This window comes from Actinomadura terrae, from assembly GCF_022751215.1.
GTDB classification, from domain to species: Bacteria; Actinomycetota; Actinomycetes; order Streptosporangiales; family Streptosporangiaceae; genus Spirillospora; species Spirillospora terrae.
Genome location: NZ_JAICDG010000001.1, coordinates 572,666 through 683,953 on the forward strand (window position 1 = coordinate 572,666; position 111,288 = coordinate 683,953).

Annotated in this window: 114 protein-coding genes and 1 pseudogene (2 of these 115 only partly in view); 61 read left to right on the plus strand and 54 right to left on the minus strand. The window is 72.9% G+C overall.

Annotated elements, in window-relative coordinates; translation table 11 throughout:
- Positions 1–56: the start of a PP2C family protein-serine/threonine phosphatase gene (locus K2F47_RS02460; protein ID WP_242901000.1), read on the minus strand. It extends 1,162 nt beyond the left edge of the window; 56 of the gene's 1,218 nt are visible here — the first part of the coding sequence; it begins with the start codon at positions 54–56; the stop codon falls past the left edge of the window.
- Positions 57–391: 335 nt separating this feature from the next.
- On the opposite strand from K2F47_RS02460, the gene K2F47_RS02465 reads away from it, so the two are divergent.
- On the plus strand, positions 392–2,119 hold the full coding sequence (locus K2F47_RS02465) for an ABC transporter transmembrane domain-containing protein (RefSeq protein ID WP_242901001.1): 1,728 nt from the start codon (positions 392–394) through the stop codon (positions 2,117–2,119).
- A complete protein-coding gene (locus tag K2F47_RS02470) occupies positions 2,116–3,861 on the plus strand; it encodes an ABC transporter ATP-binding protein (protein ID WP_242901002.1) in 1,746 nt (581 codons plus the stop codon). Before K2F47_RS02465 ends, K2F47_RS02470 begins: the two co-directional genes overlap by 4 nt.
- Positions 3,862–3,898: 37 nt before the next feature.
- Here the strand turns inward: K2F47_RS02470 and K2F47_RS02475 are convergent, their stop codons facing one another.
- A complete protein-coding gene (locus tag K2F47_RS02475; RefSeq protein ID WP_242901003.1) occupies positions 3,899–5,980 on the minus strand; it encodes a S9 family peptidase in 2,082 nt (693 codons plus the stop codon).
- Between the two features lie 179 nt (positions 5,981–6,159).
- Here K2F47_RS02475 and K2F47_RS40395 point away from each other — a divergent pair, with 179 nt between their 5' ends.
- From K2F47_RS40395 to K2F47_RS02495, 4 genes are all read left to right on the plus strand, one after another.
- Entirely contained in the window at positions 6,160–7,644 is a 1,485-nt protein-coding gene (locus K2F47_RS40395) for a serine/threonine protein kinase (protein ID WP_272496412.1), read from the plus strand.
- Between the two features lie 70 nt (positions 7,645–7,714).
- On the plus strand, positions 7,715–8,614 hold the full coding sequence (mshB, locus tag K2F47_RS02485; protein WP_242901004.1) for an N-acetyl-1-D-myo-inositol-2-amino-2-deoxy-alpha-D-glucopyranoside deacetylase: 900 nt from the start codon (positions 7,715–7,717) through the stop codon (positions 8,612–8,614).
- A 22-nt stretch (positions 8,615–8,636) separates the two neighbouring features.
- Positions 8,637–9,152 (plus strand): DUF6113 family protein, encoded by a 516-nt coding sequence (locus tag K2F47_RS02490; protein ID WP_242901005.1) that lies wholly within the window; start codon positions 8,637–8,639, stop codon positions 9,150–9,152.
- A 203-nt stretch (positions 9,153–9,355) separates the two neighbouring features.
- The gene (locus K2F47_RS02495; protein ID WP_242901006.1) at positions 9,356–9,871 is read left to right on the plus strand and encodes a flavin reductase family protein; all 516 of its coding nucleotides are present in this window, start codon (positions 9,356–9,358) and stop codon (positions 9,869–9,871) included.
- A 72-nt stretch (positions 9,872–9,943) separates the two neighbouring features.
- Here the strand turns inward: K2F47_RS02495 and K2F47_RS02500 are convergent, their stop codons facing one another.
- The 4 genes from K2F47_RS02500 to rocD form a co-directional block, all read right to left on the minus strand.
- Entirely contained in the window at positions 9,944–11,557 is a 1,614-nt protein-coding gene (locus K2F47_RS02500; protein WP_242901007.1) for a DHA2 family efflux MFS transporter permease subunit, read from the minus strand.
- Positions 11,554–12,198, minus strand: a complete 645-nt coding sequence (locus K2F47_RS02505) for a PadR family transcriptional regulator (RefSeq protein ID WP_242901008.1) — start codon at positions 12,196–12,198, stop codon at positions 11,554–11,556. The genes K2F47_RS02500 and K2F47_RS02505 overlap by 4 nt, the downstream gene beginning before the upstream one ends.
- A 144-nt stretch (positions 12,199–12,342) precedes the next feature.
- The gene (locus K2F47_RS02510; RefSeq protein WP_242901009.1) at positions 12,343–13,308 is read right to left on the minus strand and encodes an LCP family protein; all 966 of its coding nucleotides are present in this window, start codon (positions 13,306–13,308) and stop codon (positions 12,343–12,345) included.
- A 132-nt stretch (positions 13,309–13,440) separates the two neighbouring features.
- A complete protein-coding gene (gene rocD / locus K2F47_RS02515; protein WP_242902541.1) occupies positions 13,441–14,607 on the minus strand; it encodes an ornithine--oxo-acid transaminase in 1,167 nt (388 codons plus the stop codon).
- Between the two features lie 208 nt (positions 14,608–14,815).
- Between rocD and K2F47_RS02520 the strand changes: the two genes are divergently transcribed.
- Positions 14,816–15,271, plus strand: coding sequence for an Lrp/AsnC family transcriptional regulator (locus K2F47_RS02520; RefSeq protein ID WP_242901010.1), 456 nt, complete (start codon positions 14,816–14,818; stop codon positions 15,269–15,271).
- A gap of 33 nt (positions 15,272–15,304) precedes the next feature.
- Here the strand turns inward: K2F47_RS02520 and K2F47_RS02525 are convergent, their stop codons facing one another.
- The gene (locus K2F47_RS02525) at positions 15,305–16,222 is read right to left on the minus strand and encodes a protein kinase domain-containing protein (protein ID WP_242901011.1); all 918 of its coding nucleotides are present in this window, start codon (positions 16,220–16,222) and stop codon (positions 15,305–15,307) included.
- 117 nt (positions 16,223–16,339) lie between these two features.
- Here K2F47_RS02525 and rraA point away from each other — a divergent pair, with 117 nt between their 5' ends.
- The 4 genes from rraA (at position 16,340) to K2F47_RS02545 (ending at position 21,868) form a co-directional block, all read left to right on the plus strand.
- Positions 16,340–16,819, plus strand: a complete 480-nt coding sequence (rraA, locus tag K2F47_RS02530) for a ribonuclease E activity regulator RraA (RefSeq protein ID WP_242901012.1) — start codon at positions 16,340–16,342, stop codon at positions 16,817–16,819.
- A 147-nt stretch (positions 16,820–16,966) separates the two neighbouring features.
- Complete coding sequence (locus K2F47_RS02535) at positions 16,967–19,039, plus strand: M6 family metalloprotease domain-containing protein (protein WP_242901013.1); 2,073 nt, start codon at positions 16,967–16,969, stop codon at positions 19,037–19,039.
- 217 nt (positions 19,040–19,256) lie between these two features.
- On the plus strand, positions 19,257–20,486 hold the full coding sequence (locus K2F47_RS02540; protein WP_242901014.1) for a hypothetical protein: 1,230 nt from the start codon (positions 19,257–19,259) through the stop codon (positions 20,484–20,486).
- A gap of 128 nt (positions 20,487–20,614) precedes the next feature.
- A complete protein-coding gene (locus K2F47_RS02545; protein ID WP_242901015.1) occupies positions 20,615–21,868 on the plus strand; it encodes a hypothetical protein in 1,254 nt (417 codons plus the stop codon).
- 56 nt (positions 21,869–21,924) lie between these two features.
- On the opposite strand, the gene K2F47_RS02550 is transcribed toward K2F47_RS02545, so the two are convergent.
- From K2F47_RS02550 to K2F47_RS02575, 6 genes are all read right to left on the minus strand, one after another.
- The gene (locus tag K2F47_RS02550) at positions 21,925–23,118 is read right to left on the minus strand and encodes a Cmx/CmrA family chloramphenicol efflux MFS transporter (RefSeq protein WP_242901016.1); all 1,194 of its coding nucleotides are present in this window, start codon (positions 23,116–23,118) and stop codon (positions 21,925–21,927) included.
- A gap of 80 nt (positions 23,119–23,198) precedes the next feature.
- Positions 23,199–23,771 (minus strand): TetR/AcrR family transcriptional regulator, encoded by a 573-nt coding sequence (locus K2F47_RS02555; RefSeq protein WP_242901017.1) that lies wholly within the window; start codon positions 23,769–23,771, stop codon positions 23,199–23,201.
- Positions 23,772–23,814: 43 nt separating this feature from the next.
- On the minus strand, positions 23,815–27,162 hold the full coding sequence (locus K2F47_RS02560) for an SAV_2336 N-terminal domain-related protein (RefSeq protein WP_242901018.1): 3,348 nt from the start codon (positions 27,160–27,162) through the stop codon (positions 23,815–23,817).
- Complete coding sequence (locus K2F47_RS02565; protein WP_242901019.1) at positions 27,152–28,117, minus strand: AAA family ATPase; 966 nt, start codon at positions 28,115–28,117, stop codon at positions 27,152–27,154. The genes K2F47_RS02560 and K2F47_RS02565 overlap by 11 nt, the downstream gene beginning before the upstream one ends.
- A complete protein-coding gene (locus K2F47_RS02570) occupies positions 28,118–29,779 on the minus strand; it encodes a VMAP-C domain-containing protein (protein ID WP_242901020.1) in 1,662 nt (553 codons plus the stop codon).
- A 7-nt stretch (positions 29,780–29,786) separates the two neighbouring features.
- Complete coding sequence (locus K2F47_RS02575; RefSeq protein WP_242901021.1) at positions 29,787–30,134, minus strand: CU044_2847 family protein; 348 nt, start codon at positions 30,132–30,134, stop codon at positions 29,787–29,789.
- Positions 30,135–30,222: 88 nt separating this feature from the next.
- Between K2F47_RS02575 and K2F47_RS02580 the strand changes: the two genes are divergently transcribed.
- On the plus strand, positions 30,223–30,564 hold the full coding sequence (locus K2F47_RS02580; protein WP_242901022.1) for an MmcQ/YjbR family DNA-binding protein: 342 nt from the start codon (positions 30,223–30,225) through the stop codon (positions 30,562–30,564).
- Positions 30,565–30,568: 4 nt separating this feature from the next.
- Here the strand turns inward: K2F47_RS02580 and K2F47_RS02585 are convergent, their stop codons facing one another.
- From K2F47_RS02585 to K2F47_RS02605, 5 genes are all read right to left on the minus strand, one after another.
- Positions 30,569–30,949 carry a hypothetical protein gene (locus K2F47_RS02585; RefSeq protein ID WP_242901023.1) on the minus strand — a complete coding sequence of 127 codons (381 nt, stop codon included), beginning with the start codon at positions 30,947–30,949 and terminating at the stop codon, positions 30,569–30,571.
- 86 nt (positions 30,950–31,035) lie between these two features.
- On the minus strand, positions 31,036–32,526 hold the full coding sequence (locus tag K2F47_RS02590) for a hypothetical protein (RefSeq protein WP_242901024.1): 1,491 nt from the start codon (positions 32,524–32,526) through the stop codon (positions 31,036–31,038).
- Positions 32,527–32,776: 250 nt separating this feature from the next.
- Complete coding sequence (locus K2F47_RS02595) at positions 32,777–34,486, minus strand: serine/threonine-protein kinase (RefSeq protein WP_242901025.1); 1,710 nt, start codon at positions 34,484–34,486, stop codon at positions 32,777–32,779.
- Positions 34,487–35,257: a hypothetical protein gene (locus tag K2F47_RS02600; RefSeq protein WP_242901026.1), complete on the minus strand. Its 771-nt coding sequence runs from the start codon at positions 35,255–35,257 to the stop codon at positions 34,487–34,489.
- Between the two features lie 23 nt (positions 35,258–35,280).
- Positions 35,281–35,877, minus strand: a complete 597-nt coding sequence (locus K2F47_RS02605; RefSeq protein WP_242901027.1) for a hypothetical protein — start codon at positions 35,875–35,877, stop codon at positions 35,281–35,283.
- Positions 35,878–36,026: 149 nt separating this feature from the next.
- On the opposite strand from K2F47_RS02605, the gene K2F47_RS02610 reads away from it, so the two are divergent.
- Both K2F47_RS02610 and K2F47_RS02615 read left to right on the plus strand, forming a co-directional pair.
- Positions 36,027–36,974, plus strand: coding sequence for a zinc-binding dehydrogenase (locus tag K2F47_RS02610; RefSeq protein ID WP_242901028.1), 948 nt, complete (start codon positions 36,027–36,029; stop codon positions 36,972–36,974).
- Complete coding sequence (locus K2F47_RS02615) at positions 36,971–37,849, plus strand: LLM class flavin-dependent oxidoreductase (protein WP_272496413.1); 879 nt, start codon at positions 36,971–36,973, stop codon at positions 37,847–37,849. The genes K2F47_RS02610 and K2F47_RS02615 overlap by 4 nt, the downstream gene beginning before the upstream one ends.
- On the opposite strand, the gene K2F47_RS02620 is transcribed toward K2F47_RS02615, so the two are convergent.
- Entirely contained in the window at positions 37,846–39,024 is a 1,179-nt protein-coding gene (locus tag K2F47_RS02620) for an alpha/beta hydrolase family protein (RefSeq protein WP_242901029.1), read from the minus strand. The genes K2F47_RS02615 and K2F47_RS02620 overlap by 4 nt on opposite strands.
- A gap of 100 nt (positions 39,025–39,124) precedes the next feature.
- Between K2F47_RS02620 and K2F47_RS02625 the strand changes: the two genes are divergently transcribed.
- Positions 39,125–41,092 (plus strand): TNT domain-containing protein, encoded by a 1,968-nt coding sequence (locus K2F47_RS02625; RefSeq protein WP_242901030.1) that lies wholly within the window; start codon positions 39,125–39,127, stop codon positions 41,090–41,092.
- Between the two features lie 3 nt (positions 41,093–41,095).
- On the opposite strand, the gene K2F47_RS02630 is transcribed toward K2F47_RS02625, so the two are convergent.
- On the minus strand, positions 41,096–41,755 hold the full coding sequence (locus K2F47_RS02630) for a hypothetical protein (RefSeq protein ID WP_242901031.1): 660 nt from the start codon (positions 41,753–41,755) through the stop codon (positions 41,096–41,098).
- Positions 41,756–41,770: 15 nt separating this feature from the next.
- On the minus strand, positions 41,771–42,634 hold the full coding sequence (locus K2F47_RS02635; protein ID WP_242901032.1) for a class I SAM-dependent methyltransferase: 864 nt from the start codon (positions 42,632–42,634) through the stop codon (positions 41,771–41,773).
- 46 nt (positions 42,635–42,680) lie between these two features.
- Here K2F47_RS02635 and K2F47_RS02640 point away from each other — a divergent pair, with 46 nt between their 5' ends.
- Positions 42,681–43,040: a hypothetical protein gene (locus tag K2F47_RS02640; RefSeq protein ID WP_242901033.1), complete on the plus strand. Its 360-nt coding sequence runs from the start codon at positions 42,681–42,683 to the stop codon at positions 43,038–43,040.
- A 269-nt stretch (positions 43,041–43,309) separates the two neighbouring features.
- Entirely contained in the window at positions 43,310–44,305 is a 996-nt protein-coding gene (locus K2F47_RS02645) for a polysaccharide deacetylase family protein (protein ID WP_242901034.1), read from the plus strand.
- A 54-nt stretch (positions 44,306–44,359) separates the two neighbouring features.
- On the opposite strand, the gene K2F47_RS02650 is transcribed toward K2F47_RS02645, so the two are convergent.
- Positions 44,360–44,623 (minus strand): putative acetyltransferase, encoded by a 264-nt coding sequence (locus tag K2F47_RS02650; protein WP_242901035.1) that lies wholly within the window; start codon positions 44,621–44,623, stop codon positions 44,360–44,362.
- Between the two features lie 113 nt (positions 44,624–44,736).
- On the opposite strand from K2F47_RS02650, the gene fdxA reads away from it, so the two are divergent.
- The 7 genes from fdxA to K2F47_RS02685 all read left to right on the plus strand — a co-directional run bounded on the left by fdxA (position 44,737) and on the right by K2F47_RS02685 (position 50,150).
- Entirely contained in the window at positions 44,737–45,063 is a 327-nt protein-coding gene (fdxA, locus tag K2F47_RS02655) for a ferredoxin (protein WP_214616840.1), read from the plus strand.
- Between the two features lie 159 nt (positions 45,064–45,222).
- On the plus strand, positions 45,223–46,308 hold the full coding sequence (gene dapC, locus K2F47_RS02660) for a succinyldiaminopimelate transaminase (protein WP_242901036.1): 1,086 nt from the start codon (positions 45,223–45,225) through the stop codon (positions 46,306–46,308).
- 163 nt (positions 46,309–46,471) lie between these two features.
- Positions 46,472–47,083 carry a DUF4178 domain-containing protein gene (locus K2F47_RS02665; protein ID WP_242901037.1) on the plus strand — a complete coding sequence of 204 codons (612 nt, stop codon included), beginning with the start codon at positions 46,472–46,474 and terminating at the stop codon, positions 47,081–47,083.
- On the plus strand, positions 47,083–47,613 hold the full coding sequence (locus K2F47_RS02670) for a DUF2617 family protein (protein WP_242901038.1): 531 nt from the start codon (positions 47,083–47,085) through the stop codon (positions 47,611–47,613). The genes K2F47_RS02665 and K2F47_RS02670 overlap by 1 nt, the downstream gene beginning before the upstream one ends.
- Entirely contained in the window at positions 47,610–48,056 is a 447-nt protein-coding gene (locus K2F47_RS02675) for a DUF4247 domain-containing protein (RefSeq protein ID WP_242901039.1), read from the plus strand. The genes K2F47_RS02670 and K2F47_RS02675 overlap by 4 nt, the downstream gene beginning before the upstream one ends.
- A 100-nt stretch (positions 48,057–48,156) precedes the next feature.
- Positions 48,157–48,582, plus strand: coding sequence for a DUF350 domain-containing protein (locus K2F47_RS02680; protein ID WP_242901040.1), 426 nt, complete (start codon positions 48,157–48,159; stop codon positions 48,580–48,582).
- Entirely contained in the window at positions 48,579–50,150 is a 1,572-nt protein-coding gene (locus tag K2F47_RS02685) for a polyamine aminopropyltransferase (RefSeq protein ID WP_443611969.1), read from the plus strand. The genes K2F47_RS02680 and K2F47_RS02685 overlap by 4 nt, the downstream gene beginning before the upstream one ends.
- A gap of 3 nt (positions 50,151–50,153) precedes the next feature.
- On the opposite strand, the gene K2F47_RS02690 is transcribed toward K2F47_RS02685, so the two are convergent.
- Positions 50,154–50,858 (minus strand): MerR family transcriptional regulator, encoded by a 705-nt coding sequence (locus tag K2F47_RS02690; RefSeq protein WP_242901042.1) that lies wholly within the window; start codon positions 50,856–50,858, stop codon positions 50,154–50,156.
- A 78-nt stretch (positions 50,859–50,936) separates the two neighbouring features.
- Between K2F47_RS02690 and K2F47_RS02695 the strand changes: the two genes are divergently transcribed.
- Complete coding sequence (locus tag K2F47_RS02695; RefSeq protein ID WP_242901043.1) at positions 50,937–52,079, plus strand: acyl-CoA dehydrogenase family protein; 1,143 nt, start codon at positions 50,937–50,939, stop codon at positions 52,077–52,079.
- On the opposite strand, the gene K2F47_RS02700 is transcribed toward K2F47_RS02695, so the two are convergent.
- From K2F47_RS02700 to K2F47_RS02720, 5 genes are all read right to left on the minus strand, one after another.
- Complete coding sequence (locus K2F47_RS02700; RefSeq protein WP_242901044.1) at positions 52,068–52,532, minus strand: hypothetical protein; 465 nt, start codon at positions 52,530–52,532, stop codon at positions 52,068–52,070. The two genes, K2F47_RS02695 and K2F47_RS02700, sit on opposite strands and share 12 nt — an antisense overlap.
- A 243-nt stretch (positions 52,533–52,775) precedes the next feature.
- On the minus strand, positions 52,776–53,129 hold the full coding sequence (locus tag K2F47_RS02705; protein WP_242901045.1) for a glyoxalase superfamily protein: 354 nt from the start codon (positions 53,127–53,129) through the stop codon (positions 52,776–52,778).
- A 111-nt stretch (positions 53,130–53,240) separates the two neighbouring features.
- On the minus strand, positions 53,241–53,573 hold the full coding sequence (locus K2F47_RS02710; RefSeq protein WP_242901046.1) for a hypothetical protein: 333 nt from the start codon (positions 53,571–53,573) through the stop codon (positions 53,241–53,243).
- A complete protein-coding gene (locus K2F47_RS02715; RefSeq protein ID WP_242901047.1) occupies positions 53,566–54,123 on the minus strand; it encodes a DUF6232 family protein in 558 nt (185 codons plus the stop codon). The genes K2F47_RS02710 and K2F47_RS02715 overlap by 8 nt, the downstream gene beginning before the upstream one ends.
- Positions 54,124–54,508: 385 nt before the next feature.
- A complete protein-coding gene (locus K2F47_RS02720) occupies positions 54,509–54,724 on the minus strand; it encodes a hypothetical protein (RefSeq protein WP_242901048.1) in 216 nt (71 codons plus the stop codon).
- 182 nt (positions 54,725–54,906) lie between these two features.
- Between K2F47_RS02720 and K2F47_RS02725 the strand changes: the two genes are divergently transcribed.
- From K2F47_RS02725 to K2F47_RS02745, 5 genes are all read left to right on the plus strand, one after another.
- Positions 54,907–55,671 carry a helix-turn-helix domain-containing protein gene (locus K2F47_RS02725; RefSeq protein WP_242901049.1) on the plus strand — a complete coding sequence of 255 codons (765 nt, stop codon included), beginning with the start codon at positions 54,907–54,909 and terminating at the stop codon, positions 55,669–55,671.
- A gap of 68 nt (positions 55,672–55,739) precedes the next feature.
- Positions 55,740–55,931, plus strand: coding sequence for a DUF397 domain-containing protein (locus K2F47_RS02730; protein ID WP_372490831.1), 192 nt, complete (start codon positions 55,740–55,742; stop codon positions 55,929–55,931).
- Between the two features lie 367 nt (positions 55,932–56,298).
- Positions 56,299–56,493, plus strand: coding sequence for a hypothetical protein (locus K2F47_RS02735; RefSeq protein WP_242901050.1), 195 nt, complete (start codon positions 56,299–56,301; stop codon positions 56,491–56,493).
- The gene (locus K2F47_RS02740; protein WP_242901051.1) at positions 56,490–57,086 is read left to right on the plus strand and encodes a DUF6879 family protein; all 597 of its coding nucleotides are present in this window, start codon (positions 56,490–56,492) and stop codon (positions 57,084–57,086) included. The genes K2F47_RS02735 and K2F47_RS02740 overlap by 4 nt, the downstream gene beginning before the upstream one ends.
- Positions 57,087–57,114: 28 nt before the next feature.
- Complete coding sequence (locus tag K2F47_RS02745) at positions 57,115–57,945, plus strand: phytanoyl-CoA dioxygenase family protein (RefSeq protein WP_242901052.1); 831 nt, start codon at positions 57,115–57,117, stop codon at positions 57,943–57,945.
- Between the two features lie 3 nt (positions 57,946–57,948).
- Here K2F47_RS02745 and K2F47_RS02750 read toward each other — a convergent pair whose 3' ends face one another.
- A complete protein-coding gene (locus K2F47_RS02750) occupies positions 57,949–59,178 on the minus strand; it encodes a tetratricopeptide repeat protein (protein WP_242901053.1) in 1,230 nt (409 codons plus the stop codon).
- Positions 59,179–59,359: 181 nt separating this feature from the next.
- Between K2F47_RS02750 and K2F47_RS02755 the strand changes: the two genes are divergently transcribed.
- The 3 genes from K2F47_RS02755 (at position 59,360) to K2F47_RS02765 (ending at position 61,467) form a co-directional block, all read left to right on the plus strand.
- Positions 59,360–60,121: a helix-turn-helix domain-containing protein gene (locus K2F47_RS02755; protein WP_242901054.1), complete on the plus strand. Its 762-nt coding sequence runs from the start codon at positions 59,360–59,362 to the stop codon at positions 60,119–60,121.
- A complete protein-coding gene (locus K2F47_RS02760; RefSeq protein WP_242901055.1) occupies positions 60,118–60,378 on the plus strand; it encodes a DUF397 domain-containing protein in 261 nt (86 codons plus the stop codon). Before K2F47_RS02755 ends, K2F47_RS02760 begins: the two co-directional genes overlap by 4 nt.
- Before the next feature lie 138 nt (positions 60,379–60,516).
- The gene (locus K2F47_RS02765; protein WP_308198356.1) at positions 60,517–61,467 is read left to right on the plus strand and encodes an epimerase; all 951 of its coding nucleotides are present in this window, start codon (positions 60,517–60,519) and stop codon (positions 61,465–61,467) included.
- Here K2F47_RS02765 and sigJ read toward each other — a convergent pair.
- Complete coding sequence (gene sigJ / locus K2F47_RS02770) at positions 61,447–62,319, minus strand: RNA polymerase sigma factor SigJ (protein ID WP_242901057.1); 873 nt, start codon at positions 62,317–62,319, stop codon at positions 61,447–61,449. The two genes, K2F47_RS02765 and sigJ, sit on opposite strands and share 21 nt — an antisense overlap.
- Positions 62,320–62,482: 163 nt before the next feature.
- On the opposite strand from sigJ, the gene K2F47_RS02775 reads away from it, so the two are divergent.
- Both K2F47_RS02775 and K2F47_RS02780 read left to right on the plus strand, forming a co-directional pair.
- Entirely contained in the window at positions 62,483–63,091 is a 609-nt protein-coding gene (locus K2F47_RS02775) for a hemerythrin domain-containing protein (RefSeq protein WP_242901058.1), read from the plus strand.
- Positions 63,092–63,105: 14 nt separating this feature from the next.
- The gene (locus K2F47_RS02780) at positions 63,106–64,569 is read left to right on the plus strand and encodes an MFS transporter (protein WP_242901059.1); all 1,464 of its coding nucleotides are present in this window, start codon (positions 63,106–63,108) and stop codon (positions 64,567–64,569) included.
- 24 nt (positions 64,570–64,593) lie between these two features.
- On the opposite strand, the gene K2F47_RS02785 is transcribed toward K2F47_RS02780, so the two are convergent.
- The gene (locus tag K2F47_RS02785; protein WP_242901060.1) at positions 64,594–65,487 is read right to left on the minus strand and encodes a hypothetical protein; all 894 of its coding nucleotides are present in this window, start codon (positions 65,485–65,487) and stop codon (positions 64,594–64,596) included.
- Between the two features lie 44 nt (positions 65,488–65,531).
- Between K2F47_RS02785 and K2F47_RS02790 the strand changes: the two genes are divergently transcribed.
- Entirely contained in the window at positions 65,532–66,368 is an 837-nt protein-coding gene (locus K2F47_RS02790) for a 2,3,4,5-tetrahydropyridine-2,6-dicarboxylate N-succinyltransferase (protein ID WP_242901061.1), read from the plus strand.
- A gap of 8 nt (positions 66,369–66,376) precedes the next feature.
- On the opposite strand, the gene dapE is transcribed toward K2F47_RS02790, so the two are convergent.
- Positions 66,377–67,435 carry a succinyl-diaminopimelate desuccinylase gene (gene dapE, locus K2F47_RS02795; protein WP_242901062.1) on the minus strand — a complete coding sequence of 353 codons (1,059 nt, stop codon included), beginning with the start codon at positions 67,433–67,435 and terminating at the stop codon, positions 66,377–66,379.
- Positions 67,436–67,464: 29 nt separating this feature from the next.
- Here dapE and K2F47_RS02800 point away from each other — a divergent pair, with 29 nt between their 5' ends.
- Positions 67,465–68,142, plus strand: a complete 678-nt coding sequence (locus K2F47_RS02800) for a 4'-phosphopantetheinyl transferase family protein (protein WP_242902543.1) — start codon at positions 67,465–67,467, stop codon at positions 68,140–68,142.
- 1 nt (position 68,143) lies between these two features.
- Here K2F47_RS02800 and K2F47_RS02805 read toward each other — a convergent pair whose 3' ends face one another.
- On the minus strand, positions 68,144–68,749 hold the full coding sequence (locus K2F47_RS02805; protein ID WP_242901063.1) for a TetR/AcrR family transcriptional regulator: 606 nt from the start codon (positions 68,747–68,749) through the stop codon (positions 68,144–68,146).
- 103 nt (positions 68,750–68,852) lie between these two features.
- Between K2F47_RS02805 and K2F47_RS02810 the strand changes: the two genes are divergently transcribed.
- The 4 genes from K2F47_RS02810 to K2F47_RS02825 all read left to right on the plus strand — a co-directional run bounded on the left by K2F47_RS02810 (position 68,853) and on the right by K2F47_RS02825 (position 73,293).
- Positions 68,853–70,301, plus strand: coding sequence for an MFS transporter (locus K2F47_RS02810; protein ID WP_242901064.1), 1,449 nt, complete (start codon positions 68,853–68,855; stop codon positions 70,299–70,301).
- Positions 70,302–70,343: 42 nt separating this feature from the next.
- Positions 70,344–71,150, plus strand: a complete 807-nt coding sequence (locus tag K2F47_RS02815) for an LOG family protein (RefSeq protein ID WP_242901065.1) — start codon at positions 70,344–70,346, stop codon at positions 71,148–71,150.
- Positions 71,150–71,740: an LOG family protein gene (locus K2F47_RS02820; protein ID WP_242901066.1), complete on the plus strand. Its 591-nt coding sequence runs from the start codon at positions 71,150–71,152 to the stop codon at positions 71,738–71,740. Before K2F47_RS02815 ends, K2F47_RS02820 begins: the two co-directional genes overlap by 1 nt.
- A gap of 236 nt (positions 71,741–71,976) precedes the next feature.
- Positions 71,977–73,293, plus strand: coding sequence for an alkaline phosphatase PhoX (locus tag K2F47_RS02825; RefSeq protein WP_242901067.1), 1,317 nt, complete (start codon positions 71,977–71,979; stop codon positions 73,291–73,293).
- 87 nt (positions 73,294–73,380) lie between these two features.
- Here K2F47_RS02825 and K2F47_RS02830 read toward each other — a convergent pair whose 3' ends face one another.
- Positions 73,381–73,698, minus strand: coding sequence for a hypothetical protein (locus K2F47_RS02830; RefSeq protein WP_242901068.1), 318 nt, complete (start codon positions 73,696–73,698; stop codon positions 73,381–73,383).
- A gap of 46 nt (positions 73,699–73,744) precedes the next feature.
- Between K2F47_RS02830 and K2F47_RS02835 the strand changes: the two genes are divergently transcribed.
- The 3 genes from K2F47_RS02835 to K2F47_RS02845 are packed head-to-tail and all read left to right on the plus strand — an operon-like array spanning position 73,745 to position 75,243.
- Positions 73,745–74,194 (plus strand): hypothetical protein, encoded by a 450-nt coding sequence (locus K2F47_RS02835; protein WP_242901069.1) that lies wholly within the window; start codon positions 73,745–73,747, stop codon positions 74,192–74,194.
- The gene (locus tag K2F47_RS02840; RefSeq protein ID WP_242901070.1) at positions 74,191–74,619 is read left to right on the plus strand and encodes an SRPBCC family protein; all 429 of its coding nucleotides are present in this window, start codon (positions 74,191–74,193) and stop codon (positions 74,617–74,619) included. The genes K2F47_RS02835 and K2F47_RS02840 overlap by 4 nt, the downstream gene beginning before the upstream one ends.
- Positions 74,620–74,667: 48 nt before the next feature.
- Positions 74,668–75,243 carry a DNA-3-methyladenine glycosylase I gene (locus tag K2F47_RS02845; protein ID WP_242901071.1) on the plus strand — a complete coding sequence of 192 codons (576 nt, stop codon included), beginning with the start codon at positions 74,668–74,670 and terminating at the stop codon, positions 75,241–75,243.
- Here K2F47_RS02845 and K2F47_RS02850 read toward each other — a convergent pair whose 3' ends face one another.
- From K2F47_RS02850 to K2F47_RS02860, 3 genes are all read right to left on the minus strand, one after another.
- On the minus strand, positions 75,244–77,889 hold the full coding sequence (locus K2F47_RS02850; RefSeq protein ID WP_242901072.1) for an FtsX-like permease family protein: 2,646 nt from the start codon (positions 77,887–77,889) through the stop codon (positions 75,244–75,246).
- Positions 77,890–77,894: 5 nt separating this feature from the next.
- Positions 77,895–78,659, minus strand: coding sequence for an ABC transporter ATP-binding protein (locus K2F47_RS02855; protein ID WP_242901073.1), 765 nt, complete (start codon positions 78,657–78,659; stop codon positions 77,895–77,897).
- A 109-nt stretch (positions 78,660–78,768) separates the two neighbouring features.
- Positions 78,769–79,554 carry an enoyl-CoA hydratase-related protein gene (locus tag K2F47_RS02860; protein ID WP_242901074.1) on the minus strand — a complete coding sequence of 262 codons (786 nt, stop codon included), beginning with the start codon at positions 79,552–79,554 and terminating at the stop codon, positions 78,769–78,771.
- A gap of 207 nt (positions 79,555–79,761) precedes the next feature.
- Here K2F47_RS02860 and K2F47_RS02865 point away from each other — a divergent pair, with 207 nt between their 5' ends.
- Both K2F47_RS02865 and K2F47_RS02870 read left to right on the plus strand, forming a co-directional pair.
- Positions 79,762–79,929, plus strand: coding sequence for a DUF3117 domain-containing protein (locus tag K2F47_RS02865; protein WP_075022250.1), 168 nt, complete (start codon positions 79,762–79,764; stop codon positions 79,927–79,929).
- Between the two features lie 119 nt (positions 79,930–80,048).
- Positions 80,049–81,530 (plus strand): leucyl aminopeptidase, encoded by a 1,482-nt coding sequence (locus tag K2F47_RS02870; RefSeq protein WP_242901075.1) that lies wholly within the window; start codon positions 80,049–80,051, stop codon positions 81,528–81,530.
- Between the two features lie 6 nt (positions 81,531–81,536).
- Here K2F47_RS02870 and K2F47_RS02875 read toward each other — a convergent pair whose 3' ends face one another.
- Together K2F47_RS02875 and K2F47_RS02880 are read right to left on the minus strand one after the other, a co-directional pair.
- Positions 81,537–82,103 carry a hypothetical protein gene (locus K2F47_RS02875; protein ID WP_242901076.1) on the minus strand — a complete coding sequence of 189 codons (567 nt, stop codon included), beginning with the start codon at positions 82,101–82,103 and terminating at the stop codon, positions 81,537–81,539.
- A 20-nt stretch (positions 82,104–82,123) separates the two neighbouring features.
- Positions 82,124–82,726, minus strand: coding sequence for an O-methyltransferase (locus tag K2F47_RS02880; protein WP_242901077.1), 603 nt, complete (start codon positions 82,724–82,726; stop codon positions 82,124–82,126).
- Positions 82,727–82,977: 251 nt separating this feature from the next.
- Between K2F47_RS02880 and sigE the strand changes: the two are divergent.
- The 5 genes and pseudogenes from sigE to K2F47_RS02910 form a co-directional block, all read left to right on the plus strand.
- Positions 82,978–83,583 (plus strand): annotated as a pseudogene (gene sigE, locus K2F47_RS02885) (RNA polymerase sigma factor SigE); the annotation flags it as partial.
- 300 nt (positions 83,584–83,883) lie between these two features.
- Positions 83,884–84,552: an anti-sigma factor family protein gene (locus K2F47_RS02890; RefSeq protein WP_242901078.1), complete on the plus strand. Its 669-nt coding sequence runs from the start codon at positions 83,884–83,886 to the stop codon at positions 84,550–84,552.
- Positions 84,549–85,652: a MucB/RseB C-terminal domain-containing protein gene (locus K2F47_RS41215; RefSeq protein ID WP_242901079.1), complete on the plus strand. Its 1,104-nt coding sequence runs from the start codon at positions 84,549–84,551 to the stop codon at positions 85,650–85,652. The genes K2F47_RS02890 and K2F47_RS41215 overlap by 4 nt, the downstream gene beginning before the upstream one ends.
- A gap of 110 nt (positions 85,653–85,762) precedes the next feature.
- A complete protein-coding gene (locus tag K2F47_RS40405) occupies positions 85,763–87,667 on the plus strand; it encodes a trypsin-like peptidase domain-containing protein (protein ID WP_272496416.1) in 1,905 nt (634 codons plus the stop codon).
- A 161-nt stretch (positions 87,668–87,828) separates the two neighbouring features.
- Complete coding sequence (locus tag K2F47_RS02910) at positions 87,829–88,182, plus strand: sec-independent translocase (protein ID WP_242901080.1); 354 nt, start codon at positions 87,829–87,831, stop codon at positions 88,180–88,182.
- A gap of 38 nt (positions 88,183–88,220) precedes the next feature.
- Here K2F47_RS02910 and K2F47_RS02915 read toward each other — a convergent pair whose 3' ends face one another.
- A complete protein-coding gene (locus K2F47_RS02915; RefSeq protein ID WP_242901081.1) occupies positions 88,221–89,360 on the minus strand; it encodes an Mrp/NBP35 family ATP-binding protein in 1,140 nt (379 codons plus the stop codon).
- 87 nt (positions 89,361–89,447) lie between these two features.
- On the opposite strand from K2F47_RS02915, the gene K2F47_RS02920 reads away from it, so the two are divergent.
- On the plus strand, positions 89,448–90,056 hold the full coding sequence (locus K2F47_RS02920; protein WP_242901082.1) for a MarR family winged helix-turn-helix transcriptional regulator: 609 nt from the start codon (positions 89,448–89,450) through the stop codon (positions 90,054–90,056).
- Positions 90,057–90,091: 35 nt separating this feature from the next.
- Here K2F47_RS02920 and K2F47_RS02925 read toward each other — a convergent pair whose 3' ends face one another.
- Both K2F47_RS02925 and K2F47_RS02930 read right to left on the minus strand, forming a co-directional pair.
- Positions 90,092–90,559 (minus strand): DUF1003 domain-containing protein, encoded by a 468-nt coding sequence (locus K2F47_RS02925; protein ID WP_372490832.1) that lies wholly within the window; start codon positions 90,557–90,559, stop codon positions 90,092–90,094.
- Positions 90,560–90,570: 11 nt separating this feature from the next.
- On the minus strand, positions 90,571–91,890 hold the full coding sequence (locus K2F47_RS02930; RefSeq protein WP_242901084.1) for a magnesium transporter MgtE N-terminal domain-containing protein: 1,320 nt from the start codon (positions 91,888–91,890) through the stop codon (positions 90,571–90,573).
- Between the two features lie 161 nt (positions 91,891–92,051).
- On the opposite strand from K2F47_RS02930, the gene K2F47_RS02935 reads away from it, so the two are divergent.
- Positions 92,052–92,951, plus strand: a complete 900-nt coding sequence (locus K2F47_RS02935; RefSeq protein WP_242901085.1) for an RNA polymerase sigma-70 factor — start codon at positions 92,052–92,054, stop codon at positions 92,949–92,951.
- Positions 92,952–92,997: 46 nt separating this feature from the next.
- On the opposite strand, the gene K2F47_RS02940 is transcribed toward K2F47_RS02935, so the two are convergent.
- Positions 92,998–93,504 (minus strand): hypothetical protein, encoded by a 507-nt coding sequence (locus K2F47_RS02940; RefSeq protein WP_242901086.1) that lies wholly within the window; start codon positions 93,502–93,504, stop codon positions 92,998–93,000.
- Between the two features lie 39 nt (positions 93,505–93,543).
- Between K2F47_RS02940 and K2F47_RS02945 the strand changes: the two genes are divergently transcribed.
- From K2F47_RS02945 to K2F47_RS02970, 6 genes are all read left to right on the plus strand, one after another.
- Positions 93,544–94,485, plus strand: coding sequence for an HpcH/HpaI aldolase/citrate lyase family protein (locus K2F47_RS02945; protein ID WP_242901087.1), 942 nt, complete (start codon positions 93,544–93,546; stop codon positions 94,483–94,485).
- Positions 94,486–94,601: 116 nt separating this feature from the next.
- The gene (locus tag K2F47_RS41220) at positions 94,602–95,855 is read left to right on the plus strand and encodes a CPBP family intramembrane glutamic endopeptidase (RefSeq protein ID WP_242901088.1); all 1,254 of its coding nucleotides are present in this window, start codon (positions 94,602–94,604) and stop codon (positions 95,853–95,855) included.
- A gap of 127 nt (positions 95,856–95,982) precedes the next feature.
- A complete protein-coding gene (locus K2F47_RS02955) occupies positions 95,983–96,630 on the plus strand; it encodes a DUF6758 family protein (protein ID WP_242901089.1) in 648 nt (215 codons plus the stop codon).
- 36 nt (positions 96,631–96,666) lie between these two features.
- Entirely contained in the window at positions 96,667–97,512 is an 846-nt protein-coding gene (locus K2F47_RS02960; RefSeq protein ID WP_242901090.1) for a PHP domain-containing protein, read from the plus strand.
- Positions 97,513–97,521: 9 nt separating this feature from the next.
- Entirely contained in the window at positions 97,522–98,229 is a 708-nt protein-coding gene (locus tag K2F47_RS02965; protein WP_242901091.1) for an MBL fold metallo-hydrolase, read from the plus strand.
- 86 nt (positions 98,230–98,315) lie between these two features.
- A complete protein-coding gene (locus K2F47_RS02970; protein WP_242901092.1) occupies positions 98,316–99,218 on the plus strand; it encodes a RecB family exonuclease in 903 nt (300 codons plus the stop codon).
- 35 nt (positions 99,219–99,253) lie between these two features.
- On the opposite strand, the gene K2F47_RS02975 is transcribed toward K2F47_RS02970, so the two are convergent.
- From K2F47_RS02975 to K2F47_RS02985, 3 genes are all read right to left on the minus strand, one after another.
- A complete protein-coding gene (locus K2F47_RS02975) occupies positions 99,254–100,081 on the minus strand; it encodes an alpha/beta fold hydrolase (RefSeq protein ID WP_242901093.1) in 828 nt (275 codons plus the stop codon).
- Between the two features lie 86 nt (positions 100,082–100,167).
- On the minus strand, positions 100,168–101,400 hold the full coding sequence (locus K2F47_RS02980) for a serine hydrolase domain-containing protein (RefSeq protein ID WP_242901094.1): 1,233 nt from the start codon (positions 101,398–101,400) through the stop codon (positions 100,168–100,170).
- A gap of 31 nt (positions 101,401–101,431) precedes the next feature.
- On the minus strand, positions 101,432–102,346 hold the full coding sequence (locus K2F47_RS02985) for an alpha/beta fold hydrolase (protein ID WP_242901095.1): 915 nt from the start codon (positions 102,344–102,346) through the stop codon (positions 101,432–101,434).
- Positions 102,347–102,415: 69 nt separating this feature from the next.
- Here K2F47_RS02985 and K2F47_RS02990 point away from each other — a divergent pair, with 69 nt between their 5' ends.
- Complete coding sequence (locus K2F47_RS02990) at positions 102,416–103,108, plus strand: glycerophosphodiester phosphodiesterase (protein WP_242901096.1); 693 nt, start codon at positions 102,416–102,418, stop codon at positions 103,106–103,108.
- 24 nt (positions 103,109–103,132) lie between these two features.
- Here K2F47_RS02990 and K2F47_RS02995 read toward each other — a convergent pair whose 3' ends face one another.
- The 8 genes from K2F47_RS02995 to ligD (K2F47_RS03030) form a co-directional block, all read right to left on the minus strand.
- Positions 103,133–104,875, minus strand: a complete 1,743-nt coding sequence (locus K2F47_RS02995) for a DEAD/DEAH box helicase (RefSeq protein ID WP_372490812.1) — start codon at positions 104,873–104,875, stop codon at positions 103,133–103,135.
- Positions 104,876–105,173: 298 nt separating this feature from the next.
- Positions 105,174–105,491, minus strand: coding sequence for a GlsB/YeaQ/YmgE family stress response membrane protein (locus K2F47_RS03000; RefSeq protein ID WP_242901097.1), 318 nt, complete (start codon positions 105,489–105,491; stop codon positions 105,174–105,176).
- Between the two features lie 133 nt (positions 105,492–105,624).
- Positions 105,625–105,858, minus strand: coding sequence for a DUF3107 domain-containing protein (locus K2F47_RS41225; RefSeq protein ID WP_242901098.1), 234 nt, complete (start codon positions 105,856–105,858; stop codon positions 105,625–105,627).
- A 175-nt stretch (positions 105,859–106,033) separates the two neighbouring features.
- Positions 106,034–106,654 carry a TetR/AcrR family transcriptional regulator gene (locus tag K2F47_RS03010; protein WP_214616804.1) on the minus strand — a complete coding sequence of 207 codons (621 nt, stop codon included), beginning with the start codon at positions 106,652–106,654 and terminating at the stop codon, positions 106,034–106,036.
- Positions 106,655–106,877: 223 nt separating this feature from the next.
- Positions 106,878–107,075, minus strand: a complete 198-nt coding sequence (locus K2F47_RS03015; RefSeq protein WP_242901099.1) for an Rv3202a family protein — start codon at positions 107,073–107,075, stop codon at positions 106,878–106,880.
- A gap of 79 nt (positions 107,076–107,154) precedes the next feature.
- Positions 107,155–108,522 (minus strand): dihydrolipoyl dehydrogenase family protein, encoded by a 1,368-nt coding sequence (locus K2F47_RS03020; protein ID WP_242901100.1) that lies wholly within the window; start codon positions 108,520–108,522, stop codon positions 107,155–107,157.
- 48 nt (positions 108,523–108,570) lie between these two features.
- On the minus strand, positions 108,571–109,464 hold the full coding sequence (gene ligD, locus K2F47_RS03025) for a non-homologous end-joining DNA ligase (protein ID WP_242901101.1): 894 nt from the start codon (positions 109,462–109,464) through the stop codon (positions 108,571–108,573).
- Positions 109,454–110,428, minus strand: coding sequence for a non-homologous end-joining DNA ligase (gene ligD, locus K2F47_RS03030; protein WP_242901102.1), 975 nt, complete (start codon positions 110,426–110,428; stop codon positions 109,454–109,456). Before ligD (K2F47_RS03030) ends, ligD (K2F47_RS03025) begins: the two co-directional genes overlap by 11 nt.
- Positions 110,429–110,541: 113 nt before the next feature.
- Here ligD (K2F47_RS03030) and ku point away from each other — a divergent pair, with 113 nt between their 5' ends.
- Positions 110,542–111,288 carry the 5' portion of a non-homologous end joining protein Ku gene (ku, locus tag K2F47_RS03035; protein ID WP_242901103.1) on the plus strand. It continues 141 nt past the right edge of the window, so 747 of the gene's 888 nt are visible here — the first part of the coding sequence; the start codon lies at positions 110,542–110,544; the stop codon falls past the right edge of the window.

Sequence of the window (111,288 nt, forward strand, 5' to 3'; positions counted from 1 at the left end):
ATCCTGTCCTCGGCCCCTGGCGCCAGGGCGGACGTCTGGTGACTCGTTGTGCTCACAAGGCTTCCGGAGGTCGGGGCTGACGACGGCACTGGCAACGGCCGGACCGTTCCGGTTTATTCCTGCGCGCAGGAGGGCGGGCCCGGGCCTCGCCGGGCCAGCGGCCTCTCCCTGGCCGCGAGGGTCCCGGCTCATGGTGCGGTGAGATTTTCACTCCGTACGTCCCGACTTTAGCGCCTCGGCTCGCCCTGACGCATCCCCCGCGACCGTCACCGCACGGACGCGCCGAGACCCCGCCCACGCGGGGGAGGGGCCTTGACCGCTCCACTTACGGGCGCGGCGCCGCCCCGGAAAATCGGTCGACCTTCCGGGCGGCCGTGTCTATGTTCGTCCGGTGAGATCGTTGCCGGAGACCGACCCTGGCAGCCCCGACCACGAAACCCCTGCCCGCTACCTGCTGTGGCTGCTGCGCCGGCAGTGGCGCACCGGTGTCGCGGGCGCGTCCCTCGGTGTGGTCTGGATGCTGAGCCAGGCCCTGATGCCCGCCGCCATCGGCCGCGCCATCGGCGACGGCATCGTCGCGCGCGACGGGAGCGCGCTGCTGGTCTGGGCGGCCGTGCTCACCGTGCTCGGCGTGACGCAGGCGGTGAGCGGCGTCCTGCGGCACCGGTTCGCGGTGTTCAACTGGCTGTCGGCCGCGTACCGGACGGTGCAGGTCGTCACCCGGCAGTCCACCCGGCTCGGCGCGACGCTGCCGAAGCGGACGAGCGCGGGCGAGGTCGTGAGCATCGGGCTCTCGGACGTCGCGCACCTCGGCGAGGCCATGGACATCGTCGCGCGCGGCACCGGCGCGGTCGTCGCGATCGTCGTGGTCGCGGGCATCCTGCTCGCCACCTCGCCGCAGCTCGGCCTGATCGTGCTGGTGGGCGTCCCGCTGATCCTGGTGGCCGCGGCGCCGCTGCTGCGCCCCTACCGCGAGCGGGAGGCGGCACACCGCGAGCTCGTCGGCGAGCTGAGCGGCCACGCCACCGACCTCGTCGCGGGCCTGCGGGTGCTGCGCGGCATCGGCGGCGAGCCGCTGTTCTCCGGCCGCTACCGCGCGGAGTCGCAGCGGGTGCGGGCCGCCGGGGTGGCGGCCGCGCGGGCGGAGACGCGGATGAACGGCGCCGAGGTGCTGCTGCCCGGCCTGCTGATCGCGCTCGTGACGTGGGTCGGCGCCCGGTTCGCCGCCGACGGCGCGATCGGCGTGGGCGAGCTGGTCGCCTTCTACGGCTACGCGGTGTTCCTGATCGTCCCGCTGAAGACGCTCGGGGAGATGGCGGGCAAGGTCACCAAGGGGCTGGTCGCGGCGGGCCGGGTGAAGGCGCTGCTGGACGTCGAGCCCGCGCTGCCGGACACCGGGACGGCGCGTCCGGCGGCGCCCGCCGAGCTGACCGACATCGCCTCCGGGCTGGTCGTGCGGCCGGGACGGGTGACGGCGGTCGCGGCGGCCGACCCGCGCGACGCGCAGGCCATCGCCGACCGGCTCGGCCGGTACGAGGAGGGCGAGGTCGACTTCGGCGGCGTCCCGCTCCAGGCGGTCGCGGACGTGCGGAAACGCGTCCTGGTGGCGGTGAACGAGGACCGGCTGTTCTCCGGGCCGCTGGCCGAGTCGCTCACCCCGCCGTCCGCGCCGGACGACGGCGGCGCGGCGCTCCGGGCGGCGATCCGCGCCGCGTGCGTCGAGGACGTCGTCGACACCACCGGCCTGGACGCCCACGTCGCCGAGGCGGGACGGGAGTTCTCCGGCGGCCAGCAGCAGCGCCTCCGCCTCGCGCGGGCGCTGCTGGCCGACCCGGAGGTCCTCGTCCTGGTGGAGCCGACGAGCGCGGTCGACGCGCACACCGAGGCGCGCATCGCGGGCCGGCTCGGCCCGGCCCGCGCGGGCCGCACCACCGTCGTGTGCACGACGAGCCCGCTGGTGCTGGACCGCGCCGACCACGTCGCCTTCGTCCAGGACGGCCGGGTCGTCGCCGAGGGCGCCCACCGCCACCTGCTCGACGCCGAGCCGCGCTACGCGAACGTCGTCACCAGGGGCGAGACGAGCGAATCCGAGACCCACACGGAAGGAGCGGCGAGATGAGCGCCGAGGCGCTGCCGGTCGCGACGCCCACGCAGGTGCGGACGTACGCGCGGCGGCTCGTCGTGCGGCACCCGCGCGCGCTCGCCCTGGTGCTGGCGCTGCACGCGCTGGCCGCCGCGACGGGCCTGGTGACGCCGCGGCTGCTCGGCGAGCTGGTCGAGGGCGTCCGCGACGGGCGGGCCGCCATCGACACCGTCGGCGTCGCCATCGCCGGGTTCGTGATCGTCCAGGCCGTGCTGACCCGGTACGCCTACTTCGCCTCGGCCCGGCTCGGCGAGCGGGTGCTGGCCGAGCTGCGGGAGGAGTTCATCGACCGCGTCCTGGCGCTGCCGCTGTCGCGGGTCGAGCGCGCGGGCACCGGCGACCTCGTGACCCGCGCGTCCCGCGACGTCGACGAGCTCGCCTCGTCGGTCCGGTACGCGCTGCCCGAGACGCTCGTCGCGATCGTCGTGGCCGGGCTCACCGCCGGGGCGCTGCTGCTGACCGGCCCGCTCGTCGCGCTGCCCGCGCTGGTCACCGCGCCGCTGCTGTGGGCGGTGATGCGCTGGTACCTGCCCCGCGCCCGGGGCGGCTACCTGCGGGAGAACGCGGCGTGGTCGGAGGTCGCGGACGGGCTGACCGAGACCGTCCAGGGCGCGCGGACGGTCGAGGCGCTCGGCCTCGCGGGCCGCCGGCACGCGCGCGGCGACGCCGACATCGCGAAGTCCTACCGCGCCGAGCGGTACACGCTGCGGCTGCGGATGGTGCTGCTGCCCGCCGCCGAGCTCGGCCTCGTGCTGCCGGTCGTGGCGACGCTGGTGACCGGCGGGTTCCTCTACATCCACGGCCACGCCTCGCTCGCGCAGGTGACCGCCGCGACCCTGTACGCGCAGCAGCTCATCGAGCCGGTCGACGTCGTGCTGTTCCGGCTGGACGAGCTCCAGCTCGGCGGCGCGTCGCTGGCCCGGCTGCTCGGCGTCGGCCACGTCCCGGCCGACCGCGAGCCGGGGAGCCGCGTGCCCGAGGGGGAGCGGCTGACGGCGCGCGGCGTCCGCTACGCCTACCGGCCGGGGCAGGACGTCCTGCACGGCGTCGACCTGGACCTCAGACCGGGGGAGCGGCTGGCGATGGTCGGGCCGAGCGGCGCGGGCAAGTCCACGCTCGGCCGCCTGCTCGCCGGGGTGGACGGCCCGCGCGCGGGCGCGGTCACGGTCGGCGCGGACGGCGGCGTCCCGCTCGTCGAGCTGCCGCTGGACGACCTGCGCGGCCATGTCGCGCTCGTCACGCAGGAGCACCACGTGTTCCAGGGCACGCTGCGCGACAACCTCGCGATGGCCCGCCCGGACGCGTCCGACGCCGACATGGCGCAGGCACTGGAGGCCGTCGACTGGGACGGCCCCGGCCTCGACGCCCGTGTCGGCGCCGGCGCCGACGGCCCGGACGCCGCGACGCTGTCGCCCGCGCAGGCGCAGCAGCTCGCGCTCGCGCGGCTCGTCCTCGCCGACCCGCACACGCTGGTGCTGGACGAGGCGACCTCGCTGCTCGACCCGCGCGCCGCGCGCCGCCTGGAGCGCTCGCTCGCCGCCGTCCTGGACGGCCGGACCGTCGTGGCGATCGCGCACCGCCTGCACACCGCCCACGACGCCGACCGCGTCGCGGTGGTGGAGGACGGCCGCGTCACCGAGCTCGGCACCCACGACGAGCTGATCGCGCGCGACGGCTCCTACGCGTCGCTGTGGGCGTCCTGGCACGGCGCCCCCTGACCCGCGGGCGTGGCTCGCCCGCGGGTGGGGGAGCGCGTCAGCGGGCCAGGGCCGTCTTCAGGTAGTCGACCTGGATCAGCAGGAGGTTCTCGGCCACCACCTCCTGCGGCGTCATGTGCGTGACGCCCGACAGCGGCAGGACGGTGTGCGGGCGCCCCGCCGCCACCAGCGCCGACGACAGCCGCAGCGTGTGCGCGGCGACCACGTTGTCGTCCGCCAGCCCATGGATGATCATCAGCGGCCGCTCCAGGTCGCCGGCCATCTCGACCAGCGAGTTCGCGGCGTAGCCCTCGGGCTCCTCGTCGGGGTGGCCGAGGTAGCGCTCGGTGTAGTGGGTGTCGTACAGGCGCCAGTCGGTGACCGGCGCCCCGGCGATGCCCACGTGGAACACGTCCGGGCGGCGCAGCACGGCGAGGCCCGCGAGCCAGCCGCCGAACGACCAGCCCCGGATGCCGACCCGGTCGAGGTCCAGCGCGTCCGGGTGGTGCCGCGCCGCCTCGACGAGCGCGGTGATCTGGTCGTCCAGCACGGGCCCGACGAAGTCGCCGCGCACCTCCCGCTCCCACGCCGGGCCCCGCCCGGGCGTCCCGCGCCCGTCGGCGATGACGACGGCGAAGCCCTGGTCGGCCAGCCACTGCGCCTCGCAGTACATCCGCTGGACGGCGAGGACGCGCTGCGCGTGCGGCCCGCCGTAGGGGTCGAGCAGCACGGGCAGCCGCCCGTCGCCCGGCTCCCAGCCGGTCGGCAGCAGCACGGCGGTCCGGATCTCCCGGTCGCCGGCGCGCAGCAGCTCGACCCGCGGCGTGATCACCGGGGTCTCGGCGAGCGAGGCGACCACGTGCGTCCCGGACGGCCCGCGCACCTCCGCCTCCGACCCCGGGGCGTCGAGCCGCGCCCCCGTGACCACGGTGACCGCACCGGAGCGGGCCCCGCTGAACACGCCCTGGCCCTCGCTGATCCGCGACACCTCGCCGGCGTCGTGGGAGTAGAGGTGGATCTCGGTCGGATCCTCGGACGCGGTGAACAGGATCGAGGTGTCCTCGACCCCGAGCACCGACCGCACCTGGAGCCCGGGCGGCGTGACCGGCTTGCCGCCGACCGTGATCCGCCGTGTGCCGGTCTCGTGGTCCTCGGTGATCCAGACGAGGTCGCCGCCGCCCGTCCGCGCCGGGATGCCCGGCACGATGTCGGTCCACACCGCGTCGTGCTCGTTGTGCAGCAGCACGGTCTCGCCGTTGGACGGGTCGACCTTCAGCACCCGCTGGGACCGCTGGTCGCGCGGCTGCACGACGATCAGCAGGCCGTGCCGGTCCCACGCGGCCGTCACGAGGTAGGGGAACTCGCCGCGGTCCCACGCGACCGCGACGCGGCGGCCGTCCACCTTGAGCAGCACGAGCGAGACCAGCGCGTTCGGCGTGCCGGCGGCCGGGTAGGCGATCTCGGCGGGCGGTCGCTCGGGGTTGGCGGGATCGGCGATGTGCCAGCGCTGCACGGGTGTCTCGTCGACCCGGGAGACCAGCAGCGTCCCGCCGTCCGGCGACCACCAGTAGCCGCGCATCCGGTTCATCTCCTCGGCCGCCACGAACTCGGCGAGGCCGTAGGACACCTGCTCGGTCTCGGGCTGGACGAGCGCCCGGTCGCCGGTGCCGTCCATTTCGATGATCCGCAGCGTCCGGCCCGAGACGTAGGCCACGCGGCGCCCGGCCGGGTCGGGGCGCGGGTCGAACACCGGCGCCTGCGCGGGCAGCTCCCGCACCCGCCCGGCCTCGAGGTCCGCCACGTAGAGGCGCCCGCCGAGCGCGAACACCGCCTGCCGCATGGCGCGGTCGGTCGCGTACCCGACGACGCCGCCCGCCTGCTCGCGGGCGCGCTCGCGCCGGGCCCGCTCCTCGGCGGGCAGGTTCTCCTCGCCCGGGACGTCCAGCGCGGCCGGGTCGGCGACCAGCCGCTCCTCGCCGGTGGCGGTGTCCAGCGTCCACAGGCAGGTCACCGGGTCGTCGCCGGCGCGGGTGCGCAGGAAGGCCACGCGCCCCCCGTCCGGCGCGATCTGGAAGGCGCGCGGGACGCCGAGGGTGAACCGCCGGGTGCGGGCGCTCTGCCGCGGATAGCTGATGCTCATGGCACCAGAGTCTGCCAGCCCGTCGCCGGGCCCGAAGTAGGCGCACGGCGGGCCCGCCGGCCCTATGATCACGGGTCGTCGCCGTGCGGACATCGAACCCCCCGTGGCCGGGTCCGCGCTCGCGTAAGCTCGAAGCTTCCTCAACCACGTTGTCGTCGCGGGCGCAGAAGGAGTGGTCCATGCCGGAGCTGCAGCCGGGAGATCCCCGGCGGCTTGGCTCGTACGAGATCGTCGACCGGCTCGGAGAGGGCGGCCAGGGCGTCGTCTACGCGGGCGTCGACGCCTCCGGGAACCGGGCCGCGATCAAGCTGCTGCGCGCCGACCTGGCCGGTGACGCCGCCGCGCGCAACCGGTTCGTCCGCGAGGCGCAGGCCGCCAAGCAGGTCGCGCGGTTCTGCACCGCGCAGGTGCTGGAGGCCGACGTCGCGGGCGACCAGCCCTACATCGCCAGCGAGTACGTCCCGGGCCCCTCGCTGTACAAGCAGGTCACCGAGCAGGGGCCGATCACCGGCGCGCCGCTGGACCGGCTCGCGATCGGCACCGCGACCGCGCTGGTGGCGATCCACCAGGCGGGCATCGTGCACCGCGACTTCAAACCGCACAACGTGATCATGGCCCCGGACGGCCCCCGGGTGATCGACTTCGGGATCGCGCGGGCCCTGGACACCGGGCAGACCGCCGCGACCAAGGCGATCGGCACCCCGTCCTACATGGCGCCCGAGCAGGTCGCGGGCGCGACGCTCACCGAGGCGGTGGACGTGTGGGCGTGGGCGACCACGCTGGTGTTCGCCGCGACCGGCCACCCGCCGTTCGGCGACGACACGGTCGTCGCGGTGATCAACCGGGTGATGCACGAGCCGCCGTCGCTGGAGGGCGTGCCCGCCGACCTGCACCGGATGATCGCCGCGTGCCTGGTCAAGGAGCCCGAGCGGCGGCCGACCGCGCAGCAGCTGATGATGGCGCTGATCGGCAGCGGCCCCGGCGGCGCCGGGGCCGCCGGGGCCGGGGCCGCCGGGGTCGGGCAGACCCGCATGGACGACCCGGCGCAGGCCACCTCCCTGCTCGCGGAGGGCTCGACGCTCGCCGCCGGCGCGGGCGCCGCCGCCGCGATGCCGCGCGCCGGGGGCCCGCCCGGCGGCCGGACGCAGCGCGTGTCGCCCGCCGACTACACCGGGACGCTCCCGCCCGCCGGCGGGCCCCCCTACGCGGGCCGCAACCAGGGCGCCGGCTACGGCGACTACGAGCCGCGCCGCAAGTCCCGGCTGCCGATCGTCGCGGCCGTGCTCGCGATCCTCGTGCTCGCGCTGGTCGTGGGCGTGGCCATGGCCAAGCGCGGGGGGAACGATCCGAGCTCGCCCGTCACGCCGACGGTCTCGGAGAGCGAGTCGGAGTCGCCGACCCCGACCGACGACGAGTCGGAGGAGCCGACGCCGACCCGGATCCCGACCCGCCGCCCGACGCGGGAGCCGACCCAGGAGCCGACGACCGAGCGGCCCTCCTCCGACACCCCGTCCACCAGCCAGAAGCCGCCCACGAGCGAGAAGCCGACGAGTGAGAAGCCGCCGGCCTCGCAGTCGCCCGGAGGCGGAGGCGGAGGCGGAGGCGGCGGTGCCGGTGGCGGCGGCGCGGGCGGTGGCGGCTCCAAGCCGCTCACCGGCGAGTGAGGGCGCGGGCCCTCCTCGCGGGGAGGGCGGTCATCGCCGGAGCGCCGCGTCCTGAGTAGGCTCGGTGACTATGAAGGAGCCGCGGATCCTGTTCGTCCACGCCCATCCGGACGACGAGTCCATCGGGACCGGGGCGACCATGGCCAAGTACGCCGCCGAGGGCGCCCACGTCTGTCTCGTCACCTGCACGCTGGGCGAGGAGGGCGAGGTCATCCCCGACGATCTGCGCCATCTCGCCTCCGACAAGGAGGACGCCCTCGGCGAGTACCGGATCGGGGAGCTCGCGGCGGCCTGCGCGGCCCTCGGCGTCCGGGACCACCGCTTTCTGGGCGGCGCCGGCCGCTGGCGCGACTCGGGCATGATGGGCGCCCCCACCAACGACGATCCGCGCTGCTTCTGGCGCGCGGACCCCGAGGAGGCCGCCCCCGACCTCGCCGCCGTCATCCGCGAGGTCCGGCCGCAGGTGATCGTCACCTACGACGACCGGGGCAACTACGGGCATCCCGACCACATCCAGGCGCACCGCGTGACCAGGCGCGCCTACGAGATGGCGGCCGACCCGTCCCATGACGACGGCGCCGAGCCGTGGCGGGCCGCGAAGTTCTACGCCTACGCCACGCCGCGCACCGTCCTCGCCCGCGCGATCGCGGTGATGCGCGAGGCGAAGCTGCCGTTCGCGCGCGTCGCCGGGCTCGACGAGCTGGGCTCCGGCGTCCGCGACGACAAGGTCACCACGGTCGTGGACGCCCGCGCCCACCTGCCCGCCAAGCTCGCCGCGCTGCGCGCCCACCACACCCAGATCGTCGTCGCGCCCGAGCAGGTCGGCCCGTACTTCGCGCTGTCGAACAACCTCGGCCAGCAGGCCTTCGGCACCGAGTACTTCGTGCTGGAGGACGGCGAGCTCGGCCCGCTCGGCCCGGGCCGCCGCGAGCGCGACCTGTTCGCCGGGCTGGCGGACGCGCGTGACTGAACGGCTGGATACGCTGGCGGGCGTGGACGAGGACGACGAGGCCCGCGACAGCGCCCCCGGCCAGGCGCGCACGGCGGCGGGCGCGACCCCGGCCGAGGCGCCCCCGGACGAGACCGCCGCGTCGCGCGCGGGCCGGGGACCGGTCGAGACGCTGCTGTCCGGCGCCGCCTACGTGGTCGTCGGGGTGCTCGGCGGGGTAGTCGGGCTGCTCGGCTCCTACTCGCAGGGCTGGACGGCCGGCGATGTCCCGGCCGCGTCGATCGTGCTCATCGCCGTGGTGTTCGCGACGGTGCGGCTGTCGGGCTGGGGCATGGGCGGCCGGATCGGCGCGACGGTCCCGGCGGTCGTGTGGGGGATCGTGGTGTTCGTCATGTCGACGCGGCGCCCCGAGGGCGACCTCGTCGTCCCGGCGACCCTCTCCGGGTACGTCTACATCATCGGCGGCATGCTGGCCGCCGTGCTCGGTGTGGCGCGCGTTCCCGCGGCCGGGCCGCCCGGCCAGTGGCTGCTGGGAAGGGCGGCCCGCAACCGCGGATAGGGGCAGTGTTCATTAAGTCCCGGCCCACGCCCCTCGCCTGGCGGCTCGGGGCGTGACCGTGCCTTCGGCGGGCGCGGCATCGCTTCGCGATCTTCGCGGTGGGGCTCGCCTCCGGCGTCGCCCCACCGCTCAGCTACGCGCCCGCACGACGGCCGAGGCCACTTCGAAACACGCCCTGGGCGTGCGGGTAGGGTGGCCGCCTTGTGAGCGATGATTCCCCCGGGCCGCCCGCGCCGGGCCTCGACCGGGCGCTGTTCCGGCAGGTCGCGGGCAGGTTCGCGACCGGCGTGGCGATCGTCACGACCGTCGCGGACGGCGCCGACCACGCGATGACGGTGAACGCCTTCACGTCGGTGTCGCTGGAGCCGCTGCTCGTCCTCGTCTGCGTCGAGCGGGTCGCGCGCTTCCACGACGTCGTGCTCGCGAGCGGCCGGTGGGCGGTGTCGGTGCTCGCCGCGGACATGCGGGACGCCTCCGAGTGGTTCGCGACGCGCGGCCGGTCCCTGGACGGCGGGCTGCGCGGCTGGCCGCACACCCGCGGCCCCGCCACCGGCGCCGCGGTCCTGGACGGCGCGCTCGGCGTCCTGGAGTGCCGGACGCACGCCGTCCACGACGGCGGGGACCACAGCATCGTGGTCGGCGAGGTGCTCACGCTCCAGGTCCCCGACCCGGACGGCCGCCCTCTCATCTACTACGGCGGCGCCTACCACGCGCTCTGACAGGGCTCTGACACGGCGAGGGCCCCTGCCGCTGGGCGCGGCGGGGGCCCTGTGCTGCTTCGGCGGGACGCGTCAGTGCGCGACCGGCGCCGCTTCGGCCGCCGTGCCGGTCGGCGCGGCCGAGCGGTAGCCCTTGACGCCGAGGCACGCGGCGGCGGCCATCATGATCACCGCGATCGGCAGCGCCATCGTCGGCTTCATCGCGTGGACGAAGCCGTGCGAGAACACCTGCCCGGCGACTTCCTGGACGCGGTGCGCCACGCTCGGCGGGATGCCGGGCGGGAGCTTCTGCGCCGCGCCGGTCTGCCCGGCGCCGACCTCCAGACCGCCCTTGGCGGCGTTGGCGAAGCCGTCCACGAAGCCGCCCCGCACGTTGGGCGGGAGGGCTGCGGACCGGGTGGCCGCCTCGTCCTTCAGCGAGGACGCGAGCTGGTTCTGGAGGATCGCGCCGACCGCCGCGCTGCCGAGCACCGACCCGATCTGCCGGGTCGTGTTGTTGACGCCGGACGCGGCGCCCGCGAGCCGGGGTGGCACGTTCCGGGTCGCCTCGGTCGCCATCGGCGCGAACACGCCGCCGACGCCGAGCCCGCACAGCGCGAACGGGGCGATGAACGACGGCCAGCCCATCCCGACGTCCACGATCGCGACGATCCACAGCATGCCCGCCCCGTAGAGCAGCAGGCCCGCCATCAGAATGAACTTGCCGCCGATGCGGTCGGACATCTTGCCCGCGACCGGCGCGAGGAACATCGACACCACCGAGGACGGCGCCATCACGAGCCCGGCCTTCAGGGCGCTGTAGCCGAGCACCGACTGCATGTAGATCGTGATCGGCAGGAACATCCCGATCATGCCGACCGACACGGCCGCGCCGACGAAATTCAGGATCGTGAAGTTGCGGTCGCGGAACAGCGAGAACGGGACGAGCGGCTCCCCGTCCTGCTGGGAGCGCTGGTAGATCCCGAAGATCACGAACAGCGCGAGCCCGGCCGCGATCAGCCCCCAGATGCCCTCGTTCCACTCGTACTTCTGGCCTTCGGTGAGCGCGAACGTCAGGCAGAACAGCGCGGCCGAGACCAGCGCCACCCCGGCGATGTCGAAGCGGTGCCGGACGGTCGGCGTGTGCGCGGGCAGGATCGGGACCGCCATCGCCAGCACGAGGATGCCGATCGGCAGGTTCACGAAGAAGATCCACCGCCAGTCGAGGCTGGTGACCAGCAGGCCGCCGAGGGTCGGGCCGGCGATCGTCGACACGCCCGCGACCGCGCCCCAGACGCCGAGCGCGGCCCCGCGGCGCTCGGCCGGGAACACGCCGATGATGATCGACATGGTCTGCGGCATCAGCAGCGCGGCGCCGAGCCCCTGGATCGCGCGGGCGATGATGAGCTGGGTCGGGGTCTGGGCGATCCCGCAGGCCAGGCTGGACACCGTGAACAGCGCCACCCCGGCGATGAACAGGTTCTTCTTGCCCAGCAGGTCGCCGAGCCGGCCGGCGGTGATCAGCAGCACCGCCAGCACCAGGACGTAGGCGTTGACGACCCACAGGACCTCGTCCAGCGAGGCGTCGAGCTTGTCGATCATGCTGGGGATCGCGATGTTCACGATCGTGAGGTCCAGCAGCGTCATGAAGAACCCGAGGGAGAGCGTGAGCAGGATCGCCCACGGGTTGCCGCGCCATCTACTCATGAGGTCCCCTTTTCGGTGGAGTGCGCGTCGTGGTCGTGGCGGCGCCCGTACTCGGCGGGCGCGGTCGTGGGGCCGGCGTCGTCCTTCCAGGTGAGCCGCCCGGACTCCAGGTCGTCGGCGAGCCCCCTGACGAAGTCCAGCTCGGCCCGGACGCGGGCGATCGTCCACTCGTGGTCGATCAGCTTGTAGCGGTCGATACCGCGCTTGCGCAGCGAGTCCTGGGCGGTCTGGTGCCCGGCCAGCTCGGCCTCCAGGGAGATCACCCGGAACCGGAGCTGCTGCTCGACCTCGCGCTCGGGCAGCAGGTTGAGGAAGGCGAGCCCGGCGCCGAGCAGCGGGAACTCCTGGGCGGGCTTGGCCAGCAGCTCGGCCAGCCGGTCGCAGGCGGCGTCGCGTCCGGCGCTCGTGACCGCGTAGACGGTGCGCTCGGGCCGGCGCCCCTCCCGGCTGGTCTCCAGCGGCTCGATGAGCCCGGCGCCGGTGAGCCGCTCCACCGCGTGGTAGAGCGAGCCGTGCGTGATCTTCACGGCGCTGTCGTAGGCGTGGTCGCGGATGCGCTGCTGCATCTCGTACGGGTGCATGGGCCCGTCGCACAGCATGCGCAGGACGGCCAGCGCGAGCGGCGTGAGGGGTCGGGACATGGCGGTGCCTTGTGGTCGACGTCGATTAGTCCGGCCAGACTAATCCATCTAGACCGCTGTCACTACATGTTATTCATGTCCGACATGTCGGGCGAGGTCGGCGCACGGGGGTCCGCCCAGGTCAACGTATGGAGTCCGCCCGGGTCAGCGCACGGAGTCGACCGCGTTCGCCGCGCCGTTGCGGGTGACGTAGTCGCCGACCCGGTCCTCCCGGACGGCGCGGAACAGCTCCCGCGCCCGCCCGTCGTCCAGCAGCACGACGCTCTGCCCCGCGCGGGTGCCCGTCCCGGCGACCGGCGCGGTGAGGTACTCCATCAGCGAGATCCGGGTCAGCCGCCGGGCGAGGCCGCGCAGCGTCCCCGACGTCACCGAGTCGTCCACGCTCACCGACCGGGTCGTCGCGCGCACGAACCGGTCGATCTTGATCGGGTTGCGGGTGTCCATCGCCTTGTCGGCGAGCGCGTGCAGGAACGCCTGCTGGCGCTTGATCCGGTCGAGGTCGCCGCCGGGCAGGTTCCAGCGCTGCCGGACGAAGTCGAGCGCCGCCACGCCGTTCAGGTGCTGGCGCCCGGCGGGCCAGGTGCGGTCGTGCATGGGGTCGTGCGTCTTCTGGACGATGGTCACGTCCACGCCGCCGAGCGCGTCCGTCATCTTCACGAACCCGCCGAAGTCGAGCGCCGCGTAGTGGTCGACGCGCACGCCGGTGAGCTGCTCGACGGTGCGGATCAGCAGCGGCGGGCCGCCGTAGGCGAAGGCGGCGTTGATCTTGGTGGTGCCGTGCCCGGGGATCGCGACGTAGCCGTCCCGGGGGAGCGCGACCACCGACACCCGGTCGCCGCGTCCGGCCAGGTGGACGAGCATGATCGTGTCGGCGCGGGCGCCCATCGCGGGCTGGTCGGCGCGCCGGTCCGAGCCGATCAGCAGCCAGTTCTCGCCGCGTCCGGAGGCGGGCCGCCCGCCCCCGCCGGGCAGCGCGCCCGCGATCCGCCGCACCTGCCCGTCGTAGGCGCGTTGCAGCAGGTAGGCGCCGCCGCCCAGCAACAGCAGGGCGCCCACCGCCAGCGCGCCGCAGCCGATCAGGACCCGGCGCCTTCTCCCGCTCTCCAGCATGCGCCCAGCCTGCCCGCGCGCGCCCGCCCGGGCGGTGCGACGGGCAGGCGGCGGGGAAGACTTTGACGAACCTGGAGCTTCCCTCAGCCCGCCATGGACCCGCGCCCCGAGCCCGGCAACGGGCCGGGCAGGTCAGTCCTTGAGGGCGATCTCCAGGCGGTCGAGCGCCCAGTCGAGGTCCTCGCGGCTGACGACCAGCGGCGGCGCGAGCCGGATCGTGGTCTCGTGCGTCTCCTTCGCGAGCACGCCGAGCCCCATCAGCCGCTCGCTGACGGGCCGCGCGAGGCCGGCCAGCTCCACGCCCGCCCACAGCCCGCGTCCGCGCACCTCGCGGACGACGTCGCCGGGCAGCGCGCCGAGCCGCTCGTGCAGGTGCGCGCCGAGCGTCCTGGAGCGTTCCTGGTACTCGCCGGTCCGCAGGATCGCGATCACCTCGCGTCCGATCGCGCAGGCGAGCGGGTTCCCGCCGAACGTCGAGCCATGCTGGCCCGGCTTGAACACGCCGAGCACGTCGGCGTCGGCGACGACCGCCGACACGGGCATGATGCCGCCGCCGAGGGCCTTGCCGAGGATGTACACGTCCGGGACGACGCCCTCGTGCTCGACCGCGAACGTCGTGCCGGTGCGTCCGAGCCCCGACTGGATCTCGTCGGCGATCATCAGCGCGCCGCTCGCCGTGCACAGCTCCCGCACCGCGCGCAGGAACCCGCTCGGCGGGACGTTCACGCCCGCCTCGCCCTGGATCGGCTCGATCAGCACGCCGACGGTGAGGTCGTCCATCGCCGCCTTGAGCGCGTCGACGTCGCCGTAGGGGACCGTCCGGAACCCGGGCGTGTACGGGCCGTAGGACTCCTTGGCGTCCGGGTCGGTGGAGAAGCTGATGATCGTGGTGGTGCGGCCGTGGAAGTTGCCCTCGAACGTGATGATGTTGGCCTGGTCGGCGGGGACGCCGCGCACCTCATACCCCCACTTGCGGGCGGTCTTCAGCGCGGTCTCGACGGCCTCGGCGCCGCTGTTCATCGGCAGCACCATGTCCTTGCCGCACAGCTCGGCGAGCTCGGTGACGAACGGGCCGAACTGGTCGTGCTCGAAGGCGCGGCTGACCAGCGTGACGCGGTCGAGCTGGCGGCGCGCGGCCGCGAGCAGGCGCGGGTTGCCGTGCCCGAAGTTGACCGCCGAGTAGGCGGCCAGCATGTCCAGGTAGCGGTTCCCCTCGACGTCGGTCAGCCACGCCCCGTCGGCCTCCGCGACCACGATCGGCAGGGGATGGTAGTTGTGCGCGCTGTGCTCCTCGGACATCGCTCGCAACTCGTCGGTGGTCGTCACGACGCTCCTTCGCGCTCGGCCCCGGCCGGCCCGGCCGGGGGCATGCCTGGGACGCCGGGCGGCGGCCCGGCGCCGAAGGGGGTGACCGGGCGGGAGAGGGGTGGCCGCCGGTCCACTCCCAGCGTATGTTCGGCATCAATCGCCGACCAATGACGAAAACCGACTTCGGGGGTGGTGTTTGTTGCGTCTTGACGACCTGGACCGTCGAATCGTTGCGCGGCTCCTGGAGGACGGCCGTGCCTCCTACGCGCAGATCGGCGCCGTCGTGGGGCTGTCGGCCCCGGCGGTCAAACGGCGCGTCGACCGGCTCCGCGCCGACGGGGTGATCAACGGGTTCGCCGCCGTCGTGGAGCCCGCCGCGCTCGGCTGGACGACGGAGGCGTTCATCGAGATCTTCTGCACCGGCGCGACGTCGCCGGAGGAGATCTACTCCAGCGTGCGCGGCCACCCCGAGGTGGTCGCGGCGTACACGGTCAGCGGCGACGCGAGCGCGCTCGTGCACGTCCGGGCCCGCGATATCCAGCACCTGGAGCAGGCGCTGGAGCGGCTGCGCCGCGAGGACAACATCACGGCGACGAAGACGGCGATCGTGCTGTCGCGGCTGATCGGCCGCCCGATCGACGCGCCGTCCACGTGAACCGGAGCCGCTTGGAGCGGGGCCGTGCGGCGGTCAGCGCCCGCGCCGCAGATCCGGCCGGGTGACGGGCGGCGCGGCGAACACCCCGTGCGGGGGCGGCGCGGCCGGGGGCAGGATGATGGGCCGGGTGGACCGGCCGAGCCTCGCCGCCGGGACCGTCCCGGCCGCGGGGACGTCGCGTCCCGGCGGCTCGGCGCGGTAGGCGGGCAGGAGCGCGGCGACGTCGGACGGCAGCCAGCCCGGCCCGGGCGCGTCCGCGTCGAGGTCGGCGAGGCGGTCGGGTTCGCCGGCGAGGCAGCGCGCGATGGGATCGCGCAGCTCGTCCGGGCAGGCGTCGAGGCCCGCCGCGTCGTCGCGGACGTAGCGTCCGGTGGCGGCGTGGAGCGCGACGCGTCCGAGGTGCGGCACGTCGTCGGCCGGTGGGCCCGCCGGGTCGGGTGCTCCGAGGGCGTCGAGGCGGGGCCCGTCGCCGATCAGGTGCACGGTGGACGCGGTGACGTCGCCATGCGCGATCCCGGCGTCGTGGAGGGCCTGGAGCGCCTCCGCGAGCGACCTCGCCAGCGTCCGCACGGCGGGGACGGGCAGCGCGCCCGCCTCGGCGACCGCCCGCGCGAGCGACGGGCCGGGCGCGTGCTCGGTCGCGACCCAGGCGCCGGTCTCGTCGGCGTGCCCGTCGAACACGGCGGCGAGGTGGGGGCTCCGCACGCGCTGGACGGCGGCGATCCGCGCGTTGAGGCGGCTCCGGAACCCGGGATCGTCCGCGAGCCGGGACGGGAAGCGCCGGATCGCGAGCCGCAGGCCGCTCTGCGTCGTCGCCACATAGACCGTTCCCGCGCCCGCGTCTCCGACCGCGCCGTCGCGGAGCCGGGCGAGTACGCGGTAGCCGCCGACCAGCGCGGGATCGCCCGGGCGGAGCGGCTCGTACGCGGGCGGCGGAGCGGGGGACTGCATCGGGGCCCTCCTGGGAGACTGGCCGGGTGCCGGCGGCCTGATCGCCCGATGTTAACCTCCGGGACGCGCGGAGGGGGCCCGCCCGCCGCGCGCTACCGAACGGCAGGTCTCGTACGCATGGACTTCATCACCGCCGACCTCATCGACGACTTCGACGCCGAGCTGCGCAGCTGCGAGACGCAGTTCCGGCAGTACGGGGCGCGGGCCTCGTTCGCCGGGCCGGTCTCGACCGTCCGCTGCCACCGCGACAACGGCCTGGTGAAGCGGGTGCTGAACACGCCGGGCGGCGGCGGTGTCCTCGTCGTGGACGGGGCGGGCTCGCTGGCGTCCGCGCTGCTGGGCGACATGATCGGCGCGGCGGCCGTGGCGAACGGGTGGGCGGGGGTCGTGATCAACGGCGCGGTCCGGGACGTGGCGGCGCTGCGCACGCTCGACCTCGGCGTGAAGGCGCTCGGCTCGAACCCGCGCAAGAGCGCCAAGGACGGGGCGGGCGAGACCGGCGTTCCGGTGTCGTTCGGGGGCGTGGAGTTCCGTCCGGGGGACTGGCTCTACAGCGACGAGGACGGCATCGTCGTCGCGGACCGACAGTTGCGCTGACGTCGCTGTCCGCTGCCCGAAAACGGATGGAGCCTCCCCGTCTGGGCGGTTCATGCCAGCCATCCCGCCAGAAGCTCGTACAAGTCGGCCATTGAACCGGGGACGGCGCTGTCTTTACCTTCAGGCAACGACTGAGACAGGGGAGACATGCGCGCCAAGAAGACTCTGTTGGTGCCCGCGGCGGCGTTGACGCTGCTGGCGGGACTCGCGGCCGCGCCGGCCGCCGCGCAGGCGAGACCTCCGATCCCGGAGCCCACCGCGAACCCGTGGCAGATGCGCCACTGGCCGCAGACCCAGCCGTGGCAGCGCGGTCAGGAGGCGCGGACGTTCGCGAAGAAGGGGGACCCGCGCCCCATCGACCCGCAGAACTACGAGCTGCCGGACACGATGACGTGGGACGACTACAAGCCGGTCCCGGACACCTCGTGGTCCGACCCGTCCCGCAAGGGCTCGATCAAGAACTTCAAGGGCGCGGTCGTGCTGGTCGACTACGCCAACCAGCCGTTCGTGGTGACGCAGCCGAAGAACTCGACCATCTTCGGCAACCCGACCGTCGTCGGCGACGTGCCGCGCGCCCAGGTCGCGAAGTTCTACGAGGAGTTCCTCAACAAGCCGCAGAAGCTGAACAACGGCCACACCATCCACGAGTACTGGATGGAGGACTCCGGCGGACGCTACGGGGTCGACCTCACCGGTTTCGGCGCCTACAAGATGCCCGCCAAGAGCCACGAGTACGGCGTGGACGACATGCAGGGCGGCACGGGATGCCCGGCCGGCGACACCTGCCGCCGCGACATCCGCAAGGACGCGCGCGCCGCGTGGATCGCCGACGTCGGCGAGGAGACGGCCAAGAAGTTCGACTTCGTCTTCTTCCTCAGCGCCGGGCAGGACGAGTCGTCCACCTGGCAGGAGTTCGGCCAGATGAAGTTCAACACCAAGGAGGACGTGCCGCCGGAGTGGGGCTCCGGTGACCCCGCCCTCCCGAACTGGGTGCAGACCCGCTACGTCCCGTGGACGTCGTGGAAGGCGGGCTCCACGATCTGGCCGAACGCCGTCACGGGCAGCTCCACGCAGGCGGAGAGCTCCGGCATGGGCGTGTTCGCCCACGAGTTCAGCCACATCCTCGGCATCGGCGACAACTACAACAACCCGTACGGCGTGCCGCCGCGGCGCGCGTACACGGGCCCGTGGGAGATGCTGAGCCGCGGCAGCTTCAACGGCCCGGGCGGCCCGCACAGCCGCTGGACGATCCCGGCGACCGGCGGCGGCTCGATGGGTGCGCAGCACACGCTCCGCAACAAGCTGAAGCTCGGCATCGTCGACCCGGAGAAGGTGCTCCAGCTCAACCGCGACACGCTGGCCAAGGACGGCACGGTCGTCGCGAAGGTCACGGCGCGCGCCGTCGAGCCGGGCAAGGGCGAGCTGGCGGGCATCAACCTGAAGTTCGGCACCGGCGGCGACAAGAGCCCCGGCTGCAACCCCTCGACCGACCCGCTGTGCGACGGCGACGCCAAGCACAAGTACGACAACTACACGGTCGAGGTCGTCGACCGGATGGGCTTCGACTCCTTCACCCCGGACTCCGGCGTGCTGCTGTCCAAGACCAAGAACCGCGACGACGCCCCGTTCATCTGGGTCAAGGACGCCAACCCGCAGGACATCGACAAGGTCGACTTCGTCCGCCCGGACGGCACGCCGCAGAAGATGACGATCGGCGACTACCGCCAGCTCTCGGACGCCCTGTACCACGCGGGCACGAACTCCGGCAGCCAGTACGAGTACGTCGACCAGGAGAACCGGCTGCACTTCTACATCCTGGACCTGAAGCGCGACGACAAGGGCGTCCTGTCCTACACGGTCGCGATCCGCTCGCTGGACGGCGCGGGCTCGCAGCAGCGCGGCGTGAAGGTCGACTCCGGTGACTCGACCCCGGCCGGCTCCGGCTGGGAGAAGTGCACGATGCGGATCAACAACAAGGGCAAGGGCGGAACCGGCTACTACGGTTCCGACGTGTTCCGGCTCAAGGCCGCCGTGAGCGGCAACGGCTGGACGACCTGGCTGCCGAACGCGCTCGCCAGCGCGCCGCAGCAGGGCGGCACCGCGGTCGAGGTCTGGGCCAAGCCCGGCCCGAACGCCGACCGCAAGGCGAAGATCACGCTCACCGGCACCTCGGAGAGCGACCCGACCAAGACCGACTCGGGGACCTGCCGCCTGCCCTGACCCGTTCCTCCCTTTCCTGACGGGGCGGTCTCCTTTCGAGGGGGCCGCCCCGTCGGCATGCCGGGATGTGCGGGCCGACGTGCGGGTCGACGTGCGGGCGCCGTGCCGGGTTGGCACCGGTGACGTAATGGTCAGCGAAACTAAAGTTGCACTCCCCGGGAGATGTCGCCGCCGTCGTCGGGCGCCCACCTGGGATACGTTGCGCCATGTGATGATCATGCAGCGTAGAGTGGCGGTCGGTGCGGCGCGTCGTCGCGGTGCGGTGCTCGGCCGGTGTCCGGCGGCCGTGGTGCTCGTGGCGGGCGTCTCCCTCGCCTCGGTCGCCATCGCCCCCGCCTTCCCGGGGCAGGCGGTCGCCGCCCCTCGTCCGAGCGACATGGAACTCGGACGCGGCCCCGGCCTCGGGCTCCCGCTGCGCGTGCTCGACGGCACGCTCCGCCGGAGCAGCGTGGACGCGCTGATCAACTCCTCCGGCCAGCGGAAGCTCGGCGGAGGCTGCGGCGGGCCAGCGGGCGTGCCGTCCGGGTCCCGCGTGTACTGCTGGGACCACCAGGACGCCACGACCGGGGTGTGGGTGCCGCAGGGCGTCACGAGCGTCTCGGACGCGCTGCGCGGCGAGCGGTTGAGCGGCGGCGGCCGTCCGATCCTTGTGTCCTGGCACGACCAGGGCAGCACGCGGGTCACGTTCGTCAACCCCGACCGGCACACCTACCGGCACGTCCTGCTCGTCGAGCCCGCCGTGGAGGACGGCCGCGTCACCTACCGCGACATCGACGTCCACGCGGGCGGCATCGCCTGGTACGGCGACGAGCTGTACGTCGCCGACACCCGGCACGGGCTCCGCGTGTTCGACCTGCGGCAGATCTTCGACCTGGCCAGGAGCGCGGCGGGCTCGACCGAACACGACGGCATGGTCGGGCTGCACGGCGGCAAGTACTACGGCCACGGCTTCCGCTACGTCATGGCGCAGACAGGGAGTTGGCGCTACACCGGGGGCAGCGCCGGGCCGAAGTGCCGGGGCACGGGCCCGATGCGGACGTCCTGGCTGTCCCTCGACCGGACGGCGTCCCGCCCGGTGCTCATCGCGGGCGAGTACTGCCGCCCCTCCGCGCCGCAGGGCCGGGTGGTGACCTGGCCGCTGGGCGGGCTGACCGGCGACGGCGACCGCGTCCGCCCCGACTGGGCCGGGACGCTGCCCGCCGACAAGATCCAGGGCGCGCTCAGGACGCACGGCCAGTGGTGGTTCACCCAGAACCGGGGCGGCGAGCGCGGCCTGCTCCTCAGCACGCGCCGCGACGGGTCCGGCTGGGCGCGGCTGACGCGCCGCACCATCTCGCACGGCCCGGAGGCCCTGACCTGCTACCGGGGCCAGCACCGCATCTGGACGGTCGCCGAGCACGCCAACAAGCGCGCACTGTGGGGCCTCACGGCACCTGCCTGCCACTGACAGGGGGCGGGCGACACGACGCTCAAGGTCATGGTGAGGTTTACCGTCTGACCTATTTGTGATCAAACTGAATTTTGTCGTTCGGCGTGCCCGATGTTACGTTCCTTGATCTCCCTGGAGGTGATCAAGTGAACATCCGGCGCTCCCTCGCCGTCGCCGCCCCGCTGGTGGCCGTGGCGGCCGGTGTCCCCGCCGTCGCGGCCGCCGCGCCGTGGACGGCCCCCGAGAAGGCGGAGCCCGCCTCGGCCGCCCGCGCCGCCGCCCCGAACCTCGGCGACTTCGACCTGCGCGCGGGCTCCGACCGGAGCACGCCGCTGAAGGCGCTCGACAAGAAGCTCGACAAGAGCGGCGTCGGCGCGCTGCTCAACGCCACCGGCCAGCGCAAGCTCGGCGGCGGCTGCGGCAGGGCGGCCGGTGTGCCGTCCGACTCGGTCGTGTACTGCTGGAACAAGGAGGACGCCGCGACCTCCAAGTGGATCCCGCAGGGCGTGTCGAGCGTGTCGGACGCCACCGCCGACGAGACGTGGGGCAAGGGCGGCAAACCGCTCCTGGTCGCCTGGTACGCCAAGAGCGGCGTCAGGCTGACGTTCGTCAACCCCGCGAAGCGCACCTACCGGCACGTCCTGCTCGTCTACCCGACGATGAAGGACGGGAAGGCGACCTACACCGACATCGGCATCCACGCCGGCGGCATCGCCTGGTTCGGCAACAAGCTGTACGTCGCCGACACCCGGGCGGGCCTGCGCGAGTTCGACATGACGCAGATCTACGACCTCGGCAAGAGCAAGGCCGGGACGACGAAGAAGAAGGGCTGGGTCGGCCTGCACGGAAAGACGTACTACGGCCACGGCTACCGCTACGTCATGCCGCAGACCGGAAGCTGGCAGCACGTCAAGGGCAAGGCGCCTTTGAAGGACTGCAAGGGCAGCGGTTCGCTGCGCACGTCCTGGGTGTCGGTCGACCGCACCGCGCGGCAGCAGCCCGCGCTGATCGCGGGCGAGTACTGCGCCACGGCCAGCCCGAAGGGGCGCGTCGCGACCTGGCCGCTCAAGGTCGGCACCGGCCTCGTGGGTTCGGGCGGCGTCGCGCACGCCACCTGGGCCGCGACGCTCCCGGACAAGAAGATCCAGGGCGGCGTCCGGTCGCACGGCTACTGGTGGTTCACGCACAACGTCGACACCACCACGGGCGCCAAGCGCGGCCAGCTGCTCGTCACGAGCCACGACGGCAGGAAATGGGGCGACGTCGTGCGGCGCACCATCAGCTACGGCCCGGAGGACCTGTCCTGCTACCGGGGCCAGCGCCGCATCTGGACGGTCGCCGAGCACGCGAACAAGCGCGCACTGTGGGGCACGCTGGAAGAGCCCTGCAACCGAATGTGACCCCGCATTCATGAATGGCCGGTACGCGGTTTCCGCGTACCGGCCATTCGCCTCTCTCAGACGTTTATCACGGGGAGTTCGACCGCCTTCTCCCTCTCCCTGACAGGACGGCGCTCGATGGCCCGCCCCAGTGCGACCGTGCCGAGCGCGGCGACGGCGAGCGCGACGCCGATCCAGGCCGTCGCCTCGTACCCGGCGCCCGCGTCCAGAGCCAGCCCGCCGAGCCAGGGGCCCACGGTGATGCCGACGTTGAACGCCGAGACGTTCACCGCCGCCGTGAGGGTAGGGGCGCCGTCGGTCAACGCGAACACCCGCGTGTTCAGCGTCGGGTTCGTCGCGAACCCGAACGCGCCCAGCAGGAACACCAGCGCGATCACCGGCACCGGCGACCCCATCGTCAGCGCCAGCAGCGCGGAGACGGCGGCGAGGCTGCCGATCCCCACGTACAGGGTCGGGACGGCGCGGGTGTCGGCGGTCCGCCCGCCCGCGGTGATGCCGATCAGCGCGCCCACCCCGTACACCGCGAGTACGGCGGGGACCCACCGCTCGGCCAGGCCGGTCGTGTGCGTCAGCAGCGCGCCGAGATAGCTGAACGTGACCAGCAAAGCGCCGGTGGACAGCGACGTCGTCGCGTACGCGAGCCACACCCGCGGCGTCGCCAGCGCCCGCACCTCGTCCCGGACGCGCGGCGCCCGGCCCTCCCGGCGCCCGGCCGGGACCGTCAGCGCCACCGCCGCCATCGACGCCGCCGACATGGCCGCGACCGTCCAGAACGCCGCGCGCCACCCGAGGTGCTGGCCGATGACCGTCCCCAGCGGAAGCCCGACGATGGTCGCCAGCGTGAGCCCGCCCGCGACGATCCCCATCGCCTTCCCGCGCGCGCCCTCCGGCACCAGCCCGACCGCCACCACCGCCGCGACCGCCCAGAACCCCGCGTACACGAACGCCCCCGCGACCCGCGTCGCGAACAGCACCCCGTACCCGGGCGTCAGCGCACCCGCGACATGGCTGAGCGCGAACAGCGCCAGGAACACCAGCAGCGACCGCCGGTGCGGCCAGCGCAACGTCAGCACGGCCAGCACCGGCGCCCCGACGAGCATCCCGATCGCGAACGCCGAGATCAGCAGCCCCGCGCGCGGCACGGACACGCCGAGGTCCCCCGCCATCTCCGGCAGCAGCCCCGCGAGCATCAGCTCCGAGGTCCCCTGCGCGAAGATCGCGAGCCCCAGCACATAGACGGCCCGTGGCATCCGGCCCTCACCTCCTGTTTTAGATCGATCAGTTCAAAATCTGGACGTGAAAAAGGGCGGCCGATGCCGCCGTCGTTCTTTCAGAGCGCGGTCATCGCCGTCTCCGCGATCCCCGCGAGGGTGTCGTGCCCCGCGCCTCCACTGGCCGCGACCCGCATCCCACTGACGACCGTGACGATGTAGTGCGCGAGCGCCGTCGCGTCCCGTCCCGCGTCGATCTCCCCGGCCCGCATCCCCGCCTCGATCGTCGCCCGCAGCGCCTCCAGTCGGCGCCGCTGGTCCCGTTCCACCATCGCGGCGATCACCGGGTCGCGCGGCACCATCTCCACCATCGCGTTCACGACCAGGCACCCGACCGGATCACCGGTCTCGAGGTCGGCCGTCTGCAACAGCAGCGTCCGGAGCTTCTCCTTCGCGGAACCGTCCTCGTCGAGCAGGTCGAGGAGCCTGCCCGTCCGCTCGTCCATGTAGTGGGCCAGCGCCCTCACGAACAGGTCGTGCTTGCTGCTGAAGGTGTTGTAGACGCTGCTGCGCCCGAGCCCGGTCGCCTCGCACAGGTCGCGGGTGGACGTCCCCTCGTACCCGGCCGTCCAGAACGCTCGCATCGCGGCGTCCAGCGCCCGCCCCTCCTCAAACGCCCGTGGTCTGGCCATACCGCCAACCGTAACAATAAAAAACCGATCAGTCCAAAACTCGTCACGTCACCAACTGGACGATCTTCGGCCGGTCGCCCGGCCGCGCCACCACCGCCCACCCCCGGGGCAGGGCCTCCGCAAGGGACGGAACGCCCCAGGCCGCAGCCTCCCAGCCGGTGCAGTCGCCGGTCAGCACGGCCGGGGCCGCGAGTTCGCGGAGCTTCTTCAGCAGGGGCTCCTCGTGTGCCCCCGAGGTGGCCTGGTGATCGAACATCACGAGGTGGAAGCCCGTCTGGTGACTGCGCTCCAGCAGCGGGAGGACGGCACTCGTGAGATCGTCGTGAAGCCGCCCATCGCGGCCCGCGATCACGAGATAGGTGTCGGCCGTGCGCGAGGGGCCCCGGTTCCGTACCCTCCCCGCGACCTCGTCCAGTAGCGCGGTCGCCTCCGCCTGGGTCTGGGCGTGGCGAAGATACTGATCGGATCCGCCCATGGATTCGCGCTGATCGAGCGTCCGGTCGATGAAGTACACCGGCTTGTCGTCCGCGGGGAGGCGTTTCATGAGCTCACCGAGGACCAGCCGCATCACGATCGTCTTCCCTGTGCCGGGCGGCCCGGCGACCAGCAGATGCGGGTGGACGTCCAGATCGAGCACCACCGGCTCGTCCGCGTCCCCGTGCTCGATTCCGAGCGGCAGGCGTCTTCCGGTGACCGGCGGCAACTCGGTCATGTCGGCGGGGCCGCCTGACGCTTGGGCGAACGTTGCTTCAGCCTGGATGGCCGCGAAGCGCCTCGTGAATCGGGGATGATGCTCCGACAGCGCCCGCCGCAACCCCGGCCCTCCGCACAACACGACCACGAGGTCGTCGTTCTCGTCCATCTGCTCCGCCAGGACGTCAACGAGGCGGGAGTCGGCGGCCGACGCCATCGGGTTCGCGTCACGGATCAGCAGCATGCCCGGCCAGCGGGACGGAGAATTGGCCGGAGCGCCGCTCAGCCACCCCTTCAGCACCGTCCACGAGGTCGACATCATCCTGTCCGCGGAGATCACGTCGGAATCGGCGAGCGCCTTCCCGTAAGCCGCCGCCGCCGCTTCGCAGTCCGGCGCGAACGGGCCTTCGAAGATCGCGTGCGGTGGGCTCGACAGCCGGGTCTCGCGCGCGTCGAGCCTCGCCACGATGGGGATCAGCGTCGTCTTGAACGGTGGCGGTACGCCCTGGTACGGGGGCTGTTCGAGTTCGGGTGACCGGATGGTCTCGATGAGGCCCTCCTCGACCTCGATGCGTCGCGGAGGAATGCCGGGGGTGAGGAGATAGGCGGTGTTGTCGCTCGGGAAGGGGAGGGAGGCGCGGCCCATGACCTGTTGGAGTTCGGCCGGTGTCAGGCGGGTGGCCGCGATGCGCCATTTCAAAAGGGGGAGGAAGCGGTGCCAGATCGTGGTGTGTTCGACCGTGGTGGACGACAGCAGCAGGTGGACGCCCAGGGGCTCGCCGCGTTGGGCCAGGGAGAGGAGTGCGTCGGCCGCGTCCCTTCTGCTGGACGGGAAGGTCAGCGACACATCGGCGATCACGAGCAGGCGCCGCGACGGACGGGTGGCGGCGCGCGTCCTCATCTCGTCTTCCAGGAAGGCGAGGAATCGGCGCATCCTGTTCGGGGTGCCCAGCAGTTCTTCATAGGCGTGTCTGCGGTGCGGGAGATCGATCGGCGCGCCCAATGGGTGTTCGCCGAATCCCGCGAAGACGATGCCGAGGTCGGTGGGGGAGTAGTGGAGGACGAGCTGGGTGACGATTTCGCGTACCACCCGCTGTCGTGCCTCTGTCTCGCCGACGACGAGGCCGTGGGGCATTTGCGCGGATGGGGAGAGCGGGTCGAATTCATGCCCGAACGGCCTCGGGTTTCCGGGGGCGGTCTCGAACATTTCCGGATCGGGGGTCAGGACGTCGCGGGTCTGCGGGGTGACCAGGGCGAAGTGGTCGGTGTCGGTGGTGAGGGTGAGCGGGCCGCCGTCGCGGGGGAGGAGGGCGCGGAAGGTCTCGGCGGACGTTCCGGCCAGGCGTTCGATCTCGGCGGAGACCGCTTCGAGGACGTCGCGGGTGTGCAGGGCCTCGGGGCGCGGGAGGGTGTCGAGCAGCGCTTCGCGGGCGCCGGGGACGAACTCGTAGTGGACGCCGCCGACCGGCCGGAGCAGGCCGCTGAGCAGGACCTCCGCGAGTTGCCCCGGGCCTGAGCCGCCCAGGACGCGGTGCTGGATCAGCCGCATCACCGGCAGGGACGGGACGGACACGGCGACGTGCGTGGCGAGTTCGGCGGCGGCCGGGGACGCGGCGGCCAGGAAGCGGTGGACGCGCTCGCCGACCGGTAGCTCGCGTTCGCGGCGGACGGGCGCGCCGCCGGGCGGGTGGGACGACAGCGTCGCGATGGCGGCGGGTTGCGGGCCCGCGCCGGAGACCAGGCGGGCCCACGCAGCGAACCAGTGCGGCGCGACCTCCAGCACCGGGACGGGGACGCCCGCCGCCACGCCGCCGTCGTAGGGGGTGAACAGCAGGTCGGTGTTGGGCGCGCCGGGCCGGGGCAGGACGGCGAGGCCGGGTGTCACGGGTGCGGCGGTGCGGCGCCAGAGGCGTTCGGACAGCGGTTGGACGATCGCGGTCGGCCCGGCCCGCGCCCACCGGCGGACGGCGCGCGCGGCCCGCCCGTCCCACCAGTGCGGGCCCGAGCAGTCGGAGAGGACGAGGACGGCGTGGCGGCCCGACGGGTCCAGGAGCGTGGCGGGGTCGCGGCGGGGCGCCCCGGGGGCCGAGGAGACGCGGCCGGTGGTGTCGAGGTGGCCGACGTGCACGTCCTGGAAGGAGCCCTGGCGGACGAGCACCTCGGCGAGTTCGCGGGCGAGGGGGCGCCAGAGCCGCATCGAGGGGCCGCCGTCCACGACGAGGCTCAGCGTCAGCCAGCGTTCGGGCGCGGGCACGAGGACGGGCGTCCAGCGGCCGGTGTCGGCGATGCGGGCGGCGGTGGCCTCCTCGTCCAGTTCGAGCCGGTGCCGGGACGGGACGCGCCGCTTCAGCGGACGCAGCGCGCGCTGCACGCCCCGGGGGTCCGCGAGCATCGGCGCCGTCGGGACGAGGATCTCCGTGGCCGTCGTGCCCCCGGGTTCGGCTGCGGCGGCGGGTCGCGGGTGCAGCGCCGTGCGCGGGGGCGGGGCGTCCGGCGCGGTGAGGGGCGCCGGCAGGTCCGCGAAGGGCTCAACGGGAGGCGCAGGCGGCGGCGCGGGCGCGGTAGGGGAAGGCTCCGGTTTCTCGTCCGAAAGGGAAAGGTGGCAGGCCAGCCACAGGATCTCGCTCAGCTCCTGGGCGTCCGGCCTCAGCCCGACCGCCGCCAGGACGTCGCGGAACCGGTCGAGGTCACTCGTCATCCGCCGGGCCCGTCAGATAGGGCATGACGCGGTCGGCGAGGGCGCGGCGGTCGGCGGCGCCCGCGTGGCGGCACAGGTACACGGCGTTGAGGAGTTGGTCGGTGGCGAGCGTCCCGGCCGAGGCGCGCTCGAAGAACCGGCGGACGAGGTCGTCGCTGTCGTCGGCGAGCGGGCCGAGGTGCTCGCGGACGATGGCCGCCAGCTCCGCCTCCCCCGACGGCTGCCGCAGCTCCACGCTGACGCAGCGCCGCAGGAACGCCGGGGGGAACTCGCGCTCGCCGTTGCTGGTCATCACGACCAGCGGGAACGCGTGGCAGCGGACGGTCCCGCCGGTGACCGCGACGCGCGGCCCGTCGGCGGTCATCACCTCGGCGGACGGGTCGGCGCGGCGGGACAGCTCCGGGATCTCGTACTCGCCCTTCTCGAAGATCGTCAGAAGGTCGTTGGGCAGGTCGATGTCGCTCTTGTCGATCTCGTCGACGAGCAGCACGCGGGGGCGGCCGTAGGGGAGCAGGGCGGTGCCGAGGGGGCCGAGGCGGATGTAGCGGCCGATGTCCTCGTCGGCGGGGGCGTCGTCGCGGCCCGCCGCGTACAGGCGGGTCAGCGGGTCGTACTGGTAGAGGCCGTCGCGGAGCGTCGTCCGGCTGGTGATGGGCCAGTGCAGGACGGGCCCGAGCCGCAGCTCGTGGGCGACCGCGTAGGCGAGCGTCGACTTGCCGGTGCCGGGCGGGCCGGTCACCAGCAGCGGGCGGCGCAGGTACAGCGCGGCGTTGACCTGCTGGACGGCGTCGTCGGACGGCCGGTACGTCCGCGCCTGGTGCGCGTTCCCCGACGGCCCGGACGGCGGCGGCAGCACGGGCCCGCCGTCGAACGCGCGCCACGGCGGGGGCGGCGGCAGCCGTTCGACGGCGTCGTGGGGGTGACGGCTCCCGGTGTAGAGCAGCCAGTCGGGCACCTAGGCCTCCATCGCGAGCGGGGGGTCGGGGAAGCGGGACGGATCGTCCCACAGCAGTGTGAGGTCGCGGCCGCAGTGCGGGCTGTCGCGGGGCGCGGTGAGCGCCTTCTTGCGGAGCGTCAGCGCGAGGCGCGGCAGGTCGCCGGGGTGCTCGCGCTCGACGGCGGCGGTCAGCTCGGCCAGGACGCGGTGGCCCCGGCAGTCCTCGTGCGTGGCGGCGTCGCAGGGCGTCCGCGTCCACAGCATGACGGGGACGCCGTTGTTGAGCGCGGCGGTCAGCCACGACTTGACCGGGCGCGACCCGTAGACGAGCACGCAGTAGTCGGTGTTGGCCTCCAGCAGGTCCTGGAAGGCGCTGCCCTTGCGCGGCGCGTCGCAGTGGATCGGGCGCGGCTCGCTGCGGCCCCGCTCGGTGAGCAGCCGCCAGCGCCGGTGGGCCTGGTCGAGCCGGAACGAGCTGGGGCGCAGGCGCTCCACGTCCCGGACGACGACGGGGTACTTGCGCATCTGGATGCCGTGGGCGCGGTCGACGTACCACTCCTCGAACGGCCTGCCGAGCCATGTCTCGGGGACGGCGAACTCGATCATCCAGTCGCGTCCGAACAGGGCGGGCGCGAGGTCGGCGACGCCCTTCTCGACGGCGTTCCGCACGCGGTCCCTCGTGACGCGCTCGGTCGGGAGGGACGGGCCCTCCCGGCCGTCCGCCCAGGTGTGCAGGGTGAGGTCGTACACGTCGCCGTGCGTCAGCCGCTCTAGCCGGACGATCACCGACGCGGGTTCGCCGCTCGACCTCGGCGCCGGGGCGCCGAGGTGGCGCCCCGTCCAGGACGCCAGCCGGTTCCGGCGGTCCTCGGGCAGCCGGGGGGCGAGCGCCGCCAGGTAGCGGGCGAGGTGCTCCTGCGACCAGCCCTCGGCGACGTGCCGCACCGCGCCCCACGCCGACCGGAACCCCTCCAGCGGCGGGCGCCCCACGACCCGCGCGAGGTCGGTCGCGAGCGGGTCGGTGAAGCGGACGCCCTCCAGCAGCCCGCGCAGGTCGCGGCGCGCCTCCGGGGTCAGCCAGGTCAGCGGCAGGAGGTCGTCCAGCTCCTCGAAGTAGTGCCGGATCCGGGTGACCGGCAGCATCCAGCCGAGCCCGGCGCGGCCCTCGCGGATCTCGGCGTTCGTCACCATCCCGACGACCTCGTGGGTGTCGAGGTCGTAGACCGCCGACCCGCTGTACCCGCGCTCCAGCCAGTCGCCGGGGCCGGGCTTCAGCTCCCACCACTCGTCCCGCATGCTCCGCTGCGCGCGGGTCGTCACGGTCGCGTGCCGCTCGCCCCCGTCGGACCGCGCCGGGAACCCCCAGACGCCGAACTCCCGCCTGGACGCGCCGCGCAGGTCGTCCGGCGCGGCCAGCCGCGCGGGCCGCCGCGGAACCGGCGCGTCCAGTTCGAGCACCGCGACGTCGCCGAGGTCGCCGGGCGCGTTCCAGTCCCCGCACGGGACGACCCGGGCGAGGTCGCCCGCGTCCGCCGTCCCGGAGAATCCGACGTGCGCCTCCTTCAGATTCCGGACGCTGTGCGCGCAGGTCAGCAGCCGGGTCGGGGAGATCAGGAACGCGGCGCCGAGCCTGCCGCCCTCCGGCCGGCCGACCCACGCGCGCCATTCCAAGCCGTCCACGATGGGACTAGTCCTCTTCCGCGGCCCCGGCCCCCGGCGCCACCGGATCGCCCCAGGTCATCTTGACCTTGAGCTGCCCCTCCACCGACGTCTTGGCGATGACGGCCCCGGCCGCGGCGTTGAGCTTGACGCCGAACTCCAGTTCCAGCGCGTCCGGTCGCAGGTCGCCGCCGCGCAGGGTCGCCAGCGCCGACTCCGCCGCGCCCCGGACGCTGCGCAACGCGTCCTCGAACCTCTCCTGAGCGTCGCGGATCAACCCGTCGCCCACCGACACCGACTCGAACCCGGGCTCGTCCGGGTCGCTCTCGACGACCACGGTGCCGTGCTCGGTCCGCCAGCGCACCAGTTCGTTCACGCCCACCCTCTCCGTCCGGTGGCCAATGTAACAAGATCAGCCGGGGTGGATACGGTGCGTCGGTGAACCACGGCCACAGGAGGTCACAATGATCACGGTCGACGACGTACGGCGGCTCGCGCTGACCCTGCCCCGCACCTCCGAGCACCTGATCAGGGACCGGGTGAAGTTCCGCGTCGGCTCCATCGTCTACGTCGCCTTCTCCCGGGACGAGACCGTGATGGGCTTCGCGTTCCCGAAGGAGGAGCGCGACGCGCTCATCGCGTCCGAGCCCGCCAAGTTCCATCTGCCGGAGGAGTCGTCGCTGCGGTTCAACTGGGTGCACGCGTGGACGTCCGCGCTCGACGAGGAGGAGATGCGCGAACTCGTCACCGAGGCGTGGCGCATGGTCGTCCCGAAGAAGGTCGCCGCCGCGCGCCTCGGCTCCTAAGGTCCTAGGGCCTGAACGTCAGCGGCGTGCCGCTCGGGCAGGCCACATGGTGCGGCCTCGGCGGGGCCTCCGCCGCGACGACCGTCAGCTCGAAGCAGCGCCGCATCGTGACCTGCTCGGTGCCGAAGGCGTCCCCGCGCGCCCTGCCGGACGTCCGGATGACCAGCGCCGTCCCGCCCGGGACGGACGTCGCGCGCAGCACCTCGACGCCCCGGACCTCCGCTACGAGGCGCCCCGCGTCCGCCGGAGGCCCGCCCGCCGCCCTCGCGGCGGCGGCACGCGCGTTCTCGCGGGCCCGGTCGCTGGCCTGCCGCTCGGGCGAGGGCATGAGCCCGCATCCCGCGATGAGGAGCAGGGCGACCACGATGCCCAGACGTCGGCGCACACGCCCATCATGACAGCCCCCCCGCGCACGCCGATATCCGCGTTGGTACTCAGATCCGCGGTCGCCCGCCGACAGGGCCTCGGCGGTCAGGCGCCAGCGGGTTGGACCTCGGCCTCGCGCTCGGCGGGCGCCGTCCCCGCCGATCCGTCCGGCTCGGGGTCGGACGGCGCGTCCGGCCGCGGCCGCCCCCACGCGGTCGCGACGGCGAGGCACACGAACGGCAGCGCGGGCATCAGGTACCGGTAGTCGAAGTCGGTGGTCAGCGGCGGGACGGCGAGCAGCGCCGTCCCCGTCAGCCACAGCAGCCCCGCGCCGCGCCGCGCCCGCCGCAGCGCCATCCCGGCGAGGCCCGCCAGCAGCATCACGCCCAGCATCAGCCCCCGCACGTGCACGACCGACTGGTAGCCGCGGATGATGTCGGCGAACGGGCTCACGACCCGCGTCCGCCCCGACCCGTGCTCGTAGTCCTTCACGACCGACAGCCGGTCCCCGCCGCCGATCACCGGCAGCGGGCGCATCCGGTCGGGCCGGACGGGGAAGCGGTACTTGTTCTCGGTGCCCGGCTGCGGATACGGGCTGCGGTGCCAGGTGAACGTCCGGCCGAAGAAGTCGTACGTCACGACCCGCACGTAGTCGAGCGGCTGGTTCCCGATCGCCCACACCGCGAACCGCTGGGCCCGCGCGTTGACCTCCGGGTCGAACGGGTGGCCGTCCCGCCAGCCCGTCGGCGAGTTCGCCTCCCACACCTGGTGGGACGAGGCGGGCCGGTCGTCCGGCGCCCCGTACGGGCACAGCGAGGCCAGGTCGGGCGGCGGCCGGAACGTGTCGCAGTCGGCGAACGCGGAGGTCCTGCCCCACAGGAAGATCCCGTCCGTTCCGGACAGCGCGAAACGTCCGTGGTCGTGGTGGTACCACATCGCGTATCCGCCGAGCGGCAGCGCGAACGTGACCGCGAGCGCCGCGTGCACCGGCCACCGCGTCCGCCGGACGAGCAGGTACAGCACCGCGAGCACGATCAGCGGCAGCCCGACCGTCCGGGTCACCGCGGCCATCCCGAGCAGCGTCCCGGCGAGCGCCGCCCGCCGCCACCCCGTCGCGCCCGGCCGCGCCAGCAGCAGCACCGCACCGAACACCAGCACCGTGAACAGCGTGTCCGACAGCAGCAGGTGTTCGAGCTCGATCTGGTAGCCGTCCAGCAGCACCGGCGCGAGCGCCAGCGCCGCCCAGTGCCGCCGCAGCCGGAAGTCGCGGACGAGCGCCCGGTACCCGAACGCCGCCATCACCACGACCGCCGCGTGCTGCAACCCCGTCACCAGGTACAGGCTGTGGAAGGGCCGCAGCAGCCACAGCGCGAGCCCGTACCCCTCCGACCGCAGCGGATGCGGGAACGGCGCGTTCGCGATCCGCACGTAGTCGTAGCTGTCGTTGAACCACAGCGTCGGCGGGTACCCGAGCATCGCGACCAGCCGGAGCAGCACGCCCGCGAGGAGCAGCGCCGAGAACAGCCGGTTACCCCCGATGGCGGCCCGGACGGGCTCGGCCTTCGGCCATCTGGCCCTGGGAGGGGTTGGCGACACGGGACCCTAACTGTGGACGTGCGGCTGACGGATGCTGAACCGGAGGCCGCCACCGCGGGCGGTCGGCCTCCTATGCGGTTGTCGGCTACCTCTGCGGTCGTCGGCTGCGGCGACGGCGCGGCGAACCGGGGAGGTGCGGGCCGACCGTCCGCCCGGTTCCGCTCCCAGGGTTCGTCACCGCGTCCGCCCACGCGATCGCGGCGATCATAGCAGCGCCCCCCGACGCCCGGACCCGGTCACCCCCCACCGCTCAACCTCCCAGAACCTCGATCACCGGCAACGCCCCCCGCGCCACCGCCCCCGCCTCTTCGGGCGGAAACTCGACGCCGTTCCGCGTCGTTTCCGAGAATCGCGGCGGGACGGACGGGCTGACGAGATACTTTCCTGGCTCCAGAAGCTCTGCCCCCGGCAGGACGAGCGTACGCGTCTCGGTCCACCGGCTCAGATACGCGCATTCGGCCTGGACCCAAGGCTGCGACTCTCCCGTGATCTTGGATGTCGCGGGAATTATCACGGCCTTCCTACCGCTCGGGAGCTTCTTGAACTTCGCCGGCGGAGCGGGGTAGAACGCGACGATTATCCCGCCCTTCATCCCCAGATCCTTCGAGGAGGCGCCGAGGTCGAAGCTGTAGTCGCTGTTGGAGTGGTCCGTCGACGGACTGTGTTCGCCGAGGCAGCGGCGTCGCCCTCCGGGGTCGTACTCCACGGAGCCCACGGTGCGCGCCCTGAACGCGATGACGAGGCGCACGTCCGTCCCGGGTTTGGCGCGGGCCGGGGTCACCGACAGCTTCAGATCCATCGAAGGGGTCTCCGACGCCGGCATGTTCGGCTGGCCGAGCAGGACCCCGGGGCGCGTGAAGGACGCGTGGATCTCACCGTGGCTCTGCCCGCCGACCTGCGGGCCCGTGGGCCAGAACAGCCAGCCCACGATCACGGCCGCGCCGACCCCTCCGACTCCGGCGGCGGTGAATCCCTTGGCGCCGCCGAGCTTGCCGAGGATGCCCTTTCCAGTGGAACCGGCCGCCTTGGCCGCGAGGTCGGTGACGGCGGTGACGGCTGAGCCGGGGCCGACGAGCGCGCCGCCGAGCACCGCCAACGGCGCTGCCGTCGCGACCGCCGCCGCCACGGCGGCGAGGGCGATGACGCCGCGCCGTTCCCAGTCGGGCCCGTAGGCCGCGACGGCGGCGGCCTCCAGTTCGCTGAGGAAGGCGTGCGCGTCCCAGAACCGGTCCGCCGGGTTTTTGGCCATGCCGCGCTGGACGAGCGGACGCAGCGGCTCGGGCACCCGCTCCAGCGGTATGGGCGCGCCGGAGTGTGCCGCCCGCAGCGCCTCCAGGGTCGGCGCCTCAAATGGCTTGGCGCCGCTGACGCACTCCATGAACACGCAGGTGGCGGCATAGAGGTCGGTGGCGGGGGATGCGGCGGCGCCCGCCCACTGCTCGGGGGCCATGTACGTGGGAGTGCCGGCGGCCCCGCCCTGCCCGGTGAGCACAGCGACACCGAAGTCGATCAGCTTGCTCAGCCCGTCATCCTGGACGAGGACGTTCGCGGGCTTGTAGTCCCGGTGCACGACCCCGGCCGCATGCGCTGCCGCCAAGCCGAGCAGCGACCCCTTGAGCGTCGTCAGAGCCGCCTCCGGGGTGAGCGGTTCCGCCCGAGCGTCGAGGAGGCGGCGCAGCGAGCGGCCGTGCACGGCCTCCAGGACGATCGCGGCGCCCCAGGGCGACTCCTGGTAGTGCAGGAGCCGGGCGACGTGCGGGTCGGTCACCCGCTTCAGTAACTCGGCCTCGCCGCGAAAGGTGGCGCGCGCGGCGGCCTCGCTCAGCAGTTCGGGGGCCAGGTACTTGATCGCGACGGGCGCGCCGCCCGACTGATGGCGCGCCAGCACGACCTCGCCCTGCGCCCCCGCCCCCAACTCCCCGAGCTCGATGAACCCGGGCAGGCTCCAGCTACGCGGCATCTACTGGCCCGTGTTGGTCTGGATCTCGCTCACGGTCAGCGGGACGGGCAGCGACGTCGTCCCCCGCCCGCCGAGGTCGCCGCTCGGGGGCGTGCATCCGGCCAGCTGGCACTTCCAGGTGATGTGCCACTTGATCGTGGCCGTGATCTGGAAGAAGCCGCCCGGCTGCCCGGTCGAGGACCGCCGGTAGGTGTAGTGGCACCGCTGGCCCTTCGTGCCGTCGCACTCGAACGTCTTCTCGCCCACGTTCCACTCGACGCGTTCGGCCTTCGCGGTCGCCTGGAGCCGGGGCGCCCCGATCGGCTCGGTCTGCACGTCGTCCACGCCGTCGATCCACAGTGCGGTTCGGAGGCGGACGTAGGTCTTGCCGGTCGGCGCGATATGCACCTTGGGGACGGTCAGGTTGGCCGAGGCCATGGCCGACTCCAGCAGTTCCTGAGTGGTGGGCGGCGCGGCGGCGGGGGGTGCGGCGCCTCCGTCCACGGGGACGTATCCGACGCCCTGGTCGGGGGTGAGGCCATCGGGGTCGGGCGGGGCCACGGGGCCGCCGCCACCGCCCGCACTGCCGCCCCCGCCACCGCCCCCACCACCGCCCCCACCGGTCGTACCGCCGCCGGTGCCGGGCTGGTTACAGATCATCCCGGGTTTGCCGCCGCTCTGGTGACAGGGAGCTGCATCGGCGGGGAGGGTGGTGAGGAGGGGGACGGTCACGGCAGCCGTGGCGAGGGCCGTGGTGAGGGCCCGGCGGCGTGCGGGGGAGTGGGGAGGCATCCTGTGTCCTTTGCTGAGGGCCGTCAGCATGGGCGGTCCTGGACGATGTCGGCGACCTTCCAGGTGCCGGAGTCGTATTGGACGGTGGAGCGGAACAGGCGGGACCCGCCGGGGCCGCCGCTGAGGCGCTTGCCCGTCCTCGCCGAGAAGCGGTAGCCGCTGAGGGTGTGCACGCAGTCGATGACGTAGACCTTGGTGCCGTCGGTCGAGCGGGCGTAGACGCGCGGGTTGTGGGTGTTGGCGAAGCGCCAGATCTCGCCCTTGGCCTTGGTCTTCTCGACGTCGGCGGTGACCTGGCCGAGGAGCGGGTCGACGGCGACGGTGGCGAGGTCGGTGGCGTCGTTCCGCTCGTAGACGCGCTTGTAGACGGCCTGGTATTCGCGGTAGCGCATCAGCACTTGCTTGTAGAGCTGGCCGGTGGGCTGCGCGGACGGGGCGGAGGCCCCCGGCGCGGCGGGGTCGGCGCCCGTGCTGACCGAGCCCTCCGGGCGGAGGGCGCCGGACGAGGGATGGGAGGTGCCGCATCCGGCGAGGGGCAGCGCGACGGGCAGCAGCGTCGCCAGCAGCGGGGCGGCGCGGCGGAACCTCCGCGGGGAGGGACGTACCGTCCGGGCGCGCATCGTCTTCCCTGGGCATCGGCCGACAGGCGGGTCGAGTACGCGCGTAGCTTACAGAGGCGGCTCGGACGGGAAAAGGGATTCGTTGCGCCCGGATTGACCTCGACCAGACTTGAGGTTGCACGCTGGCGGTTTACGAATGGAGGACCGTCATGCGTGCTGTGTGGTTGAAGGAGTTCGGCGGGCCCGGCGTCCTGGTGCCGGGGGAGGCGCCCGACCCGGTGGCCGGGAACGGGCAGGCGCTGGTGGACGTGGAGTTCGTCAACATCACGTTCGTCGAGACGCAGTTCAGGTCGGGCGGGCCGTCCCCGTTCACGGCCGAGCTGCCGATCATCCCGGGGAACGGGGTCGGGGGCGTGGTCGTGGAGGTCGGTGCGGGGGTCGATCCGGCGCTGGTGGGGCGGCGGGTCGTCAGCTCGACCGGCGGGTCCGGCGGCTACGCCGAGCGCGCGGCGGTGGACGCGGCGGGCCTGTTCGAGGTGCCGGACGGCCTCGCGCTCGACGAGGCGGTCGCGCTGCTCGCCGACGGGCGGACGGCGACGATGATGCTGCGGGCGACGGCGCCGCATCCGGGGGAGCGGGTGCTGGTCGAGGCGGCGGCGGGCGGTGTCGGGACGCTGCTGGTCCAGTTGGCGAAGGCGGCGGGCGCGACGGTGGTCGCGGCGGTGGGCGGCGGTCCGAAGGCGGACGTGGCGCGCCGGGTCGGCGCCGACGAGGTCGTCGACTACCGCGAGCCCGGCTGGAGCGAGCACGCCGGCGAGGTGGACGTGGTGTTCGACGGCGTCGGCGGTGATGTGGCGCGGGAGGCGTTCACGCTGCTCAGACGCGGTGGCCGGATGGTCAGTTTCGGGCTGGCGAGCGGCGAGTGGGCCGACATCCCGCAGGACGCGGCGGACGGCCGCGGCGTCACCCTCGTCCGTCCGGTGGCGACGCCGGAGGAGATGCGCGCGTTCACGCTCGGCGCGCTCGCCGAGGCGGCGGCCGGACGGCTGCGCCCGGTGATCGGGCAGCGCTTCCCGCTGGAGGACGCGGCCGAGGCGCACGCGGCGATCGAGTCGCGCGCGAGCGTCGGCAAGACGCTGCTGGAGGTCCGGCGATGAGGCTCGGGCTGTACCTGCCCTCGTTCGGCGTCGACACGTCGGCGACGATCGCCGAGCACGCCCGGCACGCCGAGGACACCGGGTTCGAGTCGGTGTGGGTGGGCGACCACCTCCGTCCCGTCCGGCCGTTCCTGGACGCGACGCTCGTGCTCGCCGCGGCCGCCGCCGTGACCGAGCGCCTGAAGGTCGGGTTCGGGGTGATGGTGCTGCCGCTGCGCCAGACCGCGTGGGCGGCCAAGCAGATAGCGAGCCTCCAGCACCTGTCGGGCAACCGGGTGCTGCTCGGCGTCGGCAGCGGCGGGCTCGTCCACGGCGACGCGGCGTTCCGGGCCGTCGGCGTGCCGTTCGCCGAGCGCGGCGCCCGCACCGACGCGGCGCTGGAGTTGCTGCCCGGCCTCGTCGAGGGGAAGACCGTCGTCCTGGACGGCACGGAGCTCACGCTGGACCCGGGCGCGCCGATGCCGCCGGTGCTGGTCGGCGCCGGGCCCGAGCGGCGCGCGGCCCGGTTCGGCGACGAGTGGTATCCGGCGTTCTCCACTCCCGAAGAGGTCGCCGCCGGGGCCGAGCGCATCGCGGAGCTGGCCGCCGAGTACGGGCGTCCGGCGCCGAAGGTCACCGTCGGCCTGAGCTTCGGGCTCGGCGACGTCCCCGAGGCGGAGATCGACGCGCAGGTGACGTCGCTGACCGGCTACGGCATGTCCGAGGAGGCCGCGCGGGCGAGCCTGCTCACCGGGCCGCCCGAGCGCGCAGCCGAGCGGCTCGCGGCGCTGGCCGAGGCGGGCGCGCACCGCGTGATCGGGATGCCGTTCCCGTCCGCGCGCCGCCGCCAGGCCGAACTGCTCGCCGAGGCCGCCCGCATGGCCGAGGCGGGCTAGCGCGCCACCCGACCGAGGAAGGACGTGAGGGCGCGCTCGTAGGCGGCCGGGTCGGTGTTCCACGCCTCGGTGTGGTCGCCCTGCGCGGCGATGTGGGTGACCATGCCGGGCGGGGCGGCCTTGGCGAACGCGAACGCCGGACGGTTGGCGACGACCTGGTCGTCGGCGGTGGTGAACATCAGCACGGGTGTCCGGAGCCGGGGCGCGTACCGGGTCTGGTCGAGGTCGTCCAGGTCGATGCCGAACCGGTGGTGCATGATCCGTTTCGCCACGGCTGTGAGGAATCGCGGCAGATGGCGGGCGTCGCCCTGCTTGTCCAGGGTGGCGCTCCAGTCCATGACGGGCGAGTCCAGGACGACGCCGCGCACGAACGACGGGTCGGCGCGCAGGGTCTTCATCGCCATCGCGCCGCCCATCGACCACCCGTACAGGACGACGCCGGTCGCGCCGTTCGCCCGCGCATAGGCGACGGCGGACGCGACGTCCTGCCATTCGGTGGCGCCCATGTGGTTCCGGTGGTCGCCGGACCGGGGCGCGCCCACGTCGTTGCGGTAGGCGATCGACAGCATCGTCGCCCCGGTCGCATGCACCGCCTTCATCACCCGGAACGTCTCGGCCTTGTCCGCGTTCCGCCCGTGGACGGCGATGACCCACGTGCCGGAGGGGGACACCCCCGGCAGCAGCCACGCGGGCATCCCTCCGGCTTTCGATGGATACGTGACGTCCTTGAAGGACAGGCCGAGGGCGGTCTTCGGGTCGCCGTCGTAGAGCCAGTGGTCGAGGGTCGCGCGGGCGCCCTTCACCGGCGTCCCCTTCAGCACGGACGCCACGCGCCGCACGACCGTCCCCCGGTCGCCCCCGACGACCGGGCCGAGCAGCGCGCGCCCGTCCTCCCAGACCAGCGCCCACGTGCCGGGACGCTCGGTGTCGGGGTCCCGGGGGAGCGTCACCGTGCCGTTCCCCACGTCCTCGATCCTGAGGGGGTACTCGGCGCTGTGGTCGACCTGCGTCGCCACGCCCGCGAAGTACCAGCCGACACCGCCGACCGTCACGCAGACGAGGAGGACGACGCCGATGAGCGCGGCCACCATCCGCCGGACGCGGCGGCGGCGCGGCGGGCGTGGCGGTTCGGGGGTCGCGGGCGCCGGGGACTCGGGCGCGTGGGTCGTCACCATGGAACGGTAGCCCACACCCGCCGGGCGAGGTCAGAACGTTCCGCCGGGCCGTGGAAGGCTCGGTACCCTTCCGGGCAGTCGCCGCACGAGGGGGGCAGGGATGGCCGGGCCGAACGAGCGGATCGCGGAGATCGAGGGACGGATCGTCCAAGGCGTCCGGTGGGCGGCGCCGCCCGGGTGGCGCCGCGCCGACCTGCGCTGCAAGGCCACCGTCGCGGCGGCCGACACGACGCTCACCGTCCTCACCGCCGACGGGACGGCCGAGGAGGTCGCGCCGGTCCCGGCCGAGGTGACCGACCTGCTCGTGGAGCTGCGCCGCGTCCACTACCTGTCCGAGCAGGGCACGTGGTTCTCGATGTCGTTCTTCGTGGAGCCCGGTTCGGCGCGTCCCCTCTACAACTACGACTTCGATCCGGGATGGGACCCGCCCGCCCCGGTGGAGGCGTGGCGGCGCGACCAGATCGTGCTGCCGCGCGACGGCGCCAACCTGCCCGGCTGGCTGCGCGACCGGCTGGAGGGCCGCGAACCCGGCCCGCCGCCCGTGAAGGACCTGGGCGCGATGAACCCGATCGAGCAGATGGAGCTGCTGTCCGACGAGCTCGCCGTGCTGGTCGCCGCGCACGCGCCGCCGCTGTGGCAGAAGATCTTCGGGTACTACCAGGCCGTGGGCGGGCACGTGGAGTTCCCGCCGATGATGCTCTACCGGGCCGACCGGACGATGACGGTGTGGACGCCGCCCGCCGAGGCCGCCGCGCTGCTGGACCGCCTCCGCGCCGGGACGCACGGCTTCCAGGGCTCCACCTGGTCCCGGACCGACTTCGAGATCCTCTACGAGGACGGCGGCGTCCGCTGCCGCGCGAGCTTCACCCACGACGACGAGCCGAAGTGGAACCGCGAGCCGTCCGCCGAGGACGTCCGGCGGGAGCTGGAGCGGTTCCCGCGCGACCGCGTCCCCGAGTGGATGACACGACGCCTGGCCTCGACCCCCGCACCCGTTCCCGCGCCACCACCGGTACAGGCGACAGCGTCCGCCGCCGGCGCCGGGCTGCGCCGGGCCCGCGTCTTCGACCACGCGGGCCCCGACGGCGCCCGCCCGGCCGTGTCGCGCCCGCCCGTCCCGCCGGAGGAGGCCGAGCGCGTCGCGGACTACCTGCGGAGGGCGCCCGTGGTGACGGCCGCGCGCTCGCACGCCCCCGACCGCCTCGACCCGGCGCGCGGCGCCGCCGTCCCGCTGACCTTCCACACCGACGGGACGTGGGTGTGGTCGGGCGCGGTCGGCTACTACCTTCGCGAGCACGGGGTCCCGCCGGAGGCCGACCTCGTCGCGCACATGCGCGCGCGGGGGTTCACGGTCCCCGAGGTCGGCGACGACGTGATGGACGCCGCGATCGCCGCCGTCACCGGACGCGAGGCCCCCGACCGCGTCCGCCGCGAGCCCCCGCCGCGCGATCCCGACATGACCCGCGTCGAGCAACCCCCACCGGCGCGCGAACCCGACCGGTTCGCCGCCCTCCGCAGCCGTCTGGACGACCTGGACGCCGACCCGTCCGCATACAGAATCGGCGGAACCGCCGAAGGCGCGTGGTCGCTCCTCCGGGAGGGCGCGCGATGGACGGTGTTCCAGACGAGTGACGGTGAACCTCGCAAATCCGTCACGTTCGACGACCCCGACCAGGCCGCCGCCCACCTCCTCGGCAGCGTCCTTCTCCAAGCACGCAGGACGACGGGCGGCCCGATCGAGCCGGTGGAGGGCGAACCTCCGCTCAGCCTCCTGCGCGACCGCCACATGATGGAACTCGCGCAGGGCACGACGGTGGACCGCTACGGCGCTCCCAGCGGGAACGTCGTCTACGCCGCGCGCACGCCGTTCGAGCAGAGGTCGCTGCCGCCCGACTGGAAGGACCGCCCGTATCACGCGTACCGGTTGCAGAGGCCGGTGGGCGCGCTGACGGGAACGGCGGTTCCGTGGTTCGACCAACCCGGCGGCGGCACGGCGTATGTGTTCCGGCGCCGGATCTCCGAACTGCTCGCCGACGGCACTCTCACCGAGGTCGCCGATCCGGGATAGGGCTCAGGCGCGTCCGATGGCGGAGACCAGGTCGAGCCCCAGCAGCAGATCCAGATGGACGACCGTTTCGAGCTTCGCGCCCGGGGCGATGTCCGCGTCGGCCAGCTCGTCCAGCACCGCGAGCGCGGACGGCGCGTCCAGGTCGGCGGCCAGCGCGGCCTCGGCCTTCGCCGCATACGCGCGGTCCAGCGGACGGCCCGCGCTGCGCGCCCACCCGGCGACCGCGTCCCGCCACCCGTCCAACCGGACACCGGCGGCGCGGGCCCGCGCCGCCGACAGCTCCAGCCGCTCCCCATACGGGACGTCGAGCAGCGCGAGCCGCACGGCGAGCGGGTCGAGATCCGCGGCCGACTGCCAGTCACCCGTCTCCGCAGGTACGGAGACACAGAACCCGCCCACCACCGAACCGTCACCCGAGAGATAAACGTCGGCGTCCGCCGCGCCCTCGACCGGTTCGAACGGTTGGACGTTGAAGGCCGTCCAGTCACCAGCCGCAGCACCCGTGACCCGGACGTGCCGACCTGCCCGGCCCGCGACCCGCCTCAGCAGGTCGGCGACCACCAGCGTGCGGAGCCCGGCCCCGTCCAGCACGTGAACGCGCAGGACGCGCCCGCCCGGCAGCCCCTCGGGCCGCCCCGTCCGCCGGTCGTGCAACCGCAGCATGGTCCCAACACTAGGTCAGAGCGGCGAGTTCGACGGCGGTGGCCCGGCGGGCGCGGGCGCCGGCGCAGGTCCCGGCGCGGGTGCGGGCACGGGCCCGAGGCCGGTGGGCAGCGGCGCGCCCCCGTCCGGCTTGCGGACGGCCGCGAACCGCAGCCGCACGTAGTCGGCGACCCACCCCGACTCGCGGCGCAGCGCGGGCGCGGCCAGGTCGTTGACCCGTTCCAGCAGCGGCTCGACCAGCTCGGGCGGGACGTCGGCGAGCGCGCGGCCCGCGTAGGCGCGCACCCAGTCGGCGGCGCCGCCGGGGCCCTCGGTCATGCGGGTGGGGCGGTCGGCGTGCTCCAGCAGCCGCAGCGTGAACCCGCCCTCCTCCAGCTTCGTCGCGTACTCGGCGGGGCTCGGGAAGTACCAGGGCAGCTCGGGCTCGCCGAGCCCGAACACGCGCCACGCCGTCTGCATCGCGGCGATCAGCTCGGCGCAGTTCCCGGCGCCGCCGAGCTCCCCGACGAACCGTCCGCCGGGGCGCAGCGCCGCGTGCACCTGCCCTATGACCTGGTCGGGGTCGCGGGTCATCCAGTGCAGCGCCGCGTTCGAGGCGACCGCGTCGAACGACTCGCTGATGGTGAAGTCGTGCGCGTCGCCCAGGATGAACGACAGCCCCGGGTGCAGCGCGGTCGCCTGCGCGACCATGTCGGGGTTGCCGTCGATGCCGAGCACCTCGGCGCCCCGCTCGGCGATCTCCGCGCTGAACATCCCGGTGCCGCACCCGAGGTCGATGACCCGCTCGCCGGGCTGCGGGTCGAGCAGGTCGACCAGGGGCGCGCCGTGCGCGGAGACGTACCCGAAGGCGGAGTCGTACGTCGTCACGGCCCAATTCACTGTCATAATTTATCGGACAAAGTCGGGATTGGAGGCGGCGTTGCCGATGCCGGGCGGCACGGGCGAGGTCCGACCCGAGGGCGAGGTCCGGGTCACGGGCGCGGACGGCCCGGACGGGCTGACGCTGCGCACCGCCGGCCTGACCGCCGGGGGCCTGCCCGAACTGCGCGTCGACGGCCTGCCGCCCTACCTCGGTCAGGGCTGGGCGCGCGTCCTCGCCGCCGTCGCGGAGCGCCTCGCCGCGTCCGGGGACGTCCCCTCCGAACTGGTCATCGGCCCGGATGTCGTGATCTGTCTCACTTCCGGCGCGGACGGCACGTTGGTCCCCGGCCCGCCGCCCGGCCGCGACCTGGACGAGTGGCGCCGTGACGTCGTCCTGCGCCTTTTCCCCGAGGCACGCGTCTGAACTGTTGCTGAACCGGTGCTGACCCGGCGCTGAACCGTCCCCGGTCCGGGCCGTCCGCGGGGGCCCAAATGCCGGGTTCGGTGATCAACCAGTGGCCGCGAGAGGGCATTATGAAGGAACCGCCCCGGCGCCGCCGTGCAGGGAAACGATCATGGCGTTTCCCGGACCTTGGTGACGTGTGTTACCACTGTGGCGGAGGGTAGGAAAACCGCCCGAGGCAACGCGTTCGGGGGTGCGTGGTGCGGATCATCAAATACGGTGCACTCACCGTGGCCGGGCTTCTGCTCGCCGCGGGATGCGGCCAGACACCGGAGAAGAAGGCGCGAACCGCCGGAGAGAAGCAGGGCGGGACGGCCGCCGCGGGCAAGGCCGCCTCGGCGCCGCCGGCGCGCAAGCCCGAGTCGCCGAAGCCGCCGCCTCCGCGCGTCGTCGACTGCGTCAAGCTGAAGTGCGTCGCGCTCACGTTCGACGACGGCCCCGGCCCCTACACCGAGCGGCTACTGAACACCCTGCACGCGGCGGGCGCCCGCGCCACCTTTTTCATGCTTGGCGAGAACGTGCGCAGTCACGAGGGCACCGTGCGGCGCATGGCGCTGGAGGGACACGAGCTCGCGAACCACAGCTGGGACCACCCGAGCCTCACGTCGCTGTCGGCGGCGGGCGTCCGCTCCCAGGTGCAGCGGACGCAGGAGGCCATCGCCAAAGCGTCGGGCGGCGTCCGGCCCACGCTGCTGCGCCCGCCCTACGGCGCGACGAACACCCAGGTCGGACGGGCCGCCGCGCTCCCCGAGATCCTCTGGAGCGTCGACACCGAGGACTGGCGCTACCGCAACGTCGCCCGCGACACCCGGGTCGGCATCAACGAGCCCAAGTCGGGCGGGATCGTCCTCTACCACGACATCCACAAGCCGAGCGTCGACTCCATCCCGAAGGTGCTGGAGGGGCTGAAGCGGCGCGGGTTCACGTTCGTGACGGTGTCGGAGCTGTTCAGGAGCCAGCCGCTCAAGCCCGGCAAGACCTACACCGACCTGGCCCCGCCGAAGCCCGTGAAGGCGCCCACACCGAGCGCTCCGCCCTCGGGGGCGCCGTCGGCACCGGCCACCCCGGGATCGCCCACGCCCGGGCCTGTGAGCCCAACTCCGGGCCTTCCGCTGCCCGGCACGCCCACGGTTCCCGGCACCCCGACCGTGCCCGGCGTCCCGGGGACACCCGGTGTCCCCGGTGTTCCAGGCGTCCCGGGCACGCCCACGCCCCCGGGCAGGTAGTTCGGTACCGCCGGGTCGCCGAGCGGCGGCCCGGCGCCGCACGTCAGGGACGCCTCAGGACGGTTCTTCGCGCCGTGGCCTGCGGCGCGGCGGCGGCTGGGGCGGGACGACCTTGCCCGCGACCACGATCGCCTCGGGCACCTCGACCAGTTCCCCGGTGCGGCGGCGCACGGTGAGCAGCCCGTCCGACCACGATTCGAGGACGCCCACCACGTCGCTGTACTCTCCCGTTGGCAGGCGGCGGCGCAGCGAGACCCGCTGACCCACGTCCGCGCCACTGATGGACACCACCAGCCGCGCGGCGAAGCGGCCCGGCATGTGAGGGACCCCCGTGTCGAATCGACTGCGCTTCGGTGGCCATACTATTCACAGCGAGCTTGCGGTGAGCCGTGACGTGCGGCGGGGCCGGTAACCCGAGAGGAGTCACTGACGTGACCTACGTCATTGCGCAGCCCTGCGTGGACCTGCTCGACAAGGCATGCATCGAGGAGTGCCCGGTCGACTGCATCTACGAGGGCAAGCGCATGCTCTACATCCACCCGGACGAGTGCGTCGACTGCGGTGCGTGCGAGCCGGTTTGCCCCGTGGAGGCGATCTACTACGAGGACGACACTCCTGAGCAGTGGAAGGACTTCTACAAGGCCAACGTGGAGTTCTTCGACGACCTCGGCTCGCCCGGCGGCGCGTCCAAGATAGGCAAGATCGACAAGGACCACCCGATCGTCGCGGCGCTGCCCCCGCAGAGCCAGGACGACTGACGGGTCGCGCGCGCGGGACCATGACGCGTCACGGTCCCGGGAGCGTTCTATGCCGGTGACGTAAGACAGTTGTGCAGTAAGCCGGTTGTGCAAGGTCGGGCCGTGGCCGTCCCCGAGGGTGGCGCCACGGCCCGCGGTTTCCCTGAGGAGAGTGGATTCGTGTTCACGCTGCCGGACTTCCCGTGGGATCGGCTGGAGCCGTACAAGCGGCGGGCCGCCGAGCACCCGGGCGGCATCGTCGACCTCTCGGTGGGGACGCCCGTCGACCCGACGCCCGAGCCGGTCCGGGAGGCCCTGCGCGCGGCCGCCGACGCACCCGGCTACCCCGCCACCTACGGGACGCCCCGGCTGCGCGAGGCGGCCGCCGGCTGGCTGCGCCGCCGCGCGGGCGTGTCCGGAGCCGACCCCGCCGCGGTGCTCCCGGTGATCGGCACGAAGGAGCTGGTGGCGTGGCTGCCGACGCTCCTCGGCGCGGGGCCCGACGACCACGTCGTGTTCCCCGAGCTCGCCTACCCGACCTATGACGTGGGCGCCCGGCTCGCCGGGGCGCGGCCGGTGCGCACCGACGGCCTGCTGTCGCTCGGCCCGGTCAACCCGAAGATCGTCTGGGTGAACTCGCCGTCCAACCCGACCGGGAAGGTGCTGCCCGCCGAGCACCTGCGCAAGGTCGTGGCGTGGGCGCGCGGGCGCGGCGCCGTCGTCGTCAGCGACGAGTGCTACCTGGAATTCGGCTGGGACGAGGCGAACCCGCCCGTCTCCGTCCTGCACCCGGACGTGTCCGAGGGCTCCCACGAGGGCCTGCTGGCGATCAACTCGCTGTCCAAGCGGTCGAACATGGCGGGCTACCGCGCCGGGTTCCTCACCGGCGACCCGGCGCTGGTGCAGCGGCTGCTGGAGGTCCGCAAGCACGCCGGGATGATCGTCCCGGCGCCGGTGCAGGCGGCGATGGCGGTGGCCTTCGACGACGACGTCCACGTGGACGAGCAGCGGGCCCGCTACGCGCGCCGCCGCGCCGCGCTGCGCGACGCGTTCGAGGGGCACGGGTTCCGCGTCGACCACTCCGAGGCGTCCCTGTACCTGTGGCTCACGCGGGACGAGCCGTGCTGGGAGACCGTCGGCCACCTGGCCTCCCTCGGCGTCCTCGCCGCACCCGGCGAGTTCTACGGCCCCGCCGGTGCCCGGCACGTCCGGGTCGCCTTCACCGCCACCGACGAGCGCGTCGCCGCCGCCGTCGAGCGCCTCTGACCCGGTTCTGACTCGCGACATTTCGGGTCATCCCGTACGGAACGGACGGTGTGCCCGGGGCGTCTGAGAGCGGTATGGGCTTGACGGGTGACTATCGGTATGATCCCGCAGGTCCGTGCCGTGAGGCAGGCGAGGCGATCTGAGGCGAGAGCCGGAGGTGTCCGTGGGTGGAACCGCGATAGGGATTCTGCTGGCGCTGATCCTGGTCGCCCTGATCGCGCTGATCGTGGTGCTGCTGCTGCGCCGCCGCGCGCCCGCACCGCCCCCCGCGCCCGCGCCGCGCGACCCGTTCGCCGCCGAGGACCTGCCCGCCGGCGACCCGCGGACGCTGAAGGCCGGCGACATGGTCGAGTACCTCGGCACCCGCTACTTCGTGCGCGGCTCGCTGCGGCTCCGCGAGGGCGGCTTCACCTGGAGCGAGCACCTCCTGGACGCCGACACCCGCGAGGGCGGCAAGGTGTGGATCTCCGTCGAGGAGGACCCCGACCTCGAAGTGGTCTGGTGGACCGAGCACGACCCGGCGGGCCTGTCCCCGGGCGAGCGGACGCTCGTCGTCGACGGCGTCGAGTACCGCCGCGACGAGCACGGCACCGCCGACTACACCAGCGAGGGGACGACCGGCGTCGGCGTCCGGGGCCGCGTCGAGTACGTCGACTACGAGGGCCCGCGCGGCCGCTACCTGTCGTTCGAGCAGTACGGCGGCGGGCAGTGGGAGGCGGGGCTCGGCGAGCGCGTCCCGACCGGCGCTCTCACGATCTACCCCGGTAGCGGCTGATGCTCGCCACGCTCGACACCCCCTTCGCCGACTCGCGCGCCGACGCGCTGTCGTTCGCGCTCGGGCTGCCGCCGCTGGACGCCCTCGCCGTCCTGCCGGTGCGGCGCGCGGGCCTGACCGTGCACCTGCGCCTGCTCGGCGCGTCCCACCAGGTCATCGCCGGGCCGCTGAGCGAGACAGTCGCGTGCCTGCCGCACGGCGCCGAGCCGCTGCCGGGACGCGCCGCCACGACGCTCCCCAGCTGGGATTATGAGTTCACCGCCACGACGTCCGCGCACGGCGGCGCCCCGGAGTTCGGACGTGCCGTCGAGGCGGTGTGCGCCCGGCTGCTGGGCCGCGACGACGCGCTGACCGGGGCGTTCCCCGGCTCCCGGCACGCCGTCACGGCCCTGGCGCTGGACGCGGACGGTGAGCACGGCGAGGACGGCGAGGACGCCGAAGAGACCGGGATCGGCTGGCGCACCTGGCACGCCTACCCCCAGACGCGGGAGATCGTGATGACGCGGAGCCGGCTGGTGAGGCGGCGGTGAGCCGGAAGTACTGGGTGATCGGCGGGATCTCCGCCGCGGTGATCGCCGCGATCGTGCTGGTGGCCACGCTGCGGCACGGCGGCGGCTCCCCGCAGAAGTGGATCGCCAAGAAGTACCGGAAGACGGGCGTCGGCACCTACCACTCGCCGAAGCCGCCGCCGAGCGTCGCCGCGGAGATCAACAAGAAGCACAAGCCGATCGACCGGGTGAACGACCTCACGACGCTCGGCCCGCGGGGCGGGATCTTCTTGCGCTACCCGAAGCTCGTGGTGGGCGTCCTGCCCGACGGGACGGGCAGCCGCATCACCGTCGATACCCCCTCCAGCGGATACAGCCGCTACCACTCCCACGTCGGCGGCTACTGGGCGAGCCCCGGGACGAACGGCTGGACCAGCAGGGGAGTCGGATCGTTCCGCGGCGGCGGCCCGGGTTCGGGCAAGTGAGCGGCGTGGGGCAAGTGACCGGCGTGGGGCAACTGGGCGGCGTCAGGCGGACGAGCGGCGTCAGACAGAGGGGCAGGGCCGGGCAAGTGAGGAGCACCGAATGAACGACGTCCTGCACGAGGGCGGCGCCACGCTCGCCTACGGCGCGCTCGGCATCGCGTTGATGGCGCTCGGCTACCTCGTCGTCGAGGTGACGACGCCGGGGCGGCTCGGCCACCAGATCTGGACGGAGGGCAACCGCGGCGCCGCGCTGCTGCTCTCGGTCAAGCTGCTCGGCACCGGCGCGATCGTGACGACGGCGATCGTGACCAGCGACTCCGACCTGTCCGAGGGCCTGGTCGACACGGCCGTCTACGGGCTGCTCGGCATCGTGCTCATGATCGTCGCGTTCTACCTGCTCGACCTCATCACGCCCGGCAAGCTGGGCGCGACGCTCGTGGACGGCACGGCCGTGCACCCGGCGGGCTGGGTGGTCGCCGCCGCCGACCTCGCCGTCGCCGCGATCGTCGCCGGGGCGGTCTCCTGACCGCCCCCGACGTCGCGGAGGGAACGGGGCTGAGCGTGCCCGCGCGGGCGGCGCGGGCGCTCGTGCTGGCCGCCGTCTTCACCTGCGCGGCCTGCGGGCTGGTGTACGAGCTGGCGCTGGTCGCGCTCGGCAGCTACCTGGTCGGCAACTCGGTCACGCAGGCGTCGATCGTCCTGTCGGTGATGGTGTTCGCGATGGGCGTCGGGTCGCTGCTGGCCAAGCCGCTGCAAACCCGCCCGGTGGCGGCGTTCGCGATCATCGAGGGCGCGCTCGCGCTGGTCGGCGGCCTGTCGGTGCTGGCGCTGTACGCGGCGTTCGCGTGGCTCGACCTGTACGTCCCCGCGCTGGTCGTGGTCGCGTTCGCGGTCGGCGCGCTGATCGGCGCGGAGATCCCGCTGCTGATGACGCTGCTCCAGCGGATCCGGCGGCAGGACGCGGGCAGCGCCGTCGCCGACCTGTTCGCCGCCGACTACGTGGGCGCGCTCGTCGGCGGCCTCGCGTTCCCGTTCCTGCTGCTGCCGACGTTCGGGCACATCAAGGGCGCGCTGCTGGTCGGCGTGGTGAACGCGGTCGCCGGGATCGCCGTCGTGCTGTGGCTGTTCCGCGCCCAGCTCGGACGCGTCGCCCGCACCGCCCTCTGGGGCGGAATGGTCGCGGTGCTGGCCGCCCTGTCCGGGACGTATGCGCTGGCGGACGGATTTGAGGTGTCCGCCCGGCAGGCCCTCTACTCCGACCCGATCGCCCTCTCCGAACGGACTCCGTACCAGGAGATCGTCATCACCCGGAAGCTGACCGGCCCGTCCGACACACGTCTCTTTCTGAACGGTGACCTCCAGTTCTCCTCCGTGGACGAGTACCGGTACCACGAGTCGCTCGTCCACCCGCTGATGTCGGGGCCGCGCGGGCGCGTGCTCATCCTCGGCGGCGGCGACGGCCTCGCGCTGCGCGAGGTGCTGCGCTACCGGGACGTCCGCACCGCGACGCTGGTCGAGCTGGACCCGGAGATGATCCGGTTGGCGCGCACCTACGGCCCGATCTCGTCCCTCAACCGCCATTCTCTGGACGACCCGCGCGCGCGAATCGTCAACGCCGACGCGTTCTCCTGGCTGCGCAGCCTGGGCGAGCAGTTCGACTCCGTCATCGTCGACATGCCCGACCCCGACGACGTCTCCACCGCGAAGCTGTACTCGGTCGAGTTCTACGGCCTGGTGAAAAGGGCGCTCGCACCGGGCGGCCGCATCGTCGTCCAATCAGGCTCCCCGTATTTCGCGCCGAAGTCCTTCTGGAGCATCCAGAAGTCGATCGCCGCCGCGGGCCTGGCCACGACCCCCTATCACGTGGACGTGCCGAGCTTCGGCGACTGGGGCTTCGTCCTCGCCGCGCCCACCGCGCAGCCGCCGACGCTAGCCCTGCCGCCGGATGTCCCCGACCTGCGCTTCCTCGACCCGGACGTCCTGCGCGCCGCGACCGTCTTCCCCAAGGACCGCCGCGCCCGCGACGTGGACGTCAACACCCTCGTCCACCCCCGCCTGGTCGAATACGAGTCGCAGGAGTGGAAGAACTCCTGAGCCTCACCGGTCGGCGGAACGGCGAATCGCCTTGTCCACCGACCGCTGGAAAGACGTCACCAGCGACTGGATCAGAAGCGGCTTGAGCCGCCCCGCGAGTTCCATCAGCCTTTCGCGCTCCTCAGCCGCACGCCCGCTCTCCCTATAGGGCCGGACGACGGTCTTCTGGAACACTTCCTGCAACTCTGCCGCCAAAGCCTCCGTATGCCGTTCGACGGCCTCATGAGACGCGGCGAGCGTGTCCAGGGGCAACGGCAGAGCCGCCATCTCGACCCCGACCCCGAGCAGCGCGGGACTGATCACCCGCACCCTGCTTTCGCCGGGAGCGCGCTCGACGACGCCGAGAGCCTCCAACCGTGTGAGCGCGTCGTCGTTGAGATGCCGCCCCGCCCGCCGGTCCAGCTCGTGCCGGTCGAGTTCCTCGGGACGCTCCGGCGCCCACGGCGACAGCAGCGCCCGCTGCAACGCGAGGTCCTCGGGCGACGCGTCCGGCGGGATCTTCTTCAGGTGCCGCTCGATCGCCGCGAGCGTCAGCCCGAGCGACTGGAGTTCCCGGACGAGCTCCAGCCGCGCGAGGTGGTCGGCGCCGTACAGGCCCGTGCGTCCGCGCAGCCTGGGCGGGGGGAGCAGGCCGCGTCCCGCGTAGAAGCGCACGGTGCGGACGGTGACCCCGGCGCGCGCGGCCAGCTCGTCGACGGTCAGCTCCATCCCGCCTCCCCTCCATATGACAGTGCCAGTGTTACATTAAATTCGTATCAGGACGCGCTTACCGAGGGAGCCGACCGGATGGCACGGGAGATCTTCACCGAGGAGCACGAGGCGTTCCGCGCGATGGTCCGCGCCTTCCTCGCCAAGGAGGTGACGCCGCACCACGCCCAGTGGGAGAAGGACGGCGTCGTCTCCCGCGACGTGTGGCTCGCCGCCGGGCGCCAGGGCCTCCTCGGTATCGAGATGCCCGAGGAGCACGGGGGCGGCGGCAACACCGACTACCGCTTCTACGTCGTCCTCAACGAGGAACTGGCGAAGGCCGGGGCGCATGGCCCCGGATTCTCCGTCCACAACGACGTCAACGGCGGCTACCTGCGCCGCCTCTGCACCCCCGAGCAGCAGGCGCGCTGGCTGCCCGGCTACTGCTCCGGCGAGATCATCACCGGTATCGCGATGACCGAGCCCGCCGCCGGATCCGACCTCCAGGGCATCAGGACCACCGCGACCAGGGACGGCGACGACTACGTCCTCAACGGCTCCAAGACGTTCATCTCCAACGGTGTCCTGGCCGACCTGATCATCGTCGCGGCGAAGACCGACCCGTCCGCCGGGGCGAAGGGCGTGAGCCTCCTGGTGGTGGAACGCGGCATGGACGGCTTCCAACGCGGCCGCAATCTCGAAAAGATCGGCCTGCACGCCCAGGACACCGCCGAACTCTTCTTCGACAACGTCCGCGTACCCGGCTCGAACCTCCTGGGCGAAGAGGGCAAGGGCTTCGTCTACCTGATGCAGAACCTCGTCCGCGAACGCCTGGCCATCGGCGTGAGCGCGCAGGCCGCCGCCGAGGAGATATTCGAGCAGACCCTCGACTACTGCAAGACCCGCGAGGCGTTCGGCCGCCCGATCGGCAGGTTCCAGCACAACCGCTTCACCCTCGCGGAGATGAAGACCGAACTCGCCGTCACCCGCGCCTTCACCGACCAGTGCATCGCCAAAGAAGGCAGAGGCGAGCTCGAAGCCGACGAGGCCGCCATGCTCAAATACTGGAACACCGAACTCTGCAAGACAGTCGTCGACCGCTGCCTGCAACTCCACGGCGGCTACGGCTACATGACCGAATACCCCGTGGCCAGGGCCTACCAGGACGTCCGCATCCAGACCATCTACGGCGGCACCACCGAGATCATGAAAGAGATCATCGGCCGCGGCCTAGGACTGTGACACCGTCGGGGCAGGTGTGGCGGTGAGCGGCTGGCTTCCCTTGCAGTCCTTGGCCTGCTGGAACGCCTGTCGGAGAGCGGCGTCACGAGCCACAAGCGACGGCAGGTCGGCCCCCCTCGGCACAGCCCTTTCGAGATATCCGGCCACTTCCTGGGGGAGATAGGCCGTGAGCAGATCGGACGGCGAAGCGCTCTTCGCCTCCCTCTCAGCCCGGCGGGTCTTGCCGAGCGCGTCCTTCAACGCCGTGACATAAGCCGCCACGACCTGGTCCCCGCCATTGACAGGCGCCCGACCAAGCCTCTCGAACTTGGCCACGCTGTCCTCGATGTCCTTACGCGCCACACCGATCATCTGCGCGATCTGCTGCGCCGTCGGCTTGCGCGGGACGAGGCTGAGCGCCGCGACCCGCATCGCGCTCGTCTGCGTCCTGAGATCGAAATCCAGGGCGCACACCTTTCCACCCACGTGACCATCGCCGCACTCGGCGCCGCCGCACTGCTCCGAACAGGCGCACTGCCCTTACCGGCCGTGCCCCCGCCATCATCCGAGGAGCACCCGACAACCAGCACGACCGACGCCGCGGCGCCACACACCATTCGTCCGACCGATGCCATGCCGCCTCCCTCACCGGCCTCCTGGGCGGCTCAGCGTAGGCAGGGGACCGGCGAGAGGGGTCCCGGAACCGGCGACGGAAGATCAGCCGCGGGGCGGAAGCTCCTGGACGTTCCACCCGTTGCCGTCGGGGTCCTTGAAGAAGACGAAACGGCCCCAGGGGAACTCGTGGACGTCGCTGACCTCGACTCCCCGTCCCGCCAGCTCCGCCCGCGCGGCGTCGGCATCGGCGACGACGAGCTGAAGGCCCTGGACGGAGCCCGGCGCCATGCCGTCCTCCAGCCCCGTGCCGATCGCGATCGAGCACGCCGACCCGGGCGGCGTGAGCTGCACGAACCGGATCTGCTCGTTCACCTGGTGGTCGTGATCGGCCTTGAACCCGACCTTCTCGACGTAGAACGCCTTCGCGCGATCCACATCGGAAACGGGCACCGTCACCAACTCAAGCCTGAAATCCATACGTCCCCCCTGCTCAGCGCGTGATGACCCTCGCCCGAGTCTCCCACCGCCGACCACCCCACCGCCCATCGCCCCCGCTCGGGGCCGGGGTCAGGACCCGAGCTGGCGCAGGACGTCGACCACCACACCCGCGATCGTGCCGCCGGTCGCCGTGACCGCCACCGGCTCGCCTCCCCGCCGGACGAACTCCGCCAGCCAGGCGAACCTGCTCCGCTGGCGCGCGACCTCGGCGCGCAGGCGCGGCATGTCGGTCGGGTCACCGCTCGCGTCCACGAGCCCCGCGTCCCGCAGCAGCGTGATCAGTTCGGCCAGGTCCCGGGCCGCGTCGTTGCGCGCGTGCTCGGAATAGACAATCTTGCCCTGCTTGTCGCCCGCCCCCGACTGGTTGATCTGGTCTCCGCCGACAAAGTTGAAGTCACCCATTAAGCACCTTTCCCCACTTGTTACCCCCGCCCGACTGGTTGATCTGGTCTCCACCGACCATGTTCAGGTGGCCGATATTCCATGACAGGACGTGCGCGGGCGGATTCTCGATCGAGTTCACGATGAACCGGTGCAGTTCGACGACCGGTTCGCGGCGCCTGCCGGAGATGATGGCGATCGGAACCCCCGTCGTCTCCAGCACCAGCGCCCACCGCGTCCGCCTCATGGCGATGCGGATCGCCTGGTAGAGGAACCGGAGGGCGAGCACGGCCCCGGCCAGGCCGAGGAAGAGCACCCATCGCTCCCTAGAACCGGACGCCGTGGATTCGGACGCCGCAGAGTTCGTCCACACCGCCGCCGCGACCACCGCGGCGACAGCCAGGATCATCTTCCAGAGGACGGCTGAAAGAGGCCCATATCCGAGATCCGGCTTCCAGTCCAGAACCTGGACCCGCGCGACATTCCTCAGTTGGTAGACCTGGTAATCGGGACCTATGGACAGGGTGTGCCGGTGGACCTCGATGACTTTGGGGTCGGGCTTCTTCGCCATAGGACGCCCCCGTCCGCTGAAGGACTGATGCCGGTGGCAGCGTAACCACCCCCGGCCTCAGGCGGCCCCGTGCTTTCCCGGAAAGCCGACCGATGGCCGGATCCGGAAACCACTCCGAAGATCTGTAATGGTCATCATTTCAAAGGCGCGGTGATCCTCAACCCGTCGGATCCGCTCCGTGGACCGCCGCACGATTGGGAACTCCGTCCGCCAAGTGTTCGATGGTATGAACGACGAGAGCTAATGGCGTGCCGCTCTTCCACGGGACGCAGGGGCGTCACCCGATGCCGTCCGACATAGCCGATGTCAGGGCCGATCACTCCGACGACCAGCGTGAACAACAGGGCCGCCACGAGCGTGACGCCGGTGATGACGCAGAAGAGGATCACAAACCCTCCTCGATCCTGCGCTGGTCGGCAAGGGCCTCCTCGAACTCCTCGCAGGTGCATTTCATGATCGTGGTGTGCAGGCCGTAGAACAGCTCCCGCTGTGTCAGCGGACGGCCGAGCCGCGTCGCCATGAAGCAGTCCATCGCCGGAATCCGGCGAATGTGCCACGTGGGGTACTCCAACTGGAGGCGCAGGTCTTCTTGATCGTCCATGGACGGGATTCCCTGTGAGGTCGGTGTCCGGCATTTCGCGGACGAGCCTCCCAGCGTCTGGTTACCCTGAGCTACGAACCGCTCACCCCCCACCGAGCACCCGAGCAGACGGCCCGACACCCGGGAGACACCCGATGCCACCCCCACGCGACACCAACCCCTCCGCCTACCAGGAAGTGTTCGTGAACGAGTTGCGGGCCCGGCGTGACATAGCGGGCCTGTCTCGCAACAAGGTCGCGGCGGCGCTTGGGTGCACTCCGCAGTGGCTGGCCAAGGTGGAGACGTTCGAGAAGGCCCCGTCCGAGGGCCTCGCCGACGACCTCGACACCTACTTCCAGACAGGCGGTATGTTCCGCCGCCTGTGGGAGAAGCACCAGGAGGCCCGCAAGCACGGCCTGATCCCCAGCGGCTTCCGTCCACTGGCTGAGATGGAGCCTGAGGTCACGCAGTTCAGCATGTTCGCGCCACTCCTGGTCCCCGGTCTATTTCAGACGGAGGAGAACGCTCGGTTGGTCTTTCTGGCAGAGCAGCGTGCAGACAAGGCGGAGCAACTCCTGGCTGTTCGGATGGAGCGGCAGTCGCTTCTGGCGAAGGCTGATCCTCCTCTGGTGTTCCTTCTCATCCGGGAGGCAGTCATCAGAGATCTTCACCCGGAGATTCGGGAAGGCCAGTGCAAGCGTCTGCTCGACCTGGCCGCCGAACAGAATGTCTCAATTCAGGTGATTCCCTCGAAGGCCCGCGTGTTCCAAGGTAGCGGCTTTCAAGTACTTTCGTTCAACGACAGTGCGGATGTCGTGTACGTCGATGGTGCAGGGGGCAACGGACAAATGGTCACGGATCTCGCGGAGGTGCGAAGACTCACCATACTCTTCAATATGATCAGGTCCGCCGCGTTGGCGGCGGAAGAGTCCGGAGAGCTGATCCGTACGATCATGGAGAGCACGTGAGTACCTGGGTTCCGACATCCGTGCACTGGCGCAAGAGCTCCCGAAGCGACTCCTCGGGAGGCGACTGCGTGGAGGTAGCCGAGTGGCGCAAGAGCAGCAGGAGCGGTTCGGAGGGGGGCAACTGCGTCGAGGTGGCCACGGACGAGGCCGTCATCGCCCTGCGGGACTCAAAGGACCCGCAGGGGCCCAGGCTGGAGCTCCGGCGGCGGGCCTTCGGGGTGCTGCTGGGTGAGATTCGCGCCGGGCGGTACGACCGGTAGGCAAGGCTCAGGGACGGACGAGGGCCCCACGGCGGGACACGGCCGTGGGGCTCGCCTTACCTCGTGTAGATCGCGTCGCCGGTGCCACGGCACGATGTGCGGGTCGCGGAGAGCGGGACGGGTTTGCTGGCCTCGCTGCGAGACCTCGACGACCCGCAGTGGCTTGAGCGACCGGCGCGCACGTACAGCGGCCAGGGTGCCGCATGGGTGTCGTGTGAGAGGTGGGATGATCTGGTAGATCCTCATTATGGATGCGTGAAATCTGATTTGAGGTCGGCTCGCTTGGTGTTTTCCCAGGGGATTGACTCGCTGAATTATGCGGGATATAAAGCCTAGGAAAGCAACCACGAGGCGAGAGGCTCGTATCATGGCACTCAAGTTGATCGGTGGGTCTGGTTGCGGCAACGGCCCGTGTCCCGCGGTGTATGAGACAGAGAACAAGACGATTGTCGTGCAGGGCTTCGTCGTCGACTCGGACAAGGTGGGTCTTTCTCTGCCGCCTGGTGAGAGCGCAGTGGAGATTCCTCGTTACATACTGGAGCGGGCGCTCGCGGCCGAGTGATCGGAGAGGTTGGCCTACACTCGTTCGTCCAGCTCAGGAGATCTCCCATTATTCTGAACGCGGAGCAGGTCGGGCGGTTCTTTCAGGAATTCAAGTCGTCGGCGACCTGCATTGAGACCCTCGCCGTCTACTCCCTCCAAGAAGAACTCGCAAACTTTGACCTGTATCTTTCTGGCTCTCCGCTGCCGCCCGAGCGGAACGAGGAGTGGGCGCGCAACGTCCGTGACAGCGTCGCCGGCGGCAAGTACATAGGGCGCGTGCATATCATCGAGCACACGCTCACGCCGTATCTCCAGTTCGAGATCGACTGGTATTATGCGGTCAACCGTGCGGCCGGTGAGGACATTCGTTTCATCTTCCGCGAGGACGTTCCGGACGTCGTCTACACCGATACGTGGCTGTTCGACGACGAGCTCGTCGTCGACTTCAGTTATGACGACGCGGGAAAGCTGCTGTACGTCAATCAGAACGACCACCCGGAGCGGTTGGAGCAGGCGAGGACGGCCTGGCGGGAGTTCTCTGACCGGTCGTTCCCGCTCGCCGAACTCCTGTCCATGATCCGCGGTAGCGACCTGGAGGTGCCGCGCCGCTGACCGGCGCCTCATAGCTGGAGGTGAGTGAATGCGCGCGGACGGGACGCGCCTCAGCACCGAGTTTGTGATCAACGACCAGGGGGCCGGCTACCCCCGCCGCACGGTCGAGACTTCGGCGAGCCAGGAAGAGCTCGACACCCTCGTCCGATCGGGTTACCTGGTCCTCAGGGGCCTGCTGGACGGCGCGATCTCGGACGTCCTCGCGCAGGCCGTGCTTCGGCTGGCGGAGGCCGAGGCCGACCGTCCCGAGGCCGAGAGCCTGCCGGGCGACAGCATCTACCTGCGGGCGCTGCTCGACAAGGACGCGGTTTTCCACCCGCTGCTCCGGCTCGAACCGCCGCTGTCGATCGCGCGGACGCTACTCGGCCCGCAGGTGTGGGTCGATCTGGAGGCCCGGCTCAACCACGCGGGCCGTCCGGGCGTCGCGGTGCCGTGGCATGCGCACCTGCCGGTGATTCCCGATCCCCTTCCAGTTCTCTTCAGCTACCCGCACCAGATTCACTGCCTCGTCTATCTGGACCGGATAACAGAGAAGGAAGGGGCTCTCTGTCTCCTTCCGGGCTCGCATCTAGGGCGTGATCCGCGGTTTCCGCTCGGTGACCAGAACGACCGTCCAGACCAGGTCGAGTTGTTCTTCGAGCCGGGCGACGCGGTGCTCATCCACGCCAATCTCTGGCACCGGACGGTCCCGTCCAGCGCCGACGCCGGATATCGGCGGCTGCTGCTTCTCGGCTACGTCCCGTCCTGGGTGCGGTCGGATATCAGCCGTGGAGTGGTCGCGGAGCGGCCCCTGAAGGCGGAACTCGCGCGGGACGCGGACGCCGAGACCAGGGAGCTTCTCGGCGAGTTCGAGTGGTGACCTTCACCTCTCGCTGAGGGCGGTCCGCAGCGCCACGGATCTGGGGTCGTCGTAGTCGTCGAGTATTGCGGCCGCTGTACGCCGGTGCCGGATTGCCTCGTCCCGGTTGTCGGTGGCCTGAAGCGCGTCGGCGAGGTAGGTAAGGCTCCGAGCGTGCTTCCATCGATCGTCCGCCTGGCGGTGCACGGCGGCGGCGCGGCGGTGGAAGTCGGCGGCTTCAGCGGCCCGGGCGAGTGCGCTGTAGGCGCGTCCGGTGACGTCCAGGGCCATGGCCTCGCGGCTCGGTTCGCCCTCCTGGCGGAAGATCACGGCGGCGTGCCGGGTGGTGACGAGCGCCTCTTCGGGCCTGCCGTCCGCCAGCTCGGCCTTGCCGAGATACAGCAGCGCCGTGCCCTCCCACAGCGGGGTCTCCATCTCCTGGACGATCGCCACCGCCTCCGCTGCCGTCGCGACGGCCCTCGCCGTCTCGCCGTGCCTGCGCTCCAAGAGGCTGAACGCGGTGAGGACGGTGGATTCGTAGAGCCGGTCGTCCAACTCGCGGAAAGTGGCGAGCGAGTCGGTGAGAAGGTCGCGCGCGTCGTCGGGGCGTCCGAGCTGGAGAAGGGTGTAGCCGAGGCTGAACTGGATGGTGGCCGTCCAGTACGGGTCGTCGAGGTCGCGGACGGTCGAAAATGCCTCCTCCAGGTCGGCGCGTGCCCGCTCCAGCCGGTGCGCGAACAGGTTGACCCAGCCGAGCCCGTTCAGTGCCTTGACGGTGCTGAGCCGGTCATTGAGTTCGCGGTGAATCGCGATCGCCGCGCGCAGATGCTCATCGGCCTCGTCGAGCCGCGACGTCATCCGGCAGAGTCGGCCGAGACTTTCACGCAGAGCGGCCACAGCTTCACGCTGGCCGAGGGTTCGCGCCACTTCCAGCCCCGCCAGTGACGTGACCTGCCAATCCTGAAAATGGTTGTAGCTCGCATAGAGCCGTTCCAGGACGAGCGCGAGCCGCCAGGCGAGTTCCGGGTGCTCGCTCGCAACGGCGGCCCGAACCGCGCCGACGAGGTTCGCCTTCTCCTCGGCATACCACTGCGCGGCCTGCGCACGGTCGGCGAAACGGAAGGGCGGGACGCCTGGCGAGCGTTCGAGGGTGAGCAGAAGCGTCGTGTCATGAGCGAGGGAAAGGACGCATTGGTAGGCGCAGTGCAGGTACCAGGTGCATATCCGTTCGACCGCGTCCAGTTGATCTTCCATGAGACGAGACCCCTTCGATGCCGGAGTTCGGGATTTCGTGGACGAGTCTCGCAAGATGTGATTACCCTGAGCTACGAACCGCTCACACCCATCGAGCACCCGAGCAGGCGGCCCGACACCCGGGAGACACCCGATGCCACCCCCACGCGACACCAACCCCTCTACCTACCAGGAAGTGTTCGTGACCGAGTTGCGAGCCCGACGTGACATGGCGGGCCTGTCTCGCAACAAGGTCGCGGCGGCGCTCGGGTGCACTCCGCAGTGGCTCGCCAAGGTGGAGACGTTCGAGAAGGCCCCGTCCGAGGGTCTCGCCGACGACCTCGACACCTATTTCCAGACGGGCGGCCTGTTCCGCCGCCTGTGGGAGAAGCACGTGGAGGCCCGCAAGCACGGTCTGATTCCCAGCGGCTTCCGGCCCTTGATCGAAGCCGAGAAAGAGGCGGCAGAAGTCAGCATCTATGAACCCGTGCTCGTCCCTGGCCTGTTCCAGACTGAGGAGTGCGCGCGGCTCGTGTTCAGCACAGGCCTGCGCGCGGATAAGATCGACGAGCTGGTAGCGATTCGGATGGAGCGGCAGTCGATACTGGCCGACCCGAAGTTCCTCGTGTTCCTGTTGATCGGGGAAGCCGTCATACGCGACATCTTGCCGGTGGTTCGTTCCGAGCAGTGCAAGAAATTCTTGGATCTAGCACAGCAACCTAACATCTGCCTCCAAGTGATCCCCGCAGGTGCGCCCGTCTTCCATCCGACTGGATTTCAGATCCTTGGCTTCGAGGGGGCGCCGGATGTCGCATACGTGGAGGGCACGGGTGGGAACGGTCAGATGCTCGGCGATGTGGCGGCTGTCCGGAACCTTGCCGTACTGTTCAGCGTGATCAGAGGCCAGGCCTTGTCGGTGACGGAATCGACCGCACTGATACGGAGCATCATGGAGGACACGTGAATCCCCTCGAACTGTCGTCCGTAAGCTGGCGCAAGAGCTCTCGCAGTGACTCAGAAGGAGGCAACTGCGTTGAACTTGCCGCTTGGCAGAAGAGTGCTCGAAGTGACGCCTCGGGTGGAGATTGCGTCGAGGTGGCCATGGGGGCCGTCATCGCCCTGCGGGACTCGAAGGATCCGGACGGGCCTCGGCTGGAGCTCGGGCGTCGGGCCTTCGGGGTGTTGATAGGGGAGATCCGCGCCGGACGGTACGACCGGTAGGCGGAGTCAGGAGAGGGTCGGAGCCTCAAGGTCTTGGTGAACGGGGGGTAGGCCGCCTTGGCGCTGAATTTTTGAACGTGTTCAAAGGTTCGGTTAGGCTTCTTGGTGGATGCCGGGAGGTGGGCTGTGAAGGTTGTGGTGCCTGGGGGGACTGGGCAGGTGGGCTCGATTTTGAAGCGGGGGCTTGGGGCTGCTGGGCATGAGGTCGTGGTGCTTACGCGGCGTCCTGTGCGTGAGGGTGAGGTGCGGTGGGACGGGGAGACGTTGGGCGGGTGGGCCCGGGAGGTCGACGGGGCCGATGTCGTCGTGAATCTGGCTGGGCGGAGCGTGAGCTGCCGTTATTCGCCAATCACCCTGCAAGAGATGATGGATTCGCGGGTCCGGTCCACGCGGGTGGTGGGGGAGGCGATCGCGGCGGCGGTGCGGCCTCCCCGGGTCTGGTTGCAGATGAGCACCGCCACCATCTACGCCCACCGCTTCGACGCCCCCAACGACGAGGGGACCGGCGTGATCGGGGGTGGGGAGCCCGGCGTCCCGCGGTACTGGGGCTACAGCGTCGAGATCGCGAAGGCGTGGGAGCGGGAGCAGGAGCTGGCCGACACGCCGTCCACCCGCAAGGTCGCGCTGCGCTCGGCCATGGTGATGAGCCCCGATCGCGGCGGTGTCTTCGACGTCCTGCTGTGGCTCGCGCGGCTCGGGCTCGGTGGGCCGGTCGCGGGTGGGAAGCAGTACGTGTCGTGGATTCATGATCGTGATTTCGTCCGCGCCGTCGAGTTTTTGATCGGGCGGGACGATCTTGAGGGGCCGGTGAACCTCGCCGCTCCCGGGCCGCTGCCGCAGCGCGCGTTCATGCGCGCGCTGCGGGGCGCGTGGGGCGTCCCGCTGGGCCTTCCCGCGACGAGGGGCATGGCGGAGATCGGGGCGCTGGCGCTGCGTTCGGACACGGAGTTGCTGCTGAAGAGCCGCCGCGTCGTCCCGGGCCGTCTGGTCGAGGCGGGTTTTGCCTTCGAGCACCCCCGGTGGCCGGAGGCGGCGGACGACCTCGTGCGGCGCGTGCGGGCCCGCCGGTCACGGGTCCACGCGGGTTAGTTTCTCGGGGTTGGCGACCGCGTAGATGCCGGCGATCTTGTCGCCTTCGGGGCTCAGGTCGAGGACCATGACGGCGAAGGGGGCGTCGTGCTCGAAGAGGACGGCGGACGGGTCGCCGTTGACGGTGCGGTAGCGGATCTCCAGGTCGCCGGGGGCCTTGACGGAGGTGCCGGTGATGATGCGGGCGACGCGTTCGCGGCCGGTCATCGGGCGTAGGGCGGCGGACTTGGCCTTGCCGCCGCCGTCGGTCCACAGGGTGACGTCGGGGGCGAGGAGCTTGAGGAGGGCCTCCATGTCGCCGCCGAGGGCGGCGTGCAGGAACTGCTCGGTGACGCGGCGCTGGACGCCGGGGTCGGCCTGGTAGCGGGGGCGGCGGGCGTGGACGTGTTCGCGGGCGCGGTGGGCGAGCTGGCGGATCGCGGACGGGCTGCGGTCGAGGATGCCCGCGATCTCGGTGTGGGCGTAGCCGAAGACCTCGTGCAGGACGAAGACGGCGCGCTCCAGGGGGGTCAGGGTCTCCAGGACGACCAGCAGGGCCATCGAGACGGCCTCGGTGCGCTCGGCGGTCTCCTCGGCGCCCGGCTCGGCGACGAGGGGTTCGGGGAGCCAGGGGCCGACGTAGGTCTCGCGGCGGCGGCTGATGGCCGACTGGCGGGCGAGGGCGGTGTTGACGGCGATCCGGACGAGGTAGGCGCGCGGGTTCTCGACCTCGGGGCGGTCGCGGGCCGTCCATGCGAGCCAGGCGTCCTGGAGGACGTCCTCGGTGTCGGCGACGCTGCCGAGCAGGTTGTAGACGACCGAGAACAGCAGTTCGCGGTGGTCGGCGAACACCTCTGTCGCGGTGGCTTCCATGGGCGTCGACCTCCTGTGCGTTGTCCCCCTTCTGAGGGGCCGGGGGCCCGGGAGTGTGACATGGGACGGGGTTGTGTGACCTGAAACTCATTCTGCGGGGCGCTGTCACATGTGCGGCGTCCGGACCCTCATAGGTGCGAAACGGCACGACGAGGGGGTCTGAATGAGCGATATCGACGTCACGTTCATGTACGCCGTCCACGACGCGTTCCAGCGCGATCTCGAACGGCTCGCCGCGATGGCCGAGGGCGGGGACGCCTCCAGCCCGGCGGTCAGGGCCGGGTGGGAGCGGTTCAAGACGTTCCTGCACGTCCATCACACGGCGGAGGACACGCATCTGTGGCCCGTCCTGCGGGCGAAGGGGGCGGATCGGGGCGTACTAACCCGGATGGAGGACGAGCACGCCGGTCTCGACACGCTGCTCGACGCCGTCGGCGGCGCGGTCGCGGCCGGGTCGGCGGAACAGCTCGCCGATGCGGCGCGGCTGCTGGCCGACGAGCTCGGCGACCACTGCGAGCACGAGGAGCAGGACGCGCTGCCGCTGGTCAAGGAACTGCTCACGGTGCAGGAGTGGAAGGCGTTCGGCGCCGAGCAGCGCCACCAGATCGGGAGCGCCGCCATGTTCTTCCCCTGGCTGCTGGACGGCGCGGACCCGGGCATGCGCCGCAAGGTCTTCGGCGCCGTGCCGCCGCCCGTGCGCGTCCTGCACCGGTTCGTGTGGAGCCCCCGTTACCGCCGCGCGCCGCGCTGGCACGCGCCCGTAAGCGCCTGATCGGAGAATCACCAATGGCAGAACCGTCCTTCCTCGCGACCGGGCGCGGCAAGCTCACGCTGACGCTGCTGTGCGCGATCGCGTTCCTCGACTTCATCGACGCCTCGATCGTCAACGTGGCGCTGCCCGCGATTCGCAGCGACCTGGACTTCAGCGTCCAGGACCTGCAATGGGTGCCCTCGGGGTACCTGCTGACCTACGGCGGGTTCATGCTGCTCGGCGGGCGGCTCGCCGACCTGCTCGGACGCCGCAGGATCGTGCTCACCGGGACCGTGGTGTTCTCGCTGTCGTCGGTGTCCGGCGGGTTCGCGCAGGACCCGGGAATGCTGATCGGGTCGCGGCTCGCGCAGGGCGTCGGCGCCGCGCTGATGCTGCCCGGGACGCTGTCGATCCTCACGACGATGTTCAAGGAGGGCAAGGACCGCAACACGGCGCTCGGCGTGTGGGGCGGCGTCGCGGGCGGCGCGTCGGCGGCGGGCGTGCTGCTCGGCGGGCTGCTGACCGACGGGCCCGGCTGGCGCTGGGTGATGCTCGTCAACGTGCCCGTCTGCGTGGTGGTGGTCGCCGGGCTGCTCCTGCTCGTGGAGGGCGACCGGCGGACGGCGCGGCTCGCGAACTTCGACTTCCTCGGCACCGTCCTGGTGACGGGCGCGATGCTGCTGCTGGTGTTCACGCTGGTCAAGGCGCCCGATGTCGGGTGGGGCGAGACGCGCACCATCGGCGGGCTCGGTGGGACGGCGGTGATGCTGCTGGCGTTCCTGTTCAACGAGCACCGGGGCAGCAACCCGCTGCTGCCGCTGTCGATCTTCCGGATCCGGGGGCTCGGCGCCGCCGACGTCGCGATGCTGGTCGCCGTGGCGGGCATCGCGTCGATGTTCTTCTACCTCAGCCTCTACATGGAGAACGTGCTCGAGTACTCGCCGCTGAAGACCGGCTCGGCGTACCTGCCGCTGTGCGCGGGGGTGGCGGTCTCCGCCGGGGCGGCGTCGCAGCTGATCCCGAAGATCGGGTCCCGGGCGCTGATCATCGCAGGGATGCTGATCTCCGGCGCGGGCGTCTACCTGCTGTCGCGCATTCCGGTGGACGGGTCGTACGTCCAGGACCTGCTGCCCGGCCTGCTGATCGCCTCGATCGGACTCGGCCTGGTGTTCGTGGGGCTCACCACGGCCGCCAACGCCAACGTCCCGCCGGACCGGGCGGGCCTCGCCGCCGCGCTGATCAACGCCTCGCAGCAGATCGGCGGGGCGATCGGCCTGGCGATCTTCTCCGCGGTCGCCACCGGTCGGACGAACGACCTGCTCGCCGACCACCGCCCGCCCGCGGAGGCGCTGACCGGCGGCTTCTCCCGGGCGCTGCTGACCAGCAGCATCTTCCTGTTCGCCGCCGCGCTCGTCGGGCTGCGCGCCGCCAACTCGCGCGGCGAGGCGCAGGACGCCCCGGTCACCGCCGCCGTGCCCGAGGCGGTCCCCAGCAAGTGAGCGGACGCGGGGCGCCCCCGGCGATCACTGGATGATGACGTGGTCGGTGGGGGCGTCCTCGTCCTTCGTCCAGCCGTCGTGGCCCGCGTCCGACTTCCAGTGCTTGCCCCCGTACCGGACCTCGGCGAGGCCGTAGATCTGCGCGTGCGTCACGCTCCAAGCGGCGACGGCCCAGCCCGCGCGGGCGTTGGTCACGCGGACCGCGTCCCACGCGGGGGCCGTGCCCTTCGGGGCGTCCACCTGGAGGCGTCCGCCGAACGCGCGGCGCATCTCGCGGATCGCCTCCGCCCGGCGCGGCGAGGTCTTCTTGTCGGGCGGGTACCAGCAGCGCGCCGAGCCGGGCTCGCGGCCGGTGAACACGCGGGCGAGCAGCTTGCCGTCGGGCTCGTGCTGCGCGTAGGCGCGGCCGTCGGCGCTGCGCTGCACCCGCTGCGCGGAGTCGTGCAGGTCGCGGTCGAGGTAGTCCTTGACCTTCACGAGGGCGTCGAAGAACTTGCTCGTCGCCTGGACGGGGTCGCGGAGCTGCGCCGGCTTGCCCCAGCCCTGGGACGGGCGCTGCTGGAACATGCCGACCGAATCACGGTCTCCGCCCGGCAGGTTGCGGATATGCGACTCCTGGATCGCGGTCGCGTAGGCGATCACCGTGGCGCGCTCGGGGAGCTGCTTGCGGAAGGCCACGGCGGCGATCGTGGCGGCGTTGGCGGCCTGGTCGAGGTCCAGCGGCATCTTGCCCGCGGCGGCGCGCACCTCGCAGCCGGATCCGTGCAGGTAGGGCCGGGCGCGCTGGAAAACCGCGTAGCCGCCGACGACCACGGCGACCACGGCGATCGCGGAGATCACCGTCCACCGCCACGGGGGGCCGCCCCCGCGGGTCCGCCCCTCCGTGGGACGCGCCTTCAACCTCGCCCAAACTGCCACGCGACGACGGTACCGGGAGATGGGCGGCAGTAAGCTCAAGGGCCATGACCGAAACGTTCACCAGCCCGATCTCCGGCGTCATCGACGAGCTGTGGGAGCGGCGCGCCGACCTCTCGCCGGACGACGCCGACGCGCGCGCGGCCATCGTGGCCGCCGTCGACCAGATCGACCTCGGCGAGGCCCGCGTCGCCGTCGTCGACCCCGCGTCCGACGAGGTGATCGTCGACGAGCGGGCCAAGCGCGCGATCCTACTGAGCTTCAAAGTCCTCGGGATGGTGCGCTCCCAGGTCGGCGACTTCCGCTACCACGACCGCATCCCGCTCAAGAGCCGGCTGGACGGCGTCCGCGTCGTCCCGGGCGCGATCGCCCGCTGGGGCTCCTACCTGGCGCCCGGCGTGGTGCTGATGCCCTCGTTCACCAACATCGGCGCCTACGTCGACTCGGGCACGATGGTCGACACGTGGGCGACCGTCGGGTCGTGCGCGCAGATCGGCAGGAACGTGCACCTGTCCGGCGGCGTCGGCATCGGCGGCGTGCTGGAGCCGCCGAACGCCAAGCCCGTGATCATCGAGGACGAGGCGATGATCGGCAGCCGCTCGATGATCGTCGAGGGGGCCCGGGTCGGGCGCGGCGCGATGGTCGGCTCCGGCACGAACCTGTCGGCGTCCATGCCGGTCATCGACGTGGAGACGGGCGAGGAGATCAGCCGCGGCCGCATCCCCGACTGGTGCGTCGCGGTCGGCGGCACCCGCACCAAGGAGTTCGCGGGCGGGACGTTCGGGCTGCCCGCCGTCCTGATCCTCAAGCGGCTCGAAGAGGGCCAGCGGCACGACAAGTCGGCGCTGAACCAGATCCTGCGCGACCACGGAGTGAACGCCTGACGTTTGCCTCAGGCGGTCAGCCAGGCGCGCATACGGGTCTCGCAGTCGGTGATCAGGGGGAGCTCCACGTATTCGTCCTTGGTGTGGGCGAGGGTGGGCTCTCCCGGCCCGAAGTTGACCGCCGGGACGCCGAGCTCGGAGAAGCGCGCCACGTCCGTCCAGCCGAGCTTGGCGCGGACCTCCGCGCCGGTCGCCGCGACGAACGCCTCCGCCGCCGGGTGCGTCAGCCCCGGCCGCGCCGCCGCCGCGCCGTCGATGATCCGCACGTCGAAGCCGGTGAACAGCGCGCGCGTGGCCTCCTCGGCCTCCGCGAACGACTTGTCGGGCGCGAACCGGTAGTTGACGGTGACGACGCACTCGTCCGGGATGACGTTCCCGGCGACGCCGCCGCGCACGAACACCGCGTTCATGGCCTCGCGGTACTCCAGCCCGTCCACCACCGGACGGGACGGCTCGTACGCGCGCAGCACGTCCAGGATGCCGCCGGCGGTGTGGATCGCGTTCGAGCCCATCCAGGGGCGTGCGCTGTGCGCCCGCTCGCCCCGCGCGGTGACCTCGGCCCGCAGCGTCCCCTGGCAGCCGCCCTCGATCAGCCCGCCGGTCGGCTCCATCAGCACCGCGAAGTCGCCGTGCAGCAGTTCGGGACGCGTCGCTGAGAGTCGCGTGAGCCCGTTGCGCTCGGCCTCGATCTCCTCGCACTCGTAGAAGACGTAGGTGATGTCGCGGGTCGGCGCGGTGAGCGCGGCGGCCAGCTTCAGCGCGACCGCGACGCCGCTCTTCATGTCGCTGGTCCCGCAGCCGTAGAGCCGGTCGCCCTCCACGCGAGAGGGCAGGTTCCCGTTCAGCGGGACGGTGTCCAGGTGACCTGCGAGAACGACCCGCTCGCCATGCCCGAGTCCCGTGCGTGCCACAACATTGTTACCGTCGCGCGTCACCGTGAGGTGGGGGAGCGCGCGCAGCGCGTCCTCGACGGCGTCGGCGAGCGCCTTCTCCGCGCCGCTCACCGATTCGATGTCGACGATCGCCGCCGTCAGGTCCGCCACGTCCGAGTACAAATCGAGGCCCATGCCAAAGTCCTATCATCGCCGTCGTGGACATGCTCGAATGCGCCGTGCACTGGGCGGCGCCCACCGACGAGCCGGTGATGCGCGACCTGCTGGACGCGGGGGAGCGCGAGCGGTACGACCGGTTCCGCCGTCCGGCCGACCGGGCCCGCTTCGTCACCGGGCGGTTCCTGGCGCGCACCGTCCTCGCCGAGGTCACCGGGCTCGCGGTGGGCGAGATCACCTTCAGCACCGACTGCCCGCACTGCGGCGCGTCCCACGGCAAGCCCCGTCTGCCCGGCCACGGCGTGGACTTCTCGCTGTCGCACTCCGGCGACCGCGTCGTCCTCGCGATCACCGAGGGCTCCGGCATCGGCGTGGACGTGGAGCAGGAGAGCGACCGCGACGTCGAGCGGCTCGCGGAGATGGTCCTGGCCGCCGCCGAGCGTGAGGCCCTCGCGGCGCTGCCGCCGGAACGGCGCCGGAGCGCCTTCCACGCCTACTGGAGCCGCAAGGAGGCGATCCTGAAGGCCACCGGCCACGGGCTCGCCGCCTCGATGAGCGCGATCCACCTCTCGCCCCCGGACGCCCCCGCCGAGGTCGTGGCCTGGGACGGCGACGCCGCAGTGTCGCCCGTGCGGCTCGCGGACCTGTCCGCCGGGCCCGGCTACGCGGCGTCGCTGGCCGCGCTGACCGGCCGCCCGCTCAAGATCACTGAAGTCGGGCTCTGAATCAGGCGCGCATGCCCTTGAGGATCACTTCGACGTAGATGTGGTGCTCGCCCGGCCCGGAGCGCGCGGTGGCCATGGCCAGACCGCACATCAGCGACTGGAACTGCGTGAACCCGACGTCCGCGCGTAGCGCGCCCGCCGCGTGCGCGCGGTCGATCAGTTCGCTGACGTTGGCGCGCAGCTCGTGGTGCACGTTGTCGGGCGAGTCCAGGACGTTGACCATGTCGCCGTACACCCTGCGCAGCCCCCGGTTGCGGACCATCACCTCGGAGCTGCTCCGGACGAACGCCGCGAGCGCCTCCCAGGGGTCCTCCAGCAGGAGCGCCTTGGCGGCGTTGACCGCGCCGTCCTCCATCCACTGGTAGGTCAGCTCGTCGATCAGCGCCTTCTTGGTCGGGAAGTGCCGGTAGATCGTGCCGATGCCGACACCGGCGCGGCGGGCGATGTCCTCCATCTGGGCGGCGTCGCCGTGCTCCTCGAAGACCGCGCGCGCGGCGTCCAGGACGCGGCGCCGGTTGCGGCGGGCGTCGGCGCGCATCGGGCGCCCGTCGGCGGGCCGCCCGTCAGGGGGGCGCTCGGCGGCGGGGCGCTCGTCGGTCGTGGACATCGCTCCCAGTCAACCACGAATTGACAACCGGAATCGCGATTCCGTATCGTCCCCGGGCACAAGCGGAATCGGAATTCCCCTTCGACTTAGGAGCTGACCGCCCATGCCGGGACGGCACCGGGGGCTCGCCCTCGCCCTGCTCGTCACCGTCCAGTTCGTCCTCGTGCTGGACGCCTCGATCGTCAACGTGGCCCTGCCGTCCATCGGCCGCGAGCTGCGCTTCGACCAGGCCGACCTGTCCTGGATCGGGAACGCCTACACGCTCACGTTCGGCGGGTTCCTACTGTTCGGCGGGCGGGTCGCCGACCTCGCCGGACGCCGCCGGATGTTCGTCGCCGGGCTCGCCCTGTTCACGCTCGCCTCGCTCGGCGGCGGCCTCGCGCAGAGCGGCGGATGGCTCGTCGGCGCGCGCGCCGTTCAGGGGCTCGGCGCCGCGCTCGTCGCCCCCGCCGCGCTGTCGCTGATCATGACGCTGTACGCGCCGGGCCCCGAGCGCAACCGCGCGCTCGGGCTGTTCGGCGCCGTCGCGGGCGCGGGCGGAGCCGCCGGGGCGATCCTCGGCGGGCTGCTCACCGACTGGCTCGGCTGGGAGGCGGTGCTGTTCGTCAACGTCCCGATCGGCGCCGCCGCGATCGCGCTCGCGCCGGTCCTGCTGCCCGAGGCGCGCGACACCGCCGTCCGCGGCTTCGACCTGCTCGGCGCCGCGACCGTCACCGGCGGCCTCGCGCTGCTCGTCTACACGCTGGTGGACGCGGGCGACGCGGGCTGGAACTCCGCCCAGACCTACGGCCTCGGCGGGGCGGCGCTGCTGCTGCTCGCCGCGTTCGTGCTGGTGGAGGCCCGCGTCCGGAACCCGCTGGTGCCGCTGTCGGTCTTCCGGAGCCGCGAGCTGAGCGGCGGCAACCTCGCGGCCGTCCTGATGACGATGGCGGTCTTCCCGATGTTCTACGTGATGACCCTCTACCTCCAGCAGGTCATGGAGTACGGGCCGGTCAGGGCGGGGCTCGGGCAGCTCCCGGTCGCGATCGCGATGGCGCTCGGCGCGGGCGCCGGGTCCGGGCTCGTCACGCGGTTCGGCCCGCGCCCCGCGCTGGCCGCCGGGCTGGCGGTCGCGGCGGCGGGCCTCGCGTGGTTCTCGCGGGTGTCGGCGCCCGGCGACTACTGGCAGGACGTCCTCGGCCCGTCCCTGGTGATGGGGATCGGCGGCGGGACGGCGTTCGTCGCCGTCACGATCGCGGCCACCGCCGGGGCCGCCGCGGACGAGTCGGGCCTCGCGTCCGGGCTGATCAACACCACCCAGCAGGTCGGCGGCGCGCTCGGCCTCGCGATCACGGTCGCGGTGTCCACCGCCGCCACCGAGGACGTGTTCGCCGCCGGGGAGCGGGTGCGGGCCGTTGCGCTCAACGAGGGCTTCCAGGACGGCATGCTCACCAGCGCCGCGCTCGCCCTGGTCGCGGTGCTCGTCGCGCTGGTGCTGCTGCCCGGCCGCCGGGCCGCCGCCACGGAGCCGGGCCCGGACGTGCCGGAGCCGGACACGGCCGGGCTGAAGTAATTCGGCAGGTGAGGGTTCTGGTACTTGGCTACCGTTGGGCCCATGACATCCGAAGTGAACCCTCCCGCGCGCCGGCAGGGGCCGGCGATGCTGCGCGGCCGGGCCGTCCCGCAGACGACCACCGACCAGCGGCTGCTCGACGACCGCGGCAAGTCCGACTGGCTGCACGCCGACCCCTGGCGGGTGCTGCGGATCCAGGCGGAGTTCGTCGAGGGGTTCGGCCTGCTCGCCGAGCTGCCGAAGGCCGTCAGCGTGTTCGGCAGCGCCCGCACCAAGCCCGGTACGCCCGAGTACGAGCAGGCCGTCGAGATCGGCGCCAGGCTGCACGAGGCGGGCTACGCCGTGATCACCGGCGGCGGGCCGGGGATCATGGAGGCCGCCAACAAGGGCTGCGACGAGAACGGCGGGGTGTCGGTCGGGCTCGGGATCGAGCTGCCGTTCGAGCAGAAGCTGAACGACCACATCGACATCGGCTTGGAGTTCCGCTACTTCTTCGTCCGCAAGACGATGTTCGTGAAGTACAGCCAGGCGTTCGTGGTGCTCCCGGGCGGGTTCGGGACGCTCGACGAGCTGTTCGAGGCGATCACGCTCGTCCAGACCAAGAAGATCACCCGGTTCCCGATCGTGCTCGTCGGCACCGAGTTCTGGGGCGGCCTGCTCGAGTGGGTCAAGCAGACCATGCTGTCCTCGGCGAAGATCTCCCCCGAGGACATGGACCTGATCCACCTCACCGACGACCCCGACGAGGTCGTCCAGGTCATCGTCGACGCGCACCTGGAGGCCGAGCGGCGCATCCAGGAGGAGGCCGCGGTGGCCGAGGCGGCCGCGCAGGGCGTGGACGGCACCTGATGGCGCTCGCCGTCTGCGTGTTCTGCGCCTCCAGCAGCAAGATCGACAAGGGGTATCTGGAGCTGGCCGAGCGGGTCGGCGCCGAGCTGGCCCGGCGCGGGCACAGCCTGGTCAGCGGCGGCGCCCAGGTGTCGTGCATGGGCGCCGTCGCCCGCGCCGCGCGGGCCGGCGGCGCCACGACCGTCGGGGTGATCCCCGAGGGCCTGGTCAAGGTGGAGATCTCCGACGAGGAGAACGACGAGCTGGTCGTCACCCCCGACATGCGCGCCCGCAAGGGCGAGATGGACCGGCGCAGCGACGCGTTCCTCGTCCTGCCCGGCGGGATCGGCACGCTGGAGGAGCTGTTCGAGATCTGGACGGCCCGCACGCTCGGCATGCACGACAAGCCCGTCGTCATCCTCGACCCGACCGGCGTCTACGAGCCGCTGCGCGCGCTGATGACCGGGCTCGTCGAGCAGGGGTTCGCCCGCGCGAAGGTCTTCGACGCCGTCGGCTGGACGGCCTCGGTGGACGAGGCGTTCGACCTGCTGGAGCGCTCCCAGCCGCGCATCGAGGCGACCCCGGAGGACTACGCCGAGGCCGAGCTCTGACCCGGGGCGTTCCGGCGGGGTGGATTCCGCGTGTGCGCCCGCGGCGACCGTCCGTGCGCGAGCGCGCGCCGGACGGCGCCGGGGCCGCCTTCGGGACGTCCCAAAGCGGGCCCAATGCGGGACCAAAGCAAGATTGCCCTGGGGGTTTGCCGTTCGTCGGGCGCTCGTTCACCCCCGGTTCAGAGGCGAGGACCAGGCTCCCGCGTGATCCCACCACGCGTTGTGAAGGAGTGCCCATGTCCGTGTCCCGTCGCGGTGTGGTGAAGGGCGGCGCCGCAGGCGCGCTGTCCATCGCCCTGGCCGGAAGCCTCGACTCGCTCTTCCAGACCTCCGCGGGCGCCGATGTCGGCGAGGCCCACGGCTACGGCCCGCTGATCCCCGACCCGAAGGGCGTCCTGGACCTGCCCGAGGGCTTCTCGTACAAGACGCTGTCGGTGGAGGGCGAGCCCATCTCCGGGGGCGGCGTCGTCCCCGGCCACCACGACGGGACGGCGACGTTCCCGGGCAGCAAGCCGGACCGCACCCGGCTCGTCCGCAACCACGAGCAAAGCAACAACGGCACCCGCGCCGTCGCCCGGCCCGAGTGGACCTACGACCCGGCGGCCTGGGGCGGCACGTCCACGCTGGAGGTCGACCGCGAAGGGAACCTGCTCTCCCAGTACGTGAGCCTCGCCGGCACGTCCACCAACTGCGCCGGCGGCCGCACCCCCTGGGGCACCTGGCTCACCTGCGAGGAGACCGAGGGCTTCTCGGCCCAGACCAAGACCCACGGCTGGGTCTTCGAGGTCGACCCGCACGGCCAGCGCACCAAGCCCGTCCCGCTGACGGGTCTCGGCCGGTTCGCGCACGAGGCCGTCGCCGTCGACCCGCACACGCTCACCGCCTACCTCACCGAGGACGCGGCGGGCCCGTTCGGCCTGTTCTACCGGTTCCGCCCCCGCGCGCACCGCGGCGACTACCACGCCTACCTCCAGGGCGGACGGCTTGAGGCGCTGAACGTGCGCGGCGTCCCGGACCTGTCGATCGTGCAGGAGCCCGGCACGAAGCTGCACGCCCGCTGGGTGAAGGTCCCCGACCCGTCGGCGAAGGAGACCTCCGTCCGCAAGCAGTTCGACACGATCACGCGCAGCCAGAAGCTCGAAGGCGCCTGGTGGGGCCACGGCAAGGTGTACTTCGTGTGCAGCTTCGCGCATAAGGCCAACGGGGCCGCCGCCGACCACGCCGGCCAGGTCTGGACCTACGACCCGAACAGCAACCAGATCGAGCTCCAGCTGATCTTCAAGCCGGGCGGCCGGTTCGACGGCCCGGACAACATCACGGTCTCGCCCTACGGCGGCGGCGTGATCCTGGCCGAGGACGGCGACGGCGAGCAGTACCTCGTCGGCACGACCAAGCAGAACAAGCCGTTCGCGATGGCCCGCAACGCCCTCAACGGCAGCGAGTTCACCGGCGTCACGTTCTCGCCCGACGGCCGCATCCTGTTCGCCAACCGCCAGTCCGACCCGGGCGCCACCTTCGCCATCACGGGCCCCTGGCACAAGCTGCGCGGCTGAGCACTCCGTAGCTCCCCGGTTTCCTGGGTCCGCTCCCCAGGAGAACCGGGGGCCCGCGTGAGGCCGGGCGCGTCAGGCCAGGCCGTGTCAGGCCAGGCCGCGGCGGGTCGCGGCCGGGGGGCGGACGCCCTGGATGGAGGCGACCATGTCGACGACCTGGCGCACGGCGTCCGCCTGCGGTCCGGGGACGCGGAACGCGCGCGCCCCGAGCCAGGCGTAGACCGACGCCGCCGCGAGCAGCGCCGGATCGGGCTCGGTCTCGTCCGACTCCAGCGTGACCAGCACCACACCGCCCGCCGCCGCGAGGTCCTCCACGCGCGCCGCCGAAGGCGCGGTTCCGGCGTCGACCGCGCCCTCCGGGACGTCGGCTCCGGCGGTCAGGACCCATCGCTCATGCAACCCCATGCCCCCAAGCGTGGCACGATCGGTCGTGCGTGGACGTTGAGAGACGTTGACAGATCGGAGCGCGAACGTGGTTGTGGTGTTCGTCCTGGTCGGCGTCGCCGTGCTGGGCGCCGTCGTCGTCCTCGCCATGGGCAGGGGCGGCGAGCTGGCCGAGACCCATGCCGACCATCCGCCGCTCCCGCTGCCGGAGGGGCGCCACCTCACCGCGTCGGAGCTGGCCCACCTGCGGCTGCCGCGCGCGGCCTGGGGCTACCAGGTCACGGTGACCGACGAGGCGCTGCGCCGCCTCTCGGGCGCGCTGAACGAGCGCGACCTGCGCCTCGCGGTGCTGGAGCGGCAGCTCGACGACCTGCGCCGCCGGCTCGGCGAGCAGGAGCGGCCCGAGCGGATCGGCGCGCTGCACGGCATCCAGGAGCAGGTCGCCGCGAACAACGGCGCGCTGCGCGGGTCAGAGGACGGCGCGGGCGACGAGCCCGCCGGGGAGGACGGCTCGTGAGCGCGGTCGCCGTCCACGCCGAGGCGGTCTCCGGCGCCCCGCCCGAGCGCCTCTTCGACGTCCTGACCGACTGGCCGCGGCACGCCGAGTGGATGCCGTTCACCAGCGCCGAGGGCGGCCGCGAGGTCGGTGCCGAGCTGCGCGCCTTCACCGGCGTCGGCCGCGTCGGGTTCCTCGACACGATGGTGGTCACCGATTGGCGGCCGGGGCGGCGGGTGGCCGTCCGGCACACCGGGAAGGTCGTGCGCGGCGAGGCGTGGTTCGAGGTCGCCCCCTACGGGACGGGCAGCCGCGTCGTGTGGGCCGAGCGCGTCGACCTGCCGCTCGGGCCCGCCGGACGCGCGGGCTGGCTGGTGGCCGGGCCGGTCGTCCGGGCGTTCATGGGGCTCGGCCTGCGCCGGCTGGCCGCGCTCGCGGCGGCCTGACCCGGCCCGATGGACGGTTTGTCGGTGGAGTGAGGTAGAACGTTTCGGATGAGCACAGCGATCCGTGGCGAGGACGGGCTGGCGCGCTGCCCGTGGGGGCTGTCGGCGCCCGACTACGTCGCCTACCACGACGAGGAGTGGGGCCGTCCCGTCCGCGACGACGCAGGCCTGTACGAGCGGCTGTGCCTGGAGGCGTTCCAGTCGGGCCTGTCCTGGCTGACGATCCTGCGCAAGCGCGAGGGGTTCCGCGCCGCCTTCCACGGGTTCGACCCGGAGAAGGTCGCGGCGTTCGACGACGCCGACGTCGCCCGGCTGATGGGCGACGCGGGCATCGTCCGCAACCGCGCGAAGATCGACGCGGCGATCGGCAACGCCCGCGCCGCCCTCGACCTTCCCGGCGGCCTCGCCGCGACCGCCTGGCGTTACGCCGATCCCGACGCCCCCGCGCACGACGACATGGCCGACGTCCCCGCCTTCACGGAGGGGTCCAAGGCCCTCTCCAAGGAGCTCAAGCGGCACGGCTTCCGGTTCGTCGGCCCCACCACCGCCTACGCCCTGATGCAGGCGTGCGGCCTGGTCGACGACCACCTCACCGGCTGCCACCGGCGCGGCGCCTACCGCTGATCACTCCGCCTTCGTCGCCTCCAGGACGGGAATCCCGGCGGCCCGGCGCGCGGGCAGCGCGGACGTGCCGAGCGTGATCGCGGCGGCCGCGCCGATGATCAGCACGTACAGCCACCAGGGCGCGGCCGGCGTCAGGAACGAGCTCTGTGTGGCCACGCCCATGAGCGCGACGGTCCCGAACGCGGTGCCGAGGCCGAGCAGGCCGCCCAGCAGCACGACGGTCGCGGCCTCCCACCGGACGATCGAGCGGACCTGCGCCATCGTCGCGCCGACCGCACCGAGCAGCCCGAACTCGCGGGTGCGCTCGGCGACGCTCATCGACACCGTCGTCGCCATCCCGAACAGCGCGAGGACGAGCGCCATGCCGATGAAGCCGTAGATCACCCGCATGCCCTTGGTCATCGACTTCGACGCGGTCGTGACATATCCGGCCTTGTCCATGACCTGCACGCCGGGGACGGCGGCCACCGCCCGCCCGATCGCCTCGTCCGTCCCGCCCCGGACGAGGACGGCCTGGGTCGCCGCGTCCGGGTCGAGCCGGTCCATGGTCGCGGGGGAGACGAGCGCCTGGTCGGCGAACAGGTGCGAGGGGTCGTGATAGGCGCCCGCGACCTTCAGCGGCACCCGGCCGCGCGCGCCGCGCACGATGATCTGCTGCCCCTTCTTCAGGTGGTTCGCCTTCATCACGGTCGACGTCAGCCCGACCTCGCCGGGGCCGAGCGCTCGCAGGTGCCCGCCCAGCCGGAGGACGGACGGCAGCGCCGCCTGGTCCGCGCCGGTCACGGTCAGGTAGACCGGCTCGGGTGCCTCCTCGGGGGAGGGCGGCCGGGGCGGCGGGCTGACGAGCTTGGCGTCGGTCACGGTCAGCGGCACGGCGTGCGTCACGCCGGGGGCCCGGGCGGCACGGTCCGCCACGTCCCGGGGGAGCGGGGCGGGGCCGTCGGCGGTCGTGCCGGTCGCGGCGACCGCGTGCCCGGCGACCATCACCTGCTTGCCCGCCTCCTCGAAGCGCGCGTCGGCCGACAGCACCATCAGCGCGGTCGAGGTGACGAGCGCAACGCCCAGCATGAGCGACGAGGCGGCGGAGGAGACACGGCGCGGGCTGCGGGTGATGGTGGCGCGGGCGAGCCGTCCGGCCTCGCCGCTGACCGCCATGCCGAGCCGTCCGACCAGGCCGCCGAGCGGGCCGACGAAGAACGGCGCGAGGACCGCGAGGCCCATCACCATCGTCATCGAGCCCAACAGGATCATCATGGCGATGCCGACGGTGCGGTCGGGGCCCTGCGGCTCCTCGGCCCGGACCGCGAACGTCAGCCCGTAGAACATCGCGGCGTGCGCGAGGATCACGAGGGCGCCGACGAGCCGGGGCCAGCGGCGCCCGCCGGTCTCGGTGGCCGTGGCGCGCAGCGCCTGCATCGGCGAGATCCCGGCGGCGCGGCGCGCGGCCCGCCAGGCGGCGAGCTGGGTGACGAGGATTCCGGCGGCGGCCGGGACGGCGAGCGCGACCCAGCCGAACTGGGCGTCGGCGGCGCTGATGTCGAAGCCGTCCTGCGCGAACAGGTGCGTGAGCAGGCTCGACACCGGGTAGCCGAGCAGCACCCCGCCGGCCGAGGCGACCGCGCCGAGCACCAGCGCCTCGAACCGGATCAGCCGCTTGATCTGGCGCGGCGTCGCGCCGATCGCCCCGAGCAGCGCGAGCCGCCGGGTCCGCTGCCGGACGAGCGTGCCGAACGTGTTGGCCACCACGAACAGCCCGACGAACACCGCGACCGACGACAGCATGCCGATCGCGCCGCCGATCGAGACGCCGTTCGACTGGTTGTTGGCCGACTCCTCGTGGCGGATGGACGAAGCGGTCTGGACCGTGACAGGGCAGTTCCGGGGGGTGTGGGGGGTCGTCCCCCCACAGGGGGGCGCGTTCTTCTGGCCGTGGGCGGTGAGGGCGCGGGTCAGGTCGTCCCGCAGCTTGGCGGGCGCGACGCCCGGCGCCGCCTTCACCCACACGCTCTGCCAGGAGCCCGCGGGCAGCCCCGCCGCCTGCCGGACGGTCTCGGGCGTCGCCAGCACCAGGTCGCCGCTCGCGACGGCGCTGTGCCCCTGGACGGTCGCCACCCCGACGACCGTCATCCGGCGCGTCTCGCGCGGCAGCGCCAGCGTCGTCGGGTCGCCGGTGCGGAGCTTGCCCGCGCGGGCGATGTGCCGGGTGACCACGACCTCGCCCGGCGCGGCGGGCGCGCGGCCCGACTCCAGGTGATAGGCGGCGAGCCGGCCGTCGGACGGCCAGGGCCGCAGCCGCGTCCGCCCGCCCGCGGGCGCGACGACCGGCTTGCCGTCGCGGCCTCCCGCCTGCACCTCGACCATCGCGTCGCCGGAGACGGCGGCGACGCCGGGCACCTTGGCGACGCGGTCCAGCGCGACCCGGCCGTCCGGCGTCGAGTAGACGTCGTCGGGGTCGGCCGACCCGCCCTGCACGAGGACGTCCGCCCGCGCGTACTCGCTGGCGTCGCTGCCCGCGACCGCCTCCTGCGCGCGCAGCGTGAACTGGAGCGAGCCCGCGATCAGCCCGACCGAGAACATCGCCGCGAGCAGCGTGGCGATCAGGCGCATCCAGCCGTCGGCGAAGGAGCGCCGCGCGATGAGCCACATGCCGCTCAGCCCTCCATCCGGCGCATCACGGCGTGCACCGCGTCGATCGTGGGCGCGGCCAGCTCGTGGACGATCGTCCCGTCGGCGAGGAACAGCACCCGGTCGGCGTGCGCGGCGGCGACCGGGTCGTGCGTGACCATGATCACGGTCTGCCGGTAGTCGTCCACGGCCGTGCGCAGGAAGCCCAGCACCTCCGCACCCGAGCGGGAGTCGAGGTTGCCGGTCGGCTCGTCGGCGAACAGCACCTCGGGACGGGTGAGCAGCGCCCGCGCCACCGCGACCCGCTGCTGCTGGCCGCCCGACAGCTCGCTCGGCCGGTGCGACAGCCGCCCCCGCAGGCCGAGCGCGTCCACGATCGTGTCGAACCACAGCCGGTCCGCGCGCCGGTTGCCGAGCCGCCCGGTCAGCCGGATGTTCTCCTCCGCCGTCAGCATCGGCAGCAGGTTGAACGACTGGAACACGAACCCGAGCCGGTCGCGGCGCAGCTTGGTCAGCCGCGTCCGGGACAGGTCGGTGATCTCCACCTCGCCGATCCGGACCGACCCGGACGTCACCGTGTCGAGCCCGGCCAGGCAGTGCAGGAACGTCGACTTGCCCGACCCGGACGGCCCCATGATCGCGGTGAACTGGCCCCGGGCGAACACCGCCGAGACGCCGCGCAGCGCGGTCACGGCGCCCTCGCCCGTCCCGTAGGACTTCACGAGGTCGGTCGCGACGGCCACGGGGCCGCTGAGCTGCGCCGCGCGGGGTGCGGCGGTTGTCTGTGTCATGCCTCAAGGCAACCGCGCGGGCACCCCCGCGCGCATTGGCGCGCACTCCAGAGTCCGAGGTGGGGACAGCCCCACCCCTGATTCGGGCTACCGGGCCCTCGGGCCCGGGCTACCGGCCCTCGAAGGTCGGCTGCCGCTTGTTCAGGAACGCCTCGGTCGCGTTGTGGTGGTCGGCGGTCCGCTCGCACCGGTCCTGGAGCTCGGCCTCCTTGTCCAGCGCGGACGCCAGGTCGGCGGAGGCCGCGTGGTCGAGCGCCTCCCGGACCGCCGCGTAGGACGCCGTGGGACCGGCCGCCAGCCGCCGCGCCAGCTCCACCGCCGCCGGGGCCAGCTCGTCCGCCGGGACGACCCGGTTCACCAGCCCGATCTCCAGCGCCTGGGCCGCCTTCACGGGCTCGCCGAGCAGCAGCAGCTCGGCCGCCTTGGCGCGGCCGACGAGGCGTTGCAGCGTCCACGACATGCCGCTGTCGGGCGCCAGCCCGATCCCGGTGAACGCGGTCGCGAACCGCGCCGACTCCGACGCGACGATCAGGTCGGACGCGAACGCCAGCGACGCGCCCGCGCCCGCCGCGACGCCGTTCACCGCCGCGACCACCGGCTTGGCCATGCGGGTGAGCGTCAACACGATGGGGTTGTAATGGCGGCGGACGGTGCCGTCCAGGCCCTTGCCAGCGGCCAGGTTGTCGGCGTGCTCGCGCAGGTCCTGACCTGCGCAGAAGGCACGCCCCGCACCGGTGAGGATGACCGCGCGGGCGGCGGTGTCGGCGGCGGCGCGCTGGAGGGTCGCGAGCAGCGCCTCCTTCATCGGCGCGGTCAGCGCGTTCATCCCGTCCGGACGGTTGAGTGTGATAGTCGCCACACCCTCGGTGAGGTCGTACAGCACGGTCTCCGGCATCGTCGCCCTCCCATCCGATGCGCATCCTTTCACAGCCGCCACGAGCGCCCCAGGGGCCGCTCTGCCGATCTGGAGGCTGATCGTTACCACTTCGCGCCCGGAAGACGAGATAATGGACCACTACTGATGACGCGAATGCGACCGGCGGCCCCGCGGCCAACGGTGCCCGAGGCCCCCAGCGGCCCTAGGCAGGAAGGGGATGCACGCATGGCGGCGATGAAGCCGCGGACGGGAGACGGTCCGCTCGAAGTGACCAAGGAGGGGCGCGGAATCGTCATGCGGGTCCCGCTCGAGGGCGGCGGCCGCCTTGTGGTCGAGCTCTCCGCCGACGAGGCCAAGGAGCTCGGCGAGGCCCTCAAGGAAGTCGTGGGCTGACGGCCCGGCGCTCCCGAGTCCTTTGGCGACGGTCCCGGCGTATCCGCCGGGGCCCTTGCCGTTCCCGGGGAGTGAAGATCACGGATTTTCGGCAGCGTTTCTGAGGGAGAGGACCGTCCATGCCCATCGAGACCCGCGTCCAGCGCGAGGGTGCCAGTGGCACCCTCACCCAGACGGCGGTCGAGCTCGGGGCCGAGGTGGTGGCGCTGCCCGTCCGTCCAGGGTCCGATGGCGCGGCCCCGTCCGCCGCCTCCCCGTCCGCCGCCGCTGAGATCTCCGCCGCGCTGCCCTTCACGCTGGACGAGCTGCTCACCCTGCACGGCGCCAAGGGCGAGCCGGGCGAGGTCGTGTCCGCGCCCGTGCGGCTCGGCGACCAGGTCCGCGAGCTGCTGCTCTACGGGGTGGGCGCCGCGTCCCCGGCCGACCTGCGCCGGGCCGGCGCCACGCTGGCCCGCCGCGGCAGGGGCCGGAGCGCGCTGGTCGCGGCCCTCCCCGCCGAGGCTCCGGCCGCCTTCGTCGAGGGCGCGCTGCTCGCCGGCTACCAGTTCAAGATCGGCGCGGCGCCGCCCAAGGCGCCCCTCGGCACGCTCGCCGTGCTCACCGACGCCGGCGCCGAGATCGAGCGCGGGACGGCGCGGGCCCGGGCCACCGCCCTCGCCCGCGACCTCACCAACACCCCGGCCGCCGAGAGCGATCCGTCCTGGCTCGCGGCGCAGGCCGAGGGGCTCGCCGCGGGCGCCGGCCTCACCGTCCGGGTGCGCGGCGAGAAGGAGCTGGTCGAGGGCGGGTTCGGCGGGCTGCTGGCGGTCGGCGCCGGATCGGCCCGGCCGCCCCGGCTGATCGAGCTGTCCTACGTCCCGGACGGCACGCCCGAGCGGCACGTCGTCCTCGTCGGCAAGGGCATCACGTTCGACAGCGGCGGCCTGTCGCTGAAGCCGAACGACAACATGAAGACGATGAAGACCGACATGGCGGGCGGCGGCACGGTCATCGCCGTCATGTCCGCGCTGCGCGACCTCGGCGTCCGCGCGCGGGTCACCGGCCTGGTCGCGGCGGCCGAGAACATGCCGTCGGGGTCGTCGATGCGGCCGGGCGACGTCATCGCCCACTTCGGCGGCAAGACCTCCGAGGTGCTCAACACCGACGCCGAGGGACGGCTCGTCCTCGCCGACGCGCTCGCCTACGCCGACGCCGAACTCGACCCCGACGTCGTCGTCGACGTGGCGACGCTCACCGGCGCGGCGAAGGTCGCGCTCGGCCTGCGCACCGGCGCCCTGTTCACCGCCGACGACGCCCTCGCCGCCGCGCTCACCGCGTCGGGAGAGGCGGCGGGCGAGCCGCTGTGGCGGCTGCCGCTCGTCGAGGACTACCGCGCCGCGATCGACTCCGACGTCGCCGACATCAACAACATCGGGCGCGGCGGCTACGGCGCCGGGGCGATCACGGCGGCGCTGTTCCTGCGCGAGTTCGTCGGCGACCGCGTGTGGGCGCACCTGGACGTCGCGGGCCCCGGCCGCTCCACCTCCGAGGACGCCGAGATCACCCGGGGCGCCACCGGCTACGGCGCCCGCCTCCTGCTGGAGTGGCTGACCACGTCCTGAGGCGGGTCAGCGGGTCCTGCGGTCGATCAGCGGCACGGGACGGCGCCGCCCGGCCTCCTCGACGATGGCCGAGAGCGGCGCGTCCCAGCTCGGCTCGACCGCGAAGCACCACGCGGCGGCCTCCGCCGTCGCGGGGACGCCCCGCAGCGTCAGCGCCACCAGCCGGGGCCGCTCCGCCGTGCGCGCCAGTTCGGCCAGCTCCGCCGTCGGCAGGAACACCACGTAGTCCTGCTCGCGGCCCCGCGAGGTCGCGCGCCGCACCGCCGCGATCGCCGCCACGTCCGCCCAGGCCAGCACCCGCTCGCCGCGCCGGGGCAGCGGCCACCGCGCGGGCCGCCGCACCCCGCCGCCGTCCATCTCCAGGACCGGCCGCCGCGCCAGCATCCCCCCGCCCGCCACCACGAGACCGGCCCCGAACAACGCGATCCCGGCCGTCCCGAGCAGCAGGAACACGACGCTTCCCACTGTGAGGCCGCGCATCACCGCGCCCGCGGCGAACGCCGCCGAGGCCAGAAGAAGGATCACCAGCGCGGCCGCCAGCCGCACGCCCGCCCAGGTGACCCGGTTCCGCACCGCGAACACCTCGCGGGGCGCTACTCCTTCTTCACCGCGCACAGCAGGCCGTCGCCGACGGGGATCAGCAGCGGGACGAGCCGCTCGTCCTCGCGGATCACGCGGTGCACCTCGCGGATCGCCTCGGTCTCGGGATCGCGGCGGGACGGGTCGGCGACCTGGTTGTCCCACAGCGCGTTGTCGAACGCGACCACGCCGCCGGGACGCAGCAGCCGCAGCGCCGCCGTCAGGTACTCGGGGTACTCCTGCTTCACCGCGTCGCAGAACACCATGTCGTAGGCGCCGTCGGTGAGCCTCGGCAGCACCTCCAGCGCCCGTCCGATGATCATTCGGGTGCGGGACGAGCCGAGCCCGGCCTCCCGGTAGGCGAGCTTGGCGAGCCGCTGGTGCTCGGGCTCAACGTCCACGCTCGTCAGCACCGCGTCCTTGGCCATGCCGCGCAGGAGCCACACGCCGGAGACGCCGCAACCCGAGCCGACCTCCACGACCGTCCGGGCGCCGATCAAGGTCGCCACGAAGCGCAGCGCGGCGCCGCCCGCCGCGCTGATCGGCGCCGCGCCGATCTCCTCGCCGCGGTGCCGGGCGGCCACGAGCGGCTCGTCTTCGGGGAGGAATTCCTCCACGTAGGCCAGGGTGGCCTGAATGGCGTCGATGGCTGCCTCCTCGCGGGACCCCCGCCTGGCTCATGCTGGAAAGACCATATCGCTGACAGGGAACCATCTGGAGTGTCAGCGCGTTCTAACCAGCGACGGAGCACATCACCCCGATGAGCCGAGTCGTAGTACCGAGTCGGTTCAGAACCGCCCCAGCCCAGGCGAGACCGTGCCGTTCCAAGGCGAGACCTTGGCTCACGAGAGAGGAACAGCCCGGCACCATGGGAGTCGCAGCACTGAGTTTTAGAGGCGCTGTGGGGGTCGGCCCCAGGCAGGGGTTGGGAAGCGCCGCGCGCACACGGGAGAACGCCCCCGAGGCCGAATGGGCGCCGCCGTCCTGGGACGAGGTCGTGCGCGAGCATTCCGCGCGCGTCTACCGGCTCGCCTACCGCCTCACCGGAAACCAGCACGACGCGGAGGACCTCACGCAGGAGGTCTTCGTCCGCGTGTTCCGCTCACTGTCGAACTACACCCCCGGCACGTTCGAGGGGTGGCTGCACCGGATCACCACGAACCTGTTCCTCGACATGGCGCGGCGCCGCCAGCGCATCCGTTTCGAGGGACTCGCCGACGACGCCGCCGAGCGCCTCCAGGGCCGCGAGCCCACCCCGGCGCAGGCGTTCGACGACACCAACTTCGACGCCGACGTCCAGGCCGCGCTCGACGCCCTGGCCCCCGAGTACCGGGCGGCCGTGGTGCTGTGCGACATCGAGGGCCTGTCGTACGAGGAGATCTCGGCGACGCTCGGCGTCAAGCTCGGAACCGTCCGCAGCCGGATCCACCGCGGCCGCGCCCAGCTGCGCGCCGCCCTGGAGCACCGGGCTCCCACGCGCCGCCGACCTGGGACGAGAAACGAGTTCCAGGCCGTGCAGGCCGAACAGGCTGTGCAGGCCGAGGAGGCCGCGGTGGCGGCCGCGGTGCCCGCGAACGGGTACCAGATGCTCGCGGCGGAGGGCGGGGACGCCCAGCCGCGGCCGGAGGGCGTGTAAGCAGGCGACCCGCGCGCGGTCGGGGAACCACGCGCGTATCCACGGAAAACCATCGAGAGGCGTCATGACGGAGCGGAGCGAGGGCATCAGCGCGGCCTTTGCCGGGGGGCGGGGGCCGTCCTCACGCGGGGAGGTCGCGTGAGCTGCCTGGGGGAGCGACTGACCGCTCTGGTCGACGGAGAGCTCGGGCACGAGGAGCGCGACAGGGCGCTCGCCCATCTCGCGAGCTGCGCCCGGTGCCGGGCCGAGGCCGACGAGCTCCGGCAGATCAAGGGCCGGCTGCGCGGACTGTCCCGGCTGCCCGCCTCCGACGGCGCCGACGACCTTCCCACCGACGACTTCCTGACCCGGCTGCGCTCGCTGGCCGCGCCCGCCGATGCCACCGGGCCCGGCGGTCCCACCGGGTCCACCGGGCCGGACGACCCGTCCCGCACCCGCCCCGAGCGCCCCGCCGCGCTCGGCAGCCAGTCCACGCGCCCGATGCGGCCGCCCACGCGCGCGGCCAGGCCGGGCCGCCCGCGCGACAACCGCCCCGGCGGCCGCGCCACCGCCACGGCCGGTTCCGGAGGCGCCACGGCGGGCGCCCTGCGCCGCCATCCGCGCCGCTACCTGGTCGTGGGCGCCGCGACCCTGTTCATCGGGCTCGGCGCCGCCTCGTATGCCGCCGGTGGCCGCCAGGAGGCGCCCGCCGTCACCCCCGCCTTCGACCGGTTCGCCGTCGAGCACGCGCTGACCTCGGGCGACACGCCGATGACCGACCCGCTCACCGATCCGGTCGACCAGATCCAGACCTCGCCGGGGCCGTGATCGGGCGGACCGGTACCGGCCGGGCGCGCCGCTGCGCCCTGGTGGCCGGTGGGCTGGCGGGGGCGCTCGCGTTCGCCGGCACCGTGACCGGCGACGCCGGGCCCGCCCGCGCCGTCCGCAGCGACCCCGGCGCGATCGGCCTGCTGCGCGCCGCCGCCGACGCCGCGCGCCGCGTCCCCTACGAGGGGCGGCGCTTCCTCACCACGTGGAACCGCGGCCGCTTCGCGACGGCGGAGATCGCGGTGGCGCACCGGCCGGGCGAGGGCGTCCGGTACCGGGCCTCATCGGGCGCGGAGGGCTACCGCCCCGACTCGGCGGCCGACGAGACGGCCGGCCTCCTCGCCGCGACGCTCGGGCTGCTGACCCGCAACTACTCGGTGTCCCGCGTGGGCGATGCGAGCGCCTGCGGGCGTCCCGCCCACGTCGTCGAGGCGCGCCGTCCCGGCGGCGGCCCCGCCGGGCGGTTCTGGATCGACGCCGAGACCGGGCTGATGCTGTACCGCGAGCTGATCGACGCCACCGGACGGCGCGTCGTCGCCGCCGGGTTCACCGAGATCGACCTGAACGCCCCCGCCGCCCGTCCGCGGCGCACGCTGCGTCCCACGCCGCCCGCCAGGGGCGCCGACCGCCCCGACCCGGACATGGCGGACGCCGAGGCCGCCGCCATGCGGCCCTGGGAGGAGCGGCTGGACGGCGCGCGCCTCGCCCGCCTCCGCGCCGAGGGCTGGCCCATCCCGAAGGACCTGCCCGGCAGGCTCGCGCTCTACGACGCGCGCAGCGACGGCGCGACCGTCCACCTCAGCTACTCCGACGGGCTCGCCGCCGTGTCCGTCTTCGTGCAGCGCGGCAGCCTGGACGAGGCGCGGCTGCCCGGCTGGCAGAAGACCGTGCGCCGGGGCCGGACGGTGTACCGCCGCGAGGCGCTGCGCCGCTGGGCGATCTCCGCGGGGAACGGGTACGTGTCCACGGTTCTGACCGACGTGCCGCAGAGCACCGCTGAGGCCGTCGCGCTCGACCTGCCGCGCGGCGGCGTCCCGTTCTGGGAGCGGCTCGCGCGGGGCGCCCGGCGCCTCGGTTCGGCCGCCAATCCGTTCGGCTGAGGGGGCGGCCGCGGTTCGCCCGGCGGTCACGGAAGGTCTTATGCTCGCCACATGCGCGGCGGGGCACGATGAGCGCGGATGAAGAGAACCATGCTCGGTAGGAGATGGGGATGACGGAAGACAACCGCGGGCCGGGCGAGGCGCGGCCGGAGGACGAGGACACCGTCCCCGGCGACGAGCCTGAACGGCGGGAGGCGCCCGCTCCCCCCGAGACGGTCGCCGACCGGGAGATCCCGCTGGAGCAGCCGGCGGCCGCGGCGGAGCCCGAGGACGCGAGGCCGGCCGAGGGCAGCCGCTGGAGCATCGGGCCCGAGGACGACCGGCCCGAGGACGACCGCCCGCGGGACCGCCCGGAGGACGACCGCGCGCAGGACGACCGTCCGCGGGACGACAACGGCGACCGGCTGGTGGCGGGAGGGTTCGCGCCCCCCGACAGCCCGCTCGGCGGCGGGCGGGAGACCTCGCCCGCGCGCGACACCCCGATGGACATGCCGATGCGGGAGCTGCACGACACGCCCCCGCGCGAGCTGGGCCTCCAGGAGGTCCCGGTCCAGGACGCGCCGCCGCGCGACATGCCGCAGCCCCCGCCCGTCCCGCTCGACAAGCCGCTGATGGAGGGCCAGGAGCCGCGCCCGCGGCCCGGGTTCGTCCCGCACCACCAGGACCCGCGCGCGCACGACCCCCGCGCCCAGGGCGGCCCGCCGCCCTACGGGGGATGGCAGTCCCACCAGGGGCCCCCGCCGCCGGTCGGCGGCCCGCACCCGGCCGGCCCGCCGATGGGCCCGCCGCCCGCGCCGATGGGCCCGCCACCCCCGGGCGGCCCGCGTCCGATGGGCGGCTTCGGCGGCCCGCCCGGCACCGGCCCGAACTGGGCGCCGGTGCCCGCGATGCCGTCCTCGTCCGGGCGGGGCCCCGGCCTCGGCCTGCTGGCCGTCGTCGCGCTGATCGTGGCGCTGGTGGCCGGTGCCGTCGGCGCCGGGATCGGGGTCATGGCGACCGACGACGGCGACGACGGCGGCTCGGTGAGCCTCGGCGGCGGCAGCGGCGGCAGCGACACCAAGGTCCAGAACCGCCCGCCGGACTCGGTGGCCGGCGTCGCGCAGCGCGTGCTGCCGAGCGTCGTGATGATCCGCGTGCAGTCCTCGCAGGGCGAGGTCGGCGGCACCGGGTTCATCGTCAACGGCGGCTACGTCGTCACCAACAACCACGTGGTCGCGGGCGGCGGCAACGGCGGCCAGATCCAGATCGTCTTCAACGACAAGAAGACGCTGTCGGCGACCGTCAAGGGCGCCGACCCGAGCTCGGACGTCGCGGTGCTCAAGCCCGAGGGCCAGCACTCGCTGCCCGCGCTCCAGGTCGGCGACTCCGCGGCGATCGCGGTCGGCGACCCGGTGATCGCGATCGGCTCGCCGCTCGGCCTCCAGGGCTCGGTCACCACCGGCATCGTCAGCTCCCTGAACCGCGCGGTGCCCACGCAGGGCGAGGGCGGCGCGGACGCGTCCTACCTCAACGCCATCCAGACCGACGCGGCGATCAACCCCGGCAACTCCGGCGGCCCGCTGGTGGACGCCAAGGGACGCGTGATCGGCATCAACACCGCGATCGCGACCGTCGGCGGCCAGTCGATGGGCGGCGAGGGCCAGGGCGGCAGCATCGGCCTCGGCTTCGCGATCCCGATCAACCAGGGCAAGCGGGTCGCCGAGGAGATCATCCGGACCGGCACCGTCAAGCAGGCCAAGCTCGGCGTGCTGCCCGACCCCCGCTACCAGCAGGGCGGCGCCCGCATCCTGCCGCAGCCGGTCAACGGCCAGGCCCCGGTCACCAAGAACGGCCCGGCCGACAAGGCGGGCCTGAAGCCCGGCGACGTGATCACCGCGTTGGACGGCAAGCCGATCGAGGACGCCACCGACCTGATCGCCCAGATCCGCAGCCGCGCGCCGGGCGACCGGGTGAAGGTGACCTACCAGCGGACGGGCAAGGAGAGCACCGTGGAGATCATCCTCGGTTCCGACTGAGCCGCCGTCCTGCTCGGGCCCGCTCCGTCAGGGCACGTTCCGATCAGGCACGGGTCGCCCACAGGGCGGCAGGGATGTTCAGATCCGGTTCATCCGGAACGGGATACGCTGGGGGGACCGGTCCGCGCCAGGGCCGGTCCCCTTGGCTGCTGGAGGACGGGTTGTTCGACGTCGGTATCGGTGAGATGGCGGTGCTCGTCGTGCTCGCGCTGGTCATCTTCGGCGACAAGCTGCCCCAGGCCGCCGGGCAGGCCGGGCGCATGCTGCGGCAGTTCCGCCAGATGGCCAACTCCGCGAAGGCGGACCTCCAGGAGGGCCTCGGGCCGGAGTTCAAGGACTTCGACCTCAACGATTTGAACCCGAAGACATTCGTCCGCAAGCACCTGTTCGAGGACGAAGAGGACGAGGCCTACGCGAGCGTGAACGGCGGCCTCGTGAGCGACGACGCGGGCTACGCCACCGTGGGCGGCCTCGCCTACGACGAACGGCCGCCCTTCGACAGCGAGGCCACCTGATCCAGGGCCCGGGCCCTGAGAGCGCCGGGCCCTGAGGGTCAGCGGCCCTTGGGGGAGATGCCGAGCGACATGCCCGCCAGGCCGCGGCTGCGTCCGGCGAGCTGCTCGGCGATCGTGCGCAGCTCCTTGGCGGCGCCCGCGTCGGGGTCGGCGAGCACCAGCGGCACGCCGCTGTCGCCGCCCTCGCGCAGCCGCGGGTCGATCTGCACCTGGCCGAGCAGCGGGACGCGGGTGCCGAGCGTCGTCGTCAGCGCGTCCGCGACGGTCTGGCCGCCGCCGGCGCCGAAGATGTCCTGCCGCTCGCCGCAGTGCGGGCATGCCAGGTAGGACATGTTCTCGATCACACCGACGACCTGCTGGTGCGTCTGCGCGGCGATCGCCCCGGCCCGCTCGGCGACCTCGGCGGCGGCCTGCTGCGGGGTCGTGACGACGAGGATCTCGGCCGAGGGCAGCAGCTGCGCCACGGAGATCGCGATGTCGCCGGTGCCGGGCGGCAGGTCCATCAGGAGGATGTCGAGGTCGCCCCAGTAGACGTCGGTGAGGAACTGCTGGAGCGCGCGGTGCAGCATCGGGCCCCGCCACACGACCGGCTGGTTCCCGGCGGTGAACATGCCCACCGAGATCACCTTCACGTCATGCGCGCTCGGCGGCATGATCATGTCCTCGACCTTGGTCGGCGGGCTGTCGACGCCGAGCATGCGCGGCACCGAGTGGCCGTAGATGTCGGCGTCCACCACGCCGACCCTGCGGCCCTGCGCGGCGAGCGCCGCCGCCAGGTTCACGGTGACCGACGACTTGCCCACGCCGCCCTTGCCGCTCGCGACCGCGTACACCTTGGTCAGCGAGTTCGGCTTGGCGAAGGGGATCTCCTTGGCGGGCTGCCCGCCGCGCAGCTTGGTCTGGAGGTCCTTGCGCTGCTCCTCGCTCATCACGTCCAGCTCCACCTGGACGGAGGCGACGCCCTCCAGCCGGGAGACGGCCTCGGTGACGTTCTTGGTGATGGTGTCCCGCATCGGACATCCGGCCACGGTCAGGTAGATACCGACGCGGACGCTGCCGTCCGCCTCGATGTCGATGTTCCTGACCATGTCGAGCTCGGTGATCGGCTTGCGGATCTCGGGGTCGTTCACCGTGGCGAGAGCCTCGGTCACCCGCTCGGTCGTCAACTGGGAGGCCATGTCCCCATGGTATGAACTCGGTGGCCGTGCCCGCCAATCCGGGTGCCCGGTCCCTCGCGGCGCGTCCGGCCGCCGTACGATCGGTGGGTGACCACCCAGCACAGCCCCGTCGCGGACATCCCCGCCCAGGCAGCGGAACAGGCCCCCGCGCCCGGGCATGCGCCCGGCCAGGCCCCCGGTTCCGCGCCCGAGCACGCGTCCGGTGACGCCGCCGGGCCCGCCCCGGCCGCCGAGCTGGTGGTGTGGCGGACGCTGCTCCGCGCCCAGGTGCGGATCGCCCGCCGCCTCCAGGCCGACCTGCTGGCCGAGCACGACCTGCCGCTGGCCTTCTACGACGTCCTCACCCACCTCGGCGAGGCGCCGGGCGGGAAGCTGCGCATGAACGACCTCGCCGACCGGGTGCTGCTGTCGCGCAGCGGCCTGACCCGGCTGGTCGACCGGCTGGAGCGGGAGGGCCTCGTCGTCCGGGAGACGTGCACGAGCGACGCGCGCGGCCTGTACGCGGCGCTGACCCAGGCGGGCCGGGCGCGGCTGGACGAGGCCGCCCCCACCTACCGGCGCGGCGTCCGCGACCACGTCCTCAGCCGCCTGGACGACGACGATCTGCGCCGGTTCGGCCGGCTCCTCGCCAAGCTCGCCGACGAGCCCGACGGCGGGCTTGAGGAGCAGGCGACGGCCTTCCCCGAGAGGCCCTGAGCGGGCTCAGCGCTCTGAGCGGGCCCTGAGCGGGCTCAGCGCGCGTCCCGCTCCTTGAGCATCTGCTGGAGTTCGGACCGGAGGAAGTCGCGGGTCACGACCTCGTTCAGCGCCACCCGCAGCCCGGCGATCTCCCGGGTGAGGTACTCGGTGTCGGCGATCGACCGCTCGTTGCGGGCGCGGTCCTGCTCGTACTGGACGCGGTCGCGGTCGTCCTGCCGGTTCTGGGCGAGCAGGATCAGCGGCGCCGCGTAGGACGCCTGGAGCGACAGCATCAGCGTCAGGAAGATGAACGGGTACGGGTCGAACCGCAGCGCGGGCGGCACCACCAGGTTCCAGCCGATCCACACGGCCACGAACACCGTCATGTAGACCAGGAACCGGGCGGTCCCGAGGAACCGGGCGATCCGCTCCGACAGCCGCCCGAACGACTCCGGGTCGTAGTGGGGCCGCGGCAGCAGCGTCCGGCGGATCTCGCGGGGCTGGTCGAGCCGGGTGCTCATCTCGCGTGTGGTCATCTCGTCCCCTCGCCGCCCCGCAGGGCCTCCTCCTCCGGATCGGAGGCCGCCTCGGCGCTCGCGTCCATCACGGTCTCCCGCCAGTCCTCGGGCAGGAGGTGGTCGAGGACGTCGTCGATCGTCACCGAGCCGAGCAGGTGCCCGTCCTCGTCCACGACCGCGCCCGCGACCAGGTTGTAGGTGGCCAGGAACATCGCGACCGACGCCAGCGACATCGTCGGGCGCAGCGGGTCCAGTTCGGCGTCCACGATGCCGCTGACCAGCGTCGGCGGCGGTTCGCGCAGCAGCCGCTGGAAGTGCACGGTGCCGAGGTAGCGGCCGGTCGGCGTCGCGGTCGGCGGCCGGCACACATACACCTGCGCGGCGAGCGCCGGGTTCAGGTCGGGGTTGCGGATCTGCGCGAGCGCCTCGGCGACCGTCGCGTCCGGCGCGACGATCACCGGGTCGGTGGTCATCAGCCCGCCCGCCGAGTCGTCGGCGTAGGTCAGCAGCCGCCGGACGGGGGCCGCGTCCTGCGGCTCCATCAGCGTCAGCAGCCGCTCGCGCTGCTCGGTCGGCAGCTCGCCGAGCAGGTCGGCGGCGTCGTCGGGGCCCATCGCCTCCAGGACGTCGGCGGCCCGGTCGTCCTCCAGCGTGCCGAGGATCTCGATCTGGTCGTCCTCGGGCAGCTCCTCCAGGACGTCGGCGAGCCGCTCGTCGTCCAGCGCGACCGCGACCTCGGTGCGCCGCTTCTCCGGCAGCTCGTGGACGATGTTGGCGAGGTCGGCGGGCTTCATCCGCTCGAACGCGGCGATCAGTCCCGCCGCGCCCTGGCCGTGCTCGACGGCGGAGAAGCCGTCGACGGCGGCGAAGTCCACGACCAGGCTCTCACCCCGGCGCCGCAGCCCCCGGCCGCGCCCGCGGCCCCGGCCCCGGCTGACGGCGACCTTGCCGATCAGCCAGTCGCGGGTGCGGGTCGGCTCCATCGCCACGTCCACGACCGCGACGGGCTCACCGGAGTCGCGGAGCCGGACCGTACGGTCCAGCATCTCGGCGATCACGAGGGTCTCGGACTCGCGCTTGTGGAACCGGCGCACGTTCAGGCGCCCGTCGAAGACGATCGCGTCGGCCTCGACGACCGTGACCCGGGTGATCGGCAGGAACACCGGGCGGCGCGGCGCCACCTCCACCACCAGCCCGAGCACCCGGGGCGGGCGGGGCGCGAGGCGCAGCGCGACCACCACGTCGCGGACCCGGCCGACCTGGTCGCCGGCCGGGTCGAACACCGCGATCCCGGCGAGGCGGGCGATGAAGACCCGGCCCGGAGCTCCGCTCATGGGCAGGACACTACCCGTGATCTTGCACCTCATCCGAAGCGGCGGACGTGCTCGAAGTCACCTCGCAAGCCCCTCGCCGGGGCGGATGCCACACCCCGGCGGCACCCGTGGCGCGTACCCCCTGCGAGCCCGGCGCGGATGCTCCGGCAGACTGGTGAATCATGAGCGAGGCCGCCCAGGACCCCTTCGAGGAGCACCGGAACCTGCTGTTCGCCGTCGCCTACCGGATGCTCGGCACCGCCGCCGACGCCGAGGACGCCGTCCAGGACGCGTGGCTGCGCTGGTCGGCCGGGGACCGCGGGGACGTCGCCGAGCCCAAGGCCTACCTCGTCCGGATCACCACCAACATCGCGCTCGACCGGCTGCGCTCGGCGCGGGCGCAGCGCGAGACCTACGTCGGGCCGTGGCTGCCCGAGCCGATCCTGACCTCCCCGGACGTCGCCGAGGCGACCGAGATGTCGGAGTCGGTGTCGATGGCGATGCTCGTCGTGCTGGAGACGCTGAGCCCGCTGGAGCGGGCCGTGTTCGTGCTCAAGGAGGTCTTCGGCTACCCCTACGCCGAGATCGGGAAGGCGATCGACCGGTCGGAGACCTCGGTGCGGCAGCTCGGCACCCGCGCCCGCAGGCACGTCGAGGCGCGCCGGACCCGCTACGCGGCGGGCGGCGCCGAGCGGCGCGCCGCGACCGAGCGGTTCTTCGACGCGGTGCTGGGCGGCGACATCAACCGGCTGATGGAGGTCCTCGCGCCCGACGTGACGCTGTGGACGGACGGCGGCGGCAAGGTCCGGGCGGCGCGGCGCGTCGTCCACGGCGCCGACAAGGTCGGCCGCTGGCTGACGGCGGTCCGGGGCGTGCCCTACGTGGGCGTCGAGTGGCACGAGATGCGGATGCGGCGCGTCCAGCTCAACGGCGGGCCCGGCCTCGTCGTGGACGGCCCGGACGGTCCGATCGGCACGCTCGCCGTCGCGCTCGGCGCGGACGGCCGGGTCGAGGCGATCCACGTCGTCGCCAACCCCGACAAGCTCCAGGCGGTCGCGGCGGGCCGCGAACTGCCGGTCTAGGAGCCGACACGGGCCCGGATCAGGCGGCCCGGGTACGGGCGGGGGCTCAGCGGTCGACGCGGCGGCGCTTGCCGCCGAACATGCGCGGCGGCGCGCCCGCCGTCGTCGCGGGCGTCGGCACCGGGCGGACGCTCGCGTACTCCTCCGGCGCCTCCGAGGCGGCGTCCTCCACCGGGGTCAGCCGCATGATCCACGACTCGGCGGCCCAGCGCTCGACCTGGCCCTCGTGGCTCGGCGCGTTGAGCCGGTCCTTGGCGAGCAGCGGCGCGACGGCGTCCCACAGCGGCGTCCCGGGCTCGACCGGCGCGCACGCGGCGACGAAGGCGACCAGCCGGCCGCCCTTGTCCTTGCTGCGCAGGATGACGGTCACCCGGCCCGCGTCCGGGAGGCCGGGGAGGGGCTGCTCGCCCTCCCCGCCCGTCAGCACGTAGGCCGAGCCCTCGTGCCACACATGCCAGGCGGCCCGGGGCTGCGGCAGGCCGGGCAGGTCCAGCCACAGCAGCCCCGACTTCTTGGCCGCCTCCTCCACCAGAGCCACGTTGAGGTCACCCATGCGAAAAGCGTCTCACACCCGGTCGATACCATCCGGCGCATGCGCTCGCGACGAACGACCCTGGCCGTACCCAGCAGCAACCCCCGATTCATCGAGAAGGCACGCGACCTCCCGGCGGACGAGATCCTCCTCGACCTGGAGGACGCGGTGGCCGCCTCCGCCAAGGAGGGCGCCCGCGCGCGGGTCGTCGAAGCGCTCAACGAGGGCGGCTGGGACGGGAAGGTCCGCGCCGTGCGGATCAACGACCTGGAGACGCCCTGGGCGTACCGGGACGTGATCGAGGTCGTCGAGGGCGCGGGCGCCGAGCTGGACGCGATCATGCTGCCGAAGGCGAGCGACGCGACCCACGTCCAGTGGCTCGACCGGCTGCTCACCCAGATCGAGCGGGCCATGGGCTACGAGGTCGGCCGGATCGGCATCGAGGCGCAGATCGAGGACGCCCGCGCGATGGTCGGGATCGACGCGATCGCCGCGGCCTCGCCCCGGCTGGAGTCGCTGGTGCTCGGCCCCGGCGACCTGATGGCCTCGATCAACATGAAGACGCTGGTGGTCGGCGAGCAGCCGCCCGGCTACACCGAGGGCGACGCCTACCACTACATCTTCATGCACATTCTGATGGCGGCGCGCGCGCACGACCTCCAGGCCATCGACGGGCCGTACTTCAACATCCGGGACGTGGACGCCTTCACCCGCGTCGCCGAGCGCGCCGCGGCCCTCGGCTTCGACGGGAAGTGGGTGCTGCACCCGTCCCAGGTCGAGGCCGGGAACGCGGTGTTCTCGCCGTCCCAGGAGGACTACGACCACGCCGAGCTGATCCTGGACGCCTACGAGCACGCCACCACCGTCGAGGGACGCGGCGCCGCCACGCTCGGCGACGAGATGATCGACGAGGCGTCCCGGAAGATGGCGCTGGTCATCGCGGCGAAGGGACGCGCCGCCGGGCTCCCGCGCACCAAGCGCTTCGAGCCGCCCGCGGCGTGATCCCGTCCTGACCCCGGCCCGCTCCCGGCCTGACCCGCCTGATCGCGACCTGGTCGGGGCGGGGACGGCGCGCGGGCACGTACGATTCGTCCGACACATCGTGGAGGGGGACACACGTGGCGGAATCGGGGGACGCGAACGGCTGGGCCCCGCTCGACCCGGAATCGCCGGCCGAGCGGCCCGCCCCGCCCCCCGCGTCCCCGATGCCCCTCCCGCCCCAAGCCCCCCAGGGGTGGCCGCAGCCCGGCCATTACCAGGGCCAGTACGGCCACCCCGGATATCCACAGCCTGGGTACGCGTATCCGACCTACGGGACGCCTCCCGCACCGAAACCGCCCTGGGCGGTCGACCCGCCGCCCGGCGTCCCCTTCCACCGGATGGCGCGGACGGCGGCGCACCGCTGGTGGCGCCCGCTGGTCGGGACGCTGGGCATCCTCGGCCTCGGCTTCGGCCTGGCCATCGGCCTGATGATCATCGGACTGATCGTCCGGCTGGCGGCGACCGGCGACGCCGTGGACGACGGCGCGGGCGACTCGATCTTCGGGGACGCGACCGCCGACCTCGCGTTCAACCTGGGCATGCTCGCGGTGTTCCTGCCGGTGGGGTTCCTCGCGGCGTGGGTCGTCCAGCGGCGGCGGCCGGGCACGCTGTCCTCGGTCGCGGGACGGCTGCGCTGGCGCTGGCTGCTCGCCTGCTGCGGCCTGGCCCTGCTGTTCTGTGCCGTGTCCTACGGGTTCTCGGTGATCGCGACGTCGCTGGTGGGCGACGACTCGGGCGCCGACGAGCACTGGGTCGGCTGGGGCGACTTCCTCGCCCCCGCGATCGTGATCGTCCTGCTGGTGCCGTTCCAGTCGGCGGCCGAGGAGTACGTGTTCCGGGGCTGGCTGCTCCAGGCCGTCGGCGCCTGCACGCTGGAGACCCTGCGCGGACGTATCGGACGGGCGGTCAGCACCGTCCTGCGCACCCCCTGGCCCGGCATCGTCGTCGGATCGGCCCTGTTCACCGCCGGGCACGGCTACACCGGCTGGGGCGTCCTCGACATCTTCGTGTTCGGCGCGCTCGCGGCCTGGCTCGCGGTGCGCACGGGCGGCCTGGAGTCGGGGATCGCGCTGCACGTCTTCAACAACCTGATGGCCTTCCTCTTCCCGGCGGCGGTCGGGAAGCTCGACATCGAGCAGGGCGGCGTGCGCTGGGAGTACGTCCTGGCCGACATCATTCCGATGGCGCTCTACGCGCTCGCCGTGGTGTGGCTGGCGCGGCGCAAGCAGGTCCAGACCCTCACGGCCGAGACGGTCGAGGACCCCGGCCCGGACGCGCCGCCCGCGCCCGCGCGGGTCGGCGGCTCGCCCGGCCCCGAGTTCGCCGCCTAGACCCTTTCGGCCCCCCGAGCCTCCGCTCCTGCGGACCGCTCGTGTGGGTGGCTTTATCGCCCCTTTTCCGGACGCCTACCCGAGGGAACTTGACGCGGCGGGGGGATGGCACGCAGGGTGGGTAACCGTGAGGGCGGAGCCCACATGTCCGCGCTGCGCGGGCCCACTGCACGCGCCGGGCCTCTGGTCGAGCGACTGGAGCTGCGGCGCGGACGGCGTGGTGTTGCCCAGGCAGCCGTCCAGACGTCCGGGCCCGGGCGGGCTCGCCGCCGTCGTCCATGACGCGCGAGTCCCCGTCTGGACACCCTGGCCTCTTCCGCTGGGATGGCTCGTCACCGGGTTCACCACCGTGGGGGACGAGCGCAGCGGGGCCCGGGCCGTCGCCGTCGCCGTGTCGGGTCCCGGGCTGCTCAGCGGCCCGGCCGACATGATCGTGATCGCCGAGGAGCCGGGCATCGGGCTCGGCGCCCACTACGCGGGGCTGGAGGGCGGCGACCCCGGCGAGGGGTTCGACGACAGCCCGCCGCACGTGAAGCTCGACGTCAGCGGCCCGACCGCCACCTCCGGGCGGGTGGTCCCCATGTGGGCGGTCGGCGACCGGCCCGACCGGGCCGTCTTCGTGGGCGAGGCGATGGGCGACTGGCTGTGGGCCGTGCTGTGGCCGGCTGAGGCGGGCGTCCTGCTGGTGGAGCGCCAGCACCTCCTCGACCTCCGCGAGCCGGGGATGGAGATCGACCTCCCCTACGGCGCCCACACCCCCCGCCTGGACGAATAGCCCCCTCACGCGTCCCCGGGCGAGTACAAAGGGCGCATGCGCATCGATCTCCACAGTCACAGCACCGTGTCCGACGGCACCCGCCCGCCCGCCGAGGTCGTCCGGCGGGCGCGCGCGAAGGGGCTGGACGTCCTCGCGCTGACCGACCACGACACCGCCGGCGGCTGGGACGAGGCGACCGCCGCCCTGCCGGACGGGCTGGCGCTCGTCCCCGGCGTCGAGCTGTCCTGCCAGGAGGGCGGGCGCAGCCTGCACATGCTCGGCTACCTGTTCGACCCGGAGGAGCCGGAGCTGGCCGCCGAGCTCGCCCGCATCCGCGATGACCGCGTGGTCAGGGCGCAGGCGATGGTCGCCCGCCTCCAGGAACTCGGCGTGGACGTCACCTGGGAGCAGGTCCGCGGCCTCGCCCGCGGCGAGGCGGTCGGGCGCCCGCACATCGCCCGCGCCATGCTCGACGCGGGCGCGATCACGACCCTCGACGAGGCGTTCGACCCCCGCTGGATCGCCCAGGGCGGGCGCGCCTACGCCGAGCGGTACGCGCTCGACCCCGAGCGCGCGCTCCGGCTCATCGGCGCGGCGGGCGGCGCCTGCGTCCTCGCCCACCCCCGCGCGGGACGCGGCGGCTACGTCTTCGCCGACGCGGTGATCGAGCGGCTGGCCGCCGCCGGGCTGGCCGGCGTCGAGGTCGACCACCCCGACCAGGCCCCCGAGGACCGCGCCCACCTGCGGGAGGTCGCGGCGTCCCTCGGGCTCGCGGCCACCGGCTCCAGCGACGACCACGGCGCGCCGACCGGCGACCGGCTCGGCGCCGAGACCACCGCGCCGGAGGAGTACGAAAAGCTGATCTCCGTGGGGCCCGACCGGGTCCGCCAGTCGCGGTAGGGTGCGTGCGTGGACGCACGCATCGAACAGGTGGTGACGTCGGGCAAGCTGACCCTGGACGACACCGAGTACGACGTCGAGAGCAACACCTACCTCGTCGGCGACGATGACGAGGTCATCGTCATCGACCCGGCCTTCGACGCCGAGGCCATCCTCAAGGAGGTCGGCGAGCGCGAGGTCATGGCGGTCCTGCTGACCGACGGCAACGAGCACCGCCTCGAAGTGGTGCTGGAGGTCGCCGCCGCCGGTGAGGAGGACGAGGAGAACTGGGCCCCGATCGCCCTGCACCGCGCCGACCGGCTGCTGTGGCGCGACTACTTCGGCCGCCTCGCCAAGTCCGAGGAGGACGAGGACGACGCCAAGGCGCTGCGGGCCCTCGAACCCGACATCTGGCTCGAGGACGGCGGCGTCTTCGAGATCGGCGACGCCCAGCTCGAGATCGTGCACACCCCCGGCCACACCCCGGGCAGCGTCTGCGTGATGAGCGAGCAGCTCGGCGTGCTGTTCGCGGGCGACACCCTGCACCGCGGCCGTCCCGGCTCGGTCGGCGGCGTGTACGACGACCTGCGCAAGCAGCTCAACTCCATCGGCGCCCTCCTGACCCCGCTGCCCAAGGACCTGCGCGTCCTGCCCGGCCAGGGCGAGGAGACCACAGTCGGCGAGGAGGACTCCCGCTGGGAGACCTGGGGCGCGCTGGCGCAGGAGAACGACGACTGACGCGCCGTCCGTAGAGCACCGGCCGGGCCGTACTGAACCTGCCGCCGAACCACCGTGCCATCGACCGATTTGGGGGGAAGTCGAGCGTGGGGGCCGAGCAGCTGGGTTTCGAGGGCATGCCCCGGCGCCTGTACACCTGCACGCCGTCCCGACTGAACACCTGGTTGGACTGCCCGCGCCGGTACCGGATGACCTACCTCGACCGCCCGATGCCGCCCAAGGGCCCGCCGTGGGCGCACAACAGCCTCGGGGCCAGCGTCCACAACGCCCTGGCGGCCTGGTGGCGGCTCCCCGAGCGGCAGCGGACCCCCGAGTCCGCCGGTGCCCTGCTCGTCCGGGGCTGGCTGACCGAGGGGTTCCGGGACGAGGAGCAGTCCGCGTACTGGCGTGAGCGCGCCCGCGAGATGACCGAGCGCTACACCGCGACCCTCGACCCGGCCGACGAGCCGCTCGGCGTCGAGCGCACGGTCGCGACCCGCACCGACCACATCGCCGTGTCCGGCCGCATCGACCGCCTCGACGCGCGCGGCAACGAACTCGTCGTCGTCGACTACAAGACCGGACGCCACGTCCTGACCTCCGACGACGCGCGCGGCTCGCTGGCCCTCGCCATCTACGCCGTGGCCGCGTCCCGGGTGCTGCGCCGCCCGTGCCACCGGGTCGAGCTGCACCACCTCCCCTCCGGGGAGGTCGCGGTCTGGGAGCACACCGACGAGTCGCTCCAGCGCCACATCCGCCGCGCCGAGGGGATCGCGGCCGAGGCCGCGGCGGCCGACGAGGCCTACCGGGCCCGCGTCCCGAAGCCGCGCCAGGGCGAGGGTGGTCCGGTCGGCCCCGTCGACCACGCGCCGCACGACGAGCTGTTCCCGCCGCGTCCGGGCACGCTGTGCTCATATTGCGACTTCGCCCGCCACTGCCCGGAGGGCCGGGAGGCCGCGCCCCGGAAGGAGCCGTGGGCGGTCGTGGACGCCGCGGCCCGCGACGACTGACCCGCCGGGCCTCAGCGGGCGTCAGTCAGCGAACCTCAGAGGATCTCGGCCAGAAGGGCGCGCAGCCGGATCGCGAACGGCTCGGGATCCTCGGCGAAGCCGGTGTGGCCGCCGGGGAACGCCACGGGCTCGACGTCCAGCGCCTCCGCCAGCGCCCTGGACGTCCGGTCGCACAGCTGCCCCGCCGAGGCCTCGCCGATGCCGACCACGACCTCGGTGCCGCGCAGCGCCGCCACGTCGGGCCGCCAGCGCACGGTCTCGCGCAGCTCGTGCCCGAACCAGCGCAGCTCGTCGGCGACCACCTGCGGGTCCCGCTCCCCGCCGAACATCTGCTCCAGCGCCCCGTCGGGCAGGTGGATGTTCGCGGTGGCCATGAACAGCCCCCAGGCGCCGATCACGTCCCCCGCCAGGTAGCGGGCGATCATCTCCTCCGTCGCCCGGTGCAGCTCGTCCCGGTCGTCGAGCAGCCCGTGCAGCGGCGGCTCGTGCGCGATGGTCAGGCGGACCTGCTCGGGACGGGTCTGCGCGAGCGCCAGCGCCGTGCAGGCGCCGCCGCTGGACCCGAGGACGATGGCGGGCCCGGCGTCCAGCTCGGCGATCAGCCGGGAGAGGTCGGCGGCCCGCAGCGGCGGCGTCGAGTCCTGCTCCGGGTCGTCCACCGGACTGCGGCCGATGCCGCGCGGGTCCGCGGTGAGGACGGTGTGGTCGGTGGCGAGCAGGTCGGCCAGCGCCGCGAAGCCGGCGGCCCCCATGGGCGCTCCGACGAGGGCCACGAGCGGCCCCTGCCCCCGCACCTCGTAGTGCAGGCGCGCGCCGTCCACGCGGAGCGTCTGGACGGTGGTCGCGGACGAGTCGAGCGTCATCTCGGGTTCCTCCCGGTCAATGGGTGTTCGACCAGATGGACCAGCGGCCCCGCCGAAAATCATCGGCGGGGCCTACCGGAGGATGCTCACGCGTCCAGGACGAGTTGGCGGGCCAGCCTGCCGATGGGCTCGCTCGTCCCGGCTTCGTAGTTGCTGAGGACGACGACCACCCACCCGGTGCCGGGGAAGAAGTCGATGGAGGTGGAGGCGCCGAGGCTGCTGCCGCCGCCGTGCCCGTGCACCCACTGGCCCTGGGCCAGCGCCGTGATCGGCCCGTATCCGGCGAACACGCTGGGACGGGACGGCGCCGCGCCGTGCGGCGGGTCCTCGCGGGGCGGCCGGGGGAGCTTCGGGCCCAGCATCAGCTCGGCGTGGGCGGCGTCCAGCAGGACGCCGTCCAGCAGGGCGTGCGCGAAGCGGTCCATGTCGGCGCAGGTCGCGAACGAGTCGCCGGCCGGAAGCCCGACGAACAGCGCGTCCTCAAGGTTGTCGGCGCGCTCGGAGCCGCCCGGCTTCTTGCCGTAGGGATGCGCGATGCGGGAATCGGCGCGCCATTCGGGCTTGGTGTAGAACGCGCTGTCGCGCATGCCCGCCGCGCGGAAAACGTGCTCGGCCATGTATTCGTAGTAGGGCTGGCCCGAGGCGGCGGCGACGATCGCGCCGAGGAGGCAGAAGGCGGAGTTGCTGTACTGGTCCCCGGCACCGGGCGGGAAGCTGGGCCTGGTCCGCCGGATGAGGTCGACGGCGCCCTTCAGCACCTCCTCGGTGCTGTTCCAGGTCTTGGACGCCTCGGGAAACCCGGGGATCTGGAAGACGTCGCCGAGGCCGGAGGAGTGCGTGAGCAGGTGGTGCACGGTCACGGCGTCGGCGATCTCGGCGGGGAACCCGCTGAGGTGCGCGCCGACCTTGTCGTGGTAGTTCAGCCTGCCCCGCTGGGCGAGCTGGTGGATCGCGGTCGCGGTGAAGAGCTTGGAGACCGAGGCGAGCGCGAAGCGCGTCTCCGGCCCGTTGCGGACCCCGGCCCGCTTGTCGGCCATGCCGTGGGAGCGGCTCAGCACGGTCCGCTTGCGGTGGGTCACCAGCAGCGAACCGGAGAACTGGTCCTTCGCCGCCAGGTCCGCCACCATCCGGTCGAGCGCGCCGCCGGGGCGCAGGTCCTTCGGGACCCGTCCCGGCCGCTCGCCGTCGGCGCCCGCCGGGGCGCCCGTTCCCGTGACGGTCAGGGCCGCGCTCCCGGCCGCGACCGCGCCGCCCAGAACCCTGAGCGCGCCGCGCCGGGACGGCCCGTCCGGCCGCGTCGATGAGATGTCGTCGTCCATGGCACCGCATGCAACGGCACCCGGTGTTTCCTCACCGTTTCGCGCTCCCCGGCGGCGCGGGGTCGGGCGGGCGGTGGTTGCGCTCGGACTCGGCCCAGAAGCCCAGCAGCGCACCGGCGGTGGTCTCGGGCGCCTCGACGGCGGGGGAGTGGGCGGCGCTCGGGATGACGACCCGCGCGGCGCCGAGGCGCTCGGCCATCGCGGCCTGCGCGCGGGGGTCCCAGACGTCGTCGTCCTCCCCGTACAGGACGAGCGTGCGCAGGCCCGTGTCCTCGGCGTGCTTGGCGAGCTCGTCGACGCGGTCGGGCGCGGTGAGGATCTCGCGGGCCATCCGGACCAGGCCCGTCTCGCGGTTGCCGAGCGTGCGGGCCTTGAGGAAATCGAGCACCTCGGGTGCGACGCCGCGGCGCTGGTACTCCGGCTCCAGGCTGATCGACCAGATCGCGGGCATGCCGAGGTCGGGGATCGCGTCGCGCAGCGCGCGGGCCTTCGCGGCCGCCTGGCCGGTGACGCCGGCGGGCCCGGAGCTCATCAGCGTCGCCGAGGCGGGCTCGACCCGCTCCGACAGGATCGCCTCGCGGACGACCAGGCCGCCGAAGGAGTGCCCGACCAGGTGGACGGGTTCGGGGCCCAGCGTCCCGGCGATCGCGGCGACGTCGTCGCCGAGCGCGGCGCGGGTGTAGGCGGACGGGTCGTCCGGCCCCTCCGACTGGTACTGTCCGCGCAGGTCGATCGCCAGCACGCGCCGCCCGGACGCGGCGAGCGTCTGGAGCACGGCGATGAAGTCCTCCTTGCTGCCGGTGTAGCCCGGCACCAGGAGGGCGGGGTAGCGCTCGGTCACACCCGACCCCGGGAGGGCCTCCAGGGCGGCGAAGCGGCCGCGGGAGGTCTCGACGGTCGTCCGGTTAACACCGGGGGGCAGGGTCAGGAACCGGGGCGTGCTCACAGAGGGCCACCATACTAAATGGGCGTGCGCGGGCAGGGGCGCCGAACGCGCGGTGGTAACGTCGCGACGGTGGAGCGCAAGCCGGCCGTCTCGGCCCACCGGCGCGACGAGGCGGGCCTGACCGGGCTGAAGGACGCGGTGGAGTCCGGCGCCGAGTACGTCGAGATCGACATCCGCCGCACCGGGGACGGCAGGCTCGTCGTCCACCACGACGCGCGGGTCGCCGGGCTGCCGCTGAACCGGCTCCCCTACGGGCGGGTCGAGGAGCTCGCGCCGCGTCCCGTTCCGCTCGTCGCCGACGCGATGCAGATCATCGCCGGGCGGGCGCGGGGGCACCTGGACCTCAAGGAACGCGGCTGCGAGCACGAGACCGTCGAGCTGGCGCTGGAGGCGTTCGGGCCGGGCGAGTTCGTCGTCACGACGCGCGAGATCGACTCGCTCATGGAGATCAAGACGCGCTTCCCCGGCGTCACGACCGCGCTGTCGGTGGGGCGGGGGCTGCTGGAGCGGGGCGCCGCGCGCGACTTCGCGCCGCTGCGGCTCGTCCGCCGGGCGGGGGCCGACATGGTGGCGCTCAACCACCGGTACGCGCGGGTCGGGGTGCTGGCGCAGTGCGCGCGGGCGGGCGTCCCCGCCATGATCTGGACGGTGAACGCCGTGCCGCTGATGCGCCGCTTCCTGCGCGACCCGCGGGTGGCCGTGCTGATCACCGACCACCCCGGGACCGCTCTCCGGCTGAGGGACGTGCAACCGCGAGACTGAGCGGAAGTCTCGCGGCCGCGATGGTCAGGCGCTCTGCGACGCCCCGTCCGCCTTCGCCTTGCCGACGCCGTTGCCGACCCCACCGGCGACGCCGGTGGGCTTGCCGCCGCGGGTGCGGCGGCGGCTCCGGCTCCGCTTGCGCTCGGTGGCGACCGCGTCGACGACGTTCTCGCCCTGCTCGGCGGCGACCGGCTGGGCCTGTGCCGACTCGGCCTGTGCCGACTGGACCTGTGCCGACTGGACCCGGGTCGACTGGCCCTTCACCTGCTGCGCGCCCTCGACCGGCTGGCCCGCACGGGTGCGGGTGCGCTTGCGGCGGCGCGGCCGGGGACGTTCCCGCTCATGATCGCGGTCACGGTCGCGGTCGCGGCCGCCGGACTGGCTGCGGGTCTTGCCCGTCTCGCCGATGTCCTCCAGTTCCTCGGCGTCCAGGCCGGCGCGCTCGTGGCGGTGCTCCTTGGGCGGCCTGCCCTTGGTGCCGGCGGGGATTCCGAGGGCCTCGAAGAAGTGCGGCGAGGTGGAGTAGGTCTCCTCCGGCGCCGCGAACGGCAGGTCGAGCGTGCCGTTGATCAGCTTCCAGCGGGTGAGGTCGGCCCAGTCGACGAGGGTGACGGCGACGCCCTCCTTGCCCGCGCGGCCGGTCCGGCCGATGCGGTGCACGTAGGTGTCGGCGCTGTCGGGGCACTCGAAGTTGACGACATGGGTGACGTCGTCGACGTCGAGGCCGCGGGCGGCCACGTCGGTGGCGACCAGCACGTCGATCTTGCCGTTGCGGAACGCGCGGAGCGCGCGCTCGCGCTGGCTCTGGCCGAGGTCGCCGTGCACGGCGGCGGCGTCGAAGCCCCGCTGCGCGAGGTCGGCGGCCACCCGGTCGCAGGCCCGCTTGGTCTGGCAGAAGACCATGGTCAGGCCGCGGCCCTCCGCCTGGAGCAGCCGGGCGACCATCTCCGGCTTGTCCATCTGGTGGGCCTGGAACACGTGCTGGACGACCTGCGGCGTCGCGTCGGACTCGGCGTGCGACTCGGCGCGGACGTTGGTCGGCCGGGTCAGGTAGCGGCGCGACAGCGAGACGATCTCGCCCGGCATCGTCGCCGAGAACAGCATCGTCTGCCGCTGCGCCGGGATCCGGTCGATGATCCGCTCGATGTCGGGCAGGAACCCGAGGTCGAGCATGCGGTCGGCCTCGTCCAGCACCAGCACGCCGACCTGCGAGAGGTCCAGGTGCTTCTGCTTGACGAGGTCGAGCAGCCGGCCCGGGGTGCCGACGACGACGTCCACGCCCTCGCGGAGCGCGCTGATCTGCGGCTCGTAGGCGCGGCCGCCGTACACCGACAGGACGCGGGTGCCGAGCTTGCCGCCGGCGACCAGGAGGTCGTCGGTGACCTGGAGGGCCAGTTCGCGGGTGGGCGCGACGACGAGCGCCTGCGGCTTGCGGCCGCCGTGCTCGATGCGCTGGAGCAGCGCGGCGCCGAACGCGAGGGTCTTGCCGGTGCCCGTGCGGGCCTGGCCGATGATGTCGTGCCCGCCCAGCGCGATCGGCAGGGCGAGCTCCTGGATGGGGAACGCTTCGACGATGCCCTCGGCTTGCAGGGCATCGGCTATCTCGGGGACGACCCCGAGTTCACGAAAGGTAGTCAGAGCTTTCAGCCTCCAATATGCGGGATCCTCGCTCCCGGGTGCGGCGCGGCCGTCGGCGGGGGTCTCGCCGTCCTGGCGTGCCCGCCGTCCTCGTGGCCGCGCGCTCGCGCGGAAGGGACCAGCCGTCAATCAAATGTCTCGGCGACCGCAGTCAGGGGTTGAAAGCAGTCACTCACTGTGGCTGCGTGCGGTCACACTCCGCCACGCAGTGTACCGACCGTCAGTTGCATACACCAATAGCCGATCACAGGTCCCAACGTTCGCCCGGTTCCTTGTATTCCATCAGGGCGGATTCGTCCCGTGAAGAGGGCGCGTTCGTCCCCTCCCGGGCGGCCACTTCCGGACATGGGGAAGCCCCGCTCGCAGGAGCGGGGCTTCCGGTGGGGGCCGCCGATGGCGAGTTCGGAGGCCGGGACTACGGGGTGGGTCAGAAGATGCCGCGCCGCGTCCGGCCGCCATGCCAGCGGCCGCCGCCGTGCCAGCGGCGGCCGCCGCGGCGCCCGTTCGCGCCGTTCGTGGAGGTGAGCGCCGCCACCCCGACCGCGGCGATCACGATGGCGAAGACGAGGGCGATGAGCGTGCCCGCGCCGAGCGCGTTCGCGATCACCCCGCCGAGGATGGCGCCGACGACGCCGACGAGGATGGTCAGCAGGACGCCGATGGGGTTGCGTCCGGGGACCAGCAGCCGTGCCAGGGCTCCGATGACGGCACCGACGACGATGAACCAGAGGATCGTCGTGAGCATGTCGATCATCCATTCCGTTTCCGTGGGCCGGTGGCCCGTGGTCGGAGGTCGATATGCCCGTCCTGTCCGGTTCAAACAAAGCGGTGGTCAAAATCTCGTCAAGCCGGTGCCGCCGGCACGGCGTTCCCGCAGGTCAGGTGTACTGGGTGCCGAAGCCGACGTTGCGCTGCTCGTCCTCGGTGATCTCCAGGTAGCCGACCTGGGGGGCGGGGATCACGATCCGGCCGGCCCGGCGGTCCTGGAGGACGAAGACCCCGCGCTCGGCGGCCAGCGCCTCGGCCAGCGCCCGCTGGACCTCGTCGGCCGACTGCGCGGTGTCCACCACGAGTTCCCTGGGCACGTTCCGCACGCCGATGCGTACCTGCACTCGATGCTCCCGTCCGTCCCGTCCCGCCGACCACCGGCGGTCACGCCTCCGATGGTGGCACGCGGACCGCCGGACACGCCGCCGCGCCGCTTCGCCCCGAGTGAAACCGGCGGCGAGATCGGTGCGGCCATGCAGATCGGCCGTGCGGAACAGGGCGCGGAACAGCCGGTCCGGATCAGCCGGTGCGGGGGAAGCCGGAGATCCCGCGCCAGGCCAGCCGGGCGATGATCTTCTCGGCGGTGTCCTTGGGGATCGCCCGGTGCTGGGACAGCCAGTAGCGGGCGCTGACCTCGGCCATCCCGACCAGGCCCATGCCGAGCAGGTGCGCCTCGTCGCTCGGGGCGTCGGTGTCCTCGGCGATGACCTGGGCGATCATCTCGGCGCACTGCTGGTTGGCGCGGTCGACGCGGGCGCGGACGGGCGCCACGTTGCGCAGGTCGGACTCGAAGACGAGCCGGTACGCCTCGCCGTCGCCGGCCACGAAGTCGTAGAACGCCTGCATGCACGCCTGGACGCGCAGCTTGTTGTCGGTGGTGGACTCCAGCGCCTCGCGGACGATCTTCACGAGCGCCTCGGCGTGCTCGTCCAGCAGCGCCAGGTACAGCTCAAGCTTGCCCGGGAAGTGCTGGTAGAGCACGGGCTTGCTGACGCCCGCCCGCTCGGCGATCTCGTCCATCGCGGCGGCGTGGTAGCCCTGCGCGACGAACACCTCCTGGGCGGCGCCGAGCAGTTGCCTGCGGCGCGCCAGCCGCGGCAGCCGCGTGCCGCGGGGGCGGGCATCCGGGGTCGCGGTCACCACAGTCTCCGATCACCGATTCGCGTCGGGACGACCGCCCGGCGCGGTAAGCACATCTCTCATCCTACGTGCGGGTAACCTCACGCGGCACCAGCAGGCCCCCGCGCGGGCTCCTTCACGCAGGTCAGTGTATTTCCGACGGAGCGCCCGCACGCACGAACCCGGGAACGCGGGCGTCCGGCCCCGGCGGGCCGCTCCCGGCCGGGTGGCGGAGGGGGGCCGGTCAGCGGTAGTCGTCCTCGTCGAGGTTGATCTCGCGGCGCTGGTCGGCGGCGTCGGCCTCGTCGGCGTCGAAGGGCAGCTGCGCCGTCCACTCGCGGGGCTGCTCCTCCTCGGCGGCGACCTCGGCGCGCTGCTCGGCGGCGTCCGCCTCGGGCGCCTCGTCGGGTACGGGCTGCTCACGGTCGTCGGTCTGGCTCATCACAGGTCCTGTCCTCGTACGCACTGTCCTCGTACGCGCTGTCGTCGGGCGGGTGGCGGCGTTCCTCCTGGGCGCGCTCTCACAGGCGTCCGGCCAGGTCGCGCAGCGGCGGCTCAAGGGACTCGCCGTAGGTCGGGAACGCGTGCACGACGTCGGCGAGCATGCTCAGCGGGGTCTCCGCGCGGATGGCCAGCGCGATCTCGCTCATCCACTCCTCAGCGTAGGGTCCGGCCGCGGCGGCGCCGATCAGCAGTCCCCGTGAGCGGTCGGCGTACAGTTCGACACGGCCGCGGTCGTCGGCGTCCACCGCCGCCCGCGCCGTCGCCGCGAGGTCGTACCCGGACGCGAGCAGGTCTATGCCGAGTTCGGCGGCCCGTGCGGGTGAGAGCCCCACCGCGTAGACGGTCGGCGTGGTGTGGACGACCCGGGGGATCGCCCGGTAGTCGGCCTCCCGGCGCCGCCCGAGCAGGTTGGCGAGCACCACGCGCGCTTGGTAGCGGGCGGCGTGGGTGGTGCGGGCGACGCCGGTCACGTCCCCGGCGGCCCAGACCCGGCCCGTCTCGGACGGGACGGCGCACGTCGCGTCCACCGGTATGCCCTGCCCCGGGCTGATCTCGACGCCGAGGGCCTCAAGGCCGAGGCCCGCCACGCGCGGGCGGCGCCCGGCGGCGACGAGGATGCGGTCGGCGTCGGGCGTCCCGCCGTCCGAGAGCCACAGCCGCACGCCCGACTCCTTGCGCTCGACCTGCCCGAGGGCGGCGCCGAGCCGCAGGTCGACGCCCATCCTTCGCAGCGCGTCGGCCAGTGCCTCGCCGGCGAAGGGCGCCTCGGCGTCCAGCAGCCGCCCGGCCGCCTCGACCAGCGTGACCTGCGACCCGAACGCCGCGTACACCTGCGCCATCTCGCAGCCGACGGGCCCGCCGCCGAGGACGACGAGCCGGCGCGGCAGGTCGGGGACCGACAGTGCCTCGTCGCTGGTCCAGACGGGGACGTCGGCGAGGCCGTCCACCGGGGGCAGGACGGGTTCGCTGCCGGTGCACACGACCAGGTCGCCGTAGCCGTGCTCGACCCCGTCGACCTCGACGGCGCCGGGGCGGACGACGCGTCCGACGCCGCGTAGGACGGTCACGCCGTCCTCCGCGAGCCGGGCGACCGCGCGGTCGTCGTGGCGGTGGGCGGCCAGCTCGTCGCGGCGGGCGACGGCCAGCTCCCAGGTCTCGCCGCGCCGCGCCGACAGCAGGAGCGAGGTGGACGGGACGCATGCCAGATATGGCGACAGGCCCCCGACCAGGTGGTGCTCGACGAGCGCGACGTCGCGCCCCGCGCGGGCGAGGCCCGCCGCGACCAGCTCCCCGGCCGTCCCCCCGCCGAGCACGACGGCACCGTGTTCGTTCTTCGACAACTGTTCATCCTCCAGCACCCGCAGGATGTCCCCGTGGTGCTCCATGGTGGCGGATTCCGGCGCCGGAGCGTGCCGGTTCGGACACAAACGGCGTCAGGGCAGGGGCTGCCGCTCGCTCAGCAATGGTTCGAGCAGGTCGCCGTGCCCGTCGATGCGCGCCAGCGCGTCGGCGGGGTAAAAGCGCAGGTCGGCGGCGCCATCGCAGGCGTCGAGCTCGTCCCAGGTCACGGGCATGGACACCGACGGCTCGTCGGCGGCGCGCAGCGAGTAGGGCGCGACGGTGGTCTTGGCGGGGTTGTTCTGGCTCCAGTCGACGAAGACCTTCCCCTTGCGCAGCGCCTTGTCCATCTTCGCGACGACGAGCCCGGGATGCTCCTCCGCGAGCCGCCGCGCCGCCGCCTTGGCGTAGTCGGACGTCCGCGCCGACTCCTTGATCGGGACGTAGAGGTGCAGGCCCTTCTTGCCGCTGGTCTTCGGGTAGGAGTCCAGGCCGTCCTCGGCGAGCAGGTCGCGCAGCAGGTGCGCCACCTCGCACGCCTCCACGACCGTCGCGGGCGGCCCCGGGTCCAGGTCGAACACGACCAGGTCGGGGTCGTGGACCGCGCCGCGCGGCCCCACCTTCCACTGCGGGACGTGCAGCTCCAGCGCGGCGAGGTTGGCGCACCACACGAGCGTGGGCAGGTCGTCCACGACGACGAAGTCGAGCGTGTCGCGTCCCGTGGAGCTGCCGGGGGTCGGGATCGTCGCCGTCCGCACCCAGTCGGGCGTGTGCGACGGCGCGTTCTTCTCGAAGAACTTCTGCGCGCGCACCCCGTCCGGCCAGCGGATGCGGGTCGCGGCGCGGTCCTTCAGGTGCGGCAGCATGACCGGCGCGACCCGCGCGTAGTAGTCGATCACCTCGCCCTTGGTGAACTCCGGATAGAGATCCTTGTCCAGGTTGGACAGCTTGAGCCGCCGCCCCTCGACCTCCACCTGCTCACTGCTCAAGGCTGACCTCCAGGGGGTCCTTGTCGTCGCGCAGCCCGCGCCAGGACGGGTGCCGGAGCCGCCCGTCCCTGGTGCGCGAGCCGTAGGCGACCTCCCCGACGAGGCGGGGTTCAACCCACTGGACGTCGCGGGTGAACTCGCGCGGCACGGCCTCGTCGTAGGGGCTCTCCGCGCGGCGCAGCGGCCACAGCGTGCCGTACAGCTCGTCCAGCGCCCGCTCGGTGAAGCCGGTGCCGACGTGCCCGACGAAGCACAGCCGGCCCTTCCCGTCGTACTCGCCGAGCAGCAGCGAGCCGACGCCGCCCTCGCGCCGCCCCCGGCCGGGCTTCCAGCCGCAGACGACGACCTCGCGGGTCATGAAGTTCTTGACCTTGCGCCAGAAGTCGACGCGGCGGCCGGGCCGGTAGGGGGAGTCGAGCCGCTTGGCGAGCAGCCCTTCGAGGCGCTGCTCCACCGTGAAGTCGAGCAGCTCCTTGACCTGGCCGGTGTCGCCGCCGTGCAGGTACGGGGGGACCTCCACGGGCCCGGCGCCGGCGAGGTCCAGCTCGGCGAGCAGCGCGCGGCGCTCGGCGTAGGGGACGTCGTACAGCGTGCCTCCGTCCAGCCGCAGCAGGTCGAACGCCACGTACCGGACGGGCACCTCGCGGATCAGCCGCGGATCGGGGCGGCCCACGTGCATGCGGCGCTGGAGGCGCTCGAAGCTCGGGCGCCCCTCCTCGAAGGCGACGACCTCCCCGTCCAGGACGACGTCGCGGTCGGGGAGGAGGTCGGCCAGGCCGGACAGCTCGGGGTAGCGTCCGGCGACGTCGCCGCCGCGCCGCCCGCAGGCGCGCACGCCGCCCGCGGCGACGTGGGCCAGCACGCGGACGCCGTCCCACTTGAGCTCCAGGCCCCAGCGTTCGCCGTCGACCGGAAGGTCCCCGGTGACGGCCATCATCGGTTCGACGGGCCAAGGCGTGGTCATACCGCCGTCCTACCCGTTGCCCGAGCCGGAGAAAAGGATCAAGAGGCCGTTATGGAGCAAATCGAACGAGGTTGCGACGCTAGGGGGAGGAACGCGCTGGGTAAGGAGAGATCATGCGCAGTATCTGGAAGGGCGCGATCTCGTTCGGGCTGGTGACGATACCGGTGAAGCTCTATTCGGCGACCGAGCAGCGGGACGTCGCCTTCCACCAGGTACACCGCGAGGACGGGGGCCGGATCAAGTACAAGCGGGTCTGCACGGTCGACGGCGAGGAGGTCGCCTACTCCGACATCGCCAAGGGTTACGAGCTGCCGAGCGGCGAGATGGTGATCCTCACCGACGAGGACTTCGCCGACCTGCCGCTGTCCTCCAGCCGCAGGATCGACGTCCTCCAGTTCGTGGAGCGCGAGGAGGTCGACCCGATCTACTTCGCGAAGTCCTACTACCTGGAGCCGGACGCGCAGGGCGCCAAGCCCTACGTGCTGCTGCGCGACGCGCTGGAGGAGTCGGGGCAGGTCGCGATCGTCAAGGTGGCGCTGCGGCAGCGCGAGTCGCTGGCGACGCTGCGGGTGCGCGGCGGGGTGTTCGTGCTGGAGACCATGCTGTGGCCGGACGAGGTCCGCGCGCCGGACTTCCCGTTCCTCGACGAGGACGTGGAGGTCCGCAAGCAGGAGCTGACGATGGCGACGTCGCTGATCGAGTCGATGGAGGGGGACTTCGACCCGGGGGAGTACAAGGACGCCTACCGGGAGGCGCTCCAGCAGGTGATCGATGCGAAGATCGAGGGGCGGGAGGTCACGCGCCCGGCCGAGGAGGAGGCCGAGGAGCCCGCCGCCGACCTGCTCAGCGCGTTGCGCGCG

Bases quoted from the DNA above. Each gene is read 5' to 3' on its own strand.
- K2F47_RS02470 (WP_242901002.1), top strand. From the start codon at position 2,116: ATGAGCGCCGAGGCGCTGCCGGTCGCGACGCCCACGCAGGTGCGGACG.
- K2F47_RS02475 (WP_242901003.1), bottom strand. From the start codon at position 5,980: ATGAGCATCAGCTATCCGCGGCAGAGCGCCCGCACCCGGCGGTTCACC.
- K2F47_RS40395 (WP_272496412.1), top strand. From the start codon at position 6,160: ATGCCGGAGCTGCAGCCGGGAGATCCCCGGCGGCTTGGCTCGTACGAG.
- mshB (WP_242901004.1), top strand. From the start codon at position 7,715: ATGAAGGAGCCGCGGATCCTGTTCGTCCACGCCCATCCGGACGACGAG.
- K2F47_RS02500 (WP_242901007.1), bottom strand. From the start codon at position 11,557: ATGAGTAGATGGCGCGGCAACCCGTGGGCGATCCTGCTCACGCTCTCC.
- K2F47_RS02505 (WP_242901008.1), bottom strand. From the start codon at position 12,198: ATGTCCCGACCCCTCACGCCGCTCGCGCTGGCCGTCCTGCGCATGCTG.
- K2F47_RS02510 (WP_242901009.1), bottom strand. From the start codon at position 13,308: ATGCTGGAGAGCGGGAGAAGGCGCCGGGTCCTGATCGGCTGCGGCGCG.
- rocD (WP_242902541.1), bottom strand. From the start codon at position 14,607: ATGTCCGAGGAGCACAGCGCGCACAACTACCATCCCCTGCCGATCGTG.
- K2F47_RS02525 (WP_242901011.1), bottom strand. From the start codon at position 16,222: ATGCAGTCCCCCGCTCCGCCGCCCGCGTACGAGCCGCTCCGCCCGGGC.
- rraA (WP_242901012.1), top strand. From the start codon at position 16,340: ATGGACTTCATCACCGCCGACCTCATCGACGACTTCGACGCCGAGCTG.
- K2F47_RS02535 (WP_242901013.1), top strand. From the start codon at position 16,967: ATGCGCGCCAAGAAGACTCTGTTGGTGCCCGCGGCGGCGTTGACGCTG.
- K2F47_RS02540 (WP_242901014.1), top strand. From the start codon at position 19,257: ATGCAGCGTAGAGTGGCGGTCGGTGCGGCGCGTCGTCGCGGTGCGGTG.
- K2F47_RS02550 (WP_242901016.1), bottom strand. From the start codon at position 23,118: ATGCCACGGGCCGTCTATGTGCTGGGGCTCGCGATCTTCGCGCAGGGG.
- K2F47_RS02555 (WP_242901017.1), bottom strand. From the start codon at position 23,771: ATGGCCAGACCACGGGCGTTTGAGGAGGGGCGGGCGCTGGACGCCGCG.
- K2F47_RS02560 (WP_242901018.1), bottom strand. From the start codon at position 27,162: ATGACGAGTGACCTCGACCGGTTCCGCGACGTCCTGGCGGCGGTCGGG.
- K2F47_RS02580 (WP_242901022.1), top strand. From the start codon at position 30,223: ATGATCACGGTCGACGACGTACGGCGGCTCGCGCTGACCCTGCCCCGC.
- K2F47_RS02595 (WP_242901025.1), bottom strand. From the start codon at position 34,486: ATGCCGCGTAGCTGGAGCCTGCCCGGGTTCATCGAGCTCGGGGAGTTG.
- K2F47_RS02600 (WP_242901026.1), bottom strand. From the start codon at position 35,257: ATGCCTCCCCACTCCCCCGCACGCCGCCGGGCCCTCACCACGGCCCTC.
- K2F47_RS02605 (WP_242901027.1), bottom strand. From the start codon at position 35,877: ATGCGCGCCCGGACGGTACGTCCCTCCCCGCGGAGGTTCCGCCGCGCC.
- K2F47_RS02610 (WP_242901028.1), top strand. From the start codon at position 36,027: ATGCGTGCTGTGTGGTTGAAGGAGTTCGGCGGGCCCGGCGTCCTGGTG.
- K2F47_RS02615 (WP_272496413.1), top strand. From the start codon at position 36,971: ATGAGGCTCGGGCTGTACCTGCCCTCGTTCGGCGTCGACACGTCGGCG.
- K2F47_RS02620 (WP_242901029.1), bottom strand. From the start codon at position 39,024: ATGGTGACGACCCACGCGCCCGAGTCCCCGGCGCCCGCGACCCCCGAA.
- K2F47_RS02625 (WP_242901030.1), top strand. From the start codon at position 39,125: ATGGCCGGGCCGAACGAGCGGATCGCGGAGATCGAGGGACGGATCGTC.
- K2F47_RS02630 (WP_242901031.1), bottom strand. From the start codon at position 41,755: ATGCTGCGGTTGCACGACCGGCGGACGGGGCGGCCCGAGGGGCTGCCG.
- K2F47_RS02640 (WP_242901033.1), top strand. From the start codon at position 42,681: ATGCCGGGCGGCACGGGCGAGGTCCGACCCGAGGGCGAGGTCCGGGTC.
- K2F47_RS02650 (WP_242901035.1), bottom strand. From the start codon at position 44,623: ATGCCGGGCCGCTTCGCCGCGCGGCTGGTGGTGTCCATCAGTGGCGCG.
- K2F47_RS02670 (WP_242901038.1), top strand. From the start codon at position 47,083: ATGCTCGCCACGCTCGACACCCCCTTCGCCGACTCGCGCGCCGACGCG.
- K2F47_RS02680 (WP_242901040.1), top strand. From the start codon at position 48,157: ATGAACGACGTCCTGCACGAGGGCGGCGCCACGCTCGCCTACGGCGCG.
- K2F47_RS02690 (WP_242901042.1), bottom strand. From the start codon at position 50,858: ATGGAGCTGACCGTCGACGAGCTGGCCGCGCGCGCCGGGGTCACCGTC.
- K2F47_RS02695 (WP_242901043.1), top strand. From the start codon at position 50,937: ATGGCACGGGAGATCTTCACCGAGGAGCACGAGGCGTTCCGCGCGATG.
- K2F47_RS02710 (WP_242901046.1), bottom strand. From the start codon at position 53,573: ATGGGTGACTTCAACTTTGTCGGCGGAGACCAGATCAACCAGTCGGGG.
- K2F47_RS02715 (WP_242901047.1), bottom strand. From the start codon at position 54,123: ATGGCGAAGAAGCCCGACCCCAAAGTCATCGAGGTCCACCGGCACACC.
- K2F47_RS02720 (WP_242901048.1), bottom strand. From the start codon at position 54,724: ATGGACGATCAAGAAGACCTGCGCCTCCAGTTGGAGTACCCCACGTGG.
- K2F47_RS02735 (WP_242901050.1), top strand. From the start codon at position 56,299: ATGGCACTCAAGTTGATCGGTGGGTCTGGTTGCGGCAACGGCCCGTGT.
- K2F47_RS02745 (WP_242901052.1), top strand. From the start codon at position 57,115: ATGCGCGCGGACGGGACGCGCCTCAGCACCGAGTTTGTGATCAACGAC.
- K2F47_RS02750 (WP_242901053.1), bottom strand. From the start codon at position 59,178: ATGGAAGATCAACTGGACGCGGTCGAACGGATATGCACCTGGTACCTG.
- sigJ (WP_242901057.1), bottom strand. From the start codon at position 62,319: ATGGAAGCCACCGCGACAGAGGTGTTCGCCGACCACCGCGAACTGCTG.
- K2F47_RS02775 (WP_242901058.1), top strand. From the start codon at position 62,483: ATGAGCGATATCGACGTCACGTTCATGTACGCCGTCCACGACGCGTTC.
- K2F47_RS02780 (WP_242901059.1), top strand. From the start codon at position 63,106: ATGGCAGAACCGTCCTTCCTCGCGACCGGGCGCGGCAAGCTCACGCTG.
- K2F47_RS02790 (WP_242901061.1), top strand. From the start codon at position 65,532: ATGACCGAAACGTTCACCAGCCCGATCTCCGGCGTCATCGACGAGCTG.
- dapE (WP_242901062.1), bottom strand. From the start codon at position 67,435: ATGGGCCTCGATTTGTACTCGGACGTGGCGGACCTGACGGCGGCGATC.
- K2F47_RS02800 (WP_242902543.1), top strand. From the start codon at position 67,465: ATGCTCGAATGCGCCGTGCACTGGGCGGCGCCCACCGACGAGCCGGTG.
- K2F47_RS02805 (WP_242901063.1), bottom strand. From the start codon at position 68,749: ATGTCCACGACCGACGAGCGCCCCGCCGCCGAGCGCCCCCCTGACGGG.
- K2F47_RS02810 (WP_242901064.1), top strand. From the start codon at position 68,853: ATGCCGGGACGGCACCGGGGGCTCGCCCTCGCCCTGCTCGTCACCGTC.
- K2F47_RS02815 (WP_242901065.1), top strand. From the start codon at position 70,344: ATGACATCCGAAGTGAACCCTCCCGCGCGCCGGCAGGGGCCGGCGATG.
- K2F47_RS02820 (WP_242901066.1), top strand. From the start codon at position 71,150: ATGGCGCTCGCCGTCTGCGTGTTCTGCGCCTCCAGCAGCAAGATCGAC.
- K2F47_RS02825 (WP_242901067.1), top strand. From the start codon at position 71,977: ATGTCCGTGTCCCGTCGCGGTGTGGTGAAGGGCGGCGCCGCAGGCGCG.
- K2F47_RS02830 (WP_242901068.1), bottom strand. From the start codon at position 73,698: ATGGGGTTGCATGAGCGATGGGTCCTGACCGCCGGAGCCGACGTCCCG.
- K2F47_RS02845 (WP_242901071.1), top strand. From the start codon at position 74,668: ATGAGCACAGCGATCCGTGGCGAGGACGGGCTGGCGCGCTGCCCGTGG.
- K2F47_RS02850 (WP_242901072.1), bottom strand. From the start codon at position 77,889: ATGTGGCTCATCGCGCGGCGCTCCTTCGCCGACGGCTGGATGCGCCTG.
- K2F47_RS02855 (WP_242901073.1), bottom strand. From the start codon at position 78,659: ATGACACAGACAACCGCCGCACCCCGCGCGGCGCAGCTCAGCGGCCCC.
- K2F47_RS02860 (WP_242901074.1), bottom strand. From the start codon at position 79,554: ATGCCGGAGACCGTGCTGTACGACCTCACCGAGGGTGTGGCGACTATC.
- K2F47_RS02865 (WP_075022250.1), top strand. From the start codon at position 79,762: ATGGCGGCGATGAAGCCGCGGACGGGAGACGGTCCGCTCGAAGTGACC.
- K2F47_RS02870 (WP_242901075.1), top strand. From the start codon at position 80,049: ATGCCCATCGAGACCCGCGTCCAGCGCGAGGGTGCCAGTGGCACCCTC.
- K2F47_RS40405 (WP_272496416.1), top strand. From the start codon at position 85,763: ATGACGGAAGACAACCGCGGGCCGGGCGAGGCGCGGCCGGAGGACGAG.
- K2F47_RS02915 (WP_242901081.1), bottom strand. From the start codon at position 89,360: ATGGCCTCCCAGTTGACGACCGAGCGGGTGACCGAGGCTCTCGCCACG.
- K2F47_RS02925 (WP_372490832.1), bottom strand. From the start codon at position 90,559: ATGAGCACCCGGCTCGACCAGCCCCGCGAGATCCGCCGGACGCTGCTG.
- K2F47_RS02930 (WP_242901084.1), bottom strand. From the start codon at position 91,890: ATGAGCGGAGCTCCGGGCCGGGTCTTCATCGCCCGCCTCGCCGGGATC.
- K2F47_RS02935 (WP_242901085.1), top strand. From the start codon at position 92,052: ATGAGCGAGGCCGCCCAGGACCCCTTCGAGGAGCACCGGAACCTGCTG.
- K2F47_RS02940 (WP_242901086.1), bottom strand. From the start codon at position 93,504: ATGGGTGACCTCAACGTGGCTCTGGTGGAGGAGGCGGCCAAGAAGTCG.
- K2F47_RS02945 (WP_242901087.1), top strand. From the start codon at position 93,544: ATGCGCTCGCGACGAACGACCCTGGCCGTACCCAGCAGCAACCCCCGA.
- K2F47_RS02960 (WP_242901090.1), top strand. From the start codon at position 96,667: ATGCGCATCGATCTCCACAGTCACAGCACCGTGTCCGACGGCACCCGC.
- K2F47_RS02975 (WP_242901093.1), bottom strand. From the start codon at position 100,081: ATGACGCTCGACTCGTCCGCGACCACCGTCCAGACGCTCCGCGTGGAC.
- K2F47_RS02980 (WP_242901094.1), bottom strand. From the start codon at position 101,400: ATGGACGACGACATCTCATCGACGCGGCCGGACGGGCCGTCCCGGCGC.
- K2F47_RS03000 (WP_242901097.1), bottom strand. From the start codon at position 105,491: ATGCTCACGACGATCCTCTGGTTCATCGTCGTCGGTGCCGTCATCGGA.
- K2F47_RS03015 (WP_242901099.1), bottom strand. From the start codon at position 107,075: ATGAGCCAGACCGACGACCGTGAGCAGCCCGTACCCGACGAGGCGCCC.
- K2F47_RS03020 (WP_242901100.1), bottom strand. From the start codon at position 108,522: ATGGAGCACCACGGGGACATCCTGCGGGTGCTGGAGGATGAACAGTTG.
- ligD (WP_242901102.1), bottom strand. From the start codon at position 110,428: ATGACCACGCCTTGGCCCGTCGAACCGATGATGGCCGTCACCGGGGAC.